Below are 115343 nucleotides of genomic sequence, written 5' to 3' on the forward strand. Positions count from 1 at the left end.
CGGAGATCGCAGTCGAGACGATGGCCAGACAAGGGAACGGCGGCGTGATGTATGAAGACGGGGCAATCACGAAACCACAAACATGGCAGGAGCGCCGTAGCCAGCCAGGAGCCATGCTACCTGTTGCGCAGGGAAGATTAAATGATGTCAAAGAGCTGCAAGGGATTAATGTCCCAGGCAGCTTATTTAATTTACTCCAGTATTACGACGACATGCTGCAGAAGATCCCAGGTCAGTTCGATAGCGCGAATGGAGCGGCTAACCCGAACGTCAAATCAGGTGAGCAGGCTAAAGCGCTCATGGCTGCCGCAGGAACCAGGCTTAATACAGTGTCGGACATGATCCAGGAAGCGCTGGAGGAAGTCTTTGCACAGTACATTGAATTGATCGCTCAGTTTTATACGGATGAGCGTATTGCCCGTGTGACAGGCCGTGCCGTGGCTATGAGCCGGGATGCGATCATGTCCCAAGCCGCTTCTGAGTTTGATACAGGCGAGACGGTGCTGCCAGTCAAAGAGGAATATCTGCCTGAGTTTGATATAACCGTTCATATCGGAGTCGATAAGCCGCAGGACCGCGAGTATTGGCTCCAGCTTGTATTCAATCTCATTAATATGGTGGATCCGATAACCAAGCTTCCGATGGCTGACGCGGAGGCTGTTGCCTATGTCATTCAAACCGGGCGTATGGAGCCGATGGATGTCATTCGAGCCCGAATTGAAGAAGCAGCGCAACGTGAACAACAGATGCAACAACAAATGCAGCAGGCCCAACAAGCAATGCAAGAGAACCAAGGACTTCAACAGCAGGTTGCCGAGTTGCAGGGTGCGATCCAAGAAGGAGATCATCAGAAGCAAGCTTTCGACCAAACCATTCAGCAACAAAAAATGAATCTTGAAGCCGCAAAGGTCGCCAATGACCTTATGCGTTCGGGCCAGCGGTGAGAATCCTCTGGCCTATTAATTTCTGCCGCCACCCATAGCGGAATAGGAGGATAACCCATGTTTGATGTAAATGACCCATCCACCAACCCAGGTGAGCAAGTCGAGTCCGCCCACCCACAGGCTGACGAGCAAGAACAGGAAATGAGAAGTATTTACGAAGCGTTCGATCTTCAGTATCCGGAGGCCGAATCGGAAGAAGGCGACGACGAGGATCCCCAGGATGAATTGGACGACGAGGAAGCTGATCCCCCCATAGACGGCGAAAACGGTCAACCCAAAGAGCCAAAGGGCCTCATCGTGAAGTATAACGGCCAGGATGTTCTGATCCCCGAGGAAGAGCTTGAGTCTCGTGCTCGGAAGGGTCTGAATTACGACAAGATCGAGGGTCGGGCGAAGCAGTATGAAACGGCACTGGATCGACTAGCCCGTCATCAAGGGTATAAGGATCACGCCGATCTGATTGCTAACCTGGACAAGATCGAACAGGAAGCAGTCCAGCAACAGCAACATCAATTCGATCAGCTCAAAGCCCATCTTCGCCAAGAGGCGGAGGATGCTGGAATTGATCCAGATTCCATGGAGAAATACCTGGACAATCATCCGCTGATCAGACAGGCCAAAGATGTTATCCAGCGCAGCGAGCAAGAACAGCAGCTTCGGCAGCAGGAACAAACTCAGCAGCAGCTCCTGCAAGGCTGGGAAAACCTCTTCCGTAAATATCCGCAGCTGGCCGATCAAGTCAATCCGGACGGGGGAACAGCGCCGTGGTTAACACCAGAAATGCATTCAAGGCTTGAGCGTGGATACGATCCGATCGATGCGTATGAATTGGTGCACCGGGATAGCTTGGTTGCCGAGGAGCGCAAGCGCACAGAACAATCTGTGCTTCGTAACCAACGCCTGAATAAACGGGCCAGGGTGGAGACGAAAACGCCGGCGGATTTGGAGCCGGAGGTGCCGCAAGAATTGGCCGATGCGTTCAGTATGTTTGACCTTGATCCTTCAAGGGCAAAGAAGTATTCCAAAAACTTTAAACGATAAGGAGGCGGTACACAATGCCGCAAGGATTCAGCTATGTATACAACGATTACGGTAAGGATCCGACGAGAATCACGGAATTCCTGATGACCGATAACGAGGCAGGTTATGCAGGTGAAGCAGTCAAGATCGTTTCCGGTAGAGTCACGAAAGCTGCACCTACGGATCCGATTGCCGGTTTCCTGACCTCAAATGTTGAAGCCGGTACCGACAAAGAAACAGAGATCATCCTGGCACGTGAGGGCGACTGGTACGAGGCTGCTTATTCCGGTACGCCTGCAGCTGGTTTTGTTCCTGGTGTCGCTGGTGTCGTATTGGCTGCCGACGGCTTGTCTATCAATGCAGCCACGGTAACCGGTGGGGCTGTTTCGGTACTATCTATTAATTCGAATAAGGGAACTGCGCGGGTTAAGGTTAAGAACCGCCAGTTTTCTTAAGCGATACTATCATAAGAGATTAGGAGGATTACTCTATGCAAACGAAACTCAGATGGGACCCGAAAGTCCTTGAACCGATCTATAAGGAATTGTACTCCCTGGCCATGAAGGATAAGAAGGACTACATTCCCTTGATGTATAACGTAACCAACTCGACCAAGGATAGAGAGTCCTATGCTGGCGCTGGCGGCGAGGGCTTGATGGAAGAATGGGGCCATTCGAACAACCAGGTATTTTATGAAGACATCGATGAGTTGTGGGAGAAGGTTGTCAAGAACCGTAAGTTCTCTGATGGTCGTATTATCGAACGAGACTTTATCGATGATCTGAAGCTAACCGAAATTAAGCGCCGGATCACATCCCTTGCCGATGCCGTATATAAGACACAGCAGCTCCAAGCGGTCGAGTTCCTTAACAACGCCTTTGTTGCTAAAGGTCCAAACTGGCGCGGGCGGACGGACTCATATATTGGTCCGGACGGTAAACCACTGGTGTCCGATGCGCATCCATACAGCCCGAAAAATAGTAAGGACGTGCAATCCAATAAAGGAGACCAACCTCTTACGATTGACTCCTGGGATGAAACGGCTGTGGCTATGCAGGAATGGGTAGACGACAAAGGGAACCCGATGGCTGTTATTCCTGATACCTTGATTGTTGCTCCGTACAATGCGCGTGCCGCTTTCAAGATTGCTGGCCTTCCAGACAAAGAATTGCCATCGTATGAGCCTGGTAGCAATCACTTTGACGCGAATATGTATCAAGGTCATATCAAAGTTATCGTTAATCCGTTCATCAATCCTTCGAAGCGTAAAAACTGGTTCGCTGCAGATTCCGCAAGATTGAAGGAGTTCAATATCTGGCAATGGCGTCGTAAGGTTGATAACGGCACAATGACCGACTTTGATACTGAGGTGTCCAAGCATAAAGCAATCGGCAGATGGGGGTATGGTTTTATCAACTACTCCTTCATTTACGGTCACGAAGTACAATAATCCGACGGCGGGGGCATAGGAGCTCCCGCCTTTATTTTTACCAATAGATAAAAACAAGTGAAAGGTGATGAACCATGAATCCCAACATTGTTGATCATATCGGTAGTAAGGTAACTGTCTGGACGAAAGACGGTAATGCTGCAGAGAATCGTACACTGCATACAGTTGATGAGTTCGGTGTGGTGATATCCAATTACCGGGGGAAGCAGACCTTCATCCCGTGGATCCAGGTGAAGTATATCGATTATCCGGAACTTACAAGTGGTGATGCTTGTGTACAGGGATGAACTGGATGCGTTGAATGGCATCTATTCCGAACAGAAGCGAACCAATGAAATATTGGAGCAATTACTCGAACGGCTGAACGAGCCGGAATTTAATCAGAATAGAACGAATGATTTACTGGAGCAACTGCTTAACCAGCTGAACAAGCAGGAATCTAATAACCGAGGTGATAATCATGCCGATACCAAACACGAGAATGCCTGATTTCTATCAAGTCATCCCTGCTGTAGATGCGCCGAATCTGCCTCACGGAAGGTACCCAAGTTATATCGTGTTCCTGGACGCCGATGGGGATCCGATCGACATCGGAGGCGGCGGAGGACCTGTGACGGTAGCCTGGGCAGATGTGTCTGGAAAGCCTTCTACCTTCCCGCCAACGATCGGTACGACGGCCAGCACAGCAGCTGCCGGAAACCATACCCATGCGGTGGCCAATATCACCGGGCTGCAAACGGCACTGGATGCCAAATTGACAGGTTCAAAAGCTCCAGCGCAAGCGAACAGCACTGCAACGGATGTGGCCGGACTTGTAGCAGATTTCAATGCTCTGCTGGCCAAGCTGCGCACTGCAGGTGTAATTACAACGTAGTGGCCACAATCTATATGAGGAGTGGTGAGGTATGCTGCTAAAAGATGTGGTAGAGGAGATTGCCGAAAAGGCTCCTAATTTCCTCTCTCCCGCCGCCATTGTCCGGAAGGTAACTCAGGTCAGGGATCGATTAATCCGGCAGCCAGGCGGTGCACAGCAGCAATCTGATACGGTGTGCACCGGCATTGATATCAAGGCAGGTCAAGCACAATACGTTCTACCGTGCCCTATGGGTAATGTTGTGGATGTAGACATCATGTGGGACGGAGAGTGGCGCAGGATCCCCCTTCGGCAATTTCATCAGCGGTCAATAAAGCCTTATTACTATTTCCAGGCAGGGGTGTTGGGACTGGTCCCGACTCCAGAAGAGGATTACGTGATGGGGTTAAAAATATTCCATATTCCAGTACTTCCTGAACTGAGATTAACGGATATGCACGAGCCTACTGGATTCGATCCGGATTACGATATGGTTCTGGTGTATGGTGTCTTGCGAGAGATCACCAGTGGTAGAGATGCGCAGGAGTATGACGCTAAGTATCAGCAGCTCCTGAGTGACTACCAATCAGCTAATTCAGGCTGGGAGCGTTATTCGATAAATGAAAGATGGTGAGACCATGAGAAGTAGATTCCCTTGGCGTGACACAAGTGAAGATATAGCGGATCAGGCTCATCCCCAATGGGAAACGCCTGGAGGTGCACAGCAAAAAGCAGACAAGGCTGAACAGAATGCGAAGGAGTATTCCGATGCTAAGTTATCAGCACATGTTGGTACGGGAGGGTCTGCACATGCCTTGGCGACACCCAACGGTCCTGCTGGATTTATTTCTGGGACTGACCAGGCAAAGATAAATGGAATCGAGTCCGGTGCAGAAGTGAATCAGAATGCTTTCTCGATGATCAACGGCATAGGGGCGTCTACTAAGGAAGATGCCGTTGATATCGAAGGTGGAGTCGGGATCACGATCACTCCGGATCCAGTGAGTAAAAAAGTAAGGGTTACAGCTACCGGAACGGCTACGCCTGGATTGCACGGAACTGAACACACAGGAAACGGAAGCGATCCGATTCCCGTGGCAACAGAGACCGTAAGTGGTCTGATGAGCCCTGCTGACAAACAGGCCATCGCAGATATTACTGCACAGTTGGCGGAAAAAGCGAACCAAACAAGCTTAGACGAAACTAATTTGATCATAGCTGCGAAGAGCTTATCGGCAGTAATGGATCTCATGACAAAGGGGCAGCCAACTAAGATTGTTTGTTATGGAGACAGCATTACATTTGGATATAAGGTCGGTACAGGAGTACAAGTCGCGAATCCGTATCCGGCAGAACTACAGTCCAAGTTAAGACTTATATACGGGAATAACAATATTAACGTCGTTAATAAAGGGCATACGGGATGGAGATCGCCCGAGGCAATAGCAAATGTTCAGGAGGTTCTTGCTGAATCCCCACACGTTGCGGTTGTAATGTTTGGTATTAACGATTGCAAAGGTAGCAGTCTCGGAACGGTTGTTCCTGTCTATACTTTCAAAGAAAATATGAAAAGCGTGATTACAGCGTTAAAAGAAGCCGGTATTTGTGTTGTTCTTTGTTCGACGACTCCATACCTTACTAGTGCAACTGAAAGCAAAAAGATTAAGCCATACAACCAGGCATTAAAAGCTATCGCATTAGAGTTTAACCTGGAATTCGTAGACTTGGAAAAGGAAGTCGCCACTGTATATCAAGAAAGATTTGTTTCAGACATAAACCTATTACCGGATGGGGTACATTTTGGAGATGGGTATTACGCGTACTTGTCACACATTATATTGAAAAAGTTTTGGATTTTCCCTGACGCTTCATCTGGAGTTACTATACCTGCTGTCTCATCCCCATTTGTAGTCACTGATACGACCGTTATTTATACTGATGCTGGACAATTTTACGGTCGGAATATAATATTGCGCGGCACCGGTGGGGTTGCTGATGGGTCTTATATACGTTTTCCTTTCTTCTGTTCGAAAAAGGGATTGAAATTGTACATTCTACATCCGAAATCTTCGAGCGGCACTGTAATAAGTGTTCGATTAAACGGTGCGGTCGTCGCGACCCTGGACTCTTACAATGCGACATTTGTATATGATGTTGAGACACTTATATCGGATAGCCTTGGATTCGGGTTATACGTTCTAGAACTTCTTCGTACAGATTCAACCACACCCGGGGCAGGAGGGACTTATAATAACTTTGTTTCAGCGTTTGTTTTTAAGACATAAATATTACATCTCTTTAATCTTGGAAATAATCAGGGTATAATAACGGTAATAATTTTTTGAGGTGAATGTCTTGGGTATTGTTATGAGATTAAAGAATTTTTACAAATATTTATATGGAACTGAAAATTATTCCTTGAAAGAAGACGAAAAAATATGTGAGAATTGTGCGGGAACCGGGCATGAAGATATTTTTCATGACTGTGAGAAATGTGCCGGGACCGGAGTAGTGAGAAAAGGTTAAATGCACAATATCTAGTCACAGTTGGACGGAACTGTACATTAAGTAAACTTGTAACGGATGTGTAATTTGGTGTGAAAGGAGATCTGCCATGAACATCGGTGAAATCGTTGCCCAAGCAGACTTACTTGTCCCTAACGAAGTAGCTATTTCGGATAAAGTTCTTCATCTCAATGCGATAAATCAGGATTTCTTTAATGTCGTCAAGGTCCCCAAGATAGCCCGATTCGACTGTGTCGCTGCACAGAATGAGTATGTTCTTCCTACCGATGTGAGGCAAAAGAATATCGACAAGGTCCTGACTGGGTTGTACCAATATCAAAGTCTCGATCGAGAAGATGTCACACCAACTCAAAACGCATATACCTTCGATGACCAATCTCATACGCTTTCTTTGTTCCCTGCACCCTACACGGATCTGCAGGGATTTTTGCGATATCGCCGTATCGGAACCACGGTTTTTATCGCGAGTAATTTGGACGCCGTTCCAGACGCCCCTGAAGAATACCATTGGACTTATATACCGGCTTTGGCTGCCTATCTGGCGCACACACAAGATGATAGCGTGAAGGCAGCCAATTATGAAAGTCAGTATAAGGCTGCGTGGAATGTGGCAGCGCAGAATTATCAAGCGGGTGATTCGGAATGAAACCAGTTCAATATAATCAACCGAACTATCAAGCTCTACCGGGATTGTCGCAACCAATCACTATTCGAGATTTTAAGGGCTTGAATTCGTTTGATGCGTTATCTATCCCGGATAACTTTTTCACCGATATGGAGAATATGACAAGTGATGATTACCCGGCTGTTTCGACGAGACCGGGTTATTCTATTCTCGGAGGATTCGGATCAATGGTTCTCGGTATGGGGGTATGGAAAGATCGAGAGCTGCATGCAGTATTCAACGATGGGACCTGGAGACGCTGGAACGGGTCATCCTGGGCGACACTGGCAAGTGGTCTAAATACATGGGCCGATTGGTCTTTTACTAACTTCCAAGGGAACAACCTTTCGGATGTGAACTTAATCGGCTGCAATGGCGTGGATCCGGTGAAGAAGTATGACGGCAGTACTGTGTCAAATTTGAGCGGAGCTCCTTCCAACGGTAAGTACATGACTACCTACCAGAACCGGCTTTGGTGCGCTGTGGATAATGAGCTTTGGGCCTGTGCATTGGACCAACCGGATAGATGGGATAAGTTCACTGGGAATAAGGATGATAGCTACCGGCGACAAATGGAGTCCACCCGCGGCGAGCAAATCAATATGCTGACAGGGAGCTTGACCAAACTGACGATCGGCATGCCGAACAGTCTTCATGAATTATACGGGGCGCTTCCTGAAGACTTCACAACCAAGTTGATTACCGAAGATATGGGGGTATCCAACCATAAGAGCGCCATTACCCAAGAAGGGTTTATGCGCTTCATGCACAAGGTCGGGATATTCGAATATGGTGGCGGCGTACTGCCGAATAAATCCTTTTCGGATATCATTGGGAAATTCGTGACAGGGGTCACGGATATGAGTGTCGCAGGTTCGGATGGTACGAAGTTATATTTCAACCTCTCACCAGATAGAATGTTGGTCTACGATCCGAGGCCTGGCGTACAAGCGTGGAGTATCTGGAGGGGCATTCATGCGATGCAGTTTACGTCCATGCAGAACAAACTATACATTGGAGATGCTTACGGACGCATTCTACTTTTAGAGGGCTCAACAGATGTAGGGAGCGCTATTCGATGGTCGGCTACAACGAAGCCCTTCAACGGCGGGTCCATCGCTCAGAAGATGCGCTGGTATAAACTTTGGATGGTCGTAGAGTTGACCGGGAGCATGGATATCCATCTCTCTCCTTCAATTAGCGGAGAGGATTGGACGCTGGTTCAGTCGATTTCCGGCAACAGTTCGCCACAAGTACGAAGAGTAATCATACCGGTATCCAAATTCGCACGTGAAAATTGGATCCGCGTAAGATTCTCCGGTACCGGCTGGGCTAGGATACATGAGTTTACAAGACAAACGCGGCAGCTGCCGTTATACTAGGAGGTTGATAGCGTGTCAATTTGGAGCGATACTCCTCGGATCAGTGGACCACCAGATACCCAAGACATTGGTGTGATACTCGGGTATGTCAAAGACTTGGCCAACACTGTTGCTAAGATGGCGAAGGATTTGGAGTTCCTTGTGAACGGCAATCTGGACGCCAACAACATCCGGGCTAACAGCATAGAGACAAAGAATCTAAAAGCTAATTCAATTACGGCAGAAAAGATTCAAGTTGGCGCAGTTACGGCGGATAAGATTACAGTGAATGAGCTGTCAGCGATCTCCGCGAATCTTGGCCATATCGTGGCTGGTCTTATCGAGTCCGTAGAAATATTCGGCTCATATATTGCCACCAGTTATGGTTCCTTTCCTTTTGTGGAAATGAGCAATACGGAAAATATGATAGGGGCGTATAAGAGCAGAGATAGTTTCATTCAGGTGTACAGTCCTGTTGAGAGACTTTCGCCCGTTGTAAGGTTTAGTACAAATGGAGTAGACTCTTATATCTTCTACGATCCTTCAGACAATAGATTTTCATTTACGAGTAATTATGCAGACATAAATGTATCAACCAACGGGACGATTGAGCTATATGCGCCTCAAGTTAGAGTGATAGATTGGAGCTCATTGATTAACAATACAACTGGAAGATCCTTAGCCGAAGATTTGAATTTATAGCGTCTTCCTGATTATTCCTGCTATAATGACTGCAAAAGCATGAAAGGGTCGATAGCAATGAAAAAATTCGTGGCTGGTTTAATAGTCGGGGCAGCAATCATGGTCTCTGCACAAGCGTTTGGTGCTAGCATCAACTACCAAGGTAAAAAAGTAGATGGCCAAATGAATGTTAAAGTGGACGGTGCAGTTATAGGTCAAGCGGTTATCATTCAAGGGAAGAGTTTTGCCCCTGTAAGAGAAATAACCGAAGGACTCGGAGGAAAAGTCGTATCAACAACCGGAGGTGTTATTTCATTGGGCGCAAATGAAGATACGGCATCTGATAAACTTAGTACCAGTAGTACTGCTGAGATTAATGTAAAAATAGCGGATCAGAAGGCAGTTGTGGACCGTGTGTCCAATATGGTCGAATCGTTGCAGATAAAAGTCGATAATTTAATCGCTCAAGGGATTGAGCCTTCAACCCAAAAAATTGAGTTGAATTTGATGAGTAAGGAACTAGAGAAGCAAGTACAAAAGCTTGCTGATCTGGAAAGACTACTAGAAGAAGCCGAATAAGAAGTCTTTCAATAGCCCCTAAATAATGGTATAGTATAATTCAAAACCTTTGATAGGTGGTAAATATATGCAAGAGAAGAGAATTCTCAAATACATTGACACTGAAAGTAAGGACTATGTTCGTGCTTATGCCAATACAACCCTGACAACTGTGAGTCCTTATAATGAGGTAGTTATCGATTTTTGTGAAGAGACTTTGATGCCCTACACATTAAAAGAGAGATATCTTGACTCAAGAAACGATCTTAATGTCGTATTCAGCCATGGGGAACATGAAATATTGGTTGAACGGGAAAAGAAATTCTCAGTAACTATGAATCAAAGCCAAGCACTAAAGCTCGCTAAATGGATATTTGAGAACTGTCGGGAGGACGGTGACAGATAAATGACAAGCGATAACGCAGTAAAAGACTACGCTGCTCATAATGGTCCATCAGTTGAGGAGTGGGAGGTTATAGGAGCTAGAGCCAGAGTAACTTTGCACACCGAGATCTCATCTATCAGCAACCATGGCAATTTCATCATAAAGAACGACGAGAAGGATCTGATGAGTTTAGATCTTATGGAATTAACCAATACTGACTCGCATAATGATAATGTGGGTGGTGAGGTTGAAATGATGGATCTGATTGGGGAAAAACTCTGTAATCTTCCAAATGCTAAAGAAGTCTATTGTTATCCTGCTGGTAATGATCATGTCTTTTTGGTTGTCTTCGAGGAAGATAGAGATGACTTGAGCAATTTAATTGCAGAGGTGCAACTGGATTTGCTTGATGCATATCCTGATGAGTACTTTGAGATCCGTTATTCAATCTTAAACCGCTTTTCAGTGGACTCGCTCCCTAAAAATGCAAAGCAAATTTTAGAAAGGGCGTAAGTTCCATGCCGGATTGTAAGCAGCATCAGGATAAATCTACATCCAATCTTGAGGTAGCAACGGCCTTAATCACTCTAGATAAAGTACCGAATGATTGGATCGTAACTCTTTACTTTTACACAGCGCTTCACTTGGTCGAGAAGAAGTTGGCGGACAAAGCGATTCACTCTGAAACGCATTCAATTCGATTTAGAAATATTCGCCAACATCTAAGAACTATTTTTATCGAGTATCAGGCACTTTATAACGAGAGCTTAGAGGCTCGTTATAATTGCACTGAGATGACCCCGGGTAAAGTTAATAACGCTAAACAGAACCTGGATAGTATTACCCAAAAATTATCTAGTTAAAAACGGGAGTCCCTTTGGACTCTCTTTCTATTTATGGGCTCTCAATCGAGGGTCCTTTTCTTATGTGAAGAAATGGAGGTGTGTTATGGCAACCTATGATTATGGCATCAGGCAAGGGCTGAACAGCAAAGGCGTGGATAATGGCAGGATCGGCTACTCCAATGGATACGTTACGGTAGACGGCAAAAACTTCATGCAAGCTGATTACAACAACAAGGGTACGGCTTTAACGAATCAGCAGAACTTCAAAAACGCCTGGAACAGCTTCAGCCCAGCAGGAAACATGAATATGCAAAAGACAACTAGTCCGTTTGTTCAGGCAGCTAGTAACGTTAAGAGCAACCCGCAGCCCACCAATACGCCTAAGCCATACACCAGCCCGACAGAAAGCACTCTGAACCGAATGAATGATTTCATCAATAACAACAGCGGCTTTCAGTTTAAAGCACCGGACCCCTTTGAATATAATCCGCAATCGGATCCGGCGTACCTCTCTCAGCTCGCGGAAGCCAAGAGAAATATAGCGGATCAACAAGTGGACACAAACGCTGTACTCCGGGCACAGGGGCAAGGGAAATCTTCTTATAGTGAGTTAGTCCAGCAGCAGATCGGTGATAAGACACTGGCCAGCTTAGCGGATACACTTGTCCCGCAGCTTATGAACCAGGCATATCAGCGTTATAACGATGATGCTAACCGGTCGCTACAGGTCCAGCAAATGAATTACGGCACCCAGCAGGATACACTAGCTAACCTTGGAAACTTGTACGGCTTGCAGCATCAGGAGTACTTCCAGAACCCGATTGAGGAAGCTCAGCTGACTGGCAACTACCTTCCGAATGAAGCGAAGCAGGCGATCAGTAATCTTCTGGACCTGAAACGCCAAGCGGAAACCAAAGGGATATCGCGTGAAGATCGAGCAGCGCTCAGTCAACAAGCTGACGGGATCCGATCACAGCTTCAGGCACTTGGTATAGACCCTAGCTTCTACGGGGCTGATGTGAACTCTAAACAGGCTAGCCAGAATAATCCGGCATTGCGGACTCTACAAGGGCAACAGATGGATATGCAACGTCAATCCGCAAATTGGGACGCAGCTCGAGGCGTATGGGACGCAACAGGGCGACTGGTCAGTCCGCAGTCCGACTGGTCAGGACTCATCCGACAGGCTCAGAATGGCAACACCCCATTGACTATGGCGGCCCAGCAACAGGCATTCAACAATAATTTGACGATAGAGGAATTCGCTTACCAGAAGGCAAGGGATTCGATCAGCGATCAGCAATGGCGGGCGAAGTTTGATGAGGATGTTCGTCAGTTCGGCTTGAACTACGCGATGGCCGAGCTGCAGGAGCAGAACCAACAGGCCTACCGCGAAGCACAAATTGGCCTGAGCCAAGATGATAGCTCACGGGCTTGGGCTCAGCTCGATTATGAAATGTCTAACCCATCTGGTGAGACTGCTTCTGGTGGATTGTCCGCTAACCAGGTGTTGCAAAGCATGAAGAGTCTGTATACAGATCCGGTTTATACTACGGATGAGTTTGGCAATCAAACGAAATCAGGTTCACAGATCACGAAGGACCAGACAAAACGTGAGCAGATGTTCCTGAATGTCGTTGACTCAGGACTGAGTGATGCAGAGACTAATCAAATCTTGAATTCGCTCGGCATGACCAAGTCTGAGATCGACAAATTTATGAAAAAGTATGGGGCTTCGTCGGGAAACTGAGTAGCCCCACCACCGCATCAAATGGTGTTGGGGCCTACAAGAATTACTTTAAAGCCGAACGAGATGCCAAAGCCAACCCGAAAAACTACAACACGGCCAGTACTTCAATCAGTAGAGCGATTCAAGACCTTGGCCTGCCTAGCAGCTGGCTGCAGCCCACACTTGAGCTCGTGGCCAGAGAGTCCAGCTTTAACCCAGCAGCGAAGAATTCAAAGTCTTCTGCAGCTGGGTTATTTCAATTCCTTAACTCGACCCGGAAAAACTATGGAGGCAGCAGCGTGAACTGGGAGGATCCATATCAGCAATCGCTTAAAGGCCTGCAATACATTAAAGATAGATACGGTAATCCGGTAAAAGCTCTTGAGCATTGGGATAAAAAGAAATGGTATTAAGGCGGTGGGATGATGGCAAGTCAATTCGATATGATACGTAACCGCAGGAAGCAAGGCGAGGAGGCTAAGCAGCGTGTATTGGATCGTGTGTATTCTCCAAGGCCAGAGGCCCAGGAATCTTCGACTTCCGTATTCGATGCTATTCGCAATCGATCCCTGGAACCTGAAATCACGATGCCCACACCTGACTTCAAACCGTCCGATTTTAACCCTTTAAACTCTTCCCTAATGAAGGGGGTATCGGGAGACAAGGCGGCACAAAAGACCTGGGAGCAGAACAGCGGTATCAAGTTTAAGCCTGTGCAGGGGCCGCCGGCTCCCGCTCCTTTGTCGGAGTATGAGAAGGGGCTCCAGGAGATTCAGGCTAAACGCCCTGATGGGTTCCTTGGGAACCTATACGACATTTCTGTTAAACCTTTTGCCAAGGCTAACAACTGGTTATGGTACGGAAATGATGCAGGTAACTTTGTTACTCGCGCTGTTGGTACGGGAGCAGAAACGGTTCTCGGATCCCCATCTGCGAGACCAGGAACAACCGGCAATAAGACGGCTGATAAGATCGCTGATATTGCCGGCACGATCGGCGGCTTTGCTGGTCTTGCTTTTAACCCAGCGGCTGCCGGCGTAAAAGGGCAGGGTCTAGTAACCGGACCGCTTGAAGTTGCGCGTAAAGCCCTGAATACGAATGTTGGCCAAAAGGCACAGCGGGCCTTGTCGGGTGGGATTAACTCCGTAGCTCCGCGCATGTCCGTGCCTACAGCAGACCGGTTGGCAAGAACCGGACTTGAAGGGGCAATGACTGGAGGGCTTGGTGGCGTGGCTGCTGGTCTGGTACAAGGTCAGGACAGTAATCAGGAGATTGCACGAAATGCCCTGCTTGGCGTTGGGCTTGGTGCGGCAGGGGATATGGCATTGGGCTCCCTATCAAAGCTATTCAAGAAGAACGGTATTCCAGAGAAGGAAGTTGCCGAGATTCTTGCACTTCCGGAGCCTAGATCGCAAACACGAATGAGGGAAGCGGCAGCGCGGGCACAGAATACTTATGGGGCGGATCCGATCGTAAATCCGTATTCATTCGAATTGCCAGAGGCGTCTCCTGGTCTAAGAGCCCAAGCAGCTAACGCCAAAGCTGGAAGAGCTGAAGTAAGGCAGATTAACCAAACCCTTAATGAGCTGGAGAGTCAGTATGAGCAGCGTGTTATTGAGGAGTATAAATTTCTCAAGGAATCCCGAGACTCGCGAAAAGGTGTAGAGCAGGGCAACTTGCAGAGAGATGCCGCAGGCGATGTGGTCGGGAGATCAGGTCGAATATCTAATAATCCCCTTTGGTATCAGGAGTTTTATAAAGTGAATGGCCGGGCACCGAGCAATAAGGATTTATATCAACTGGCCAGAGATCGCGTAGATAACGGCTTTCAGGATGAAAGTGGTTTTGTCCCATCCTGGAGACAAGAGGTCGGATACGATGATCAATTACAAGCGTATCAGGGTGTTAGGGATAATCTTCAGGGGAGTATCAGGGAGATGGATCCTGCACTGAATGTAACCGATGAGCCAATCGTGACCCAGCGCTTAAAGGATTTACGTCGGGAAGGTAGCTCGCCTATACCGAGAAAAACTGCACAGAAAACAGCAGCTATGGCGGATACAGGCTCTGCCGATTCTTTGGACATCCCGGAATTCTTACTGCGAAGACCTGCGGCGAAACGATCTAGCACGCCTGTAGATCCCTTGCCGGTTACGTCTGATCCAAACGCGGATCCGATTCTACGTCCTGGCCAGTTCGAAGAAAATAATGGTCTTGGGATATCTGCCTTTGGAAAAACAAATCCTTATGATTCCCTCAGTAATGATACTCGGTCCCAGCTGGTTACTCGTCTGGAACGTGAACCGGTCAGCTTTGCAGGAGCAGCTGACCGGCTATATACGAATCTGGTGGACGATCTCCACCCTTTGAATCAGTTCGATAAGATGGTGGAGGTTGTTTTGGATAAACCGTTGACTGCTGCCGAGAGCACTCATAAACGGGCACTGGCTACCCGTGGGGCAGATATGACTGCTCGTCAAATTGTAACGGACGCCTTGGTGGACAGTGAAGGTAAGGTTGTTGGTGAGTCATTGAAAGAGATTCTTTCAGGTTTACCGAAGACGGTCCGTGGGGGTGTGAGCAGCACCACAAAATCTCAGATTCGGAAAGTAAGCAAGTCGATCTATGTGGACTTCGAAGATTATCTGATTAATAAGCATGCTATTACCCGTGATGATCGGGGCGAAGTGGTTTTTGACAAAAAACTAAACTGGACTCCTGAATACGGTACCCAAAAGGTTGAGGAATACGAGAAGCTATTTCCAGAGTTTAAGGAGACTGCAGAGAAGTTATATGCCTTTAACAAGCAAATGGTGAACAGCTGGCTCGTTGATACGGGGATTATATCACCTGAGCAAGCCAAAGCTTGGTTCGATGCGAATCCGTATTATGTTCCCAATAAGCGTTACTTCTCTCCTTTGGAAAAGCGAAGTGGAGGAACAAGTCGAGCAAAAAAAGGATTCGGCAATCAATCGGTACCGGTCAAGAAGTATGAGAAGACGGGGTCCCAGCGGAAGATCATTTCACCGATTGAAGCGATTATTGAGAATGTGGATGCCTTTGTGAAGACGGCTAAGCGTAATCAGGTGATGCAGCAGGCGGTCAAGCATATTGAGAAAGATCCTGAAGCATTCGCTGATTTTCTGGAGATCGTCAAACAACCTGAACGGCTGGATGATCTAACTAAGCTGTCTATGGATGGCGATGGGTTGGATGAGGTGCTAGCCCGGTTCTCGGATGATTTTGATAAGGCTATGCGTAAAACCACACTGGACAAGGACAATATCGTACGAGTATTGATTGATGGTGAGCAGACACACTTGAAGGTAAATGATCCACAGCTGCTGGATGCCATTACTGCCCTTGGCCCTAAAGCAGGCAATCTTGTGATGGATGCCATCGGCTGGGTGACAAACAAGATGAAGACGTTGACGACCGGAGCAAACCCCGTGTTTAGTTTGACGCGAAACCTTTTCCGGGATATTCCCCACGCCTACATTGCTTCTAAAACAACCAATAACCCTGTGCGGTTTGTTGCTGATATGGCGGACGCGGCGTTTCAGATTATGAAAGACGGAGAGTTGTACAAACAATATAAACGGATTGGCGGCGGGCATTCCTCTTCGATCGCGGCAAATCGGAATCTGCTGGCACAAAGTAAGCGATCGGTCCTGCCAAAAAGCTTACTCCAGGATTTAGGCCCCAGATTGTTTTATGGCCTAGAGAATGCCATGAATGCGGTGGAATCCGCTCCTCGCTTGGCTGAGTTTAAACGTGCATCCAAAAGTGGGTTATCTGACGATCTGAGAAGCGCCTTATTTGAAGCACAGGACCTTACCGTCAATTTTAAGCGGCGAGGGAAAATGATCACGGAGCTCGATAAGATATTCCCTTATATGAACGCTGCCATACAGGGGATTGATCAGATAGTCCGGTTGTACAAGAACAATCCTAGGAAGGCGATAACAAAAGCTTTCCTAGCTCTAACCATTCCGGGAGCGGTGATGTATGCTGTGAACCACGATGATCCAAATTACCAGAAGATGAGCAACCGTGTGAAAGATAATTTTCTTTTGATTCCGAGAGGTGACGGAACGTTCATTCGAATTGCCAAGCCAAAGGAACTCGGCACGCTGTTCATGGATCTACCAGAACGCCTGATGCGCAAGTTTGCCGAAGAGGATCCTGCGGCATTCCGCGACTTTGCCGACCAACTTCGAACAAACTTCGTTCCGCCTGGAATCTCAGGGGCTCTTAAAGAAGGGGGATTCACTGACCGGATGCTTGGAGCAATGGGTGACACCATCCTCGGACCGATTGCAGATCTAGCAGCCAATCAAACATTCTCAGGTGCTCCGATTGTTCCGGGGTATCTTGAAAGGCTATCTCCAGGCTTACAGGCGGATACAAAAACCACCGATATTGCCCGATGGATTGGGGATAAAACTTACGGGACGCCATTTGAGCAAAGTCCTAAAAAGTTGGATTACCTCGTGAAGCAGTATACCGGGGTGTTGGGGCAACTTGGGCAGCCGTTGTTATCACCAGGCGGGGATATTGGAAGCACATTAACCCAACAGGTAACAGCAGATCCCGTATACAGCAATGACATCTCCACTGAATTTTATCGCTATAAGGAGAAACTGGACCAGGCTTACACTGATCGGGATCTGCGCGAAGTGCCAGAATGGTACAGTGACCCGCTCCGGAAAGAGATGGGTAGAATCAGTAAGAGTATGTCAGAAGTTCGCAAAGAGATCCGAGCTGTTCAGGAGGATAAGAACTTGGGCAACAAAGCGAAACGCGATAAGCTGCGAGAGCTTCAAGAGCGCATCAATAGCCTGGCCGAGAGAGGGAATGAGTTTGCTCGTGGGAAGGTTCCTTATTAATCTGCGAGGAGGTGTTGTCGTATGATCTAACATCTTGCATTGATCCACGCCGTAAGGCGTTTTTATTTTGCCCCTGGGCCACCCAGGGGCTCTTTAATATTTAGACAGATAGGGGGACGAGGAAATGACTACTATACAAGGAGTGGGCGACATGTCAGATGATAATTCGAAGTTGCTCGTCGATATTCAGATCCAGCTCGCGAGGATCGAGAAGACGCTTGAAGTCGTGCCGACTTTGGCTGCAGCAGTCGAGACTTTGAGGGAGATAGCCCGTAATGCTGATCAATCCGCTAAATCGGCACATCATCGACTTGATTTGCTACAAGCGGCAAAGGAAATTGCGGATGAAGCCTTAAGAACAGCACAAGCAGCAATTGCTGAACAAAACACCCAAAAGGAAGATCAGAAATGGTTCAAGCGTACATTTTACGGGGCGATCATATCCGGTATCGCTGTAGCGATCGGCACCGCGGTATGGGCTGGTATTAAGTTGGCTGCAATTAATTAATAGGAGGATAAATCTATATGGAGTGGAACATGATTTTCGAATTGATAGATCCACGGCTGCTTGTCGTAGTGGCCGCGTGCTGGGTTATCGGATATGTGCTGAAGCAGACACCGCTTATCCCTAATTGGTCCATTGTTTATTTAGTCGGTGTGGTTGCTATAGTGTTTGCCTGCTTGATTCAAGGCTTCACTGTCCAGGCGGTAATTCAAGGAATCCTGTGCGGTGCCTTTGCCGTCTATGGCAATCAGCTAATCAAGCAAGGCAAAAAGGGAGCTGATCAAAGTGATTTATCGTAGAGATCATATACCCAAGGGGACGGCGTGCAATCGTCGTCCTGGGTATGGAATGGTACCGACAACGATAACCCTTCATAATACTGGAAATCCCTTGTCACCGGCAGCTAATGAGCGTGGCTGGTTGACGAATCCAGCCAATCCGCGGCAAGCTTCATTTCATATTGTGGTGGACGAGCGTGAAGCAATTGAATGCATTCCCTTAAGCGAGAATGCTTGGCATGCAGGTGACGGTAGTGGCTCAAAAAGTGGTAACCGAACAAGTATCGGGGTCGAAATCTGTGAAAGTGGAAATTATGCTAAGACCTTAGACAATGCAGTCAAGCTGGTCGCTGGAATGTTGAAGGACCGTGGTTGGGGCGTGGATCGACTTAGACGTCATTGGGATTGGAGCAAGAAGATTTGTCCACGTTTGATGTATGATGATGGCAAATGGACGGGCTGGATCGATTTTAAGAACAGGGTCAATGCGGAGTTGAAGGGAGCTGATAACGTGAAACTAGATAGCGAAAAGGTGAATGTTATCGTAAACGGAAAGAAGATTAAGGATGGCAAGCTGGAGAACGGAGTAACTTATGTTCCTCTGCGGGCTGTGGGTGATGCGCTGGGAGCAACAATAGGATTCGATAATAAGACCAAGACCGCCACGCTCGACATGAAGGTATAAATCATCGTTGAGCGGCTATACTCATAATGAGTGATGTATTCTCAAACATACATTAACTCCCTCTAATATGTCACGTTGGATATAAGAGCAAAGACCCCACTGGCTTAGGCTGGTGGGGTTCATTTTTTTATTTTATCAGTATTTATCCTGGATCTCCTCGGACACAGACTTATTGACGTATTGGCTTACATCAAGCCCTAAGTATTTGCGCATTAAGACAGATGCTTCAGCTGAGATGTACTCCCAGCGAAGCTCCAATGAAGACACGTAGCCTCTGCATTTAAACTTCGCCATAATACCAAGCGGTGTTCGTTTTTCCTCGTATACCTTCATGCCTTTTAACCAAAAGTGTTTTTTGACATCTCGTAAATCCGCCCATGCATTCTCCGTCGCCAGCTTGATGATGTCCACATAAGGCCCCGGCGTCTTCAACTGCTGCTGGATGAAACGACTATCTCGGTCGAATGCTGCAATGACGAGAGATATGATCATATAACGTTTGACATAGTGGCGATCCTCGCTAGTAATGGCCTCTGATATTCTCATTTTACACTCACCTGTCCTCTGAAATGCGAACATATATTCCATGATAGCTTTTCGCGAAAGTGAAAACAAGCCTTGATAAGAACTTATGTTCGTAGTAATATAATGCCAATACTACAACAGAGGTGACACAGGATGGAAACTTACTCATTTAATTGTGAAGCGGTTACAAATAATAGACAAGTCAAAGAGATCGTTGCTAAATATGAGAGGGAAATCAAGTCACCATGCTATATCAACCTCATTACAGACAATGGAGTGAAATTATATTACACCGAAAAGAGTAATTTGAGTATAGAGGGTGCTGGGTGGATCGTGGTGGAGAAATATGAAGTGATAGGAAAAATATCCTAGCAATATTTTACCAATGGATGAATCAGGAAATAGAATGTATAGTTATAGCTATAGAATCTCACCGAGGAGAGCCGACCGGATCAAGTCCAGACAAGCTTGTAAAGCTCCTCCATATGACACTCTAATACATAAGCAACTGTAGCAGCAGCTTCAAAGGACATCTTCTCGCGATCATTTACCCAATTCGAAATCTGTTGAGGAGAATATCCAGTTTTTCGCGATAGATCAGCTTGTGTCATACCTGCTTTACTGAGTAAGATCCGTAGTCGGCAATCCCCACGGGATATTGCCAACAAAAATTCCCCTTTCAAAGGACGGTGATTCAAAGAAAATTATAACACGACAGAGATCAGGTGCAAACCAGATAAACAGTTGAGGGGGTTGTCAATCGAATGTTAAAAGAATGGCTGTCGATAGCAGAAGAAACTAAACTAGAAGAAACAGTGGATTTATGTGAATCCCATACAGAGGATATTTATACCGAATTAGTTGAGTATCTCAATGAGATTAAAAGAGAGTATCCTGAATTAACGAACGTAACAGATAGGATAGAAAATCTGTTTATTTTAAAAACTCGACGTGATGTAAACTTTGTATTCCCAGCAGCTATTCAGAACGGAATCCGGATTGGCAAATGCTTAAGATAAGAATTACAGCCCTGAGATTTAACTACGGGGCTGTTTTTTATTAGGATGACTAAAGATTTAACACGAAGAAGGTGGACCCCATTGGGACCCCAAGAGACAGTTGTGATGTGTGATACCGGAAAATGAAAAACCCCTGCGGCTTAGTGCCACAAGGGTTTTCAGCTATGATCTGTAGTGGGCTCGAACCACTGACCCCTACCCTGTCAAGATAGTGCTCTCCCAGCTGAGCTAACAGATCATGAAATATTTAAAAAGGTAATTCATATATTACCAGCAGACTATGTGGCTGTCAATGGTTTTCTCGTTATAAAAAATCACATTCCGGTTCAGACTAAATACAGCATGATTTTGCCAATGGAGGAGCGTGAATGGCATGGCAGGTGGGAAATCCCATTATTTCAAACGAGCCGGACTGGTGCTCTCGTTGCTGGGGGTATCTGTACTGGGGAGCGGTTGCAGTATCCCGGAGAGAACGTCGGTGCAGCTGGAGCCGCTGCATGGGCCTGCAGCGCCTGTATTGCTCGATGTTTACGGCCGTTCTGTAGATCAGGACGTTTATTCTAACCAGGGAAGCGGGGCACTGGAGCCGGTGCCGCCGATGGATTCGGTAGATACATTACGCGACCTCCAACCATAAAGGGGTCAGTAACGTTTTGTAACAGATTGATCCTATCAATGTCTTTATCTTTTGCTCAACAATGAGCAGAGCAAACCGTCGGCTCGCAAGCTGACGGTTTGCTGTAAAACGGCCGATGCTATTCCTCATCCCATTTACGGGAATAACCTTTTTTGATCGCCCAAAAAATAGGGTAGATGATGATGGCTGAGATGATAACAGCCCAAAATATCGTGGTTCCCATGCCCATAAGGCCATGCTCCTTTCAAGAAAACGTTAGCTTATACTATACAGGAAAATGATTATTTTGTATAATATCTCGATCTGCGTTATCACAAGGAAGTGATTCTACATAAAGAGGTGTTGAAATGGCAGCAGAAATCATAAATGTATCAACAGAAGAGCAGTTGCAGCAGGCGCTGGATATCCGGAAGGATGTCTTCGTGCTTGAACAGAAGGTTCCGATTGACCTGGAGATTGATGATTACGATCGCCTCGAATCCGATGCGCATCATATCTTGATCAAATCAGAGGGACAGTACGCGGCAACCGGACGCATCACCTATTACAATAAGGATTCCGCCAAAATGCAGCGAATCGCAGTACGTAAGCCATTCCGTTCCAAAGGGATAGGGCGTGTGCTCATGATGGCATTGGAAGCGCAGGCGCGTGAATTGAAACTGCAGTATTCCGTGCTGGATGCGCAGGTGCAAGCGGAGGCATTTTATCGCAAGCTGGGGTATGAAACGATTTCGGACGAGCCGTTTGATGATGCTGGCATTCCCCACGTTCGTATGAAAAAGGAACTGTAGGCTTCTTAACTATAAGGTGCTAATGATCCCATCGTTCTAAAAAGAAAAGACCTCGAGTATCGACTCGAGGTCTTTTTAGGCATGAATTAAAAGTTTGGCAAATTATCCAGGTTGTTGCTAGGATCGCCATCCGCATTGGAACGAAGATGTTCGTCTCCGTCACGTCCACGGAATACGTTCAGGTTTTTAATTTCTTTATTCTTGGCCATCTGTTGAGCTGTCTTGTAGTCAACGACACTACCGTTATCCAGTTTAAGTTCGATGATGTCGCCATCGCCATTTTTACGGACGCCTACGACTTCTTGTTGTGCATTATCCATATGAATCGCCTCCCGGCATTAGTGTTCCCGGGAAACCTCATAAACTATTCCTCTATATTGTTCTACAATTCGTACACCCGCTGCTGCTCCACAAATTCCATGATGCCGGTCTTGCCAATGAAAGCTTCGACCTCATCGCTGTAATGCATGAGATAGGTGCGTTCCTGAATTTCTTCAGGGAGGCTCAGCAGTTCATCCAGTGTCGTATGAACCTCGCCCGGGCCCTGCAGCTGACATTCGTGCAGAATCACTTCACAATCCCGCTCATTCACCAATTGGTTGAGCAGTATAGGATCGAATACCATGTCAGCACTGTAAAAAATCCGGTCATTCAGATAAAGCGAATAGCTGTCCTTGCCGGGAATATGCTGCGTATGAATCAACTCTACCGAGATCCCTGATGAAATATTGGCCTTTACTCCCGGTTTCAAAGGGTGTACGTCAAATACATCATCCAGGGAGGAGATATGTCCCTGTTGATATAAGCCGCCTTTGAGTGAATGTTCCCATATCGGTTCCACCAGCGATTCAGCAATGTAGAGCGGGAGCTTGCGGTTGTATTTCATTTTCATAATAAAAGCCAGCTCCTCAAGTCCGCCTACATGGTCAGCATGAATGTGAGTGATAAGCACGGCATCCATATCGTTAAATGTTTTATTTAGCTGATGAAGTGCCATGGGAGCGGTAATGCCGCAGTCGATGAGCAGTGTGAAATTTCCGTCATGGATCAGTGCGTTATTGTTATAGTAGTTCTTGGCAAACGCACTGCCGGTGCCAAGCATTTGCAATTTCAGTATCAATGGATGAAACCTCCTGATGATTTGATGTGCAGTCCAGTATGCTAATGTATATTTTAACGAATTCCACGTGGATTTACACGGATTATATGATCGAATCGGGGCTGAAATGCAGGATAATTCGTGAGAGGAACAAACCTTAAAGCATGAGGAAAAAATTTTACCACAAAGTGCAAAATTGTCCGCAACTTGTTTTTTGACATGTAGTATACACATATAACAACAAGATGAGCCAATGGAGGGAAATGATTATTATGAAGTGGAAAAAAGTGATGGCATGTATGCTAGTGCTCTCTTTAATGGGTGGCAGCACCCTTTTGTTTGCAGATTCCGTCAATGAGCGTGTCCGTGTCTGGCTGAACGGTCATGAATTGAAGGATGGCGGATATTTAATTGACGGCAAAACCTATGTGCCGGTTCGGGAATTTGACGGGGCTGTAGATTGGAATCCCGCGAATGGACAAGTTCAAGTCATCAAGCCGAACGTGCATATTTTCCTGTTTAAAGGAGATACTGTATTCGGCAACGTGAACAAGGGGAAGCTGAAATTCAATGTTTTTAGCCAGGTAGACAGCTTAAACAACGATATTCATTCCGTGAAAGTAGCGATTGAGGATCCTTCGGGCAATATCAAGGATATTCAATCCGAGGTTGTGAAGGACCGCAAGGATAACTTTTGGTTCCGAACCTATGACTTCACGTACGATTTTAAAACAACAGGTAAGTATTCGGTTGGTTTTTATGTAAAAGTAAAAGCGGATTCGGATTTTGTGAAAATTGCTGAAAAAGTCATTACAACGCTCAACTGATGGGGATAAAACCATTGGCAGAAATTGACCTGAAGAAGCTATCCGTGATACGATACGAAAGTATGATAATTTAACCGAAGTGAGGTTTTTTCAATGAGTGAACACAAACATGAACACGGAGATGCTTGCGGTTGCGGTCACGACCATGACCACGATCACGAACATGAAGAGTTTGTGCTGACATTGACGGATGAAGAAGGAAAAGAAGTAGAGATGGTTCTTGTGGAGACATTTGATGTCGGCGAGAAACTTTACGCGCTTTTGCTTGAACGCGAAAATCCGGAAGCGGACGGCGTCATTCTACGTATGGAAGAAGAGAACGAGGAAATGGTTCTTTACAATATTGAGGACGAAGAAGAATGGAATGAAGTAGAGGCGGTTTACAACGAACTGGTCGCTGCTGCAAACCAGGAATAAGACTCCCAAACAATAAACCCGGTGCGAACCTCTCGCACCGGGTTTATTGTATTTACAGCTGCCATTTTAGAATATAGGGTCTGTTTCCACGATGACTTTCACATTTTGGATGCTGCGGTCTTCAGGACCTTTAACCGGAAGGCCTACCTCGACATGATCGATAATGTAATCGATGTTTTCCTGGGAAATCACTTCGCCCGGAAGCAGAATTGGAATCCCTGGCGGGTAGACATAGATAAATTCGGCAATAATGCGTCCTGCCGATTCCTTGAAAGGCACAACTTCCGTATCTCCGTAAAACGCATCGCGAGGGATAAGCGATAACTGCGGAATTTCTGGTGTCTTCACAACCAGCTCGTTAATCTCATTCACATGCATGTACTGATCCGAAAGCTCGCGGAGCGCTGTCAGCAAAATATCGATGGTCTCCCGATTGTCCCCCGGTGTAATGAGGCACAGAATATTGTACATATCACTGAGCTCCACCTCAATATTGTAGTGATCCCGCAGCCAGTTCTCGGTTTCATATCCTGTAATACCAAGATGACGTACATGGATCGTCAATTTGGTCGGATCATAGGAGTACGTTGCTTCTCCGCCTAATATTTCTTCACCGAAGCTGTACAAACCTTCGATTTTATTAACTTCATGACGTGCATATTGCGCCAACTCAATCGTCCTTGCAGCCATTTCGCGTCCATGCAGCGCCAAACTGCGGCGTGAAGTATCAAGCGATGCCAGCAGGATATAGGAGGTTGAGGTTGTGGTCAGCATGCTGATGATTGTTTGTACGCGGTAAGGATTGATGTATCCGTTCTTGGTATTCACGTTCAATACGGAGCTCTGCGTCATCGAGCCGCCGAGTTTGTGAACGCTGGTCGCAGCCATATCGGCCCCGGCTTCCATTGCCGACATCGGAAGGTCTTCATGGAAGTGGATCAATACTCCGTGCGCCTCATCCACGAGAACGGGCACATTGTAGCTGTGAGCCAAATCCACGATTTCCTTCAGATTCGCGCTAACCCCGAAGTAAGTTGGGTTAATGACCAAAACGGCTTTGGCGTCAGGGTGACGTTTTAATGCTTTTCGGACCGAGCTGATGGTGATTCCGTGATCGATACCCACATTGGAATCCTGGGCAGGCGATACGAATACAGGCTTGGCCCCGGTAAAAATGATGGCGGAAAGCACGGATTTATGGACATTGCGCGGTACGATGATTTTATCGCCGGGCGAACATACCGACATGATCATGGTCATGATCGCTCCGCTTGTTCCTTGGACACTGAAGTAGGTGTGATCGGCACCGAATGCGTCGGCGGCCAGCTTTTGGGCTTCCTCGATGACGCCCGTAGGCTGATGCAAATCATCCAGCGGCGCAATATTGATCAAATCTATAGAAAAGGCATTATCCCCTATAAATTCCCGAAATTCGGCATCGGTGCCGAGGCCCTTCTTATGTCCCGGAATGTGAAATTGCACGGGGTTTTTGGCCGCATGTTCTTTAAGTGCGGTGAAGAGCGGTGTACGACTGTGGTCCATGGACGTTGTCACAACCTTTCCTTATGTTTATTTTCTTATGATTTGTAGATTTCTGTTTTTATATAAACAAAATTGAGTATAGCAAAATAGGGGGGGAATGCAAGGAGAATGAACGGCTTTTTTTGCTTTGTCCGGCAACGCTTCAAACTTTAGACATATTACGGAGGAGCAACAAGATCTTCATCGTTCCTTCATTAAAATATCATCCATAAGAAAAACGTCTATCGACGTACTTTCTCAGAAGACAGACCGCGCTTAAAGGAAGTTTTTCTTGCGATTATAGAATTGTTCAGCTTCGCTGAAAATTTATAAATTCTGTAATCTTAAAAAAAGAGCTGCATCAGCAGCCCTTTTCATCCACATATCATGCTCATTAAAACGCCATTTTATAAAGCGGCAGCAGCGTCTCAAACGTCTCCTGCACTTTTTGCACCAGCTCGTCCCCTTCAAGCTTGACGGCTTCCTCGCGCGGGATGCGCAGTCCGCACATGACTTCAGCCTTTTTCACCTGCTTCAGCTTCTCAATCAGACGCGTGAAATCCTCCTCGCTCATATCCTGATGAGGGGTGCCGGCCGGGTTCATGTGATCCATGGACCAGTAGAAATGTTTAGGCAGCGCCTTCGCTGTTTTCTTCAGCTTGGCTTCCAGGTTGCTGGCAAACACGGTTTTGTTGGGGCTTTCGTAAATAATCGCGAAGATGACAAACAGATGGGTTCCGAACATGCCTACCTCAAAATGAGGCAGTGCTTTATAGCCGCGTTTGCTCGCAGCCCAAGCGACCCAGGTGTCAATGGGAGGATTGACAGTGCGTCTAGCATGCTTGGCCACATGCACAAACATCTCTTCCCCAGCCAATGCGGATACATAGGGGGCGAGCTCAGCCCCTAGCACTTCCAGCTTGGGTCTTACCCGTTCAATGAGAACCTCCATACGGGCTTCAAGCCCGGGAACGGAGAATACGTCGAAATCTTGATCTTTAAATCCGGTAACCGTCATGTATGTGATGGCCTCCCTGTTGTTGATGATATCGTTACTAAACTCGGTTTTTGGATAACTTATTATACCATAAGGCGAACGGACATCACGCATTGCCCAGAAAAGCTTCACCGTATGTTCATGTGGGTTAAAAATAGTCAATAAACCAAGTTACCGTTACATAAGATGGAGTATAAGATATAGATAAGACAACATCAAAACCAGCCATGGGGGAAATCTTCACCGCCGTTTAATGATCGGTAGTAAACCGGAGGAGGGAGTGCCGTGAATAAGAGCGAGGAAGTGGAGTATTGCAACCTGGAGCTCCGGTTTGATCGCCGGCATATCCAGGACCTAATCAAGGAATTGATCCAGGAAGGATATTCGCTTTATTGGAGCGAGAATGATACGCAGTTTGTCATTTCAATCCGAACAGGTCGCAAGCTGGTAAAGCTGCGGTTTCAACGAACAGGAAGCGGTTTTAAACTGGTAGGCGATTATATGATCCGTGATCCCAAACTCGCGGAATGGATGGAGAAATTGATCGAGAATACCCGTGGCCATGCTGTCGTGAAACGTTTCAAGGATCGGCAAATATTGATCGAGAATATTTTGTTCGGTGAGGTCATAAGACTCGTGGAAATATCCGGTTACCGGCAGCGGGTGCTGTTTCAGAAGGGGACGCCGATGACGGAGCAGGAAATGCTGCGGTTGTTTGAATCGGATGTAGGGGAACAGCGATTACTGCTGTCCAGACTGGAAACCGATGATGAGCTTGAGAAGCTCCATGCGGCTCTGCAAGAGGGGGACGAAGACAAAATTTCGGCTTGCAAGCAAAGACTCCGTGAGCTTTCCTTGGAGCTGATGAGACTGGAGTGGTGATGACTTCAACCCGGATACAAGTTTAAAGCACGAACAACACTCCGAAACAGAAGGGGTGTTTTCGCGCGTGTTCTGATTTTGTGACAGGGGTTCACTTGTCAAATGAAAAACGTTAATATAAGATTATTGCAAATCATCTCGGATAGGGATGGGTTGTTTAAAAATATATTGGAGCAAAGGATGGAGAACCAGATGTCAAAACAACAAATCGGTGTGATTGGCCTTGCTGTAATGGGAAAAAACCTGGCCCTGAACATCGAAAGCAAAGGCTTCACCGTTTCCGTATATAACCGCTCTCCGCAAAAAACGGAAGATATGCTGAAGGAAACCGAAGGCAAGCAAGTGAAGGGGACGTTCTCGATCGAAGAATTCGTGGATTCCCTTGAAACTCCTCGTAAAATCCTGATCATGGTACAGGCGGGACAAGCTACGGATGCTACGATTGAACAGCTGATTCCACATTTGGACAAAGGCGATATCATCATCGACGGCGGTAACGCTTATTTCCCTGACACACAGCGCCGCAGCAAAGAACTGGCTGAAAAAGGCTTTAACTTTATCGGTGCTGGGGTTTCCGGCGGCGAAGAGGGCGCGTTGAAAGGTCCATCGATCATGCCTGGCGGACAAGAAAGTGCCTACAAGCTGGTTGAGCCTATTTTGACAGCCATTTCCGCTAAAGTTAACGAAGAGCCTTGCTGTACATATATCGGACCAGACGGTGCCGGCCATTATGTAAAAATGGTTCACAACGGTATCGAATATGGCGATATGCAGCTTATTTGCGAAGCTTACCAGTTGCTGAAGGACGTACTCGGCCTTGACGCGAAGGATCTGCACGGAATCTTCACGGAGTGGAACCAAGGCGAACTTGACAGCTATCTGATCGAGATTACGGCGGACATTTTCTCCAAATATGACGAAGAAACCGGCAAGCCGATGGTTGACGTCATCCTGGATACGGCGGGTCAAAAAGGAACAGGCAAATGGACAAGCCAAAGCTCCCTAGACCTGGGCGTACCGCTGTCCATGATCACCGAATCCGTGTTCTCCCGTTTCCTTTCCGCGATGAAAGAAGAGCGCGTGGCCGCAAGCAAAATCCTGAATGGTCCAAAAACGGCTGCATTTGACGGCGACAAAGCCGAGTTCATTGAAAATGTACGCAAAGCGCTGTTTGCAAGCAAGATCGTTTCCTACGCTCAAGGCTTCGCACAGCTTCGCGTGGCGTCCGATGAATACGGCTGGAACCTGCAATACGGCAACCTCGCTAAAATCTGGCGCGGCGGCTGCATTATCCGTTCCCGTTTCCTGCAGAACATCACGGATGCATACGAGAACAATCCTGAGCTCAAGAACCTGCTGCTGGATCCGTTCTTTACCGATATTATTGAATCCTATCAAGATGCATGGCGTAAGGTAGTTGCTTCCGCGGTGTCCCTGGGCATTCCGGTTCCTGGTTTTTCCAGCGCGCTTGCATACTACGATAGCTATCGCACTGCAAACCTGCCAGCGAACCTGCTGCAGGCTCAGCGTGACTACTTTGGAGCGCATACGTTTAAACGCGTGGACAAAGAAGGAACCTTCCACTATAACTGGATGGATTAATCCTGCTCTTTCACGTGAGTATGAATACCATCCTCCCTGGATGGATTAATCCTGCTCTTTCACGTGAGTATGAATACCATCCTCGCTGGATGGGTTAATTTCACTCTCGGAGGTAGGACGAATTCCATTCGCCGGGGGAGAGATCAGAGATTCAACCGTGCGGGCTTGAGAAGGGGAGTGTGCCTCCGCCAGCTCAGGAAGTCCGTGCATGGCTTCTAAGAGACAGGTGCGGATGTCGTGGTTCTTGGTATGGATGTGGTTTCCGCTTCCGAGCAGGAGCAGCGCGGCTTCGCAGTAACTGTTGAAATTTTGCAGCAAACGTGGCTTTGAAAGATCCAGCAGCGCAGGATCCTTCAGAGCCACTTTTTTTTGGACAAAATGAAGCACCCAGATCACATCTTCGCGGCATAACGGGTAGGATGGGTCGAGGATCCGGCGGATGCGCTTGGCAGCGGAAGAGAGACCGGTTGGACGAGAAGACATAATGAATTTCACTCCTTTCTTTTAATCTTGTATTCTTGTAATTTAGTATATGACAATAGGGGACCAGATAGACTCGTTAAAATTGGAGCTTTACTTGGGTTACTCGCATTACAACAATTTAGAGAGTCAGGTCCATTGTCGAAAGATTTGGGGCTGTGGTATGATATGAGCAACCTTTACAGTGAAGCAGCAAATGGGGTGTCAAATTGGATAAGATAGGTAGGAACATCATTCTGATCGGGATGATGGGTACGGGCAAGTCAACTGTAGGGCGTCTTCTGGCAGACACGCTCGGCTACACCCTGATTGATCTGGATGCGGAAATTGAGCGGATGGAAGGCAGAACGATTTCCGAGATGTTTGAAGCGGATGGGGAGGCTTATTTCCGTGAGGCTGAATCTGCTGCACTGCGCAGCGTTTTGCAACGGAAAGGCATTGTCGTAGCGTCCGGCGGAGGGGCTGTGCTTCGTTCCGAGAACTGTGACCAAATGAAACGTGGTGGCTGGGTCGCTGCTCTTACAGCCGATGCTGCCAGCATCGTCGAACGGGTACGGGGCGATGCCAATCGACCGCTGCTTGCGGGTGATGTCGAAGATAGAGTTCGGCGTATCCTGGATGAACGAAAGGACAAATACCTGTTTGCGGATGTCATCGTGGATACGGTTGGCCGATCCGCAGGGGAAGTGGCGACTGACATTTTAACGCATTACCGCGGCTAAGATGGTCAGCGAACGGGTTTGGAATGATGATCATGGATTAGTCTCTATGGGGGAATCTGGGGACCGCATTTGGATTGGAACAAGCAAAAAAGGCGGGGATAACGATCATCCCGCACCTTCCATAAAGCTTGTCTATTCTTCATCGTCATGCCACTGAAGCATGCCGCCCTTCATGTTGATTACATTAGTCAAGCCTTGGTGATTCAAAAATTCGCATACATGTTGACTGCGTCCACCGCTGCGGCAGATGAAGACAACCTCTTGATCGCGTGGAATTTCGTCCAGGCGATTCGGAATCTCGCCCATAGGAATATGCTTGGCGCCGCTGATCATGCCGGCGGCAACTTCCTCATCCTCGCGGACATCAATCATGTACACATTTTCGCCGTTTTGAAGCCGGCTTCTAAGCTCCGATGTTTCCATTTGAGGGATCGGTTTCATCATATAGACCTCTTTTCTGATAATAAATGATTAAGATCGTAACGATCTGAATTTCCAGTTCACATGACTATGATAACCAAGCGGTTCTTTCCCTGTCAATTTATCCTAGGGGAGATTTCAAAGGTTGGTTATCGTAACATAATATACACAAGGAGAGATACATACGATGGATGTAATCGTCAAGCCTACGCCTATATTAAACGGAGAGATTGGAGCGTTATCCTCCAAGAACTATACTACCCGTTACCTGCTGGTGGCTGCACTTGCGGAAGGAACGAGCACGATCTATTACCCAGCACATAGCGAGGATAGCGATGCCATGAGACGCTGTATTCGAGATCTCGGAGCCGTGATCGTGGAGGACGAGGAGAAGGCGGTCATTACGGGCTTTGGCAAATCGCCGCGGGATGTGAAGGAACTGAATGTCGGTAATGCCGGTGCCGTTTTGCGTTTCCTGATGGGAATCACGGCGTTGTCGAAAGAGGTTACCTTCGTCAATACCTATCCGGAATCACTGGGCAAACGTCCTCATGATGATCTCATTGATACGCTAGGTCAATTGGGTGTGGAGGTGGAGCATAACGAGGGCAAGCTGCCGATCACGATTCGTGGCGGTCAGCCTAAGGGCGGACAGCTCACCGTTTCTGGCGAAGTGAGTTCGCAGTACTTAAGCGCACTGCTGTTCTTAACGCCACTGCTTGCCGAAGACAGTGAAATTACCGTTACCGGAGATTTGAAATCCAAGGTCGTTATCGGTCAGACCCTGGAAGTGCTGGAGCAGGCGGGCATTACGATTCACGCACAGGACGATTATACCTTCTTCCGGGTTCCTGGCGGTCAATCCTACGAAGCGAAGACCTATACGGTTCAAGGCGATTATCCGGGCTCCGCTGCCGTCCTGGCGGCGGCTGCGGTTACACAGTCGGATGTAACCATCCGCAATCTGTCGGAGGACAGCAAGCAGGGGGAGCGGGCCATTATTGACGTCCTTCGGATGATGGAGGTACCGCTCACGCACGAGAACGGAAATGTCCATGTGCAGGGCAACCGTACCCTCAAGGCATTGGAATTTGACGGAGATGCAGCCACCGATGCGGTGCTTGCGATGGTAGCGGCCGCAGTGTTTGCGGAAGGAACCTCCCGATTCTACAACGTGGAGAATCTCCGCTATAAGGAATGCGACCGGATTACGGATTATTTGAATGAATTGCGAAAAGCAGGAGCCAACGTTGAGGAACGCCAGGCCGAGATCATCGTTCACGGCCGTCCGCAAGGCGTTGAGGGTGGTGTGGAGATCAATGCCCATTATGATCATCGGGTGATCATGGCTCTGACGGTGGTCGGGCTTCGCGCACATCAGCCGATCCGGATTAAGGACGCGCACCATGTGGCCAAGTCGTACCCGCAATATTTTGATCACATGAAGGCGCTTGGAGCTAACGTAGAATGGGTAAAATAAAGGAATAGCCAAGCGGCTCGTCTATTACGAATGGAGAGGTGGTCTTGAAGCATGGCATTTGAAAATCCTACGCGCGAAGAAATCGCGGATATTTTGCGAAACGCAGGCAATATCGCTGTTGTCGGTCTGTCCGACAGGCCGGACCGTACATCTCATATGGTTTCTGCTGCGATGCAAAAACGCGGATACCGGATTATCCCGGTTAACCCTGGAGCAACAGAAATCCTTGGGGAGAAGAGTTATCCGTCCCTGAAGGACATTCCGGAGCCGATCCATATCGTCAATGTGTTCAGACGCAGTGAATATTGTGCCGACGTGGCGCGGGAAGCTGCCGAGATTGGCGCCAAGGTGCTGTGGCTGCAGCAGGGAATTATTAGCGAAGAGGCGGCGGCTATCGCGGAGAAGAGCGGCATGATTGCCATCATGGACCGCTGCATTAAGGTGGAGGATTCCATCGCTTTGGGCGGACGTTAACATTTAATTAGTGCATTGGAATTAGGAGCAAGCCTTATGTTGAAGCAGCCGTGGCAGACTGGACACGATCCGTGCCTGCCGTCGTACTGCTTGCGAGGCTTGCTTTTCTATCTGGTATTTGCCCTGATTTCTTTTTGACAAAAACAGGCGCAGCGCTTACCATCAAGGATAGAAAGGAGGGCTCGCCTTGAATTGGTTGGGATCATTACAACAGCTGGGCAGAGCAGTTATGCTCCCTACAATGGCGCTTCCGGCGGCAGCTCTCCTGCTTAGCGTGGGAAGTCTGCCATGGTCGGCGTGGGGCTTCGGAACCTTGGGCGAGATTGCCCAGGCAGCGGGGCACGGCGTGTTTTATTATATGCCGTATTTATTTGCCATCGGTGTCGCATGGGGGCTCTCGAACCAGGGAGGACCCGCAGGGCTTGCCGCTTTGGCTGGCATGTTCATCTATGATCAGGTTATATCCCGTCTGGGAGACGGGAGTGTACAGCCCTCGACCTTGATTGGTATTATTTTTGGGGTAATGTCCGGTTACGTTTATAACCGGTTCAAACATATTAAGCTTCCTGAAGCTATACAGTTTTTTGGGGGCTCCCGATTTGTACTTTTGTTCATGGGACTGTTCTCCACAATATTTGCATGGATCATGCTGGGGATGGCTCCCATTGTACAGCGCGGATTAGATGCTTTTTATGATCTGACCGTACATATGGGGGCGTTCGGATTATTTCTCTACGGCATTTTGTACAGGGTACTGACGGCCTTCGGCCTGCATCACTTGTTGAATAACGTGTATTGGTTTCAGCTGGGCTCGTACGAGACGGAAGACGGTACCGTCGTTCAGGGAGATCTCCCCCGATTCTTTGCGGGTGATCCAACAGCAGGCGACTTCATGGCGGGGTTATTCCCGATTATGATGTTTGCCCTGCCGGCGATTGCATTTGCGATTATTCAAGAGGCACGAGAAGATTTGAAGCCGAAGGTGAAAAAAACATTCATGCGGTCTGCGCTTGTCTGTTTTTTGACCGGGGTATCGGAGCAGATTGAATTCGCGTTCTTATTTGCGTCTCCTTATCTGTATGTGCTCCACGCCCTGATGGCCGGGTTCGCGATGGTGCTTACCTATGCGTTTGATATCCATCACGGGTTTTCGTACTCAGCCGGATTTATTGATTATGTACTCAATTTTCATTTGTCGCAGAACGCCTGGATCATCATACCGATCGGGGCGGTATACGGCATCGTTTACTATTTTCTGTTCCGCTGGGCCATTCGCACCTTCGAAATCCCGACACCCGGGCGTGAAGAAGGTTCGGCGCTGGAAGGCCGGGCAGGAGACATTCCCTATCAGGCACCGCTTATTCTGGAGGCGCTTGGGGGGAAAGACAACATCGTTCAGGTCCAATCCTGCATGACGCGTCTTCGATTGACCGTATACAATGACCGCCAGATTGATTCGGACGCACTGAAATTGCTCGGTTCAGCCGGCATCATCAAGCTGGGCGGCGGTAACGTCCAGGTGGTATTCGGGACGTATTCTGAGCTCATCCGCGAAGAGATAAATAAGCTGATGCAGCAAGATTTGCCGCGCGTTCTGTTTAGCGCGCCCGTACAGGGACGTATGCTTCCGATTGACGAAGTGCCGGATGATATTTTTGCCGCCAAGCTTGTCGGCAACGGCGTTGCGTTCATTCCGGAAAAAGGGGAACTTGTGTCTCCGGTTTACGGAACCGTGATGCATGTCTATCCGACGATGCATGCCATTGGCATTTCAACGCCGGATGGGCTCGAGGTGTTGATCCATATCGGAATCGATACCTCTCAACTGAAAGGACCGTTTACAGCTGTGGTAAGCGAAGGGGATACCGTTGAGCCGGGGCAACTGCTGGTCAAGTTCGATTTGGCGTATTTAAAGACACATGCCGCTTCATTGGCCACACCTATGGTGATCACCAATCCCGATAAAGTAAGATCTTGGAGCTTTGCTCCATTCAAGTCCGTTAAGAGAGGACAGTCATCTGTCATGTCCGTCGTATTAAATGAGAGTAATGCTGGGGGTAGAGAATCATGATACAAGGCATTGGCGCAGCAACAGGCGTAGCGATCGGTAAGGCTTTCGTACTGCCGCATTGGGAGCTGGACCTTCCGGATTCCGAAATGGATGCTGTCGATTTAGCCAAAGAGTTCGAGCGCTTATATGAAGGCATACGAACCTCCAAGAATGAAATTGAATATATCAAGAACGAATTCAAGGAAATGGTGGGGCACGAGGAGTCGCAGATCTTTGATGCGCATCTGGCCATACTGGAGGATCCCGTGTTCATGAACGAAATTCAAGGGATCATCGAGCGCCAGTACAAGGCTGCCGAGGTGGCGGTTAAAGAGGCGATCGATCACTTCGTATCCATGTTCGATTTGCTGGACGACGAGTATATGAAGGAGCGGGCGCTGGATATTAAGGATGTTGGCAATCGGCTGCTCAAACATCTTCTCGGTGCTCCGGAAGTCAAGCTACCGGCTGACACGCAGCCTTATATTTTGGTTGCGAAGGAACTTTCTCCGTCTCAGCTTGTGCACCTTAACCCTTCCCATGTTCTTGGCATAGTGACGATGACGGGTGGCAAGACCTCTCATTCGGCGATTATGGCCCGCGCTCTCGGCATACCGCTTGTATCCGGGATTGAGAACAAGCTGGATCATCCGATCCAGACCGGACAGCATTTAGTTGTGGATGGAGATGAAGGCTTGCTGTATTTGGAGCCCGACACGCTGATCGTGGATCGTTATGAAGGGATCCGCGAGCAACAACGGAAAAAGAAAGAGCAGCTGCAGCTCCTGGCAACGGTTGATGCGGTTACGAAGGATGGAACCTATTTTAATCTGGCCGCGAATATGAACTCCGTGAAAGAAATGGAGATTGCGCTGAAGAACGGCGCGCAGGGAGTCGGATTGTTCCGGACGGAATTCTTATACATGGACCGCCACAACTTTCCTTCGGAAGAAGAGCAGTTTGAAGTGTATAAACTGGTTGCCGAGAACGCAGGTCAGGCCTCGGTCGTGATCCGTACGCTGGACATTGGCGGCGATAAGCAGCTGGATTATTTCGGGCTGCCGGAAGAAGAGAACCCCTTCCTGGGATATCGCGCCATCCGTATCAGTCTGGATCGAACAGAGCCGTTCCAGACCCAGCTGTCCGCTATTCTGAGGGCCAGCGCTTTTGGTAACGTCAAAATCATGTATCCGATGATATCCTCGGTAGATGAAGTCAAACAGGCTAATGCCGTGCTGCGGCGTGCGATGGCCGATTTGGACCAACGCGGCATTGCATACGATCCGAACATTAAGGTCGGCATCATGATTGAGGTGCCGGCAGCAGTCACCATCTCGGATTTGTTGGCAGAGGAAGCCGATTTCTTCAGCATCGGGACGAATGATCTGGTTCAGTATGTGCTGGCGGTGGATCGGATGAACGAGCAGATCGCGCATATGTACCATCCGTTTCATCCTGCGGTCTTGCGCATGCTTCGGACGACGGTGGAGGCTGCGCATGAGGCAGGCATACCGGTCAGCGTGTGTGGAGAAATGGCAGGGGACGAGCGGGCGATTCCGATATGGCTGGAGCTTGGCGTTAAGGATCTAAGCATGTCTCCGCAATCCCTGCTTCGCGTGAAGCATCGCATCTTGAATACCAATGCGGCAGAAGCGAAGGGGGAGGCAGCGGCATGCTTCAAATTGCGTACCAGCTCCGCTGTCGAAGAGCGTCTAAGCGCCTTTGCCGAACGGAGCAGTTATCTGAACGGAACTAACGGTACGGACAGCACGGCCTCTTAAAAAGCTTCAAGAAACGGGATCACATTCCAATTTTTCATGTTTCTTTTTTGAGTGGACAAGCTATATTCACAAAAAAAACAGCTGCCTATCTCACCAGAGCTCTTCTTGGTGAAATAAGCGGCTGTTTTTCGTGGTGCAGGGGGAGCTACTAGCTTTGCTGTGCCAATGCATCGCAAAAGGCTTTGCCGTACGGCGGCAGATCCGGTGGACGGCGGGCGGAAATAATATGACCGTCGGTGACGACCGCTTCATCCTTCCAGATTGCACCGGCGTTTTCCATATCGTCCCGGATTCCCGGTGTGGAAGTTACCGTGATGCCGTCCAGGATTTTGGCCGAGATGAGCACCCATCCGGCGTGGCAAATCTGCCCGATCGGCTTTTTGTCCGCATTCATTTCTTTAACCAGCTGCAGCACCTTATCATAACGGCGCAGCTTGTCCGGCGCCCAGCCTCCCGGAACGAGAATTCCATCATAATCCTTGCTGTTCAGCTCTTCAAACGAATACTCGGCTTGAGCGGGAACGCCATATTTGCCCGTGTAAGTTTTTCCTTTTTCCAATCCGGCAAGATGGACTTCGGCCCCTTCCTCACGGACTCGGTAAACGGGATACCATAGTTCCAGATCCTCGAACTCTTCGTCTACAAGCGCTATCACTTTTTTTCCAGCCAATCTCATGATCGATATAGCCCCTTTCTCTTCAGATTTCTTGATATATCCGTAAAACGACCGAATACGTCTCTTAAGACTGTACTCATTGTAACAAATATGGAGGGCAGTTTCATAGGAGCGACCAAAGGACAAACATTTGGAAACATATCTGGTAAATAAAGCATTATCACAAATTTGCAGGATTCTTTGGTATGATAGTCGAATAGAACTAGTTCAGGTGACAGATTTGTGACATAGGGCTGTTGGTATTAGATTACGTGATAGGATTTGGGGTGGGCATTTTGTTCAAAACCTGCAACTGCGGACAATGGATGAAGTTGGAATTAAGAAAGCTGATTCATGAAAGAAAGACTCGAATATGTGATGTTCCTGTTTATGCCTGTCAGGCTTGCAAGAAGTATGAGCTTCTGCCTCTTATTAAACCGGATTTACTTGGCTATCTCGCATCGATTAGCAATGAGACCGGTCGAATACACGTTTCGTTCGCAGATGTTAATGAGTCTGCATACGTACTTCGAGAAGTGTTCCGTACATACGATGATGATTCGTCAGTAGAATGGCAGGCACGCTGCATGGAAGTCTTTGACGAGCGAATCAATATGCTGTTGGATCTATTTCGTTATGCCCAGAGCATGGGCGACGGTGATTGGATGAGACAAATTGAGGGGCGTCTTGAACAATTAAGTACCATAAAATCTCTCATTCCTGAAAATTCGGGCAATTATGCAAGATAATTTTCAGAAAATTTTCGCGGTTGTTGGATTTTTCACGCACTTTTTGTTAGGATAGAGGATAGGAACTTCAATACAATGAAGGGAATGTATATCCTATGGCGACGTTGACGAAAATGACTACTATAGAAGAGTTACGCAACACGCTTGAATCTTCGGATCAGAGGCCCTTGCTGTTGTTCAAACATAGTACCAGATGCCCAATTAGTGCCGGAGCTTATAGGGAAGTGCAAGCTTACCTGGAGGACCAGCCGAACGAGCGGATCGACTATGTATGGATTGATGTCATTGCCGACCGTCCGGTGTCGGGTCAGGCTGCGGAAACTCTAAGCATACAGCACGAATCGCCACAAGTTATTCTTGTAAAAGAAGGAGCGCCAGTCTGGCATACATCCCATTCCCATATTACGGCTGAAGCGCTGAAAGCTCAATTGGACGGCATCTAATGCCGTGTCGTTGCACAAAGCAGTAATTTGTCGTATCATAAATTCAATTGGTATTGAACGAATGAAAATCTATTGGCAATGGAGAGAAGGAATTTGACGGTAACCATTTACGATGTTGCGCGCGAAGCAGGCGTTTCCATGGCGACGGTATCACGGGTTGTAAACAATAACCCGAACGTTAAGCCTCAGACCCGGAAAAAAGTATACGAAGCGATTGAACGTTTAGGGTATCGTCCGAATGCGGTAGCCAGAGGACTGGCCAGCAAGAAGACCACAACCGTCGGCGTTGTGATCCCTGACATTTCGAACTCGATCTTTGCGGAGATTGCCCGTGGTATTGAGGATATTGCTAACATGTATCACTATAATATAATTTTGTGTAATGCCGACAAACGTAAGGAAAAAGAAATCCGCGTTATCAACACCTTGCTTGAGAAGCAAGTGGACGGGTTGTTGTTTATGGGTGGAACGGTGACGGACGAGCATATCCAGGCGTTCCAAACATCGGCTGTGCCGATTGTTCTTTGTGCGACAAGCGACGAGAGAGGCTCTTATCCTTCGGTCGACATTGATCATGAACAGGCTGCGTTTGATGCGGTAAACACACTGATCCGGCACGGACACCGCGAGATCGCTATGATCAGCGGCACGCTGCAGGATCCGGCGAACGGTTATGCGCGTTTCCAAGGCTACAAAAAAGCACTGGAAGCTGCAGGGATCGAGTATCAAGAGGATTTGGTACGGATCGGTAACTACCGCTATGAGTCTGGTGTGGAAGCGATGAAGTACTTCCTGGGCCTCAAAAAGAAACCAACGGCTATATTTGCTGCTACCGATGAGATGGCGATTGGCGCTATTCATAGCATTCAGGATGAAGGCTACAAAGTGCCGGATGATTTCTCAATCATCAGCGTAGACAATATCCGGATGGCTTCGATGGTTCGTCCACAGCTGACAACGGTGGCTCAACCGATGTATGATCTTGGAGCCGTAGCGATGCGTTTGCTTACCAAGCTGATGAAGAAGGAGAATGTGGAGAATCCTCGCGTGATTCTGCCGCATGAAACGATTCTTCGCCTCTCGGTTAGTCATGTGAACGAGTAAGAAGTGTGAATGAAAGTTGTTTAGACATCTATTGACTTGAAGAAAGCTCCTGGGTTTAAGGGGCTTTTTTCTGGTGGGTTTTTTATGTGGTCTTGAATTCAGGAGGGATATCGGTATGACAACACAGGTTATCGGCCTAATCGGGGCTATGGACGAAGAAGTGGAATTGCTGCTCAGTCAACTGGAGAATAAAGAAACAGCAGTCCGTGCAGGGGTTACATATGCTTCAGGAACGATTCATGGCAAGAGAGTCGTTGTATGCAAGAGCGGGGTGGGTAAGGTGAATGCCGCGGTTACCACGCAAATCTTGATTGACACCTATGGCGTTTCCAAAATATTGTTTACCGGCGTAGCGGGTGCGCTGCATCCGGAGCTGAACATTGGCGATATCGTCATCTCTTCCTCCTGCATGCAGCACGATATGGACGTGACTCCGCTTGGTTTTGCGCGCGGGGTAATTCCGTATCAGGAAGTGTCCGATTTTCCCGCAGATCCGTCGTTGATCGAGCTGGCACAGGAAGCGTGCAAAGAGCAGGCGGTGAATCATTACGTCATCGGGAAGGTTCTGTCCGGCGACCAGTTCATTGCCAGCCGTGAAACGGTACGTACGCTCTACGAAGATCTGAACGGAGCTTGCGCGGAAATGGAAGGTTCTGCCGTTGCCCAGGTATGTTATATGAACAGTGTGCCTTATGTGGTGATCAGATCCATGTCGGATAAGGCAGACGGCTCTGCCCATGTCAACTTCCCTGAGTTTACAGTGAAAGCCTCCAAGCGTTCACACGAAATCGTGAACTACATGCTGGGCAAACTCTAGTAAAAACTTTGTGGATTTGGTAGGTATGCATTTCCAGTATGCGCCGGCATTCAAACAAACTCCCTTGAGCAAGCTCAGGGGAGTTTGTTTTTTTTTATTTATTTGATATCAACTTAATACATAAACCGCTGTCTGAAACGGATACGATCGAATTGTTCTTGTGACGAAAGCGGTACGTGCCGCCCGATTCTGACCATGAGACAGTTGGCGGGATGGGAGCAGATTTCAGGATCATCGGTTGCATACCACTCCATATCCACGATTTTCATTAACTGTTCCATCATTTTGCGGTAATCCCATACGTTAAGGCCGCTTCCTTTTAGATCCCAATGCCAGTAGTACTCGGTCGTAAACACGATGTAACGCTCCATCTGTTCTTCTTCAAATGCAGTCTTGATCATCTGCTGCCCAAGTCCCAGAGAACGGTAGTCTTTCGCTACCTCGATGGCACCAAGTTCAATCAAATCTTCCATATTGCCCTCAGACCAGCGTTCCTGCTCATCCGGGTGATGAAACGTTACATATCCAACGATCATATCTTGGTCTCTCGTGATGATGATTCTGCCTTCGGGCAGGCCTGCAATTTCCACCAATGCCTCATGCTGCTCCGCAGGACGACGAAAAGCCTTGAGATCAGGGTGCATGGTTAGTTCGGATAGTTGCTCGGGAGGTACAGGTCCTTCGATGATCAGGCGGCGGTCTTCAGGGAACAGAACATGAGACTGGTATACCTTGCAGTGTTCCATCCGTTACGCTCCTTTCAATTCCATACCCTACTTATAGCAAAAAAATAAAAAAATGAAAAGCAATGACAGGCAAACAAGAGCTATGATATAATCTTTTCGACATAAAATCTTCACATTTGTGTCGTACTTAACGATATGTTTCCTTGCGAATTCTAGGGGTTAATGACTCGATGACTGCGACAACGTGACGACCCACCGCAATGTGTAAAATGTATGTTTCATTCAATCATTTTGTAAGCGCTGTCCACTATGAGGAGACCGATTTGAGAATGAGGAGGATGTTATCATGAATCAAACGCATAGCGAAATATTGCCAAGTGAAGTTTCGCATTCCAATATGAAGAGTTACGAGCAGGCACGCTCCGAGTTTTCATGGGACGAAATCGAAAGACATTTTACTTGGTATGAGACGGGCAAAGTGAATATGGCGTATGAAGCTATTGATCGTCATGTAGCAGAGGGGCGAGGAGATAAGGTAGCTCTCCTGTACAGTGACGCCAATCGTGAGGAATCTATTACTTATGCGCAGCTGAAAGAGAAATCCGACAAGTTCGGTAATGTACTCCGCAAATATGGCGTTGGCAAAGGTGATCGGGTATTTATCTTTATGCCGCGCGGCCCTGAGCTCTATGCCGGTTTGCTGGGCATTCTGAAGGTTGGCGCCGTGGTCGGCCCATTGTTCGAGGCGTTTATGGAGACGGCTGTAAAGGACCGTCTGGAGGACAGTGGAGCTGTTGCACTGATTACGACGCCTGCACTGTTGTCGCGCGTGAAGCGGGATGAGCTGCCTGAGCTGAAGCATATTTTTGTCGTTGGAGAAGTTGAAGAAGAGGATCCGCGTCTAGTAAACTACCACGAGGAAGTAGAGGCTGCATCCAGCGAACTGGACATTGAATGGCTTGAGCGGGAAGATGGATTGATCATGCACTATACATCAGGCTCTACCGGGAAACCGAAGGGCGTGTATCACGTGCAGAATGCCATGATTCAGCATTATTATACGGGCAAGGTTGTATTGGATTTAAGGGAAGATGATATATATTGGTGCACAGCCGATCCGGGCTGGGTAACCGGTACGTCCTACGGTATTTTTGCTCCATGGTTGAACGGTGTCACCAATGTCATTCGCGGCGGCCGTTTCAGTCCGCAGGATTGGTACAGCACTTTGGTAAACAATAAGGTAACGGTATGGTACAGCGCTCCGACCGCATTCCGCATGCTGATGGGTGCGGGTTCCGAGCTTATCGACCAATATGATTTGAGCCATGTACGGCATATTTTATCCGTTGGCGAGCCTCTTAACCCCGAGGTAGTGCGTTGGGGACACAAGGCTTATAACCAGCGTATCCATGATACATGGTGGATGACGGAGACCGGCGGACAGCTGATCTGTAACTACCCGGGGATGGCGATCAAGCCAGGATCCATGGGACGACCGCTGCCGGGCATTACAGCCGCTATCCTGGATGATCAAGGGAAAGAAGTTCCTCCGTACACGATGGGCAACTTGGCAATCAAGACACCTTGGCCGTCCATGATGAGAGCGATCTGGAATAACGAGGCGAAGTATGAAGAATACTTCCGAATTCCGGGCTGGTACATTTCAGGTGATTCGGCCTATATGGATGAAGAAGGATACTTCTGGTTCCAGGGTAGAATAGACGACGTGATTAATTCGTCCGGTGAGCGAATCGGACCGTTCGAAGTCGAGAGCAAGCTGGTTGAGCATCCGGCTGTCGCTGAAGCAGGAGTGATCGGCAAGCCTGATGTAACCCGTGGCGAGATCATTAAGGCCTTTATCTCCTTACGTGAGGGGTATACACCTACTCAGGAGCTCAAGGATGAAATTTACCGTTTTGTGAAGGAAGGACTTTCCGCTCATGCAGCGCCTCGTGAAATTGAGTTTAAGGATAAACTTCCGAAGACGCGCTCCGGTAAGATCATGCGCCGTGTATTGAAAGCGTGGGAACTGGATCTTCCGACAGGCGATCTGTCCACGATTGAAGATTAAAACCATGATCAAGACAGGGCTGACTATGAAGATGGTGACCGCCATTTTCATAGTCAGTCTTTTTTCTTTTCTGTCGCAAGAAAAAGTACAGCTTAGCGTGGTCTGTCCTCTTGGAATTTCGTCGATAAACGTTTTTCTTTAGATATCGAAGAGTATAATCTTCGACATGGACTAACTGCAAGCATCTGCTTCAGCTAATAATAAAACCAGCCCTTCTAACAGATGATCTCTGTAGAGGGGCTGGCTTTTTAATATAATCATCTATTTTTTCTCAAAATATACGGCCGGTGAAGCGGCAGATTCACCGATTGGATTGACGGCAGTTACTCTAAAGGTACCGCCGATCGGGTTACCAGAGGAGTAGTAGAACTCCGTGCTCTTACTTGAGCCAAGAATCTGGTAATTGCCGTCACTGTTTGGACTGATGTAGATGTTGTAGACCATCACTTCTTCCACTGGAGCATTACCGCTCCAAGTGGCTTGAAAGCCCTCAGGGGTAGCTGCGAGGGTCGGCTGACCTGGTGCAGACGGTACGGTAGCAGCACCTTCATTCCCAAGTTCCAGGTCGATATTCGGATCTCCCTCAGTGACGCCGTCACCAGGATTTTCGATGTCGTCCGGATTCGTGCCGTTATCGCCTGGAACTTCGAATCCAGGTGCTGTGCCGCCCACAATTGCACTTGGCTCAGATGTTTTGCCGGCTACGTCAACGGCGACAACGTAATAGGAAGTAAACATTCCGTCAGCTCCAAGTCCCGAGAAGACAAGGCTCTCGTCGCCAAGCACGACTTGCCCTTGATGTGTAAACGGGCTGCCGTTAACGGACTTAAAGAGCCGGTATCCGACAACATCAGGAGATCCGCTGGCATTAAAGCTGATGGACCCGCTGCCCATCGAATAATGTACGTTTTTCGGTGGGGTAGGGGCTTTGCCGTCATCTGTTCTAGGATCGACCTTGCTCGGCATCCCTTTTTTCGCGTCCTGCGGGAGATAAGATTCCAGCGATCTCTTTTCACCTTTCATGACCTTCAGGGCGTTCTGGAGCTCCACAATCAGCTCATCAATAGGCTTTTCACGCTTGATTACGATTTGTTCTCTCAACATATCCAACGGCGTTGCTTCCTGTGGAATGTAATTTACACCCCGATAGGTGAGGTATTTTGCTTTTGCGATACCATCATCGCTTTCGGTAGGCACAAACTTCGCGTTGAACAGATCCGTTACGAATTTGTCCGTTAAGGAAGTCGGAAGCTTGCCGCTGTAAGCGGAAACCGTCTTGGACGTTATGCCTTCAGGCTTCTCGAACGTTTTGGTTGGAAACAGCTCCGGCTTAACGTCCGTCACTTCGTTCATGATTCTGGCCCAAATGGCCTGGGCGTGCTTGCGCTGGTCTCCAACGAGCGTATTTTTTTGTTCCTTATATCCGACCCATACGCCAAGCGTAACATCGGGCGAGTACCCCATGAACCAGACATCCCCGTAGTTCTGGGTGGAGCCGGTTTTACCGACGACCGGAACCTCATTGAATTTCTTGTACGTGTCCCTGACCTTGCTGGCTGTTCCGTTCGTGATGACGGTACGCAGCATATCCGTCATGAGATACGCGGTTTGTTCGGAGAACACCTGCTCCGGTCTCACTTCGTGTTTATAGACAATATTGCCTTTGGAATCCACGATTTTCTCAATCATGAAAGCGTCCGTGAATTTGCCTTGATTGCCGATGGAACTGTATGCATTCGTAAGCTCTTCCACTGTCACGCCGTAATGCAATCCCCCCAGTACACCGGTTGAAGCATTATAATCGTCTTTCTCCAAGGTCGTGATGCCCAGCTTCTTGGAAAACTCCCAGGCCTTCTCAATGCCGACCGTGTTGTTAAACAGCTTGAGTGCCACCGTATTGGTCGAATCGTTCAGCGCCTGTCTTGCGGTCATCAATCCTCTGTACCCGGCGTACGAGTTTTTAGGGATATGGAATACTTTGCTGTAGTCCTTTAAGATGATCGGTGAATCATCGACCACGCTGGCAGGCTGAATCGCTCCCGAATCGAGTGCCGGTAAATACGCAGCAATAGGTTTCATGGCAGATCCAGGTTGTCGTTTCATTTGTGTCGCGTAGTTCATTTGTTCTGTGTTAAAATCCCTGCCCTCAATCATACCGAGAATGGCGCCGGTTTTGTTGTCGATCATCATCGCGGCGGTTTGCTCCATTCCTTTTTCGGCGCTGTCAGGCAAGTAGTTGCTGTTATCCTCTGCGATCGAGCGCATGGTCTTGTATAATGTCCGGTCGATGGTGGTGTAAACACGGTAACCGCCGGTGCTGAGCTGAGCTCGGGAAGCATCCATCAGATCGGAGTTTGCTTGCGTGCCTTTAGCGTTCTCTTCGGCTTCCTCGCCCAGTTGCATCAGGATATTCGATGCTTGGCGTTCTACTTCCATCATGAGATAAGGATAAGTCACATAGGCCTTCTGCGTGCGAGGAGCAAGCGATTTTTTGATATCGAATGCCTTGGCCTCTTCATACTCGGCTTGCGTTATTTTACCTTCTTCCAGCATGCTTGCCAGCACGCGGTGTTGGCGGTTTATTGCCCGGTTGAATGATTTCTCGTCAAATTCCCCCTTGCCGTTGAAAGCAGAGTAGGAGGACGGCAGCTGCGGAAGACCTGCCAAATATGCAGCTTGGGCCACATTCAGATCATTCAGATTGTTGATGTTAAATATACCTCTTGCCGCAGCTTTGATCCCGAACAGTTGGTATCCGCTGGAACCGTTGCCGTAAGGAACCTTGTTCAGGTAGGCTGTTAAAATTTGGTCTTTACTCAAAAAGCGTTCCATCCGCATGGCAAGCAGCATTTCTTTTACCTTGCGGTTATCGGTTTTGTCGCGACTTAAAAAAGTGAGCCTGGCCAGCTGTTGTGTCAACGTGCTGCCGCCGGTTTGAACCGGCTCGTTCAGCACGCGTTCCTTCACGGCGCGAGCGGTACCTTTTATGTCAACACCCTTATGTGTATAAAAACGGTTGTCTTCTATGGATACGACGGCATCCTTAACAAGCTGGGGAATATCCTTGAATTCCACAGGTCGTCTGTCTTCTTCGGTTCTAAGCTGCCCGATCGGTGAGCCATCCGCGAAGTAGGCGAAGCCCGTTATGGCATTGTCGTTCACCGTATTCTCGATGAGAGCCCTGGATCTTACCGGCTCATTCTCAACGATAGAGGTCACGTAGCCAGCTACGGCTCCGCCGGCGAACAAAACGCCCATCAGACCTACCACAAAGAGCCATCCGATGACGGATCCGAGCACCCGCAGAAAGGACCGTTTACGCGGTTTCTTCTGTTTTTCAGGCTCTTGTTTTTTCTCCTCAACCATGAATGTATACTCCTCCTTTTAACGCACCTATTATAGCATAAATCGAAGGTTTTGAATCATGTGTCCCTATATAGCGTGTCCTTTTTTGAGGAAGATTGACTTTTTCGGAAAGCATATGGGGACTTTACGGGCAGGATTGGAGATCCAACAGGCAAATCCGAAACGCGTAAGCAATTGTCGGAAGAGGATGTGAGGCGGCATGCGGAAACGTACAAAAAACAAATATACAAGGTATTGGATCCTGAGAAAACGAAGGTGTACTACAATTCCGAGTGGCTTGCGCCGATGACTTTTGCCGAAGTGGTCAGCTTATCGGCAAAGGTTACGGTGGCACGGATGCTGGAGCGAGATGATTTTACAAAACGTTACCAGGGCGGACTTCCGATCAGCATCCATGAGTTTTTTTACCCGTTGATGCAGGGTATGGATTCCGTGGCGCTTAAGACCGATGTCGAGCTTGGGGGGACGGATCAGAAGTTTAACTTGCTGATGGGACGCACCCTGCAGAAGGAATATGGCTCAGAACCTCAGATTGCGATCACGATGCCGCTTATCGAAGGGCTGGACGGCTTACAGAAGATGAGTAAGAGCTTGGGCAATTACATCGGTATCGATGAAGAGCCGAATGAGATTTACGGTAAATCCATGTCCGTTCCGGATGAGCTCACGCTCAAATACTTCAGCTTGGCCACGGATATGGCCGGCGAGGAGGTAACCAGACTGGAGAAGGGGCTTCGGGACGGAAGCATTCATCCCCGGGATGCCAAGATGAGTCTCTCGCACACGCTCGTTCGCATGTATCATGGGAGGGAGGCTGCGGATGCTGCACAGCAACATTTTGTGACCGTCTTCCAGCGGAAGGCACTTCCTGAAACCATCGAGGATTACGTTGTACCGGGCGGAGAACTGGAGGATGGAAAGATTACGCTTATCAAACTGCTGACACTGCTCGGTTTTGCCGCTTCCAATGGTGAGGCCAGACGGAGCATCCAGCAGGGGGCCGTAAAATGGAATGGTGAGAAGTGCAGCGACATCTACGGTGAGATCGTTCCTCGGGATGGGGATGTGGTTCAACTGGGCAGGCGTAAATTTGCCAGATTGAAGCTTTTTTGAGGTTTTTGAAAATGCGGAGGATTCATAAAACGACTGTCGATGTCTTTCTCAGAAGACTGACCGCGCTTAGCTGTGATTTTTCTTGCGAGAAAGGGATAAAAAAACCTAAAGTTTATACCTCTAATCACATAAAAAAACCTGAAGGCCGAGGCCTTCAGGTTTTTTGGGTTCCGAGTTAATCTTAACGGTTGTAGAATTCGACGATTTGCTTCTCATCGATATCTTGGGAAAGTTCGGAACGTTCTGGAAGACGGATGTATTTCCCTTCCATTGCTGCTTCATCAAACTCGAGGTAAGCTGGAAGATGTACGCGGTTAGCCAAAGCTTCCTTGATGGAAGAGAGGCTGCGGCTTCTTTCACGAAGACCGATTACATCGCCTGTGCTTACAGCGTAAGAAGCGATATCGACTTTCTTGCCGTTCACAGTCACGTGACCGTGAGCTACCAATTGACGAGCACCCGCACGGGAGTTGCTGAAGCCAAGACGGTAAACCAGGTTGTCCAGACGGCTCTCAAGCAGGAACATAAAGTTCTCACCAGCGATACCTTTCATGCCAGTTGCTTTGTTAAACAGAGTTTTAAATTGCTTCTCGCCCAAGCCGTACATATGACGCAGCTTTTGCTTTTCTTGAAGCTGCATACCATAGTTGCTTACTTTTCTCCGTTGGTTAGGACCATGCTGACCTGGAGGGAAAGGGCGTTTAGCCAATTCTTTACCTGTACCGCTCAGGGAGATTCCCAGACGACGGCTTAATTTAAATTTAGGACCGGTGTAACGTGCCATGTTATATAGACTCCTTTTTAATTAAAGTTTCATTAGGGCTCTATTTGCGCCGTATTTGTTTGCTCTAACCGTAATCGCCGGAAGATCTGCCAGGAAAGTTCAGCCGCTGTCCTGTCAGTAACAAATAACGTGAGGGTGACACAACCCGCCCAAATTCATGGAATGCATTGCATTCTTACTCAACAATAAATATTATATGAAGTAATGATATAAAGTCAAGTTCAACCTGCAACTTACTATAACTTGGTTTTTGTCTAATTTTGTCGATAGGACCATGGACCTAAAATTATTGTGAAAAACGCATAAATTCTAATGCAAAAATGGGTAGAAAAGAGTAAGATGATATTGGATTAAGTAGTCTCATTTATCTAGTTACATATCGTAACATCTTTTGATGTATATCATCACCCTCCCAACATGTTGAACAGCTGGGTTACCGCCATTCATGCGGCAGCCAAAAGGATCCTTACATTATGAATCGGAACGCCAGTCTTGGATAGGCCTTTTATAATGGTGCAAAGGAGCGCCCAATATGTCAGAAGATCAACGGAAAGTGTATGAAAGCTCTCCCGGCGATGCAGTTACGTTTAATGATGCCGGGCCAATTCCCGGAAACGAGCCTCGTTTTTGGCTTCAGAGCTTGGATATTACACCTCATGATTTCCCTTATATTCAGCCTCTCATATCAGACAGCTATCTGGAGTGGCTAAGAGAAAGCACAGGCACACAGGCGATGAAGAGATTCAGCTGGGCCCTTCTTTCTCATGAGGGAGCTTGGCTGACAGGGGCGTCCGAAATAACGGAATACCTTAATGCAAGAGAAGATGAGACGTTATCGCTTGTTTTAAACTCCAAAGAAGCCGCCCAAGGGATGGGGAAAGGTTCGTTTGAGGGAAAAGTGCTGTGCGCTGTCCCGCTCTTCACTCGCATTCATGGTGATGTATTTGCGGTGATGGTCAGTGTTTCCTCGCATGCGATGGAGCCGGAACAGTCACTTATGCTGACAGAAACGTACGCGTTATTGTTTCGTTCCTGCTTCTATCGGAAGCTGGAATACGTATTTGCTGATGATCTGGAGAACGTTCACACTCAAGCTGAGCGTGAGGTGCACAGGCGTTCCATCATGTTTCAGTATGTAAAGCGGATGCATGTCCAGATTAATGTGGACAGTGTGCTGGTGGAGGCTATAGACAGTGTTCTGGCGCTGTATCCCAAGGCCAAAGTCGAATTGTTTATGTCTCAGGACCATGAGAGCGGACATCCGCTGGTGCGTCCCCTGCTGCTCCATCATTGGCAGAAAGAGGTTTATGTCCGCACATTTATGGAGGGTACCCTCACGATTCATGAACATGAGGAACCCGATTCGATCGTGGAAATCGGGATTCCCATGGGAGGCAAGCAGGGCGTTTATGGCGTGCTCCATGTGGAAGTGGACAAGTCTGAGCTGCCCGATATGGATCTGGAACTCCTCGGGATGATGGCCGATGCTGCGGGCACCGCGTTTGAGAATGCCAAATTGTACGAGCAGTCCAATCTGATGATTCATGAGCTCCGTATGATTAATGAACTGACACAGCGATTGAACAAAAGCTTGCATTTGGCGGAGATTTTCCAATTTGCCAACCATGAGCTGCTAAAGATTCTAGAGGCCGATTACTGCTGCATTTTGATTTATAACGAGGAGCTTGGCGGTCTTGAAGTGGTATCCTGTAACGCCGAGTGGCTTGCCAAAGAGGTCTTTGAGAAGGATTACGGTTTAGGCGGCCTAGTCTATCATTCCAAGGAGCCGCTCATCCTGTCAGACTATCACGAAGAACGTCCGGCGGAATCCCGGCTGATGGAGAGCACTCATTCCAGCTCGATGATTGCTACTCCGCTTACTGTAAACGGTGAGGTACGGGGCGTTGTCCTTCTCACCCATGCGAAGCGGCATTATTTTTCGTATGACAGCTATCGGTTGCTTCAAGCCCTGACAAGCCATATTGGTCTGGCTATCGGCAATGCCTTTTTGCATGCGGAAGTGAGAAGAATGGCAAACCGGGATATGCTGACTGAACTGTATGCGAGGCATTATCTTGATGAAATGATTCATGAATGTCAGAACCGTGATTTTTGCGGTTCTCTCATTGTGGTGGATATCGATGAATTCAAGCAGGTCAATGATACGTTCGGTCACCAGCGGGGGGACAAAATTTTGAAGCAGGTCAGCAGTATCGTGAAGACTACGATTCGTCACAGCGATATTCCGGCCCGTTGGGGCGGCGAGGAGCTTGCCGTGTATTTGCCGGGACTCGGCATTCAGCAGGCGATGCAGGTCGCCGAACGGATTCGCATAAGGGTATCGGAAGAGACCGATCCGCGCGTAACGGTATCCTGCGGAATTTCTGAATGGAACTGGACCAATGAGAAGATCAGCGTGGAGACCCTCTTTTATCGAGCGGATATGGCCCTGTACGAAGCGAAGAACGGCGGCCGCAACCGGATTGTCGTGGAGAGAGCCGAGGCTGAAATCGGATTGGATTAAATACCCTGCAGCTATTTAGTGGCTGCAGGGTTTTTTATATAATCTGCATAATGTGATGGGCCGCGGATAGCCTAAGAACAAGATCAACGAGGGGCTGATGATTATGAGAATGGGAAGATCACGGAGCGTCATCGGAATGGTTTTGTTCGTCTTTTGCTTAACCGGATGTGCCTGGCAGGAACAATTGTCTGCCGAAGAATCGTTTAACCGCGCCCTATCGGGGCTGTCCGGCATTGATAATTTCTCTTTTCGGGGAGAAGCGGCGATTCGGAGCGGAGAAAACGGACCGTTTCAGCAAAGTTTGGCATTTGAAGGCAATTTGCAGCATCATAAGGATCTGACACTATCATCAAGGGACAAGGGCACAACAATTCGTAGTGATAAGGTATCTGCGGATTCGGTATATAAATCGGATGGACTTACCGTGGCGCTGAAGCGCAAGGAAGGCAAGTGGAGCACGCTCTCTTCGGGACATGCCGAGGAATTGTGGATGACCCGCCTGAATCCGCTTGAACTGCTGGAGTATATCGGAAAGTCGGAGAAGACGGTAACCCAGGAGCTGGGGGCGGCAAGAGGAACCAAGGTGCTGCGCATTGAGTTGTCGCCGGAGGCGGCTGCCAATATGGTCTACGCATCGCTGGATGAGCAGATGAAGGCGCTGGCGGAGAGGATCGAACGCAAAGGAGATCCGCTGTACAGTGAAGATCCGAAGGTTCGTAAACAACTGAAGGCCGTGTGGGAGCGGGACTATACTGAAATGAAGAACATGTTGAGCAAGGCCGATACCGTTTCGGTCTCTCATGTAACCATTAATAAAAAAAAGCAACTTCCTACCAAACTGACTATGGAACGAACATTGTTTTTTGTAGACGAACAAGGCAGAACACGCACGGAAACACTGCTGTCCGATGTTACGTTTACCGGTTATTGAAGGAATAACCATGAAAATTTTTTTAACGATGAACGCTGACTTAGGGCTGTTCGCATGCTACAATAATTTATAAATTTACCACTGTTCAATTCATGTAGGGAACAGTCATCATAAGGAGGATATGACATATGCGTGATCCCAGAATTCAAAAACTGGCTCAAAATCTCGTGAACTATTCGGTAGATATGCAGCCAGGCGAAAATGTGCTCATCGAAATGATTGGATCGGAGCGCGATCTGCTGAATGCCATCATTGAGGAGGTTGCGAATCAAGGTGGCCGCCCGTTCGTGCAATTGACAGATCGTACGGTTCAACGTGCAATGCTGAAGAACGCAAATAAGGAGCAGCTTGAGCTGTGGGCTGAGCTGGATCTTGAGCGCATGAAGAAAATGGATTGTTACATCGGTATCCGCGCAGGCGAGAACGTCAACGATATGGCTGACGTGCCTGAGGAAAACATGAAGCTGTACAATGCCCTTTACTCGCACCCCGTACATAGCGAAGAGCGTGTCAAGCGTACGAAATGGGTGGTTCTCCGCTATCCGAACGCCAGCATGGCGCAGCTTGCCAACACAAGCACGGAGGCATTTGAGGATTTCTACTTCGATGTGTGTAATCTGGATTACTCCAAAATGGACCGCGCCCAGGATCCTTTGGCCGAGCTGATGAGAAATACCGACAAGGTTCGCATTGTGGGACCGGGAACGGATCTCAGCTTCTCGATCAAAAACATCGGCGCGGAGAAATGCTCCGGTCAGAAAAACATTCCGGATGGCGAGGTGTACACAGCGCCTGTTCGTGATTCGGTTAACGGAACGATCTCATACAATACACCGACCCTGTACAATGGCGTAACCTTCGAGAATATTAAATTCCGCTTTGAAAACGGAAAAATTGTTGAAGCAACCGGCAGCGACACGAAACGTTTGAACGAGATTTTGGATTCGGATGAAGGTGCAAGATATATCGGCGAGTTTGCCATCGGCTTCAACCCGTACATTTTGACACCGATGAAAGATATTCTGTTTGATGAGAAAATCGCCGGAAGCCTGCATTTTACGCCAGGTCAAGCATATGATGTAACAGACAACGGCAATCGCTCCTCGATTCACTGGGATCTCGTTTTGATCCAGCGTCCGGAGTACGGCGGCGGGGAAATCTACTTTGACGATCGCCTGATTCGCAAGGATGGTATATTTGTTATTCCAGAGCTGGCAGCGTTAAATCCGGAAAATCTTAAATAGATTGGAAAAAATGTTGCATAAGAAAACGGATTCAATGTATCATGAAGGTGCAGTGATGAGCTTTATTCAGATCCTAAAGTTACGGAGGGATTCGTATGTCCAATAACAATCAATCTATCGTAGAAATTTCGCAAACCGCTAGCCAGTTCTCATCCTCCATCGTTTTGCAGGCGGAGAACAAGTACATTGATGTTAAGAGCATCTTGGGTCTGTTCACAACGCTTGTCAACAGCCAAAGCTACGAACTGCATGTACACGGACCTGATGCTGATGCAGCTAAAAAAGCAATGATCGACGTATTCACCAAGCATGGTTTGAATGTATCCGTCGTGGCTGAATAACAGTCGCCAAAAACACCCTTCCATAGAATGGAAGGGTGTTTTTTCGTAGAGAAAGGGTCTATTTTGTTCAGGTCCTTGTATTGAGAAACGATTTCGACTAATATTAAAGATAGTAACTGTGCTGTGATTTTTGACATAGGGGGGAAGATCATGACTTCATCTGATTTACAGGAACAGCTGAATCTCAAAGCGATCAGTCTTCTTCATGAAGATGCAGATAAAATCCTAAAGCTTATTGAAGTACAGATGGAGAATCTGGCGACCCGTTATTGCCCTCTCTATGAGGAAGTGCTGGATACCCAAATGTACGGTTTTTCAAAAGAGGTTGATTTCGCGGTGCGGGCCGGGCTTCTTCCGGAAAGTACGGGAAAGCAGCTGATCAGCAAGCTTGAACGCAATCTGGCGGTCCTGTACGAAGCCATGAATCAATCCAAATAGCCTGTACTTGTACAGGCGCATACATAGAGAAACGCATGTCGCACTCAGGCGGCATGCGTTTTTTTCACTTGTGGATCCTACATCATGTATACAGCTGTGTGAGCTGAGCGTTCCTTACTTTAGACGAGAAAGAAGGAGACGCCCAGTATGACGTAAACGGCGAGCAGCAGCAGGCCTTCATACCAGTTGGAGGCACCGTCCTGCGTGATGGATCTGGCAATGAATACGGCGACACCGATAGCAACCAGCTCCAGCGTGGTAAACACGAGATCCATCGTATCTCCGAGGAAGAAGCTGATGAACACGAGCACGGGAGCAACAAACAGGGCGATCTGCAGGCTGCTGCCGACGGCAATTTCAACGGCGGCGCCGATTTTGTTCTTCATGGCAAGCATGATGGCTGCACTGTGCTCGGCGGCGTTACCGATAATCGCGACCAGGAATGCCCCGATAAACAGCTCGCTGAGGCCATACTCGTGACTGATGGGCTCAAGCACCCCGACAAGCCATTCGCTGACAAACGCAACCATCACGGTGGCGACAACAAGGTATAGAATCGAGCGTTTCTTGGACCAGGTGGGACCGTGCTCATGCGGCAGCGCATCCTGGTCGTGATCGTCGCTGACATCTGCCAAGTAATTTTTGTGGGTGATCATCGAGAATCCAAGCCATGCGATGTAGGCCACGATCAGAATTCCCGCCACAATGAGGCTGAGCGTCTTGGTCTCACTCTCCGTAATAGAGTGGGTATTGAGAAAGACAGCAGGGATAAAGAGCGCGATAATGGCCAGCGTCATCAGGGATCCGTTCAGGCCTGCCAGCGTCACGTTGTATTTCTGGATTTTAAATTTGAGGCCCCCGGCAAACAAGCTGAGCCCGAGGACGAGCAGCAGGTTGCCGATAATGGAGCCGGTGATGCTTGCCTTGACCATATCGTACAAGCCTTCCTTGATCAGCAGGATAGCAATGATCAGCTCCGCCGCGTTACCGAAGGTGGCGTTCAGGAAACCCCCGAGCCGTTGACCGGCGTAATGCGCAACGCTTTCGGTTGCTTTGCCGAGAAAACCGGCGACAAAAATAACCGAGATGGAAGACAGAATGAATTGGAGTGTGAAGTTCCAATTTGCAAAGTGGCCCAGCGCGCTAAGCAAAAAAGTGAAGATGAGAAGCGCGGGATTTAGCCATTTTTTCATAACCGACACCTACCTTATGGTTTATGTACTGATGAGTCCGCGCGAGTGGAATCGACGATTCTCGTATCGCTTTCTACAATATACCCAAATTTTTCGAAAAATTATCCCTCTTTTCTGAAGGGAGCATTTGCTTTTTAGGTCCGTTACCATTTACAATAACGGATAATGAGGTGAAGGAGGATATGGCATGACGGAACAACTTCAACTGGATAACGGTTTGATTCGAATATCGGATGATGTCGTCTCGAAAATTGCCGGATTGGCTGCCTTGGAAACCCCAGGTATTGCAGCAATGTCCGGTGGATTGTCCGAGGGCTGGGCTAAGCGGCTGAGCGGCAAAAATGTGCAAAAGGGTGTTACCGTAGAAGTAGGTCAGCTGGAAGCGGCGATCGACCTGCGGATTATCGTGCTCTATGAGACACCAATACATGAAGTGTGCCGCATGCTTCAACAGAATGTCCGCGAAGCTGTCGAAAGCATGACAGGGCTTCGTGTGGTTGAGGTCAACGTGAAGGTCGAAGGCGTAGCGTTTAAAGACGATGAAATCGACGATATTCAGCTTCGAACCAAATAAGACGAACCATAGGGGGATCGTTCCCCGCTGATGATGAAAAAAATCGAGAAAAAAGACTACACGGTTGCCCGGTAGTCTTTTTTAATTACGGATTTAACCTGCTCCTCTTTCATCGGACGGTTGCTGTCCCGGGATATGCTAAGCACGATGCCCATGCTCAGCATCATGACCAGCAGCGAGGATCCGCCATAACTGATGAAAGGGAGGGTAACGCCCGTAATCGGAATGGTATTGGTCACCCCGCCGATATTGATGAAGGCCTGGATGGCGATCAGTCCCATGATGCCGACGCCGGTCAAGGTTCCGAAAGGATCCGAGCAGCGAAGCGACACAATGATCCCTCGCAGGATAAAGTATAAGTAGAGCAAGAGGAATATCGCGGTTCCGATAAAACCGAATTCTTCGCCAATGACCGAAAAGATAAAGTCGTTGTAAGGATTCGGCAGGTAATGCAGCTTCTGCACGCTCTCCCCGTAACCGGCCCCAGTGACACCGCCCTGGCCTATGGCAATCAGCGATTGGACCAGATTGTAGCCCGTGTCCGACTCATCGTGGAACGGGTCCATGAAAGCCTCGATCCGGCCCATCTTGTAGTTCTTGGATGCCTGCTCCTGATCTCCGCTGGAGTTAAAGAGTGATCCGACCCCCAGTGTGAGCACCAGGCCAAGCGCGACAAGCGAGATACACCCGAGGATATGCTTGAGGCTGGCGCCGCCGGCATAGATCAGCAGCCCGCTGGTAGCCACGAGGATGAAGCAGGACCCCAAGTCCGGCTGAAGCATGATCAGGCCCGCTACAATCCCTACAATAATGAGTACGGGGAAGAAACCGCCCTTCCATTGACGGATTCGTTCCCCTTTTTTGGTGATCAGCGCTGCCAGATAGACAATGGTCGCTATTTTGGCCAGTTCGGTCGGCTGGATGCCGAATTTCCCCAGGTTAAACCAGCTTGTGGCTCCGTTGGTTGCGGAACCGATGATCACCACAAGAATCAGCAGCATCAGGGTTAGAAAAAACACCGGTATGAATAGCTTCTTGTACTTCTTATAGTTGATGTTCATGGCAACAAACATAACCAACGTGCCTAGGACGGCAAACGCGGCTTGCCGCTTCGTAAAATGCAGCGGGTCGTTATTGAATTTTTCATTGAAAACGGCCAAGCTGGAGCTGGAACTGAACACCATGATCAGTCCGAATCCCACTAACAGCAAGGTAAGGATCAGCAGTTGAAAATCAGGCGTCCCTCTCTTCGGCTGAGGTTTGGTCGTATTCATAATGTTCGACCTTACGCTTCCAGAAGAGCTTTGAGCTCTTGAAGCTTCTTGGTGGCCACATTCATAACGGGCTGTGGAGCCATGGATTCATATTCGAGTCCATGCGGGAACGTGGCTTTACCCAGGTATACCGCTTCGATTTTGAGGATGGCGTCCGGTTTTTCGAGCTTGCCTTCAACAGCGCGGGTGTTAATGCGCAGGAAATATTCAGCCTGATTCTTTTTATCTTCGATTTTCAAGTCATATGTAGCGCGGTAGTATTCCCACTGCCAACGAATGAAGCCTACTTTCTCGGCACATTCATCGAGGTAAGCTAAATCGCTGTGCAATCCGTCCAAGCCTGTATTTTCGAAAATCATGTGGTCGTAACCCCCTTAATAGTCCTTGCAAAGTTCTTTAATATGATAGTATGTTTCAGGAACTTGTGCAAGCCTGTACCGCCCGTCACGCTTCAATTGAGACCTTTTATCCAGGGTGAGATTTTGATAACGACAGGCATTCTTCTTTTCTGCTAAAATAAAAGAAAGTGAAAACGCTGTGAAATGTACGCTTTCCATCCTGGTGGTTATATATTCATAGGACCTCAATTCAAGCGAAGGGTGGATATGGCCGATGAATCGCGTCGTTTACCGCACGGATTATTATGTAGTGGAAGAGAACGGGCAGAAGGAAATTGTCGTCATGGACCAGATTCCGGAATCGGCAGCGGTTGTGGCCGTTCATCAAGGGTGCCTGCTCCTGGTATGCCAGCACCGGGAAGCGGTGGATGAAATCACCTGGGAGCTTCCCGGCGGAACGGTGAAACCTGGTGAGGAACGGAAGCTTGCCGTGAAGCGGGAGCTTGAAGAAGAGGCAGGCGTACTGTGCAAGGACCTGTCCTACATGGGCAGTGCCTATCCGATGGCTTCTCTGGCCAACCGGAACGTTCATTTTTATTTCACCGACGATTTGAAGGTGTCCGGGAGACAAGAGTCGAATCAAGATGAGGACGAGGATGTTAGAGCTGTGTGGGTCCCGCTCAGGGATGTGTATCGCAAGATCAAGGAAGGCGGCCGAATGGATGCCATGGTTGGGCACGGGCTGCTGCTGAGCAAGCTTTACGGATTTCTTGCGATCGATTGAGCCGCATATCGCGGGGGAGGATGATGGAACTTGATGAAGGAAGCATTTTGGGAACAATGGTATCCACGGATGGTGGAGTGGCGGCGTCATTTACATATGCATCCGGAACTTTCGTTCCAGGAGAAGGAAACTTCGACGTTTATAGCAGCCCGGCTGCAGGAGCTTGGTCTGGAGGTCAAGACCGATGTGGGCGGGCATGGAGTGATAGGAATTCTAAGAGGGGATAAACCCGGCAAGACCGTTGTGCTGCGGTCCGACATGGATGCGCTGCCGATTGAAGACGGCAAGAGCTGCGAGTACAAATCCCGGGTGCAAGGCGTGATGCACGCTTGCGGGCATGACGGGCATGCCTCCATGCTGCTGGGGGCCGCAGCATACTACAGCACGTACCCGGAAGAAGTCCAGGGCGAGCTTCGTTTTATGTTCCAGCCGGCGGAGGAAGTCTGTCCCGGCGGAGCGATCGAGATGATCAAGGATGGAGCGCTTGACGGAGCCGACGTCGTATATGGTCTCCACTTATGGACGCCGTTTCCAGTAGGTACCGCAGCGAGCGCGCCGGGTCCGCTGATGGCGGCGGCGGATGAGTTTTTCATTGATATTACAGGGCGCGGAGGACATGGCGGTATGCCGCATGTGACGGCCGACGCCCTGGTAGCAGGGGCAGCGCTGGTCATGCAGCTCCAGACCATTGTAAGCCGCACGGTAGATCCACTGCAGCCTGCCGTGGTTACGGTAGGCACGATGCAAGCCGGCACGGCGCAAAACGTGATTGCTTCCTCTTGCCGGATCACGGGAACGGTACGCACCTTTGACGAATCTACCCGGACGCTGATCCGGGAGCGGATCGAGCATATGACCCGGACGGTTTCGGAAACCTACGGCACGAAGGCCGCGGTCCGATATCTCGTCGGTTATCCGCCTGTAGTGAATGATGAGACCGAAACCGCGCGGTTTTTTCGTACGGCACCTAAAGTCTTCGAAGCGGACCAGGTGAAGGTCTCGCCCAAATTGATGCCGGCAGAGGATTTTGCTTATTACTTGAAGGAAATTCCGGGCTGCTTCATTTTCGTTGGAGCCGGTAACCCGAACAAGGGGGCAATCTATCCGCATCATCATCCGATGTTCGACTTTGATGAAGACGCCATGCGTTATGGGGCGAAGCTGCTGGTTGAGATGGTGTCGAGCTATCAGAATGGGGACTAGACTTTAAGAAAATCGCAATCCTAGCGCATGAACGCTCGTAATTTGGAAATCCTATTGATCATAGGGGAAGTTCAGATCCATGAATATGGATGTGGGCTTCTTTTTTTTAAGGGATAAGAGCGTATCGACTTCAGAGGCATCCCATCCTATCTCGCAAGAAATTCGGGTCTGTCTTCTGAGAAAGGTCGTTGATATGCGTATTTCTTAACCCAGGCCATGAAAAATAGAGAACCAAAGGTTACGAGGAGGGAATAGGGTGCATAACAAGCCATGCATCGTCCAGCGGGATCGGACCATATTGCTGGAAACCGCTCATGCGGATGCTGAGGCCGCACGTGAACAACTGGCCCAGTATGCGGATTTGATCAAAAGTCCTACGTCTTTTCATACATATCGACTGACCCCGTTATCCTTATGGAACGCCGCTGCCGGAGGAATGACGGCTGAGGCGATTTGTTCGAGCCTTCAGTCGCTGTCACGTTGGGACGTGCCGGCTGCCCTGCTGGAAGAGGTTTTCCAGCTCGTTGGGCGTTACGGACAGCTGTCGCTGCTCCCGCATCCAACGCTTGCTCGTTCATTGCTGCTGCATAGCAATGGGGAAGCCCTGATGCAGGAGCTCACGTCCAAGCGTTCCCTGATGGAAATCGGCGTTCGGTGGATTTCGGCAAACGAAGCAGAGGTGCCCTCAGACCGCCGCGGCGTATTAAAGCAGGAGCTGACCCGGCTTGGTTATCCTGTGCTGGACCAGGCGGGATATTTGGACGGGCAATATCTGAATATCCTTTGGCGAGGCGAAACACCGCGCCCGGAGAGAGACGAGGATTCAAACGGCGGCTCAAATGATCCGAGATTCAAGCTGCGCGACTATCAGCAGAAGGCTGCCGAATCCTTTCGGGATGTCGGCGGTGAAGGCGGCAACGGGGTGCTTGTCCTGCCTTGCGGTGCAGGGAAAACGGTGATTGGCATCGCTGCCATGCGCGATCTGCAGTGCGAGACCCTGATTCTCACCTCCAACACAACGTCTGTAAGGCAGTGGATCGCCGAGCTGCTGCAGAAAACCACGCTGTCCGCGGAGGAGATCGGTGAATACTCCGGTCAGCGCAAAGAGGTGAGGCCAGTAACGGTCGCCACCTATCAAATCTTGACCCACCGTCAGGGTAAGGGGGATGAACAGCAGCATATGAAGCTGTTTAATGAGCGTCGCTGGGGCTTAATCATCTATGATGAGGTCCATCTTCTCCCCGCCCCGGTATTCCGTGCGACGGCCGATATTCAAGCGACCCGCAGGCTTGGACTGACCGCCACCTTGGTTCGCGAGGATGGAAGGGAGCATGACGTGTTCTCGCTGATCGGTCCCAAACGGTATGAAATGCCGTGGAAAAAGCTGGAGGAGCAGGGCTGGATTGCTTCGGTGGACTGTACGGAGATTAAGGTGCCGCTGCCGGATGAGATCAGAGAAGCGTGCAAGAAGGCTGGCAAAAGGGAGCAGTATCGGCTGGCGGCCGAGAATCCCTCCAAGCTCCGCGTGATCCGGCAGCTCGTGGATCTCCACAAGGATGCACAGACGCTGATCATTGGTCAATACCTGGATCAGCTTCATGCCATTGCCGAGGAACTGCAGGCCCCTCTCATTACGGGGCAGATGACGCAGGATCAGCGCAATGAATGGTATAAGGCTTTCCGGGAAGGAGCCGTCCGTGTACTTGTCGTTTCAAAAGTGGCTAACTTCGCGGTTGACCTGCCCGATGCTTCCGTTGCGATCGAGGTTTCGGGCAGCTACGGCTCGCGGCAGGAGGAGGCGCAGCGCCTCGGACGCTTGCTGCGCCCGAAGCAAGGGGAGAATCGGGCTTATTTCTATGCATTGGTGACGGAGGACAGCCGGGAGGAGATGTTTGCGATCCGGCGCCAGCTGTTCCTGATCGAGCAGGGGTATGAATATCACGCGTTTCAAGCGAAGCACCCGGCCTCCCTTGACCTCATGGCGATGCGGCATACGAATCGCTTGCAGATCCCTGACGGAAAGGAGGCCTCGTGGAGATGATGGAACAGCAGGACGTGACGGAAGCCATAGGTTTAGATCGGCTTCTTCTGAAGGAGCGGTCGGTCCTACAGCATATCTGGACCCGCTTTGCCGGGCAGAGATTTAATGACGACAAACTTCGCTCGCTGCGCGTTCGGCGCCTAAGCGGCGTGGAAGTACAACTTGCCTTCTTATCCTTGAGGCAGCAGCGGTGGGTTCAAGCGGTAAAACAGGGCTGGGGCGAGAGGCTCTATTTCATTCCCTTTGATAAGCTTCAGATTCTTCAGGAGGCCTTTGGCGATCTTGAGGCTGGTTCCGTTCCCGCTGCTGCCGTGAAGCTGCAGCAAGAGGGAAGAAGCGGCATAGCAGTCGATATGTTCAATGTTCTCGTATATATGGCCAAGAACCGCGTGACAATGACCAGTAAAGGGGTTCTGCATAAGAAGTTTATTCAGAAACTGGGGAGCGTGGTCGGACTAACGCCATCCGATGTCGAGGGGCTCGCTCTCCAATATGAACATGCTGATGTTTACCCACCGCATATTGCGATCGTATTGGATCTGCTGTTTTCGTTGGAGCTGGTCGCCCTGGAGCAAGGGGAGCTTAAGCTGAACAGGACTGCATTGCGCCATTGGCTCGCACTCTCGCGCGAAGCGATGGACCGACTGGTTCTTTTGCGCATGATGCAGCGCTATGTTCCGGGTTCGGCCGAGTATCAGCATTTCACATGGCGGATTTGTCACTCATCACGGATCGGCGGGATGTGGTATTATGCTCAGCACTTGTCGGCAAACGACAAGGCTCCCCTGAAAGGGGAGCCTCTTAGCGGAAGGGCATTGTCCGCGGAGGATGCAGCTTCATGGCTCCGTTTATTGACCGGCTGCGGTTACACCGATCTTGGCATGGATCACGATGGTCAATTACTGTTCCGGTGGCGTATGGATCCCTGCTCCTTGTTGAGTGGAAGCGGCCAGGATAACACCGGATCTTCGGGGCTGTTTATTCAGCCGGATTTTGATATATTGATTCCGCCTGACGTGCCTTATACAGTCAAATTTACGGCTGCTTGCTGCACGGAGCGTTTCTCGGATGACGTAATGACGGTCTATCGTCTAACCAGGGATTCGGTATTTCAGGCGGCGATAGCAGGAATGGGGCCGGAAGCGATCACGGCATTTTTCACGGAGCATGCAGCCGCGGGAATTCCCGAGAACGTGCACGCCGCTTTGCGTCAGTGGGGCAAGGAGTTTGAGAGCGCGGGGAAGAATGAGCCTTTACGTTATACCGGTGCAGTTCCGAATGATAAAACGGCAATCGGGGCCGGTGATGAAGGAGATAACCGTTACGCTTCACCGGGTTATCCCGGCAGCGCTTCCTGCGGATTAATTCGCCCTGCGCGCAGCGAGCTTGCTCTTGAATTGGACGACAGCCTTCCGGATAAAGCGTCAATCGTTCCGGATTTGAACCGGATTCCCATCATGTGGACACGGGATTGGCGTTCTTATCACGGTTCGACGGCCAAGCAAATGATGGAGCAGGCGCTTGAATTGTCAGCCAAATTAGAAATAGCGGTCGACGGCAGCCGGATGGAGTTTATTCCATTTCAGCTCGAGCGGCAGCCATGGAAAATTTCGGGAGCGTTATACGATCCGGATTCCGATTCCGATTCCGAAATGACGGGAACCGTGGTGCAGTTGGGTGAAGGGGAATGGAGGGAAATGCGGCTTGTGATTCCGTAAAAGCGTATGAATTCCCCCTTCTTAAGATACGAGCGTTATGCTATGATGAAAGAGCCCACGAACAAAGCGTGGGCCAAACTAATAGAAAAGCGGGATGAGTTCATGAGCGTATCGGAAATAAACACGGTCGATATGGCCGAGGTGCTCACCTATGCCTATGAAATAGGCGACATGATTAATGCTTCCGTCGAAGTGGCGGATTATCTATATTGGAAGCAGGCAGTTGAGGGTGACCCTACGATTCAGGCTTTGATCAGAAAGCTTGATTCCAAAAAAGAACTGTTCGAAGAGACTCAGCGGTTCGGTCACTTTCACCCGAATTACCATTCGGCCAAGGATGAAGTAGCCGCAGTGGAAGCGGAGCTTGAGGCTTTCGAGCCTGTAGCCCGATTCAAGCAGGCGGAGAAGAATCTGGACGATCTGCTGCATTCGATGTCGGAGAAGATTGCTTTTTCGGTTTCGGAGAGCATCAAGGTTCCGGGCAACGATCCTCTTCCCAAGAAGGGGTGCGGCAGCGGCGGAGCTTGTTCGTGCGGATAATAGGCATAGACTAGAGATAGAGACGAAAGTGAGGCGAGGAGCTTAGGATGTTGGCTGAACGGACCGGTTTTATTATATGGGTCAGCGATGTAAAGGCGGCAAGGAATCTGGAGAAATACGGCAGCGTGCACTATATATCACGCCGCATGCACTATGTTGTCATGTACGTCAATGCTGACCGCGCCGAGGAAACAATGAAGAACATCCGGAGATTGTCCTACGTTCGTAAGATCGAGCGCTCCTACCGGAATGAGATAAAGACGGAATACAGCAGCAAAGGGCCGGATAAAGCGAAGTTTTACGGTCCTTAGCATGACGTGCCTGTCGAGAATCTAACGCAAATCGCATAAGTTAGCGAAAAGAGCGTAAAGCGGCCCCCGCAGGGGCCGCTTTTTTTAAGATACCGGAAAGTATTAAATTCGAGCATGTGTATATCCTCATAAAGTTTATTACGGATGGATGGCGATAGATTGGCATAAATCAGAAACTTGTTTGATAAAATAGTATAAGTAAGGTACAATTTACATTTTAATCAAACCCATCATTCCAGGCAGCACCTCCGTGCACAGGATACAACTAGAGATATTTCTAAATTTTCGGTGATTGTTCACAAGAAGCGAGGTTTCAATCTTGTGAATGCCAGTGGAATGATGTAATATGTTGGGTATATATACATAGATACAAAGACCCATTTGGTGGAGAGTGATATTCCATGCGCGACAAAGGGACTGAGCGGTGGAGCACCTATGAGCCGTTTTATATTACGTTAAATGATAAAAAGGTAGCCGACATCGTCATTACCAATCATGCAAAGAGCCGTTATACGGACCGGGTTCAAGGCAATGACACATCCCATGAGGAAATCGGGACTTGGATGTGGGAGTGCCTGAAGCAGGACCGGATCGTGCCCTATTACCGCAACGAACAGGATGTCTATCTGATTGACGACGACCTGGTTGTTGTGGCGGAGTTTTCGGAGCTGGAGCATGAACGTGATCTGATTGGCAATCCGCTGCATCGGATGATTATTGTAACTTTTTTGGGACGTATGTCAGAAACCATTGAGCTTCGAGACCTGAAGTCGTATTACTCATGGCTTCGCCATTCACGTCGTATGACACTGATTAAGAACAGCCGTAAACGTAAATAAAGAAATAGAGTCATCATATGGCATGCGAGCGTAAGCGCGGATGTCTTTTTTGTATGCTCAGCCGTGATCCGGTACAATGATAAAAACAAAAGAGGCAGCGAGAGGGGAACCGATGCTATGAACTTTCATCAGCTACATATATTTTATACGGTAGCAGAGCGCGGGAGTTTTTCCGCTGCTGCCCAGGCGCTTCATATGAGCCAGCCGGCCGTAACGATGCAGGTGCAATCGCTGGAGGAGTATTTTGGGACAAAACTCCTCATTCGTTCCACCAAGCGCATGGAATTGTCCGAGGCCGGAAGGACGCTGCTTCCTTTTGCCCGCAAGAGCCTGGAGCTGTCACAGGAAACGGACGCGGCGATGGCGGCTTTCTCGAATAAGCTTCAGGGAAGGCTGCAACTGGGGGCAAGCCTGACCATTGGGGAGTACGTGCTGCCCCGATTGCTGGGGCCCTTCGGCCGGGAATATCCGGATATATCCATCATGCTTAAAGTGATGAACACCACGCAGATTCTCGAGGAAATCGCTGGCCATCAATTGAATTTTGGGCTGATTGAGGCACCTGTGGAGCATCCGGATATGGTCCTGGATTCGGTCATGGAGGATGAGCTGAAACTGATCGTTCCCTCCGGCCATCCTTTAGCAACAAGGGAGGATGCAATATATTTGGAGGATGTGCTGAAGTATCCGTTTGTGCTTCGCGAGAAGGGGTCTGGCACACGGAAGGTGATGGAGGATGTGCTGATGGAGCGGGGGTACGATCCGGAAAGCATCCAAACGGTGATGGAGCTTGGGAGTACGGGAGCGGTGAAATCGGCGGTAGAGGAAGGGCTCGGCATTACGATGCTGTCGACCTCAACGGTCAAGCATGAAACCGCGCTCGGGTTAGTCAAAATGATCGATATTGCGGATGCCTCGTTTAAACGTAACTTTTATTCCATTCAGTTACGGTCGGCGCTGCTGCCGATGTCGGCAATGACGTTTTTGGCCTATTTAAGGGAACGCCAGCGAACCCAGCGATAAAGTACACCCGCACTTACAACGAAAGGGGATTGAATATCATGGATAAATCGATGGAGCGGACGGGCTGCGACCTGCATTCCCACACCCAGGCTTCGGACGGGATGAATACACCTTCGGAGAACGTGCAGCTTGCTTTCGAGCGGGGACTTGGGGCTCTAGCTATAACGGATCATGACACCGTAGCCGGTGTCGAGGAGGCGCTGCAAGCCGGAGAACGCCTGAACATGGTCGTGGTCCCTGGCGTAGAAATTAGTACCATGGCAGGCGGGACGGATATTCACGTTCTGGGTTATTACATGGATTACCGGGATCCCGTATTTCTGGAGCGGCTGGCAGAGCTGCGTCGAACGAGGGAGAAGCGCAATGAAAAGATCATGGCCAAGCTCCGTGAGCTGGGCATCGAGCTGACGATGGAAGAAGTGATCGGAGGCTTGGGACGGCCGCTGGAACCCGATGAGAGCATCGGACGCCCGCATATTGCGGATGCGCTGGTCCTTAAGGGTCATGCCCTCGATCTAAGGGATGCCTTCGACCGTTATCTCGCACAGGGCGCAGCTGCTTATGTGCCGCAGCCGCGGATTCATCCCAAGGAGGCCTGCGAATGGATACGTGAAGCCGGGGGCGTGCCGGTGCTTGCACACCCTGGACTCTACGACGATGATGCGTTGGTGAGAGCTATCATTGAAGAGGATGCTTTCAAAGGGATTGAAGTCTATCATTCGGACCATGGGGCAGCGGAGGAGAAACGCTACTTGGCGATGGCCGAAGAATACGGTTTGATCGTGACCGCCGGATCGGATTACCATGGCGAGAGGCAGGGCCAGGTATTCCATGGGGATATCGGCAGCCGTCAGGTATCCATCGAGGTATTGAACCAGCTTCAACAGGTGCGGGCAAGGAGCTAAGATCGACATGATTTCGAGCGGATTAAGTTGGTGCTGCTAACGCGGATTCGTATTGGTGAATCCCGGCATGACAGTAAGAAATAACGGGTATCCCGGCTGGTCATACGACCTTTTGGGGTACCCGTTATTGGTTAAGCCAACGATATATCCAGTTCTTTGTTCATCTTAATTGCGATTGTTTTTTACCGAATTGGGCATCGCTTTGATTCGCTGCTCGTCCGGCGTGACGAACAGCGTTTTCTGATTGTCATAAATGACAAATCCGGGCTTGGCTCCATTCGGCTTGCGTACATGGCGAATGAGCGTGTAGTCAACGGGCACGCTGCTGGATTCTTTGGCCTGACTGTAATAAGCAGCCAGCTGTGCCGCTTCCTGCAGCGTTGCATCCCCGTACTCGCTGCTTCGGATGACCACGTGGGATCCCGGGATATCCTTGGTGTGCAGCCACGTATCGTTTGAGGAAGCGAGACGGTTGGTTACGTACTCGTTTTGAAGATTATTTTTGCCTACATAAAGCTCGATGCCTTCGGATGAAGTATAGACGTGGAGCGTCGGCTTGTCGTTTTTCTTCTTTTTCTTCGTTTTACGATTGCGGTCTCTCAAGTATCCCTGCTGGATCAGTTCGTCCCGGATTTCATCGATGTCGCTCAAGGAAGCATGCGACAGCTGCTGCAGCAGATTCTCGATATAGTTGATCTCTTCGCGGGTTTTGATTAACTGTTCGTCAATGACCGCGAGGCTGTTCTTGTACTTGTTATATTTTTTAAAATAGCGCTGCGCATTGTCCGACGGAGTCAGGAGCGGATCCAGCGGGATGGTGACGGTCGCCTGCTCTTCATCATAAAAGTTAACCAGCTTGGCTTCACGGTCGCCCTTCTGAATCTGGTGGAGCGAGGCGAAGAGAAGCTCGCCAAAGATCCGATACCGGTCGGCATCCCCGGCTTCTTCCAAGTCCTTGTTTAAATTATCCAGCTTCTTGATGTTCTTCGTCCGTTCATTCTGCAGGAATCGGAGGAGGTCGCTGACCTTCTGTTTAACTGTATCCCGCTGAGCTTTATCTCCGTAATAATCCTCCATGCATCGACTGACCGATTCGTAGGTTGTAGTCTCGTCCACCAGCAATGTCAGCGGAATGACGGAGAACACCGACTTCCCCTTGGCATTGACGCCTGTAACCGGCGTATATTGATGGTTGCGGACTTGTTCCATGATCTCATCGAATGCGCTCCACAGGCTGCCGCAATCTTTTTCCCCTTCAAGCCCGCCTGGACTGCTTCCCCCTGCGCGCTGGGCAATTTCCTGGGCCGCGAGCGGACTAAGGCCGCTGAATGCGCCGACCAGCCATGGAACGGCCTGCTCCTCGTTCATCAGACAAGATTCCCGGAAGGCTTCCTGCCCGGTTTCGAGTGGATTGAGCTTGTGCTGTTCCGGCGGATTCGTATAAGAGAATCCCGGCATGACCACTCGATAACTGCTGATGGCAGGCGTCACATGGTTGATGCCATCCAGTATGGTGCCGCTTGAGGGATCGAGCAGAATGATGTTGCTGTGTCTGCCCATCAGCTCCACGATGATTTTTTTGGAGGAAATATCGCCGAGTTCGTCACGCTGCCGGATCGTAAGATGAATAATCCGTTCCATGCCCACCTGCTGGATGTCCTCGATGATGCCGCTCTCGCAATGCTTGCGCAGAATCATGCAAAACATGGGGGCTTCGGCCGGATTCAGAAAGGTCTCCTGCGTCAGATGCACCCTGGGATACGTGGGGTTTGCGGATAGCAGCAGCTTGGCGTTACCTTGCTGGGTGCGTATATGAAATACGATGTCCCGATCGTTCGGTTGATATATTTTATTGATCCGTGCGCCCCGGCATGATTGAAGCTCATGCACGATCGCACGCGTGACAATGCCGTCTAATGCCATCCTTCATTCTCCTATCTGTCTGTTACCCTTCCTATCGTACTTCTCTATGATGCCATATTTCCCTCAAAAACTTAAGGCCCCTTCTGTGATAATTCAGGACCTGTCCGAATACATTTACGTAGAAAGGGTGGAAAAGCTGTCATCCGCCGGAGCAAACAACCGGGAGGGAAAGGAAGCATGGAACAAAAGCAATGGCACCAAATGGATACGGATGAATTGCAGCAAGTGCTGCATATGCATCCGGAGCAGGGCCTCACGGAAGAGGAAGCCGGGGAGAGACGAAAAAACAGTGGCTATAATGAGCTCTCCGAGGGCGTTAAAATTTCTCCATTTGTTCTGTTCTTGAATCAATTTAAGGATTTCATGGTGTTGGTGCTCCTTGGCGCCACCCTGGTATCCGGTCTGCTGGGCGAGTATTTGGATGCCGTCACGATTGTAGCCATCATCCTGATCAACGGGATCCTTGGTTTCGTCCAGGAATTCAGGGCGGAACGGTCGCTTCGGGCTTTGAAGCAGCTGTCCGCGCCGACGTCCAGGGTCATCCGGGACGGTAAAGTGGTACAGGTTGCGGCTAGGGAACTTGTCCCTGGCGATGTCGTGCTCGTGGAGAGCGGAGACCGCATTCCGGCCGATGTTCGCTGGCTCGAGATCAACAGCTGCAGTGTCGAGGAATCGGCCTTGACCGGCGAGTCCCTGCCGGTGAACAAACATGCCGAGCCGATTCACGATGCGGATGTTCCGCTGGGCGACCGCAAGAACATCGGCTTTATGGGCACGATGGTGGCCCGGGGTACGGGAAAAGGCGTTGTCATCCGAACCGGAATGGATACGGAGATGGGCAAAATCGCCGATTTGATCCAGAACACGGAGTCACAGGAGACGCCGCTGCAACATCGCTTGGAACAGCTGGGCAAAATTCTGATTGCCGTTTCGCTGGGGCTTACGATTCTGGTCGTCGTAGCAGGCATTCTGCATGGACAGCCTGCCGCAGGCATGTTCCTTGCAGGAGTCAGCCTGGCGGTTGCGGCCATCCCAGAGGGGCTTCCAGCCATCGTTACGATTGCCCTCGCCCTCGGCGTGCAGCGCATGATCAAGCGCAAAGCGATCGTGCGCAAGCTGCCATCCGTGGAGACCCTGGGCTGCGCATCCGTGATCTGTTCGGATAAAACGGGGACGCTCACGCAGAATAAAATGACCGTAACCCAGGTTTGGCTGGGAGGACGCTCGCTGGAAGTGACCGGGCATGGGTATGACCCGACGGGTCAAATTCTTCACAGAGGCAAGCCGGTGGAGCTGAGATCCGATCAGGGGCTTCGCCGACTGCTGCAAATCAGCGGGCTGTGCAACAATGCGGAGATTTATGAGAACGTGCAGGAGGAAGCCCGGAACAAGCGCAAGGGCAAGGAAGAGCCGGCAGCTGCTGCTTGGGAGTTAAAAGGGGACCCGACAGAAGGAGCACTGCTGACGCTATCGTCCAAAATGGGATTGACTAAGGGAAGCCTGAACACCATCTATCAGAGAGACAAAGAGTTTCCGTTTGATTCGGAGCGAAAGCTGATGTCCGTTATCGTCAGCCATCAGGGCGGGCGCTTGCTCTGCACGAAGGGCGCGCCGGACGTCCTGCTGGATGCATGCACTTATATTTTGTGGGACGGAAACGTTGTGCCGCTTACCGCCACGCTCCGCCAGAAGGTGCTGACCGCCAATGAAGGCATGGCTTCCGATGCGCTGCGCGTGCTTGGTTTGGCATATCGGGATCTGCGTTCCTATGACAAGCCGGAAACGGAGAAAGAGGCCGAGAGCCAGCTTATCTTTGTGGGACTTGCCGGAATGATCGATCCGCCGCGCCGTGAAGTGCGCGATGCGATTGCGACATGCCGCCGCGCGGGCATCAAGACTGTCATGATCACGGGCGACCATCGGACAACGGCAGAAGCGATTGCGGCCCAGCTCGGCATCCTGCCAAGGAACGGCCTGTCGCTATCGGGACAGGAGTTATCCCGGATGGATGACAAGGAGCTGGATGCGAGGGTGGATCAGACCTTCGTTTATGCCCGCGTATCTCCCGAGCATAAGCTCCGCATCGTGAAGTCGCTTCAACGTAAGGGGCATGTGGTTGCCATGACGGGGGACGGTGTGAACGATGCTCCGGCCATCAAAGCCGCGGATATCGGGATTGCCATGGGCATTACCGGTACGGACGTAACGAAGGAAGCGTCATCGCTGGTGCTCAGTGACGATAATTTCTCCACGATTGTTTCGGCGATTGAGGAGGGGCGCAGCATCTATGAAAATATTCGCAAGTTTATCCGTTATCTGCTGGCTTCCAATGTCGGCGAAATTCTGACGATGTTTTTCGCGATGATGATGGGTCTGCCGCTTCCGCTCGTTCCGATCCAGATTCTGTGGGTGAACCTTGTTACCGACGGGCTGCCGGCGATGGCGCTCGGGGTGGATCAGCCGGAGAAGGATCTGATGGAGCACAAGCCCCGCGGAGCCAAGGAAAATATTTTTGCCAGACGTCTTGGCTGGAAAATCATCAGCCGCGGCATCTTGATCGGCCTGTGTACACTCGGCGCATTTTGGATTACGCTGCGCATCGCACCGAATGATGCGGGCCAGTTGGCTAAAGCGCAGTCCGTTGCCTTTGCTACCCTCGTCATGGCCCAGCTGATCCATGTGTTTGACTGCCGCAGCTCGCGTTCAATTTTCCACCGCAATCCGCTTCAGAACAAAGCGTTGGTTCTGGCTGTGCTGTCCTCGGTATTGCTGATGCTTGGCGTCATGTACATCGAGGCGTTCCAGCCGATCTTCAAGACGGTTCCGCTTGGCTTGAAGGAGTGGGCACTGACACTCGTGGCAGCCGGCATCCCTACCTTCCTGATGGGGGCTGGAAGCGTGTGGGGCGGCAGACGTAACCGCAACCGGAACCGCCGCAGCATGATGACGAAGAGTGCAAATATTTCGGCATAAATTGAATGGATAGCCCATCACCTCTGCGATATGCTAAGCACGAGCATAGCAATTGCAGAGGAGATGGGTTTTATGATGGAATTTACGAAAATGCATGGACTTGGCAACGACTTCGTTGTTGTATACGGCGAGCAAGAACTTCCATCCAATGCATCCGAACGGGCCGTGAAGCTGTGCAATCGCTTTTTCGGCATCGGTGCAGACGGACTTGTATATATTTTGCCTTCCACGAAGGCTGACTTCATGATGCGCATAATGAATTCAGACGGTTCCGAAGCGGAGCAGTGCGGCAATGCCATTCGTTGTGTCGCGAAATATGTGTATGATCACGGCCATATTGACCGAGAGGAGATTACCATAGAAACGATCGGCGCCGGAGTACAGCAAGTACGCCTTACGGTGCAGGAAGGTCAAGTAAGCAGTGTGCGGGTAGACATGGGTGAACCGGTCCTGAATGGATTGAGCGTGCCCACGACAATCGATCTCCATCCGGTAGTGAATCATCCCATTGAAGCGGACGGCAAGGAGTTCCGCTTCACTGCGGTGTCCATGGGCAATCCGCACTGCGTCATTTATGTGGACGATGCAATTAACTTCGACCTTGGTGTATGGGGACCCAAGCTGGAGGTGCATCCGCTGTTCCCGAGAAAGATTAATGTGGAGTTTGCGACGGTGAATTCACGGAGTCAAGTGGACATGCGGGTATGGGAGCGCGGTGCAGGACCGACATTGGCCTGCGGGACCGGAGCTTGCGCAACATTGGTATCCTCGGTGCTGAACGGATTGACAGACCGCAGCGCGACGATATCTCTTAAAGGCGGGGACTTATTCATCGAGTGGGATGAGTCCGACAATCATGTATACATGACAGGGCCGGCCGAAGTCGTGTACGCAGGGACGCTTGCCTTGTAGAGCCTTCGCCAGCCGCGACAATCCCCGCCCGCAAATGCAAAAAACAGTATGATCTAAAGTTTGTCCTGTAGGGGTGGACACATTAGGGAGGCCTTCGGAAGGCCTCCCTTTTGTCTCTTTATCTTTTGAGAGGTTTTATGATACATTAGTTGAAAATAAACGTCGGGTGGAGGAGAAACGCGATGAAACCGAATCTTCGGCAGGCATGGGAGAATCAGGTACTGGTCGGTGACGGCGCGATGGGTACTTATTTATATCAAAAAGGATTTCCTGTAGGCATTTCTTATGAAGAACTGAATTTAACCTCCCCGGAGGTCATCGGGAACGTTCATCGCCAGTATGTTGAGGCGGGTGCCCAGGTCATAGAGACGAACACGTTCTCTGCCAATTATGACAAGCTGTCCAAATACGGTTTGGAGGCGAAGGTAGGGGAGATTAACCGTGCAGGCGTGAGAATTGCGCGTGAAGCTGCCGGTGATCATGGATATGTAGTGGGTGCGGTAGGCTCCATTCGCGCGGGCAAAAGAAGCAACATCTCCACGAGCGAGCTCAAGCGTTATTTCGAAGAGCAGCTGTCGGTACTCATATCGGAAGGCGTTGACGGCATTCTGCTCGAAACGTTCTATGACGTGGATGAAATTCAATTGGCTTTGGCGCAGGCTCGGATGCTAAGCGACCTGCCGGTGATCTGCCAGTTTGCGGTAGAGGATATTGCCCGCACGCTGGACGGCTTCACGATGCCGGATGCATACCGCATACTGAGTCAAGAAGGGGCGGACGTGATCGGCTTTAACTGCCGGACAGGTCCAAACGGCATTATGCGTGCGCTGGAGACTCTGAACGGTATGATGAATCTTCCGGCTTCGGTCTACCCTAATGCGGGGATCGCCGATTATGTGGACGGGGAATACCGGTATGGTGCGAGTCCCGAGTATTTCGGCAGGACAGCCCTGGAGTTTGCGGATCGCGGCGCCCGGATTGTCGGCGGCTGCTGCGGAACGACGCCGGAGCATATCGCTGAAATTTCATCAGCGTTGTCCGGTTACGTACCTGCGCCGCTTCCCATCGTCGAGGAGGCGGAGGTCAACCGGATCGTGATTCACGAGACGGCCCAGGAGCAGTTTTACGAGCGCAGCGGGGAGCCGACAATTGTTGATATCGTGAAGGAGCGGCATACGGTGATCGTGGAACTGGACCCACCAAGGGATTTGGATATCACCAAGTTCATGAAGGGCGCGGAAGCTTTGAAAAAAGCAGGAGCCGACGCCTTGACCCTTGCGGATAACTCGCTGGCCGTAACCCGTATGAGCAACATGGCCCTTGGACATCTGGTACAAGCACGCACGGGACTGCGGCCGCTGATTCACATCGCTTGCCGTGACCGAAACCTGATCGGTACGCAGTCGCACATGATGGGCTTTGATGCGCTCGGCATCGACCATGTGCTTGCGGTGACGGGTGATCCGGCACGCTTCGGGGATTTGCCGGATTCCAGCTCGGTGTACGACATGACCTCATTTGAAATCATCCGCATGATTAAACAGCTGAACGAGGGCATTGCTTTTTCCGGAAAGCCGCTGAAGCAAAAGGCCAAATTCGTTGTCGGTGCAGCGTTCAATCCCAATGTAAGGCATCTGGACAAGGCGGTTGCCCGCTTGGAGAAGAAGATTGCTTCCGGTGCGGATTATGTGATGACGCAGCCCGTGTACGATCCCGAGTTAATGGTTAGGCTGAGGGAAGCGACGGCACATCTGGATATTCCGATCTTTATCGGCATCATGCCGCTGGCAAGCGGACGGAACGCAGAGTATCTGCATAACGAGGTGCCTGGCATTCAACTGTCGGACGAAGTCCGCAGCCGCATGGCCGGGCTTGAAGGCGAAGCGGGCCGGGCGATGGGCGTTAAGATCGGCAAGGAGCTGCTGGATGTTGCAACAGCGCATTTTAACGGCATATATTTGATGACGCCGTTTATGTTCTATGAAATGAGCGTACAATTAATGGAGTATGTCTGGGAGAAATCGGGCCGCCGATTGACCCCCTTGTTTCATTAATAATTATCAATTACAATAGTGTAATGGATGTGATTCCGATGTCATTGAGCATGACCGGATATGGGCAATCCGTTGTCGATTTTCAAGGTTACAGTATCTCTTTCGAAGTGAAGTCAGTCAATCATCGGTATTGTGAAATCGTCTTTCGTATGCCCCGTGAATGGGCTCTCTTCGAGGATTCATTTCGACGGATGGTACAGAGCCGAATCGGACGCGGACGGATTGATGTTTATATTAACAAGGAAAACAACGGCGAGTCCCAGGGTGCCGTGCTGAACCACGCCATGGTTCAGGCGTATTTACAGGCAGCCGAGGATTTGAAGTCATATGGAATCAAGGGAGATCTGGCGGTGCGGGATATTTTGTCGCTGCCAGATGTTCTTGTTAGTCCGAGCGGACTTCCCATGGATGAAGCGCAGCAGAAGTTATGGAATGATGCGCTTCTTCAAGGTCTTGAACAAGCGCTGGAGGGTCTGATCCAGATGCGCAGCAGGGAAGGCACTTTTCTCGTGAAGGATATCGGGCAGAGGCTTGACCGATTGATGCTGCTTCACCGAGAGATGACCGAACTTGCTCCGGAAGTTCCGGAAGAGTACCGGAAGCGTCTGCGGCAGCGCATAGAATCTCTTGATGACGGATCGCTTGCTGTTGATGAACATATATTCGGAATGGAAGTCGCGCTGTTTGCTGAACGTTCCAATGTAGACGAGGAGTTGATTCGACTTCATAGCCATTTGGAGCAATGCAGAGAGCTGCTTCATCAGAAGAGCCCTGTAGGCCGTAAACTGGATTTTCTGATTCAAGAAATGAACAGAGAAGTCAATACGATTGGATCGAAAGCCAATCATCTGACTCTGGTAAACCGTGTTGTCGAAATGAAAGCGGAACTGGAGAAGATTCGTGAACAAGCCGCTAATGTGGAATGACCGCAGCTTCATCGGCAAGTAAGAGTCAAATGTATAGGGGGAGCAACCGCACTATGGCAATCAAACTTATTAATATTGGCTTCGGAAACATCGTATCGGCCAATCGGATCATCTCAATCGTGAGTCCTGAATCGGCTCCGATCAAGAGGATCATTCAAGAAGCACGGGACCGTCATATGCTGATTGATGCTACATATGGCCGAAGGACACGGGCTGTTATCATTACGGATAGCGACCACGTGATTTTATCGGCTGTGCAGCCAGAAACGGTGGCTCACCGTCTGTCCAGCAAAGATGACGACAACGACGAATAAGATGAGGAGTACTATGTCTAGAGGATTATTGATTGTATTGTCCGGTCCTTCCGGGGTGGGAAAAGGAACCGTCTGTACGGCGCTTCGCAGCCGGGTTCCGGAGCTGGTGTATTCGGTGTCGGCTACGACGCGTTCGCCGCGGCTCGGTGAGGTACATGGTGTGAACTATTTTTTCAAAAGTCGGGAACAATTCATGGATATGATTGAGAACGACCAGCTTCTCGAATATGCGGAATACGTCGGGAACTATTATGGAACCCCGCGTGATTTTGTGGAAGAAACTTTAGCCTCCGGCAAGGATATTATACTGGAGATCGAAGTGCAGGGTGCACTGAAGGTCAAGGAGAAGTTTCCGGAAGGTATCTTTGTGTTTCTGATGCCGCCGTCTCTGGATGAGCTGAAAGATCGGATCCAGGGCCGGGGAACAGAGAGTCAAGCGACCATCGACCACCGCATGTCCGTAGCGGTTGACGAAATCAATTTGCTGCAGCATTATGATTATGCGGTAGTGAACGATGAAATCAATCTCGCTTGTGAGAGAATACAATCTATCATTATTGCCGAACATTGTAAGGTAAGAAAGTAAGCTGTCTATTCATAGACGTGTTAACTTTCAAGTAAAAGAAGAAGAGGTGCTTCGCCATGTTATATCCATCCATTGATGAAATGATGAATAAGGTAGACAGTAAATATTCTCTTGTGGTTGCGGCTTCCCGCCGTGCACGCCAGTTGCGTGAAGGCGGAGTCAGCGAGTTGAAGAATCCGAAATCCCATAAGTTTGTCGGTGTCGCTCTGGAAGAAATCTATGGCGATTACGTGAAAATCGAGAAGGGACAGGACTAAGACTTTTTCTTCAATATTTGAATAACATGCGTTAGCGCGCGAAAATGTGACAACCGAAAGGTTGTTATTTTTTTGAGAAGATATGAGAATGTAGCCTTTATACAATGGAAAGCGGGGGATTGTCATGTTGAACGGAAAAGTCATTGTGCTTGGCGTTACAGGTGGCATTGCCGCGTATAAAGCAGCGACTTTATGCAGCAGGCTTGTCCAGAGGGGGGCGGATGTGCATGTCATTATGACGGAATCCGCGAAGCAGTTCATTCCGGAATTAACGCTTCAAACGCTGACCAAAAACCCGGTTTATAGCGATACCTTTGATGAACGGGACCCATCGGTCGTCTCGCATATCCACTTGGCCGATCTGGCCGATTTGGTGTTGATCGCTCCGGCCACAGCCAATGTCATCGGCAAGATGGCACATGGCCTGGCGGATGACATGCTGACCACGACGCTGCTAGCGACCACGGCACCTGTCATGATCTCGCCGGCAATGAACGTGCATATGTACACGCATCCGGCCGTCTTGGCGAATATGGAGACGCTGGTCTCCCGCGGGGTGTCCATGATTGAACCTGGAGAGGGGCTTCTCGCTTGCGGATACGTCGGAAAGGGACGGATGGAAGAGCCTGATACGATTGTTGATGTGGTGGAACGGTTTTTCCGAGAACGTGCAGTACAGTCTGTGGCGTTGAATGAAGAAATAGCGAGCAGCACCACAGGCATATTGCATGGTAAAAAGGTAGTTGTCACGGCCGGCGGCACGATCGAACGCATTGATCCGGTCCGGTATATAACGAATGATTCTTCCGGAAAAATGGGATTTGCGATCGCGAAAGCGGCCAAGCAGCTGGGAGCGGATGTCCACCTGATTGCCGCTCATACCGATGAAGCTCCACCAGAGGGAATCCGGACGGAAAAGGTGGAATCGGCCCAAGATATGTACGAAGCGGTGCTGCGCGTGTTCGATCATAGCGATATCGTGGTCAAAGCAGCGGCGGTTGCCGATTATCGCCCTGCCGAGGTAGCGACATCAAAGATCAAAAAGAGTGGGGAGACCATGACGCTGGATCTTGTCAAGACAACGGACATTCTGGAGAGTCTGGGACGCCAAAAAACCTCCCAGTTCTTAATCGGATTTGCGGCTGAAACCGATACGGTGGAGCAGTTCGCCAGGGAAAAGTTGAATCGTAAAAATTGCGATTTGATCGTTGCTAACGATGTTACACAGGAAGGAGCGGGCTTCCGCACGGATACGAACAGCGTTCATATTTTTGATGCAGAAGGACTGGTCCTCCAGCTTCCAGTGATGTCCAAGGAGGAAGTGGCCCAGAGGCTGTTAACGCTGGCGGCTGATCGGTTGTCCGGGAGGTCATCCTGATGGAAATGGCCCGCGTGATTGTGGACGTGCCGTCCAAGGATACGGACCGACCTTTTGATTATTTGATTCCCGAGGAACTCCGGCCCTGGGTTGAGGTAGGCAGCCGGGTCGGCGTGCCGTTTGGGCACCGTACGCTCCAAGGGTTCGTGGTCTCTTTGCATCCAAGGCCCGAGATGGATACGGCCAAAATGAAGCCGATTCAGGAAGTACTCGATGTGATGCCGCCTCTTTCGCCTGAACTGATTGAGCTTGGAGAATGGATGAAGGAGCGCTACGCATGCCGTTATATATCGGTCTTGCAGTCGATGCTGCCAACGGCGCTGAAGGGGAAAGCCGAGCGATATATTTCCCTTAGCGAGCCAGACGCAGGTCTGACGGAGGAAAGCGACGGATTATTTGCGCTGCTGCCGGAAAGCGAGTCGGAGCAGGAAATGATCCGGTTTGTCAGTCAGAGAGGCGAGGTTTCGCTCCAGCAGTTAACGCGAGCATTTCCGGATGGAGCTGCTACCATTAAAGCGCTGATCGGCCGAGGACGGCTGAGTGAGTTTCAGCAAATCAAGGATAAACTGCAGAAAAAAACGATGAAAGCGGTAGAGCTTGCCGTATCGAGCGAGGAAGCGCAACAGGCGCTGGTTTCCTTTCCTGCCAAGGCCCAGCGTCAGAAGGAAGTGCTCCAATATATATTGGAGATGGAAGCATTTCTGCCGATATCGCAGAAGGATCTGCTGCAGACGCTGGGCGTCACCGCAGGGACCATAAAGGCGCTGGCTGACAAAGGGCTGATTACCCTTGAGGATATCGAAGTGTTCCGGGATCCGTATCGAGGGCGGCATTTTACGCCCAGCACCCCATTGGCGCTCACACCGGAGCAGCAAGCGGTGTACCGCAGTATCGTGCACAAGCTGGATGAACGCAAGCATGGCGTGTTTCTCCTGCACGGGGTAACCGGCAGCGGCAAGACCGAAATCTACCTGCAGACCATTCAGCGCTGTCTCGAACAGGAGCGTCAAGCGATTGTCCTGGTACCTGAGATATCGCTGACACCGCAAATGGTGGAGCGGTTCAAAGCCCGTTTTGGCGACCGTGTAGCTGTCATGCACAGCCGGCTCTCGGATGGGGAGCGTTATGATGAATGGCGGAAAATAAGAGAAGGCCGGGCGTCCGTTGTCGTGGGTGCGCGATCGGCGGTATTTGCGCCGTTTGACCGTCTGGGCCTGATCATTATGGATGAAGAGCACGAAGGCTCTTATAAGCAGGAAGAGACGCCGAAGTACCATGCCAGGGATGTTGCGATTCACCGTGCCCGGCTGACCGGTGCAGCCGTCATTCTGGGTTCGGCAACCCCTTCGTTGGAGAGCTACCATGCGGCGAGATCGCAAGCTCAGGATGATTTTGCGCCTCATCTGCTGGAGATGCCGAGCCGTGCGCTGGGCAACAAGCTGCCGGAGGTCCAGGTCGTGGATATGCGGGAGGAGCTCCGTGAAGGAAATCGATCCATGTTCAGCCGCTCCTTGCATGCCGCGATTTCGACAAGGCTGGAACGCGGTGAACAGACGGTGCTGCTGTTGAATCGGCGGGGTTACTCCACGTTTGTCATGTGCCGGAGCTGCGGATATGTGGCAGGCTGTCCGGAATGCGACATTTCGCTAACCTATCATCAGAAATCGAATAATTTGCGCTGCCATTATTGCGGTTATGCCGCACAAGCGCCGGAGGTTTGCCCGGATTGCGGAAGCGAGCATATACGTTATTTCGGTACGGGCACGCAGCGTGTCGAGGAAGAATTGGCCAAGCTGTTTCCCGGCATTCGCGTCATTCGGATGGATGTTGATACCACGACCGAGAAGGGCTCCCATGAGAAGCTGCTGAAGCAGTTTCGGGATAAAAAGGGGGACGTGCTGCTAGGCACCCAGATGGTCGCCAAAGGCCTGGATTTCCCCGATGTCACCTTGGTCGGTGTCATTACGGCCGATTCGGCCTTGAACCTGCCCGATTTCCGGGCGGCCGAGAAGACGTTTCAGCTGCTCACTCAGGTTGCCGGAAGAGCAGGCCGCCATCAGCTGCCGGGTGAAGTGGTTATCCAATCCTATACGCCCGAGCATTATTCGATTATCCATGCAAGCAGCCATGATTATTTATCCTTCGTCAAAGACGAGCTGAAGCACCGCAAAGCGCTCCATTATCCGCCGTATTGCAGGCTGATCCTGGTGACGCTGTCGCATGAACAGCTGCCGCTGCTGGTAAGAATGGCGGAGAATTTCGCCGCGACGATCAAAAGCGAATCCGACCGCCGGGGATGGTTTGGAAGCCTGGACCGATTCGACGCCAGCGCGCTCGATATATTGGGTCCGGTAGCTTCTCCCATTCCACGGTTGAAAAATAGATACAGATTTCAATGTATGATAAAATGGCGGGGAACGATGGATGCTGTCTCGCTGGTGCGTTCGGTTGCCGAGAAGCTTCAGGATTCGGCGCGGGACAGCAAGCTCCAGATCAGTATTGACGTTGATCCGCAAATGTTAATGTAATACAGCATACAATGATGAAAAGCACAAGGATGGTGTCATAGACATGGCGATTCGAATTATCGTTAAAGAACCGGATGAGGTTCTTCATAAAAAGGCAAAGGAAGTTACCAAAATTACGCCGAACGTTCAAAAGCTCCTGGACGATATGGCCGACACTATGTACGATGCGGAAGGCGTCGGATTGGCTGCGCCGCAGGTCGGCATTTTGAAGCGTCTGATCGTAATCGATGCCGGTGACGAGCATGGCTTGATCAAGATGATCAATCCGGAGATCGTGGAGAGCGAAGGCGAGCAATTCGGGCCGGAGGGCTGCCTGAGCATTCCGGGATGGAACGGGGATGTGCGCCGTGCGGAGAAAGTGACGGTTAAGGGGCTTGACCGCGAAGGCAAAGAGCTTGTCATTACGGGTACCGGGCTGCTTGCGAGAGCGTTTCAACATGAAATCGATCATCTGAACGGGGTGCTGTTTACGGAAATCGCTGACCGGGTGTATGAGTATGTTCCGGAACAGCCGAGAAAAGAGCTGGAGAATCGATGAATATCGTATTTATGGGCACCCCGGCCTTTGCAGTACCCAGCCTGGAAATGTTGATTGCCGAAGGTTATTCCATAGCTGCCGTTGTTACTCAGCCTGACCGTCCGCAAGGGCGTAAAAAAGTGCTGACCCCAACGCCGGTTAAGGAAGCCGCTCTTCGTCACGGCATCCCTGTTCTGCAGCCGCAGCGCCTGCGGAATCCGGAAGCCGTGGCCGAACTGGCCGAATATAAGCCTGACTTGATTGTCACGGCCGCCTACGGCCAAATCCTGCCGAAATCCGTGCTGGATATGCCAGCGCTTGGCTGCCTGAACGTCCACGGCTCGCTGCTCCCCGCTTACCGGGGAGGAGCGCCGATTCAGCGGAGCATCATCAACGGAGAGTCCGTCACAGGCATCACGCTGATGTATATGGCGGAGGGACTCGACACCGGGGACATGATCGCCCGCACCGAGGTCCCGATCGAAGACAACGATACGGCCGGAACCATGTTCGAGAAGCTGAGCCAAGCCGGCGCCGAGCTGCTTCGGCGGGAGCTGCCGCGGCTCGTGAAGGGCAAGGTGGAGGCCGAGCCTCAGGATGATTCGAAGGCAACGTATGCTCCGAATTTGACCCGGGATGACGAGAGAATCGACTGGAGCCGAACTTCCCGCGAAATCTACGATCAGATTCGCGGCCTGGTTCCTTATTCCGGCGGATTCACGCTGTGGAACGGCGAAGTGTTTAAAGTATGGGCAGCGGCTAAGCCGGATAGCGCCCAGAAGCCAGCTGGTGATGCGCAACCCGGGACCGTGCTTGAGCTGCAGGAGAAAGGGATCGTCGTGAAAACAGGCGACGGCACGCTGACGCTGCTTACGGTTCAGCCCAGCGGCAAGAAGGCAATGGATGCGGCGCAATTCGTGCGCGGGACGAGCCTGACGGCCGGGACGGTGCTGGCGTGAGCGGAAACCGCAGCCCGAAGGGGCGATTGGACTCCCCGCGGGAGCTGGCGATGAATGTATTGACACAGGTTGAGCAGGAGGGAGCGTACAGCAATCTCCTGCTCAACACGGCCCTGCAGAAGTCCTCGCTTGCGAAGAGCGACGCGGGACTTGCCACGGAGCTGATCTATGGCACGATATCGCGGCTGAACACGCTCGATTATTTTTTGGACAAGTTTGTCAAAAAAGGGGTACAGAAGCTTCAGCCGTGGGTAAGGGCGCTGCTTCGCATCAGTCTGTATCAGGTCGTATATCTGGATCGGATTCCGGATCACGCGGTTGTCAGCGAGGCCGTTAATCTGGCGAAGCGCCGCGGGCATCAAGGGATTTCCGGTATGGTGAACGGGGTGCTTCGGAATATTTTGCGCCAGAAGGAAAGCTTGGCGATCCCCGAAAATATGCCGACTGCTCAGCGCATTTCTCTGCTGCACTCCCATCCGCAGTGGCTGGTGGAGCGCTGGATATCCCAGTACGGGATCGAGACGACAGAAGCGATCTGTGCCGCAAACAATGAACCGCCGGCAGTCAGCGTCAGGGTGAATACCACGATGATCAGCCGTGAGGACATGCTGACATTAATGAGCAGCCACGGCCTCGATGCCACCCCTTCGTCGCTCAGCCCCTATGGGATTGTCGTAAAAGGAGCGGGCAATATGGCCTTGACCGATTGGTACCGGGACGGAATGATTTCGATCCAGGATGAAAGCTCCATGCTGGTCGCCGAGGCTGTTAAGCCCGAGCCGGGGATGCGGGTGCTGGATTGCTGCGCAGCCCCGGGCGGGAAAAGTGCCCACATGGGCGAGCTGATGAAGGATGAAGGCAGCATTGTCGCTAACGACATTCACGCGCATAAAGGCAAGCTGATCTCGGATCAGGCCAGCCGTTTGGGACTGGACAGCATTTCGATCGTGACCGGGGACGCGCTGGATTTGGTTGACCGCTTCGAGCCTGCGTCTTTTGACCGAATTTTGCTGGATGCTCCCTGCTCGGGCCTTGGCGTCATCCGCCGCAAGCCCGATCTGAAGTGGGGCAAGTCACAGGAGGACATTCATGAAATTGCGGCGCTGCAGCTAAGGCTGCTGGAGTCGGTCTCTACCTTGCTTCGTCCCGGAGGACTCTTGGTATACAGCACGTGTACGATTGAACCGCTGGAGAATGAAGGCGTTGTATCTGCTTTTCTGGAAGGCCATTCCGAGTTTGAAATCGCGGAAGATGGTCTTGGCGCCTTAAGCCGGCTGGAAAAGAAATCGCTTCTGCAAGGAGGCGGGATTCAAATTCTGCCCCAGCACTATCATAGTGACGGTTTTTACATTGCAAGACTCGGCAGACGCCCCTCATAAGGGCGCTGCCGCCATGACTATAGTCGTATCCCGCCAATGCCGGCGGGTTTTCCTCTTTTACCGTCTCTTTTATTTATGTTAGAATAGGAAGAATGAAAAAAGAGATGCATATGAATGTAATAGGGAGAGTTCGGAAGAATGCTGGCTGGACATCCTCTAAATTAGACAGGTGTGGTGAGAATGAAACCTTTTATATATGATTATTCACTGGAAGAGCTTCAAGCATGGGCTCAAGAGAATGGGGAGCCGGCGTTTCGCGGAACCCAGATTTATGACTGGCTGTACGTGAAGCGGGTGAACGACTTTGCGGAAATGACGAATCTATCCAAGGAGCTTCGCTCGAAGCTGGAGCAGGAGTTCAGTTTTGTTACCCTGACGGAAATTACCAAGCTGGAGTCTAAGGACGGAACGGTCAAGTTTCTGTTCGGCTTACATGATGACCATGCGATCGAGACCGTCATCATGAGGCACAATTACGGCAACAGCATCTGCGTGACAACGCAGGTAGGCTGCCGTATCGGATGTACGTTCTGCGCATCCACGCTGGGTGGCTTGAAGCGAAATCTGACCTCCGGCGAGATTGTTGCCCAAGTGGTTCAGGCGCAGAAGATTCTCGATAAAACGGGAGAACGTGTCGGCAGCATCGTGATCATGGGCTCGGGCGAACCGTTTGAGAACTATGAAGCGACGATGAAGTTTCTGCGCACGATGATCCATGAAAAAGGATTGAATATCGGCCAGCGCCACATTACCGTTTCGACGAGTGGCATTGTGCCTAACATCTATAAATTCACGGAAGAGGATACCCAGATTAATCTGGCCATCTCCATACATGCACCGAACGATAAGCTGCGCTCCAAGCTAATGCCTGTTAACCGCCGGTTCCCGTTCGACGACGTGATTGAGTCGCTTCGTTATTACCAGGCAAAAACCGGGCGGCGCATTACGTTTGAATACGCCTTGATCGGCGGCGTAAACGATCAGGTTGAGCATGCCGAAGAGCTTGCGGACGTCATTAAGGATATGAACTGCTTCGTCAATCTGATTCCGGTTAACCATGTGCCGGAACGGAAATATGTTCGCACATCGCGTAACGATATTTTCAAATTTCAACGTGCGTTAGCAGACAAGGGGGTCAATGTGACCATCCGTCGTGAACAAGGCCATGATATCGCTGCCGCTTGCGGGCAGCTGCGGGCCAAGCATATGGAGTTGAGGTGAGAAGATTTGATCAAGACGGTTCATGTAAGCCATGTGGGATGCGTTCGTCCTGTTAATGAAGATTCGGTATTTGTTAGCACACTGGAGCATGGCTATACCTTGGGTGTGGTTGCTGACGGTATGGGAGGTCACCTTGCGGGTGACACCGCCAGCAGGCTTGCGGTAGATACCGTGGCCGAGGATTTGTCCTCTTTGGAACAGGACATGTCCATGGAAAGTATCCGGGCTGCGCTTGGTGATGCCATATTGCATGCCAATGCCGTTATCTATCGGGAAGCCTCGGCTGATGAGCGGCTTCACAATATGGGCACGACGATTGTAGCGGTGCTGCTGCGAGGTTCCGAAGGCTATATCGGACATATCGGGGACAGCAGGGCTTACAAAGTCGTTCCCGGACAAGTGATTCGACTCACAGATGATCACACATTGGTCAATGAGCTTTTTAAGAGTGGTCAGATTACGGAAGATCAACTGGAGACCCATCCCCGGAAAAATGTATTAAGCCGGGCGCTTGGAACGGATGTGGATGTGACGGTTGAGCTTACACCGGTTACGATCGGAGAAGGCGAAGTGCTGCTGCTCTGCAGTGACGGGCTCAGCAACCGGGTCAGCCGCGAGCTGATCGGACAGATTTCCGGTTCACTTGACCTTCCTCTGGAAGAAAGAGCGGATCGCCTGCTTCAACTGGCACTTCTTGCCGGCGGTGAGGACAACATCACGGTCGCCATGTTTGAACATCAAGAAGAAGTTGTCGGGCAACGTATAAAGGGGTGGGATTCATGATCGGACATGAATTGGCTGGTCGTTATAAAATTATAGAACGCATCGGTGGCGGTGGCATGGCGCTGGTCTACAAGGCTCAGGATATTTTGCTGAACCGGAATGTAGCAATCAAAGTGCTGCGCCAGCAGTTTGTGCACGACGAGGAATTTATTCGCCGTTTCCGGCGTGAAGCACAATCAGCGGCTTCGTTGTCGCATTCCAACGTGGTCAGCATCTATGATGTGGGCCAAGAGGAAGATGTGCATTACATCGTCATGGAATATATCGAAGGTCAGAATTTGAATGAAATTATAAAAGAACGGGCACCGCTGCAGGTGGAAGAAGCTGTGCGGATTGCTACCCAGATCTGTGATGCACTGGGGCACGCTCATCATAACCAGATCATTCACCGGGACATTAAACCGCATAATATTCTGATTGGCCGTAATGGGAGGGTCAAAGTAACCGACTTTGGCATTGCCAGAGCGGTCACGTCGACAACCATTACGCAGACAGGCTCTGTTGTGGGTTCTGTGCATTATTTTTCCCCGGAGCACGCCAAGGGCGTCGTTACGGGCGAAAAATCGGATTTATACTCACTTGGTATTGTGTTATATCAAATGCTCACGGCCCGTCTCCCATTTCTGGGCGAGAGCCCCATTAGTGTTGCTTTGAAACACCTCCAGGAGGAATTTGATGAGCCTAGAGAAGTGAATCCGCTCATTCCTCAAAGCGTGGAGAACATCATCCTGAAGTCCATGCGCAAAAACCCGGAGGAGCGTTACCAGTCTGCCGAAGAGATGATGGACGATCTCGAGACGTGTTTGATGCCGATGCGACTCAACGAACCGAAAATGGAGTTCGAGGACGATGCCGATTCTACCCTGGTCATGCCGGCGCTCAAAACGATGCAGCGCAGCAGCCAGCATCATGACTCCGACGACGACTCGGATGATGAGGACTTTGAGGAAAAGCCGACAGGTAAACCGAAGAAAAAATGGGTCAAGCCGACCATCATCATCGGCTCAGTGCTCCTGTTCCTCGGCATTATGTTTGGTGTCGTCATGTATGTGAACAATATGCTGGAGGTGCCGGAGGTCAAGGTGCCGCCAGTAGTAGGCATGACGGAAGAGGATGCGATCCGCACGCTTGAGGCCCAAGGTTTGACGGTGGATGAGGAAGTCATTCGTGAATATAAACCAAATGTCGATGAAGGCATTGTGTTTGCCCAGGATAAGGAACCAGAGACCATGCTCAGGCAGGGGGCACCGGTTCAATTGTCGGTTGGGGATGCGAAGCCGCTTCCGGAAATGCCGGACCTTAATGGGAAGACGTTTGATGAGGCTGTTGCTGCGTTAAAAGAGATTGGCGTTAAGGAAACCTCCATTAAACGATCGTCCGAAAAAAATGATGAAGTGCCACAAGGCAAGATCTTTAAACAAAGTCCGGAAGCCACTACAAAAATCGATCCGGAAACGGAAGTAATCAGCGTAACGGTAAGTGAGGGGAAGAATTTCGTCCCTATGCCGGGCGTGGTTGGCTTAGAGCAGGAGAATGCCGTCAATATTTTGGAATCCAATGGCTTTAAGGTTGAGGCAATCAAAGAGAAATCCAGTTATGAAGTGAAGAAGGGCATCGTAGTAGAGCAGTGGCCGCATGAGGCCAATGAACAGGTTGCTCCAGGCTCCAAAATCACGCTGTTCGTCAGCTCAGGCTATCCTTCGGATGCGCTTGAGTATAATTACAGCGTACCGGTGTCGCCGAGCGTCGAAGGTCAAGAAAGCAAAATCCGGGTGGTCTTCAGCGATGCGCTGGGAGAAAATCAGGAAGCCGTGAATAAGACCATTACGACTTCCGAAATGGTACCTGTTAAGCTGCTGCTGGCTCCCGACAAGCATGCAACGGTCATGATCTTCCGTGACGGTCGCCAAGTGGATACGTACAGCGTAAGTTACAGCGATGTCAAGAATGGTACCGTGCCGCAGCCGACCTTTGAGCAGCCGCCTGTTGAACCTGATGTACCGGTGGACACGAATCCGGATGAAGGAAATGGCGAGGAAGGCTCGAATGAGGAAGATGATGCTGCTTATCATTGGGACTCCGGGAACAACGGAAACGGTAAGGGTAATGGCAAAGGTAATGGTAACGATTAGAAACAAGTCGTGAGAACACTAAATTTCAACAAGAAAGGTGAGGCCTATTATATGCTAGAGGGACTGATCGTGAAGGCACTAAGCGGATATTATTATGTCAAACCACTGCAGGATGGCAACATTATATCCGGGGAGGACCCAGCGGTTCAATGCAGAGCCCGCGGCATTTTCAAAAAGAAAGGTATCTCTCCGCTCGTTGGAGATCACGTGATGTACTCATTGACTGAAAATGGGGAAGGGACCGTGGATGAAATTCTTCCACGGTCTTCCCAACTAATTCGCCCGCCTGTCGCGAACGTCGACTTGGCGGTGCTGTTGTTTTCGGTCAAAGAACCGGATCTGAGCCTGCATCTGCTGGACAAGTTTCTGGTACATATAGAGCATGAGGGCCTTGAGGCATTGATCTGCCTGACGAAGCAGGATCTTGTGGACGCCACCGACGATGTGCTGGAGCAGGTGAAGCGCCAGTATGAAGAGATTGGTTACGAAGTGCTGATTACCAGCTCTCTGCAAGGGATCGGGACGGAAGAGGTGAAGAAACGCCTGGCCAGTCGAATCAGTGTCTTCTCCGGTCAATCCGGTGTCGGGAAATCGTCCCTGCTGAATGCGTTAATGCCTGGCCTCTCGCTGGAGACGAGCGAAATTAGCCTGCGTCTTGGCCGCGGTCGTCATACGACACGTCATGTGGAGCTGATTGAGCTTGATAACGGGGGGTATGTTGCCGATACACCCGGCTTTAGCCAGCTGGATTTTCTGGAGCTGGGTGTCGAGGAGTTATCGACCTGTTTCAGAGAATTTGCTCCTTATGCTGCCGAATGTAAATTCAGAGGCTGCAGCCATCTGCAGGAGCCGGGCTGCCGGGTGATCCAAGCCAAAGAGGATGGAATCATCCTGGCTAGCCGTTATGAGCATTATGTGGAGTTTTATACGGAGATGAAAGACAAGAAACGGAGGTACTGAATGATGATAAAAATTGCCCCATCCATATTGTCAGCGGATTTTGCGAAGCTGGGACAAGAAATTAAAGAGGCTGAGGCCGGCGGAGCCGATTGGATTCATGTGGACGTTATGGACGGACACTTTGTACCCAATATTACGCTGGGGCCGCCGATCGTCCAAGCGATCAGGCCCCATACGAGCCTGACGCTTGATGTGCACTTGATGATTGAGCAGCCGGAGCTGTATATTGCGGACTTCGCCAAGGCTGGAGCCGATCTGATCACCGTTCATGCCGAGACCTGCCCGCATCTTCATCGCGTCATCCATCTGATCAAAGAGTTTGGCGTGAAGGCCGGCGTCGCGATCAATCCGGCTACGCCGGCCCATGTCCTTCAGGAAGTGCTTCCTGACTTGGATTTGGTACTGGTAATGACCGTGAACCCGGGGTTTGGCGGACAGGCTTTTATCGAGCGGACGGTAAACAAGATCTCACAGCTGCGTGAATGGATTTCTAACTCCGACAACCCGAATATCCATATTGAAGTGGATGGCGGCATTACAGCGGAGACAGCGCCGCTTGTGGTGGAAGCGGGAGCGGATGTCCTGGTTGCGGGCAGCGCGGTATTCGGCATGCCGGATCGCGCGGCAGCCATTGCCAAAATCCGTGACAGCGTAACATCTTGACCAGAACGTGAGCAACGGGATGCATAGGGCGCGGGGTTCCCGCATAAATATGGTTACATGAGCTGGGTTCTCATGTAGCCTTTTTTGTCTGTGTTCACATCTAAGGGCTTGGTGCATAACATAATCTAGGAAGGCATGAGAATGATGGGGAGGGTGAGACATGAAATTCTATACGTTCAAGCTGCCGAAGTTTTTGGGAGGTTTTGTGAAGGCCATCTTAAATACGTTTCACAAGAGCTGACAGCTTGTCCCGGCGTAACAAAACCTCCGCCTGGGACTGACGCCGCCTAGCCGGTTCTGGGGAAAGAGGCAAGAACACTCCGATAGAGCGCATGGAGGACATACCGCATCTGTATGCGGAAGTTTTCTTGCGATATAAGAAAGCCAAAAAACGCGTTAGTCCTCCTTCGCTTTCTTATATCAAAAGAAGAGTGTCTAGCGACGTACTTATCGAGGACAGACCGCGTTCGACCGGAAGTTTTTCTTGCGATATAAGAAAGCGGAAGTTTTGCTCTTTCATTTTTCTTATATCTAAATAAAAAAAGCACCTGCTAACTGCTCAGGGTGCTTTTTGTTTAGAAGAAGAATATGTATCTAAACGCAAGAAAAACTTCCTTGTCCCGGATCGCCCACAAATGGTGCCTGGAGATTAAGAAGTTTTTCTTCATATAACACAAGATGATTATACGCGAGTCACTTTACCGGATTTCAAAGCGCGAGTGCTGACGTATACACGTTTTGGCTTGCCATCTACCAAAATGCGAACCTTTTGAACGTTGACACCCCAAGAACGCTTGTTGTGATTGTTAGCGTGAGAAACATGGTTACCACTGCTTGGTTTCTTGCCAGTTACATAACATTTGCGAGCCATTCATTACACCTCCTTGTTCCTAACCCTGCATGAAACAATACTTAAATATAATATCACAGTAAAAATTGCTCCGTCAACTGTCCTAAAAACATTTATTTCTCTTTGCCATTATAGTACAATGTTGATTAGTCCATAATATTTCCGAAGAAATAGTTCGTGGGCTGCTCGGCAGGGCTCTCAAGAGGCTTGGGAACCGCCGGAAAGCGTAGAGGACGAGAGGATAGCCCAACCTAGATTTATGATCCATTAATCACGGTAAGTCTTTTATTTACTGCCTGGGCATTTCGTCAGCTATAAGCTATGAAATAGATATGAAATTTACAACAAGTAGTGTTATGGGTATCAAGCCAGGAAGGGGAATTCTCATTGAGTAAGCGTTCTTTGAATGGAACAGAATTTACCGCGATGGTCCTAGCCGGAGCGGAGCAGCTGCAGCAGCATGCAGAACACGTCAATTCCCTGAATGTGTTCCCGGTGCCGGACGGCGACACGGGGACCAACATGAATTTGACGATGACGGCAGGTGTGGCAGAACTGAAGAGTAAGTACTCGGAGTCCGTCGGGCATAGTGCCGGTGTGCTGTCCAAGGGGCTTCTGATGGGAGCCAGAGGGAACTCGGGGGTTATTCTGTCCCAGCTGTTCCGTGGTTTCAGCCGATATGCGGCACCTTATACAGAACTAAATTCTCATCAATTCGCCGCAGCACTGCAGACAGGCGTAGAAGCTGCGTATAAAGCTGTTGTGAAGCCTGTTGAAGGTACCATCCTTACCGTAGCTAAAGAAGCGGCCAAGCATGCGGTCTATTTCTCCCGCCGCAACAACGATATCGTGGAATTGATGGAGCAGGTGTTGGCCAAAGCCAAAGAAACACTGTCCCAGACGCCGGATATGCTCCCTGTTCTGAAGCAGGTTGGCGTCGTGGATTCGGGTGGACAGGGCTTGGTTTACATTTATGAAGGTTTCTTGCAGGCACTTAGAAAAGACGCTCCAACCGGATCGTTTGCTGTTGCGGAAGGACAAGCCGAACAGAGCAACAAGGCCCCCGCCTTTCAAGCGGCCCCTGACTTCTCGGCGGTTCAAGCTCCGGCTTCTGCCCAGTCCAGACTGTCCACAGAGGACATTGAATTTTTATATGACATGGAATTCTTTATTAATAGGCAGCTCGGAGAAGGAACAGGCGCAGACTTTGATGAAGATAAGTTCCGGAAAGCGCTTGCAGTGAATGGTGATTCCATCATTGTCATCGCCGATGACGAGACGATCAAAGTTCATGTGCATTCCAAGGCTCCGGGTGAAGTGTTGAATTTGGCGCTAATGTATGGAGAGATCACTCAGATTCATATATTGAACATGCGCGAGCAGCATCGTGATTTGCTGACAACGGGAATGGATATTGCACCGATGCCCGAGTTGTTTGCAGATATTCCGGCAGAGACCGTGACGCCGGAAGCTCCGGCTGTTCCCCCGGCAGACGAGATTGCACCGTACGGCTTCATAGCAGTATCGTCAGGGGAAGGCATCTCCGATATATTCAAGAGCCTGGGCGTAGACGTTGTTCTCTCCGGGGGACAGACGATGAACCCGAGCACCGAGGATTTTGTCAATGCGATTTCTTCGATCTCGGCGCAGCAGATTTACATCCTGCCGAACAACTCCAACATCGTGCTGGCCGCCCAGCAGGCGAGAGAGCTTCTTGAAGGCGAACGCAGCGTAACGGTCATACCGAGCAAGACGATTCCGCAGGGGATCGCGGCGGCATTTGCTTTCCAGGAAGACGAGAATGCGGATATGAACACCGACAACATGCTGGATGCGATCACTCGCGTGCAATCGGGGCAGGTAACCTATGCCGTTCGGGACACAACGATTGATGATCTCGAGATCAAGGCTGGCCAGTTTATCGGTATTCGCAATTCCAACATCGTTGCAGCAAACGAGGATCTGATTACGACCTCCCAGGATTTGCTGGGTAAAATGCTGGAGTCCGGCGATGAAATCGTGACGCTGCTTACCGGCGCGGACGCAACTGAGGAATCGACCAACGCACTCACGGAGTGGCTTGGCGAGCAGTATCCTAACGCAGAGGTTGAGGTTCACTACGGCGGACAGCCGATTTATTCCTATCTGTTCTCCGTGGAGTCTTGATCTAAGAGATAAGGAAGTATACACTTCCGAGGTTTTCCCTTCCTTATCTCGCAAGAAAAACTTCCGCTATATGCGGTCTGACTTCTAAGGAAGTACGTCGATAAAGTTTTTCTTATAACGCTTTGACATTATGCAAGGTATATTAGGAGGGGTTCCGGTGAATAAGACCGTTATTGTGACAGACAGCACAGCGGATATTCCGGCAGACCTGGCGAAGCAACACAACATTCATATTGTGCCGCTGAGACTTATGTTCGGGGAAGATACGTATTTGGACGGAGTCGAAATCACGCCGGGAGAGTTCTACAAAAAGCTGGTGCAGTCACCCCAGCTTCCGACGACCTCCCAGCCTTCACCCGCAGATTTTGTAGCTGTGTATGAGTCCATTCTGGAACAGCACCCCGGCTGCTCCATTATGTCCATTCACATCTCATCCGGCTTGAGCGGAACGTATCAGTCCGCATTGCTTGCCACCTCTCTTATCGAAGGAGAAGCGGATATCACCGTATGGGATTCCAAATCGGCCTCTTATGGTTTCGGACTATTCGTGGTTCATGCAGCGAAGCTCGCACAAGAAGGAGCCGCTGTTCCAGATATTATTTCGTCGCTTGAGGACCTTCGCTCTAAGCGCCGCCTCTACTTCCTGGTAGACACACTGGAGTACTTGCAGAAGGGCGGACGGATCGGCAAGGCTTCAGCCGTGCTTGGTACACTGCTTAACATTAAGCCAATCCTGTCCATTGATGGCGAAGGGATTATCTTTCCGGTAGACAAGGTCCGCGGTCGTAAGAAAGCGACGGCCAAAATCATTGAACTGTTTCAACAGGATCTATCCGGTGTGAAAAATATTAAAGTGGCTGTGGGTCATACAGCTGACCCTGCTCAGGTTGAGGATTTTCTGCAGCAGCTGTCCGCTGTGTTTACGATCGAGGAAACGGTGTTCTCCGAGATCGGTCCGGTTATCGGTACGCACGTTGGACCGGGAACCATTGCAGCGTATATATGGCCTGCTTAAGTGAGGTAGATGATATGAGTCTCAAACTCGATCAAATATCCGTCAGACAGATCAACGGCGTGAGCGCCCTGAAAGAGGGGGAGCTTCACGCCTTTGGCGTCTCTACGGTCAAGGATCTTTTGGAGTATTACCCCTTCCGGTATGAGGATTACCGGCTACGGTCTTTAAGCGAAGTCAAGGACGGGGACAAAATCACCATACAAGCTAAGATAGCCAGCGTGCCGGTACTGCAGCGCTACGGGCGCAAATCCCGTCTCACCTGCAAAATGCTGGCCGAAAACTGGATGTTCACCGCAACCTGGTTCAATCGGCATTTTCTGAAGGACCAGCTTACGGCCGGTCGGGAGATCGTGCTGACGGGCAAGTGGGATCAGCGCAGAATGCAGCTTACGGTGTCCGAGTCCGAGTTCCCGGATAAGGGAGCCTTCCGCAGCGGAACGCTGCAGCCGGTGTATTCCATCGGCGGGAAGATCACGCAATCCTGGATCCGAAAAACGATGGGACAGGCTTTGGAGCAATACGGGGAGATGATTCCCGAAATTTTGCCGCAATCTCTGCTCCGAAAATATGATCTGATGCCTCGTAAAGCGGCGATCATGACGATCCATCAGCCTGTCGACTCCCGGGAAGGCCAGGAAGGGCGGCGCCGGATGGTGTATGAGGAGCTCTTCTTGTTCCAGTTGAAAATGCAGGCGTTCCGGGCGCTGAACCGGGGACGGATGGACGGTGTTGTACATACGGCTGACAATGCAACGATCCGGGAGTTCGTGCGCAGCTTCCCGTTTGAGCTTACCGATGCGCAGAAGAAGGTGGAGCTGGAGATTTTGCATGATATGCGCTCCCCTTACTGCATGAACCGCTTGCTTCAAGGGGATGTCGGCTCGGGAAAAACGATTGTTGCCGCCATCGCTCTGTTTACAACGGTGCGCTCAGGCTTTCAAGGGGCCTTGATGGTGCCAACGGAGATTCTTGCCGAACAGCATATGCGTTCGCTGCAGAAGCTGTTTGAGCCCTTCGGCATTACCGTTGGCCTGTTGACAGGCAGTGTAACGGGGAAGAAGCGTAAAGACCTGCTGGCTTCCTTACAGATGGGGCTGACGGATGTTGTCGTGGGCACCCATGCCCTCATCCAGGATGATGTGTACTTCCGGGAGCTGGGACTCGTCGTGACGGACGAGCAGCACCGTTTTGGCGTGAACCAGCGAAGCGTACTCCGCCGTAAAGGCTATAACCCGGATGTGCTCACGATGACGGCAACGCCGATTCCACGAACGCTGGCGATTACCGCCTTTGGGGATATGGATGTATCCACGCTGTCGGAGCGTCCGAAAGGTCGTATTCCCATTACGACCTATTGGGTCAAACATGAACTCATGGACCGTGTGCTTGGATTTATTTCCCGGGAAGTAAATCAAGGTCGTCAGGCCTATTTGATTGCTCCTTTGATTGAAGAATCGGATAAGCTGGACGTTCAGAATGCGATTGACCTGCATGTCCAGATGCAGCAGGCCTTTCCCACGTATGCTGTCGGACTTCTGCACGGTCGTATGACGCCTGCCGAGAAGGATGAGGTCATGCGCCAATTCTACAGCAATGAGGTCCAGCTGCTGATTTCCACGACAGTAGTTGAGGTTGGCGTTGACGTGCCGAACGCAACGTTGATGATCATTATGGATGCCGATCGCTTCGGTCTGTCCCAGCTTCACCAGCTTCGGGGCCGCGTAGGCCGTGGGCAGCATGCATCCTACTGCGTCCTTGTAGCCGATCCAAAATCGGAAGTGGGTCAGGAGCGGATGCAGGTCATGACGGAAACCGAGGACGGCTTCGAGGTATCCCGGCGGGATCTGGAGCTACGGGGACCGGGCGACTTCTTCGGTACGAAGCAGAGCGGCCTGCCGGAGTTCCGGCTGGCCGACATGGTCGCGGATTTCAAAGTGGTCGAAGAGGCCCGGGGAGACGCGGCAGCTCTCGTTAGCGACAGTTCTTTCTGGACGTCGCCGGAATATGAGCCGCTTCGCGACTTTTTGCAGCAGGAAAAGATCTTCCAGGGCGATATCATGGATTAATGACATGAATCTGTTAGCACAATGGACAGACCTTCGTCATATACTCAAAAAGGGTAGCAGCATTTATGACTGGAGGTGCTTCAACATTGAGTTATCAGCAGTACGGGATTAGTCCGCAGCTGGTGGAGCGAATCAAGCTGAAAATGAAAAACCCGGCAGTCAAGGAAAGAATCAAAGGGCTGACTCAGGGGTTGACCAAGGCAGATCTTCAAAATAGCGCAAAAGTACATCAATTGATCCGGACGGCCAGCGGCATCATGAATGAAAAGCTGAGCTCCGCGCAGGAGCAGCAAATGGTTCAATTCGTCCTTGCACAGCGCATCGATCCGAACAACACCTTCCATTTGATCAAGCTGTGGGGGATGTTTCGATAACAATTGGATGACATCAAGGTTTTACTTTGCATAGAAGAAGCCCCTCTCGGGAGTGTTTTCTCCTTATGAGCAGGGGCTTTTGATTTGGCATGTGCAGGGATGAAACGTTCCTGGCGGACTTTTATAAAAGAAGTCCCTTGATTTGTGGTCTACCCGATAGCAGAGGAACCGGGGAGCTAAGAAAAAGTGCGGAAGTTGAAGAGGCCCCCCCAATCTTTCCGAAGTATTTAGCTGTCCGTAATGGAACGGATGCAAGCTTCCGTGTCATTTTTAACGGAATTTACGGTTGTGCTAACCGGTACGGCCTGCATGTCCTCCGCGGGGTAAGGCCTCAAAAGCTCTTTGAGGGTTTGCAAAAGGGAAGGGCTGCTTTCATTGGTTTGGGAAGATGTCTGCCGTTCAAGCCATAGTGCTTCGTCTGCGGGGCTCAGAATGACCGGCATCCGGTTATGGATCGGTTCCATGAGTCGATTGGGTGCGGTTGTAATGACGGTGCAGGTGCTGAGTTTATCTCCGCTTGGGGTGATCCAGGTATCGTACAGACCTGCCATGCTGAATATTTCCCCGTTCCTCAAGCCGATGCGAAAAGGCTGCTTGCCATTGCCGTTTTTTTGCCATTCGTAAAAACCGTCTGCAGGTATCAGGCATCTTTTCCGATAAAAGGGCATCCTAAATGCAGGCTTATCTTCCAGCGTTTCGCTGCGCGCATTGATCATTTTGGCTCCGGCTGAGGGATCCTTGGCCCAGGATGGGACAAGCCCCCATTGCAGCTGACCGATCCGGTTGGCGCTGCCGTCGTTGATAATCGCCGTGACCATCTGCGTAGGAGCGATGTTGTACCGGGGAATGTGAAAGGGAGATACCGATTCGGGATCGATGAGATACCGTGTCATTAATTCTTCCCAAGTGACCGTGAGTGTAAAGCGTCCGCACATGGATTCAAACCTCCTGTCATTTGCTCTCGCTTAAGATTTTGAATATAGCGACTAATTAAGACTTTTTATCGAGTTCAGAACGAAATGGCTACGTAGAGATGTACAGTACATTTGTTTTTGAGTATATCAAATATTGCATAACTTACCAAAAGGGTCTAGCACAAAGCCAGGCCAAGCATCATGAATGGAGGATATATTGTGTTTGATTTAAAAGCTAATGGTACCTCGGTGAAGACAGAAGTTGTTGCCGGGGCCACGACGTTTTTCACGATGGCGTATGTGACCGTTGTGAATCCGCTGATTCTGTCGCAAGCGGGTGTACCTTTTGAGCAGAGCTTCACGGCAACGATTATTGCCGCTGTGATTGGTACACTGCTGATGGGGCTCGTAGCCCGCTACCCGATCGCAGTGGCGCCGGGGATGGGCTTGAATGCCTACTTCACCTATTCCGTTGTTCAAGGACATGCCGGACTTGGGTATATTGAGGCTTTCTCGGCTGTTTTTATAGCCGGTATTCTGTTTTTGGTATTATCGATGACTTCCCTGCGGCGTAGGCTGATTGAGATGATCCCGTCGAATTTGAAGCATGCGATCACGGTCGGAATCGGCCTGTTTATTGCTTTTATCGGTCTGCGGATGAGCGGCATCATTACAGCGCATCCGGACAATCTGGTAGCGCTCGGTGATCTGCACCAGCCATCGGTTGTGCTCGCCTTGGTGGGATTGGCGGTTACGCTTGTGCTGCTGTCCCGCGATGTAAAGGGTGCTTTGTTTATCGGTATGATTATTACCGGGATTATTGCTTATTTTGCCGATATGCTGTCCTTTACGAGCGGGATTATGTCGGTTCCTACGCTGCCGGAAGGCATTCTGGTATGGAACCCGATTACCGCTGCCTCCGATGTGATCAGGCATGGACTTTATGCCGTTGTGTTCTCGTTCCTCCTGGTGACGCTGTTCGATACCACAGGCACGGTCGTTGGTGTGGCGGAGCAGGCGGGGCTGATGAAGGATAACAAGCTGCCTCGTGCAGAACGCGCCATGTTCTCCGATTCGGTGGCAACCGTGGCCGGCTCCATGGTCGGTACAAGCCCGACCACCGCCTATGTGGAATCTGCAGCCGGCGTCGGCGCAGGCGGTCGGACAGGATTGACGGCGGTCGTCGTTGCCGGGTTATTCGTTGTTGCCGCCTTCTTCAGTCCGCTGATCGGCGCGGTTGCCGGATTGTCCGCCATTACGGCCCCTTCGCTTATCGTAGTGGGCTGTCTGATGCTGAGCAACGTTCAGCACATCCGGTGGAATGATTTTGATGAAGCGTTCCCCGCGTTTCTCGTCATCTTGACTATGCCGCTTACGTCCAGCATCGCGACCGGGATCGCCCTCGGTTTTATTTCATACCCGCTGATGAAAATCGTGAAGGGCAAGTGGGAGGCGGTTCACCCGCTGATGTATATTTTTGCCGTGCTGTTCGTGCTGCAGCTTGTCTTTGTCCCGCATTGATTTTAGGGAGTACTAGGCGCATGGAAATCCCCTGCAAGGTCTGAGCAGACCCGACAGGGGATTTTTGGCATGCCGATAAACGTATAAGTGTGAGGATTATTTGTAACGGAAGAGGAGATGGTGCAACGGTTCCGGGTTGTTGCTTTTTGACCGGTTAAGAGGATATACCTTCTCATCAGCCGGCCGTGGATGCACCGAGCTTTAGCGAGCACGGCTCCATACGTTCGCGTACCTCGTAACGAGGCCGTGCTCGTCAACCTCCAGATCCGCTTGGTAGGCTCCATAGTTACTCTCATAACGGTAGGCATACTCACCCGTACGCGTATACTGTTGGGCAAGGGGGGGCGATGGTTAAACTCGGGAACTGAATCCAGACTGCGGTCATGGACGCGCTCTCCCCAGGCTTCAGTCCCAAGCGCCGGATCGGCAGCGTGTTGGTGGGTGTTGCCCCTCTATATTATATAACGAACATATGTTTGTTATAAAGCGATAAATACAATGCATGGATTACAAATTGGAGACTTCCACGGAAAACGCTTATTCCATATATGGACGTCAAAAGGTTTGTGAAGTAATATGTAAAGATCGTATAATAATCCGGCAATAGGTTTCATCAAGAGTAGGAGTGCAGCCGCCATGAACATACCTAAAAAACGCATTAAAATCAGTCTAGCCATGGTCATGCCTGCGCTGGTTTCATTATCCATTCTCATGACGATGTCGATTATGATCTATATTCAGTATAAAAATGAGAAACGATCTCTATATAACAATACCATGTCGCTTAATTTATCCTCCGCACAAAAAATGGCGGTTACCATTGAAGCGCTTTTATCAGGGATGCGCCAAAGCCTTCGTGCCTCTGCCAACAACCCGGCAATAGAGGCCAGTGCGGCATCCGATGAGAAGGAGCTGCAGGTGATTTTTGATCTTATGCTTCAGAGCAGCCTTTACTTCAACTCCGTATTTTGGGCCGATCAAGCGGGTACCATTCGAGTGGTTTCTCCTGAGGGGAACCATTTGAATCCGGCCCGATTAATAACGGAAGGGACCACGAAGGCGCTAAATGAGAGAAAGTCCTACATATCGGCACCTTATAGAAGCCCGACCGGACGCTGGATGATTCTTGCGAGCGAGCCGATTTTCGACAGCTCCGGCAAGTATCACGGGATGATTGCCGGCACGATCTACTTGGAAGAAAATAATATATTGCATCGGATTTTCGGATCTGGTGCGGGAAATGAAAAGGACTCCTACTCCTACATCGTCGATTCCGGCGGGAAGCTGCTCTATCATCTGGATAAAAGCCGGGTGGGGGAGGATGTAAGTTCTAACGTCGTGGTGCAGCGGCTCATGGACGGCGAGAGCGGTATGCAACGTGTCATGAATACGCAAGGTAACGATTACTTGACGGGTTACGCCAGCGTTTCGATGAATGGTTGGGGGATTGTCATGCAGACATCGGTAAGTTCCATTCTGGACGATGTCAATCGCAACCTGCAGGATCAGCTAAGAAGTATGCTCCTTCCGATCATGATCATGCTGGTCATCGCCGCATATATGGCTACAAGAATTGCCGCGCCATTTACCCAGCTGTATAAGTTAACAAAATCGATAGCAGCCGGTCAAACGGTGTCCTCTGAAGAATTCCAGCCGCATTGGAATCGGGAAGCTGATCAATTAAACCAGATTATGGGGGCCGCTGCCGAAACGCTGGCCAAGCAGGCCTATTCGTTGCAGCAGGAAGCCAGCACGGATCCACTGACAGGGCTGACCAATCGCAGAGAACTGGAACGCTGCCTTGATTCGTGGGATTCGCTTGGGGATCCGTATGCCGTTTTAATGCTGGACATTGACCATTTTAAAAACGTAAACGATACCTATGGCCACCAAACCGGCGACCAAGTCCTGAAGCTGGTGGCGGCGGTCATGAGCGGTTGCGTTCCTGCGGGTGCGGTCTGCTCCCGTTTTGGCGGAGAGGAGTTTGTTATTCTTCTTCGCAAGCATAGTATGGAAGAGGCCTACCGTATGGCTGAGCGGATACGCAACGCGATCCTGATTTCCCAAACGCCGTATTCCCTAACGCTTACCGTATCGATCGGCGTCTCCTTGTATCCTGAACATGGCGGGAACCGCGAGGATGTATTCCAGGCAGCGGATATGGCTTTATACCGGGCGAAGGACGAAGGACGTAACCGGACGATCGCGGCAGGATTATCGGCGTAATAGTACATGCGGCCAATCCCTTGATTACCGGGTTAAAGTATATTTATGAGAGAACATTATTTAATAACTTCTCCATAATTGTTACGTCCACGAACTTATCATCCAAGATGCCGTGGTCTTGAAAAACACCAACATCACGGTACCCGAGTTTATGATATAAACCCTGCCCGCCTTGATTGAACGGAAAGGTGAACAGCACGATTTTATAAAAACCATTTTCCTTTGCAATCGTCTCAAGGCGATGAAGCAGCATGCTTCCAATTCCTTTGCTTCGGAATGCCCGATCGATATATATGGATAGGTCGGCAACACCATCATAGGCGCAGCGCTGAGAATAAGGGTTGAGGGAAGCCCAACCGACCACCTCGCCTGCGCTTTCAGCGACAATGACAGCGTAACGCTCCGCATGTTGTTGGAACCAATGATGCATATATGTAATATCTTTTGTCTCTACTTCCAGGGTAGCAATGCGATCTTCAATTCCTTGATTATAAATACGCAATATTCGTTTCACGTCGTTCGTGTGGGCTGTTCTAATCGTAATTGGGTTCATCAGCGGCGGGTTCCTCACCTTTCTCTTTAAATGAATGACAGCTCAGCCAAAAGTTATTGGGATAATGGGCTGCAGCATGTACTGGATTTAGCCATGGCTTGGTCTGGAATATCACCTCTGATTTGTTATACAACACATATTTGCGATATGCAAGTAATTTAACGTTGTATCGCTGCAGTCAGTTCTATCGTATATCTGAGTGTCATTCTGCAAACACTCCTAAACAAATCAAAAAAAATTGATGCTTGACGTGTGGCGGATGGCTTGCTACAATGAGCACATCAAAATTATTTGATGGGAAGTAAAGAGGTGACAACATGAAGGTCTCTACAATACCTGAAGACGTATTAAGCCTGTATGAACAGAAATTCAAAGCGTTATCCGATAAGAATCGGCTCAGAATCATTTATGAATTAAATCAACGAGGTAAAGTATGTGTATGCGACCTTACCGACATGCTGGAACTGCCTCAATCGAAACTGTCGTACCATCTGAAAATGTTGCTGGATGCAAATATTATATTGATGGAACGCATCGGAAAATGGAATTACTACGAATTAAACGATGAAGAAATCAAAGGACTATTATCCGAAAAGCTATGCTGCGTTTTCTATCCGAGTACAAAAACATAATTTTTTTAACCAATACATCAAAAAAAATTGATGGATTGAAAACATAAGGAGGATTTCAATATGAAAAACATTGAATTCAAGGTAGCCTCATCTTCTTGTTGTACACCCCGTGTACCGTTAAACACTAAGGAAACAGTGAAGGAGGAATATGTTCCGGACAACCGTAACCTGCCTGTCGCGATTATTGGTGCCGGTCCTATCGGCTTGGCTGCAGCAGCTCATTTGGCCGAAAGAGGGCAACCATTCATTCTTTTTGAAGCCGGACCCAGCATAGGTCAAAACATCCTGCAATGGGGACATGTGCGTCTTTTTTCACCATGGCAGTACAACATCGATAAAGCTGCGGAGCGACTTTTGCGTAAACAAGGATGGCAGCCTCCTGTATTAACGGAATTGCCTTTCGGTCAAGAGATTGTGAATCAGTATTTGAGGCCCTTAGCGCAACTACCTGAACTGGAGCCCTACATCATGTTGAATGCTAAAGTGGTGTCCATTTCGAAAAAAAATGCAGATAAAATGAAATCAGCTAATCGCGCAGCTGCGTCGTTTGTACTTTATGTTGAACGAAACGGCAATACCGAACGCCTTGAAGCCAGGGCAGTAATCGATGCCTCCGGAACCTGGGGACATTCGAATCCGCTAAATGCAGACGGGATATGGACATGTGAAGAGCGTGATTTGAAGGACCATATTTATTATGGGATTCCGGATTTATCATCCGAACAAAGGCAGAAGTACGCCGGGAAACGTGTTGCAGTTGTAGGAGGCGGGCACTCTGCGATCAACACTTTACTGGATTTAGCCAAGCTCAAAGAAACGAATCCCACCACTGAGATTATTTGGGTGATGCGAAAGAAATCTGTGGATGAAGCTTACGGTGGTGAAGAGAATGATCAGTTAGAGGCACGAGGGGCACTTGGAAGCCACATTCACCAGTTGATTGATGCCGGCCAAATCCAAGTGGTCACTCCGTTCTTGATCGAGGGGCTTTCCAAACACGATGGAAGAATGAACATCAAGGGGACTGCAAACGGTGAAGGCAAGGAAATACAAGGAATCGATGAAATTATCGTAAATAGAGGGAGCCGACCTGATTTTTCATTCCTGAGTGAGATCAGACTTAGCATTGATCCTGCTACGGAGAGTGTTGAAGCGCTTGCGCCCCTTATCGATCCCAATGTACACAGCTGCGGAACGGTAAGACCCCATGGCGAAAAAGAGCTGCGTCATTTAGATAAGAATTTCTATCTCGTTGGGATGAAGAGTTATGGCCGAGCACCTACCTTCCTTATGGCGACGGGCTACGAACAGGTTAGATCCATTGCTGCATATCTGGATGGCGATTTAGAATCCGCGTTAAAAGTTGAATTAGAGCTGCCGGAGACCGGCGTATGCGGTATTAACAGTGCGCCGAATGCCAATGATTGCTGCATGCCCGCTGCCTCATCTACTTCGGGCTGCAATTAATTTATATCAAGGGGGAATCAAGATCTGGTTCTCCCGGATAAATGAAACAGAGGAGTGAGCGACATGTATAAATCAATCATTATAGGAACGGGTCCAGCAGGTTTGACCGCTGCCATTTATTTAGCCAGAGCTAACCTGAGTCCGCTTGTAATTGAAGGACCGCAGCCGGGTGGCCAATTGACATTAACTACAGAAGTTGAAAATTTCCCTGGATTCATTGATGGAATCATGGGTCCGGAGCTCATGGATAATATGAGAAAACAAGCGATTCGATTCGGTGCTGGGTTTAGGAATGGCTGGGTGAATGAAGTGGATTTTTCATCCCGTCCGTTTCGAGTGTCGGTTGATGGGCTGGGTCAATTACAAGCGGATACGATTATTCTCTCGACGGGTGCATCTGCAAATTTACTCGGTGGCATACCAGGCGAAAAAGAGAATATCGGCCGCGGCGTAAGCACTTGCGCGACATGTGACGGCTTCTTTTTCCGTAATAAAGAAGTGCTGGTCGTGGGCGGGGGAGATTCCGCCATGGAAGAAGCAAATTTCCTCACGAAGTTCGCTTCGAAGGTAACGGTCGTTCATCGGCGGGATGAACTGCGTGCTTCAAAGATCATGCAGGAACGCGCTAGACAAAACCCTAAAATTAGCTGGGCCCTTAGTAAAGAATCCACTGAAATTATCGCCGATGATCGCGGAGTTACCGGTCTGCGCGTCAAGGATATGAAAACCGGAAACGAAGAAATAATGGAGACCGACGGAATTTTTATCGCGACGGGTCATACGCCCAATACTGCATTTTTGAAAGGACAGATCGATACGGATCCAGCCGGATATATTCGGGTGAAGCCTGGAACGACCGAAACGAACATTCCTGGCGTATTCGCTTGCGGAGACGTACAGGATCCGAAGTACCGTCAGGCAATTACCGCTGCAGGCACAGGATGCATGGCCGCGCTGGATAGTGAGAGATTTTTGGAGGAAGAATCTGCGCACTTGAAATCAGGCACACTTTCCATTAATATATAAGCATTAAATTATATGGTTATGGATTCATTAATCTCATTTTATCAGAGGAAAGGGATGAATCTTATTGGAGCATATGAACGAAATAGCCGAGAAACTCAAATTGCTTGGGGATAAAACAAGGCTTACCATGTTGACGCTCCTTAAGGAAAGAGAATGGTGCGTTTGCGAGTTTGTTGATATTTTTGACATGTCACAGCCTGCAATCAGCCAGCACTTAAGAAAGCTTAAGTCTCAAGGGATCGTAAATGAAGCCAGAAGAGGCCAATGGGTTTATTATTCTTTGCATGTTGAGGATAAGCCATATATCCAAGCGGTGTTGAATGAGATGCCAAGTTCTCAAGAAATATTGTCAACGTTTAATAAGGAAATCAACTGTTCCTGTGATTAAACGGCAATCAGCCCGTATGAGCAATAGCTCTCAGGTTGATGAGAGTTATAATCGCTGCTTAATATATAAGTATATCGTTATATATTGATTAATAGAGGGAAAGCAATAACGGTATTTTAGTTCAACACGTCATTGGAGGGTTTGTACATTGGTTTCTGTTTTGGCTAGCATCATTTTTCTTGTTACATTGGTTTTTGTTATTTGGCAGCCTAAAAATCTGTCCATTGGATGGTCGGCTTGCGGAGGTGCTGTACTGGCACTGCTCGTTGGAGTTGTCGACTTTCAAGATGTTTGGGATGTCACCCAGATTGTATGGAATGCTACGCTTGCCTTTGTCGCCATTATTATCATTTCATTGATTCTGGATAAAATCGGTTTATTCGAATGGGCGGCATTGCATATGGCGAACGCCGCTCGAGGAAACGGTATCCGGATGTTTGTCTATGTATCCGTTCTTGGAGCGGTTGTCGCTGCTTTTTTTGCAAATGACGGTGCAGCACTGATCTTAACCCCGATTGTGCTTGCCATGGTACGGGCGCTGAATTTCGACGAAAAGAAGGTATTCCCCTTTATTATCGCAAGCGGCTTTATTGCGGATACAACCTCCCTTCCGCTAGTGGTCAGCAACCTGGTGAATATCGTATCGGCCGATTTCTTTGGCATCACGTTTACCGAATACGCCAGCCGAATGTTGGTTCCCAATCTGTTCTCTTTAGCAGCAAGTGTCCTGGTGCTTTACTTGTTTTTCCGCAAAAGTATCCCGCGGAAGTTTGATGGCACCCAGCTCAAGCAGCCATCAACGGCGATTCAAGACCCTGCGATGTTCCGGTTATCATGGATCGTGTTGAGTGTGCTCCTTATCGGTTACTTTGTGTGCGAATTTGTCGGTATTCCGGTATCGATCGTAGCTGGGGTTATCGCGATTTTCTTCCTGCTGATGGCGCGGAAAAGTCCGGCTGTGCAAACCAAGGAAGTCCTCCAAGGTGCTCCGTGGGCAATCGTGTTTTTCTCCATTGGCATGTATGTGGTCGTATATGGCTTGCGTAACGCGGGTCTTACGGATCTACTGGCAAGCGTCATACAGAGCATCGCGGATCAAGGACTACTTGCGGCAACCATGGGGATGGGATTTATCGCAGCGATGATTTCTTCCATCATGAACAATATGCCGACCGTCATGATTGATGCGCTGGCAATTGATGCGACAAGCACATCGGCTGCCATTCGAGAGGCATTAATATATGCCAATGTCATCGGTTCCGATTTAGGTCCCAAGATCACGCCGATTGGCTCGCTGGCAACCTTGCTATGGCTGCATGTCCTTTCGAACAAAGGCGTGAAGATTAGCTGGGGGACATACTTTAAGACAGGCATCATCCTGACGATCCCAACTTTATTTATAACCCTTTTAGGTTTATATATTTGGTTGACCATACTGTAATTTGCAGGATAAAAGGAGAGAAACGAATCATGGAGAAAAAGACACTTTACTTCTTATGCACTGGCAACTCTTGTCGCAGCCAAATGGCGGAGGGATGGGCCAAAAAACATCTGGGTGATGATTGGAAGGTCTACAGCGCCGGCATCGAAGCTCATGGCCTGAACCCTAATGCCGTCAAAGCGATGAATGAGGTTGGTATTGATATATCGAAACAAACTTCCGATATCATTGATCCGGAGTTGTTAAATCAATCCGACCTGGTGGTCACCTTGTGCGGTGATGCTGCCGATCGTTGTCCGATGACGCCTCCGCATGTTCGCCGTGAGCATTGGGGATTTGACGATCCGGCGAAGGCTCAGGGGACCGCCGAAGAAAAATGGGCTGTTTTCCAGCGCGTTCGCGATCAAATCGGCGGGCGTATTCAAAAATTCGCTGAAACCGGCGAATAAGGCAAAGCCTTATGCCAGGGTCCGAACACTAAGAGAATTCTTGAGAAAACATTGAAAGCCTGCGTCTATGTATACCAAGAGCGCCCCTACTCGGGGCGTTCTTTTTGTCGAGAGGACCTCTCGTTACCGGTTCTCCCTATTGAATTGCGGCGTGCAGAGCTTGGGCAAACTTGGATATTCCCGATGGGATATCCTCGGCTCTGGCACGGGCATAAGTGAAACGCACATATCCGGAAGCTGAACCGTATACACTTCCCGGCGCAAAAATCACGCCTTTTTGAATGGCGGCCTCCAGCAGTTTGCTGTCATTCACTTCCGGGACGATCTTGCACCAGAGATGGAGGCCGCCCTCAGGCACATGGAAATGAACCAGGCCTTGCAGTTCTTTCTGCAGGACCTCGATCAGTAAATCCCGCTTGTACAGCAAGCTCGCTCTCAGTCTGTCCAGGTGCGGAGCAAAATAGGAAGAATTGAGAAACTGTCCGGCCAAGCTTTGGGGCACCACGCTCAATCCGAAATCCATCTGCTGCCTGGCGTCTGCAAGCCGCTCCACCACCGAATTCGGGGCGACCATCCAGCCTACGCGGAGGCCGGATGCAGCTATTTTCGAGAGCGATCCGATGTACAGCACCGACCCGATGGAATCGACGGATTTCAAAGGGGCAGGCGGCGAGCACTGGTAGGCGGTCAAACTGAAGGGGTCGTCCTCCACGATTGGAAGTCCAAGTTCACTGGCTGCATCCAGCAGCTGTGATCTTCTCTCCTGAGCCATGACGGTGCCAGTCGGATTTTGAAAATTCGGATTAATGAAAATCATCTTGATCCGGTGTTTCTTGTACAGCGACCGAATGTCCTCGGGCCGCACTCCCTGTCCATCTACAGGGAGTCTGAACAAGCGAAGGCCAGCCGATTGAAACATCGGCAGCGAATAGCAATACGACGGGTCTTCAATAGCCACCGCGTCGCCAGGCGACAACAAGCACTGCGTAATGAGATACAGCGACTGCTGTGATCCTGACGTGATCAATATGGATGATTCGGTGGTCCGGATCCCCCGATACTTTTTCAGATACGTAACCAATGCCTGTCGGAGCGGACCATATCCCTGCGGGTTGTCATATCCGAAATAGGACGTGTTCGGTTTTTGGCTCATTAACGTATTCATTTCTTGGATCGGCGCCAAATCACCGGCAAGCTCTCCGCTGGCAAAATCAATCAAAGAAGGATCATGCGCCAGCGCTTCCCGAATCCGGCGGAGAAAAGGGAGATTCGGCAGGAAATTTCCTCCCTCCGCATAACGGTGCCAGTTCGGCGTATGCTTAGGCGTGGCTCCCCACTTGGAGTTGCTGACCCGTGTTCCGCTTCCGGAACGGCTTTCTATAATTCCTAGCGCCCGAAGCTCCGAGTAAGCCAGAACCACGGTGCTTCGATTAACTCCGATTTGCTCCGCCAGTTTTCGCTCGGAGGGGAGTAAGCTGCCTGGTGGAAACTCACCATAAGATATTCTTTGCTCCAGATCATCTGCAATTTGCTGATATAGAGGTTGTGTGCTGTTGCGATCCGGCTTCCACACCTTCCTCATCCTTTCATGAACATATTCAGGCTGGTTTTTGTCTGTAATGTTAATCATATCATTGTGCATAAATGAAGTGTTTTCATAATTTCATCATTACGATGACAAATATCCAAAACTCCGGTAAACATGGATGGCGGATCTGATTGTAGATTGGATGGGGCAACTTATCCACCCTTACCGGATGTGGCTGTATGTCGTTTTCGGTTTCTTGACAAAACGTAAAAATAGGAATAAAGTATGGTTTGAGTTAATCGTAATTATTACGATTATACAATAAATGCGAGAATAGGAGGTGCTGAATATGCGAGTGACGGTAACATTGGCATGCACGGAAACCGGCGACCGTAACTATACAACGACCAAAAATAAAAGAAATCACCCGGAGCGAATGGAATTGCGCAAATATTGTCCGCGCTTGAAGCGGGTGACGCTTCATCGGGAAACTCGTTAAACGAATACAAATCATAAGCCGGACCTATCATCCGGCTTATTTGACTTCGAACGAATTGGGATTACACTAAAAGTAGCAGAATGCAGCTATGTCTATGAGGGGATGGATGGGATGAACGAGGAACGACATGATTCCAGCGGAGAGCTGCTCCTGAGCACACATACCCCGGAACAGTGGAGGCGGAGAAGACAGGAGCTAAACGAGTGGATCAACAGACCTAAAATATGCAAACAGCCCAAACGGACACGGTTATTCGGCAACACCCCTGTGGATGAGCAGTTATATCCGATATTGATCCGGCTGCAGCAGGCGGGATTGGACACCGAGTTTTCCTGCGCGGGCGTAAGTCCTCTTGATGAACCTGTTGATCATTCTCTGTACGCCTACCTCACTTTTTTCTCGAGCGGTCCTGCGGAGCAGTTCGCTAACATACTGATGGGAAATATGAGGCATCGAGCGCTGATTACCTATGAGCCTGCCCGTCACCGCTATGACGTATCGTCGTTTTTTATCGGACATAACCGGTCCTTTTGTCTTCTTCTCCAGCACAGCGCGGATCAGTTACTAAGAGATTCAGCCCAGTAGAATACGGGGCTTTTACATAGAAGTTCTATTGTTTTGCCAGCTCAGAGTCCTTTGAGCAGCTTAGCTTCGAACATCCCTATTAGATGAAATAAGGAGTCGTGATCGATGACGAAAGGGAGAATTGCTTGGCATTCAGGCCAATGGACAACCGCACCGGTATCGGTGACAGAGGAAGAGTTGAATCTGAAGGTTGAGTCCAGAGAAGGCAGTGATTATTGGGAGAAAACCCTGTATGGGTTCCAACGCGACAGCGGCCATTCACTGCTTGCGGCGTGGGATCAGGATGCAGCCATGGAGGTCACATTTGAATTGGATGCCTTTACGGAACTTTATGATCAGGCCGGGTTGATGTTAATGAACGCTCCGGGACAGTGGATCAAAGCCGGGATCGAAATCAATGACGGAATCCCGCAGCTGGCAACGGTCGTCACCCATGAATATTCGGATTGGTCACTCGCGCCCGTGCCGGAGTGGGTTGGTGAGCGTGTCACGATCCGTGCCTCAAGGCTGAATGATGCCGTCATCATCAGGGCGAGAACCGGGAAGCATCCTTGGCGAACCGTGCGCGTGGCACCTTTCCCCGCCCGAACAGAAAGTCAAGCAGGGCCTTTTGTCTGTTCGCCGACCCGCTCCGGTCTGATCGTGACCTTCACGCGTTGGGTGAGCACGCAGCCGGACAGCGATATTCATGTTGACCCGCCGATTGAAGAGTAGGAAAGAGTTAACCTAGATTCTTGAGATTAACCAACAGACATAACGGCAAAGAGACCTCACCCATCCTTTCGTGATCGGTGAGGTCTCTTTTTATATGCAGCCCGCTCTGTATCAATTGCCACAGCGGCCATGCCGCGTGTGGTGATATATTGAGGGTGGTCACACACTTACCTGCCATATATTGATCACGTCCAGCAAAGGGGATGAAGCCATATGCCGAGCAAAGAAAGTGTTGCTATCAAAGAACTGCTAACCGCAGAGGGATTTCATCATAAATGGCAAAATGCCGGAATGATTCGGCAATATATCGAAACATTGCCTCCATATCCTGCGTTATCAGAGAAACAGGAAGGATTTGAAACCCGCTGTTTCCAAAGCGAATCGGGGGTAAGCATGAATTATTATGTATCGCATGGCGCGAAGGAACAGGGAACCGTTGTTTATTTGCACGGCGGAGCTTATATCGAAGAGATTTTGCCGCCCCATTTCACTTATGCCAAACAGTGGACGAAGCGAACCGGATTCAGCGTCATTCTACCCAATTATCCCACCGTCCCAGCTATGGATGCGAAGAAGCTGACGGGGCTGATGCGCGAATTTTACAAGTACATCTGCACCCAGGTGTGGAGTCCAGTATTTCTAATGGGCGATTCGGCGGGTGGCGCGCTGGCTCTCGATATGGCCCAGTCGGTGAAGGGAACTCCGCATGCACCCAAGGGGTTGATCCTGCTCTCCCCATGGGTGGATGCAGCTACGGACAATCCGCAGATTGCCGCGCTCGGTATACCGCAGCGCGACGTCTTTCTCCAGCCGGTCGGGCTCGGTGAAGTCGGAAGGATGTATGCTGGAAGCCTTTCGCTGGACGATCCGGCGGTCAGTCCTTTGTTTGACGAGATGGGAAGCCTTCCCCGCACGGTCATTCTCATCGGAACCGATGATTCCCTGCTCCCGGACGCTCGTCTTTTGCGCGATAAACTGGTCCGAGAAGGCGTTGATACCGAGTATTGGGAGTACGAGAATATGATGCATGTGTGGCCTCTGTTTCCGATGCCTGAAGCCGAAGAGGCACTGGAGCGGTTGCATCAATGGGTGGCATGCGATGGAGGAAGGCTGTAATGGAGGGTGACGAACCATCCAATTGGATGGTCAAACTGTGGCGAAATTGGATGGTGTGCATTAGCCGATTGTTCATTATAATGAGGCAGAAATGATAAAAGAATGATGATTACTGTTGATCCTGATGCCTCAGGTTCTATAATAGATTGTATATAATGAATAATCGAATGGGGTTGTTTGTGGTTGGTTATGTATATTATCGTCATCGCGCTGGCTTTAATTGGAGGAGTTTCCACGCTTGTTGTAGGATTATCTCAGGAGAATAAGAAGGCAAACCCGAACTATGAGCGGAAAACCAAAACCAATCTCACGAAGCTGCTCATCATTTATCTTGTTTCGTTAATTGCGTTTATTTTGATATGGATGATTTTTAGATAACTGTAAAGGCCGTTTCCTGGAACGATGACCGGGGAGCGGCCTTTTGCTATTCAGATAAAGGACTCGGGGGTGTCCGACGATCATCTCGTGATAGGAGCTGCTGAAGTTCAAACCGAGTACACACGATGTACACAGCACTTCTCTATACTAGGTCTTGAACTTAGAGACGAAAGGTGTGGAGGACAGATGCACGGTATGGCGAATTATGGATGCTGTCGGTCATACAGGATGAACGTGATTCGCAGTTCATTGTGTTAACATGAGGGTATATGGAAACTTCAGCTTATGACAGATGCGGAGTGTTATGCAATGAAACGGAGTCTATTGTTGGTCGAGGATGACCTGCTGATGCGGGAGTTCATAACGGACTATTTCAAAAAGGAACAATGGGAAGTGCATGAAGCGGAGAATGGAAGGATTGCGCTTGAAATTTTCGAGCAGATATCCATCGATCTGATGGTACTGGATATCATGATGCCGGAAATGGATGGGTGGTCGGTATGCCGGCGCATTCGCGAGAAGTCGGACGTGCCGATCATCATGATTACGGCAAGAGCCGAGGACGATGATCACATGATGGGGTTCGAGCTGGGGGCCGATGAATACGTGACAAAGCCGTTAAGCCCGAGAGTACTGGTAGCCCGTGCCGCTGCATTAATGAAGAGAAAAGAAGGCACGGTTGGACGTGAGGGGGATCGTCTGGTCTACGGCGATTTATACGTAAACCGAACGGCGCATACCGTCTCGGTTGCGGGCAATAAAGTTAATCTGTCCCCGAAGGAGTATGACCTGCTTCTCTTTCTGATCAAGCATTACGGGAAAGTCCTGTCCCGTGATTATATTCTGGATGCGGTCTGGGGTTACGATTATTTGGGCGACCTTCGCACCGTCGATACGCATATCAAAAAGCTGAGAGCCAAGCTCGGGGATGAAGGCCGCCATATATGCACGGTTATCCGTTCAGGCTACAAATTCGAGACGGAATCATGAGAAGAAGCGTCGTTTTCAAACTGTTCATGGTGACGTCTGTGATGATATTGATCGTCTTTTCACTAGTGATGGTAGCGGAAGGACTGTTCTTCGAGCGGTTCTACCGTACGTCCAAAATCCATGCATTAGAGCGGAATATGAAACAATTCGAGCTGCAGCTTAAAGAGCTGGAGGCGGGAGAACGACAGACGGCAAGGCTGCTCGGTCATTTCATGAATGAGAATGATGCCAGCATCGCGATGCTGAACGAACGGTTTGCTCGCTTGCATATCAATCCCTACGTGCTGGAGCTGCAAGCAGAGGACGGCAAGAACATCACGATTCTTCTTCCAATGGAAGGAATGGCTCTGGAAGACATCCCGCAGGGGATCAAGACCGGCGATACGCTGGTGGTTGATGGCATCTTTATGGACGAGATAGACACGGTTATGCAGCCTGTAGTCTTTCAGCCAACCGATTCGGAGGCGGATGAGGGATTGGTGCGGATCAGAGGGAAGGTTACGGACATGATGCTGCCGGAGAAGCGGTCGTATAACCCGTTATATCAGGATGCGCTCATTGACGATGCCCTTCTGGAATGGACGCAGCAGCCGGAACAGGATCTGAAGCTCCTGCAAAAGGGTTCACCGGTTCGGATGTCATGGACCGACAAGTGGAGCGGGGTCGATTACGTGGTTCTGGTTCGCTCGCTTGCGGAAGAGGGCCAAGAGGATCGTTATTTGTTTGTCATGACCTCGATGCAGCCGGTCGGGGAAGCCGTCGGTACGCTCAAGCAGTATTTTATCTATATCGCGCCGATGATTGTGGTGCTTGTCATGGTCCTGTCCCTGATCTATTCCCGCATGGTCTCTAGTCCGTTGGTGCAGTTAAACCGGTCGGCGGCGCGTTTGGCAAAGCTGGACTTTTCCGCGCAGGCGGAAATCCGTTCCAAGGATGAGTTCGGGGAGCTGTCACGCAGCATGATCACGTTATCGCAGAATCTGGATGAAGCCCTGAAGGAGCTTACCCGGGCGAATGCCAGGCTTCAGGAAGACGTGGAGGAGAAATTGAGATCCGAACAGCTCCGCAAAGAGCTGATCGCGAACATTTCCCACGAATTAAAGACCCCGCTTGGGATTGTCAAAGGATTTGCGGAAGGGCTGCAGGATGGCGTGGCGGACGATAAAAGAGAGCGGTACCTTGCCTTCATCGTCAATGAAACGGATCGAATGAATGCGCTGATTATGGATATGCTGGAGCTTTCCAAATTCGAAGTGGAGGCTATAAGGCTCCAGCCCCGAAGTTTTTCGCTCACTGATCTTATCCAACAGGCGGCGGATTCGTTTACCCGGCAGTTGGAGGACAAACGTCTTCAGCTTAGCATCCACCAAGGTCAAGATGAAGAGGCCATCGTTCAGGCGGATTCGAGACGGATTGAACAGGTTATTCTCAATTTATTGAGCAATGCCATCCGGCATGCCGAGGAGAACAGCGTCGTTACCATAAGGTTACTGCGGATGTCTCCAGGGAAGGTCACCACGATCATTGAAAATGCCGGCAAGCCCATTTCGAAAGCGGAAATGGGGCGGATCTGGGACCAATTCTACCGAGCCGAGCGTTCCCGGGATCGCAAATCCGGAGGTACGGGCCTTGGACTCGCGATTGTCAAACATATTCTGGTGCTTCATGAAAGCGACTACGGCGTGATGAATACAGAACGCGGTGTAGCATTTTATTTTACTTTAAACGAAAGCGGAGGGGACATTCATGCTCATGAATAACAAAAAAACCATCTATCTTATGTCGGCACTGCTCGTGCTGCTTCTGACCAGCGCGTGCGGCGCAAAGCCGGACACCGAGTCTCCGGCGACCCAGACGGGTTCGCCGATTGAAACGGATCAAGGCGGCGAGGTTGATCCTGAATCGCCGTCCGCTCAAGACGGGACCGATGCTTCAGCCGATCCCGAATCGAACCAAGGAGACTCGGAAGCAACCAAAGATCCTGATCAGGAAAAACAAAACGAAATCCAGGATCCACCGGCGGAAGGGGATCAGCAGATCCTTATTGTGATCGATCAAACCCCCAAGCCGATTACGGGAAACAGCTTCGACTTTGGCGTGACCAAACTTCCGGAGGGTTACTCCTTGAGTGAAATGGAGTGGAAATCGGACAAAACCGAGATCAAGAGCACGGTTCAAGAAGCGATTGAACACGGGCAGACCGGGGAAGACGGATTTTATATCAGCGGAAACGGACAATTTTCCGGGTTTATCTATCCTGACGGGATGAAGGGCGAGGAGGGCCAGGTCTTGTTCCGTTTTATCGATGAGCAGGGACATGAGTTAACCTGGGAGAAAACATTGACTCTGAAATAGCGTGGAACAAGTCATACAGACAGAAGGGCGGCCGAATGCGGCCGCCTCTTTGTTTTTTCAATCGCTGAAAGGCACGATTTTCAGCAATCACCCGCTGACATCTCTTATAATAGGAAAAGAATCATTCAGTAAGGAGTGAGGTTTTGGAGCTTTTTTTGAGGAAAAACAAATACGGCTTGATTGTGCTGGCGCCATTAATCGGAGGCTGGTTGTTTAATTCATTACTAGTTATGCTGCCCTTTTCCGGTTTTTTGCTCTGGACGGTCAATATAGGATTCATGCTGTTCTGGTTCTGGGCCGGGCGGCAGTTCGCCCTGCTTCCGAGGAGTAAGATGTACAGCTTCCTGCTGGGTAACCTGGTCTGGCTGCCATCCTTCCTGCTCTACATTTGGCAGTTCGTACTTGTGGACGAGGCCTCCAGGAACATGATGCTCGCCGGTCTGTCCCAATATTATGTATTATTCATGATTATCATTGGAACCCAGGTTCATTTGATGTATTCTGGAGACATCAGCTCCA

General features: G+C 49.9%; 114 protein-coding genes, 1 tRNA gene and 2 pseudogenes (2 of these 117 running past the window's edge). 94 read left to right on the plus strand and 23 right to left on the minus strand.

Annotated features, from left to right (window positions below; all coding sequences use genetic code 11):
• From PAEVO_RS01920 to PAEVO_RS02025, 22 genes are all read left to right on the plus strand, one after another.
• On the plus strand, nt 1-944 hold the final stretch of the coding sequence (locus tag PAEVO_RS01920; RefSeq protein WP_100536041.1) for a portal protein. It extends 1081 nt beyond the left edge of the window; only the last 944 of its 2025 coding nucleotides appear in the window; its start codon lies off the left edge, out of view; the stop codon is at nt 942-944.
• Between the two features lie 57 nt (nt 945-1001).
• Complete coding sequence (locus tag PAEVO_RS01925) at nt 1002-1985, plus strand: hypothetical protein (RefSeq protein WP_100536042.1); 984 nt, start codon at nt 1002-1004, stop codon at nt 1983-1985.
• Nucleotides 1986-1999: 14 nt separating this feature from the next.
• Complete coding sequence (locus PAEVO_RS01930; protein WP_100536043.1) at nt 2000-2419, plus strand: hypothetical protein; 420 nt, start codon at nt 2000-2002, stop codon at nt 2417-2419.
• A gap of 35 nt (nt 2420-2454) precedes the next feature.
• Complete coding sequence (locus tag PAEVO_RS01935; RefSeq protein ID WP_133120293.1) at nt 2455-3414, plus strand: Mu-like prophage major head subunit gpT family protein; 960 nt, start codon at nt 2455-2457, stop codon at nt 3412-3414.
• A 74-nt stretch (nt 3415-3488) separates the two neighbouring features.
• Nucleotides 3489-3701 carry a hypothetical protein gene (locus tag PAEVO_RS01940; protein WP_100536044.1) on the plus strand — a complete coding sequence of 71 codons (213 nt, stop codon included), beginning with the start codon at nt 3489-3491 and terminating at the stop codon, nt 3699-3701.
• Complete coding sequence (locus PAEVO_RS01945; RefSeq protein ID WP_100536045.1) at nt 3688-3903, plus strand: type I restriction-modification enzyme R subunit C-terminal domain-containing protein; 216 nt, start codon at nt 3688-3690, stop codon at nt 3901-3903. Before PAEVO_RS01940 ends, PAEVO_RS01945 begins: the two co-directional genes overlap by 14 nt.
• Nucleotides 3875-4288, plus strand: coding sequence for a head fiber protein (locus PAEVO_RS33410; protein ID WP_133120295.1), 414 nt, complete (start codon nt 3875-3877; stop codon nt 4286-4288). The genes PAEVO_RS01945 and PAEVO_RS33410 overlap by 29 nt, the downstream gene beginning before the upstream one ends.
• A gap of 31 nt (nt 4289-4319) precedes the next feature.
• Entirely contained in the window at nt 4320-4901 is a 582-nt protein-coding gene (locus PAEVO_RS01955) for a phage adaptor protein (protein ID WP_100536046.1), read from the plus strand.
• A complete protein-coding gene (locus PAEVO_RS01960; RefSeq protein WP_100536047.1) occupies nt 4888-6552 on the plus strand; it encodes an SGNH/GDSL hydrolase family protein in 1665 nt (554 codons plus the stop codon). The genes PAEVO_RS01955 and PAEVO_RS01960 overlap by 14 nt, the downstream gene beginning before the upstream one ends.
• Before the next feature lie 329 nt (nt 6553-6881).
• Nucleotides 6882-7439, plus strand: coding sequence for a phage adaptor protein (locus PAEVO_RS01965; protein WP_100536048.1), 558 nt, complete (start codon nt 6882-6884; stop codon nt 7437-7439).
• Between the two features lie 80 nt (nt 7440-7519).
• Nucleotides 7520-8839, plus strand: coding sequence for a hypothetical protein (locus PAEVO_RS01970; RefSeq protein ID WP_243390610.1), 1320 nt, complete (start codon nt 7520-7522; stop codon nt 8837-8839).
• A 12-nt stretch (nt 8840-8851) separates the two neighbouring features.
• Complete coding sequence (locus PAEVO_RS01975) at nt 8852-9520, plus strand: hypothetical protein (RefSeq protein ID WP_100536050.1); 669 nt, start codon at nt 8852-8854, stop codon at nt 9518-9520.
• 57 nt (nt 9521-9577) lie between these two features.
• Nucleotides 9578-10078 (plus strand): hypothetical protein, encoded by a 501-nt coding sequence (locus tag PAEVO_RS01980; RefSeq protein ID WP_100536051.1) that lies wholly within the window; start codon nt 9578-9580, stop codon nt 10076-10078.
• Between the two features lie 67 nt (nt 10079-10145).
• Nucleotides 10146-10463, plus strand: coding sequence for a hypothetical protein (locus PAEVO_RS01985; RefSeq protein WP_100536052.1), 318 nt, complete (start codon nt 10146-10148; stop codon nt 10461-10463).
• Entirely contained in the window at nt 10464-10955 is a 492-nt protein-coding gene (locus PAEVO_RS01990) for a hypothetical protein (protein WP_100536053.1), read from the plus strand. It begins immediately after the preceding gene.
• A gap of 5 nt (nt 10956-10960) precedes the next feature.
• Nucleotides 10961-11305: a hypothetical protein gene (locus tag PAEVO_RS01995; protein ID WP_100536054.1), complete on the plus strand. Its 345-nt coding sequence runs from the start codon at nt 10961-10963 to the stop codon at nt 11303-11305.
• 85 nt (nt 11306-11390) lie between these two features.
• Entirely contained in the window at nt 11391-13037 is a 1647-nt protein-coding gene (locus tag PAEVO_RS02000; RefSeq protein WP_100536055.1) for a hypothetical protein, read from the plus strand.
• Between the two features lie 170 nt (nt 13038-13207).
• Entirely contained in the window at nt 13208-13429 is a 222-nt protein-coding gene (locus PAEVO_RS33650) for an aggregation-promoting factor C-terminal-like domain-containing protein (RefSeq protein WP_165789604.1), read from the plus strand.
• 12 nt (nt 13430-13441) lie between these two features.
• Entirely contained in the window at nt 13442-17905 is a 4464-nt protein-coding gene (locus PAEVO_RS02010) for an LPD38 domain-containing protein (RefSeq protein ID WP_100536057.1), read from the plus strand.
• 124 nt (nt 17906-18029) lie between these two features.
• Nucleotides 18030-18413 (plus strand): hypothetical protein, encoded by a 384-nt coding sequence (locus PAEVO_RS02015; RefSeq protein ID WP_100536058.1) that lies wholly within the window; start codon nt 18030-18032, stop codon nt 18411-18413.
• A 17-nt stretch (nt 18414-18430) separates the two neighbouring features.
• Nucleotides 18431-18709: a phage holin family protein gene (locus PAEVO_RS02020; protein WP_100536059.1), complete on the plus strand. Its 279-nt coding sequence runs from the start codon at nt 18431-18433 to the stop codon at nt 18707-18709.
• 49 nt (nt 18710-18758) lie between these two features.
• The gene (locus tag PAEVO_RS02025) at nt 18759-19373 is read left to right on the plus strand and encodes an N-acetylmuramoyl-L-alanine amidase (RefSeq protein WP_100536060.1); all 615 of its coding nucleotides are present in this window, start codon (nt 18759-18761) and stop codon (nt 19371-19373) included.
• A gap of 135 nt (nt 19374-19508) precedes the next feature.
• Here the strand turns inward: PAEVO_RS02025 and PAEVO_RS02030 are convergent, their stop codons facing one another.
• Together PAEVO_RS02030 and PAEVO_RS02040 are read right to left on the minus strand one after the other, a co-directional pair.
• The gene (locus tag PAEVO_RS02030) at nt 19509-19919 is read right to left on the minus strand and encodes a YhjD family protein (RefSeq protein WP_100536061.1); all 411 of its coding nucleotides are present in this window, start codon (nt 19917-19919) and stop codon (nt 19509-19511) included.
• A 431-nt stretch (nt 19920-20350) separates the two neighbouring features.
• Entirely contained in the window at nt 20351-20596 is a 246-nt protein-coding gene (locus PAEVO_RS02040) for a helix-turn-helix domain-containing protein (RefSeq protein WP_347708095.1), read from the minus strand.
• Between the two features lie 66 nt (nt 20597-20662).
• On the opposite strand from PAEVO_RS02040, the gene PAEVO_RS02045 reads away from it, so the two are divergent.
• Complete coding sequence (locus PAEVO_RS02045; protein ID WP_100536064.1) at nt 20663-20917, plus strand: hypothetical protein; 255 nt, start codon at nt 20663-20665, stop codon at nt 20915-20917.
• A 165-nt stretch (nt 20918-21082) separates the two neighbouring features.
• Here PAEVO_RS02045 and PAEVO_RS02050 read toward each other — a convergent pair.
• A tRNA-Val gene (locus tag PAEVO_RS02050) sits at nt 21083-21155 on the minus strand.
• 135 nt (nt 21156-21290) lie between these two features.
• Between PAEVO_RS02050 and PAEVO_RS02055 the strand changes: the two genes are divergently transcribed.
• Both PAEVO_RS02055 and PAEVO_RS02060 read left to right on the plus strand, forming a co-directional pair.
• Nucleotides 21291-21554 carry a hypothetical protein gene (locus PAEVO_RS02055; protein ID WP_100536065.1) on the plus strand — a complete coding sequence of 88 codons (264 nt, stop codon included), beginning with the start codon at nt 21291-21293 and terminating at the stop codon, nt 21552-21554.
• 347 nt (nt 21555-21901) lie between these two features.
• Entirely contained in the window at nt 21902-22345 is a 444-nt protein-coding gene (locus PAEVO_RS02060) for a GNAT family N-acetyltransferase (protein ID WP_090912986.1), read from the plus strand.
• An 86-nt stretch (nt 22346-22431) separates the two neighbouring features.
• On the opposite strand, the gene PAEVO_RS02065 is transcribed toward PAEVO_RS02060, so the two are convergent.
• Both PAEVO_RS02065 and PAEVO_RS02070 read right to left on the minus strand, forming a co-directional pair.
• Nucleotides 22432-22665 (minus strand): DUF3892 domain-containing protein, encoded by a 234-nt coding sequence (locus PAEVO_RS02065; RefSeq protein WP_100536066.1) that lies wholly within the window; start codon nt 22663-22665, stop codon nt 22432-22434.
• A gap of 62 nt (nt 22666-22727) precedes the next feature.
• On the minus strand, nt 22728-23465 hold the full coding sequence (locus tag PAEVO_RS02070) for an MBL fold metallo-hydrolase (RefSeq protein ID WP_100536067.1): 738 nt from the start codon (nt 23463-23465) through the stop codon (nt 22728-22730).
• A gap of 251 nt (nt 23466-23716) precedes the next feature.
• On the opposite strand from PAEVO_RS02070, the gene PAEVO_RS02075 reads away from it, so the two are divergent.
• Both PAEVO_RS02075 and PAEVO_RS02080 read left to right on the plus strand, forming a co-directional pair.
• Nucleotides 23717-24271 carry a copper amine oxidase gene (locus PAEVO_RS02075; protein ID WP_100539292.1) on the plus strand — a complete coding sequence of 185 codons (555 nt, stop codon included), beginning with the start codon at nt 23717-23719 and terminating at the stop codon, nt 24269-24271.
• A 93-nt stretch (nt 24272-24364) separates the two neighbouring features.
• Complete coding sequence (locus tag PAEVO_RS02080) at nt 24365-24688, plus strand: DUF1292 domain-containing protein (protein ID WP_071223049.1); 324 nt, start codon at nt 24365-24367, stop codon at nt 24686-24688.
• A gap of 66 nt (nt 24689-24754) precedes the next feature.
• Here the strand turns inward: PAEVO_RS02080 and PAEVO_RS02085 are convergent, their stop codons facing one another.
• Nucleotides 24755-26230: an aminotransferase class I/II-fold pyridoxal phosphate-dependent enzyme gene (locus PAEVO_RS02085; RefSeq protein WP_100536068.1), complete on the minus strand. Its 1476-nt coding sequence runs from the start codon at nt 26228-26230 to the stop codon at nt 24755-24757.
• Between the two features lie 373 nt (nt 26231-26603).
• Complete coding sequence (locus PAEVO_RS02090) at nt 26604-27227, minus strand: DUF1054 domain-containing protein (RefSeq protein WP_100536069.1); 624 nt, start codon at nt 27225-27227, stop codon at nt 26604-26606.
• A gap of 264 nt (nt 27228-27491) precedes the next feature.
• On the opposite strand from PAEVO_RS02090, the gene PAEVO_RS02095 reads away from it, so the two are divergent.
• Together PAEVO_RS02095 and gndA are read left to right on the plus strand one after the other, a co-directional pair.
• Nucleotides 27492-28088, plus strand: coding sequence for a hypothetical protein (locus PAEVO_RS02095; protein ID WP_100536070.1), 597 nt, complete (start codon nt 27492-27494; stop codon nt 28086-28088).
• A 192-nt stretch (nt 28089-28280) separates the two neighbouring features.
• The gene (gene gndA, locus PAEVO_RS02100) at nt 28281-29690 is read left to right on the plus strand and encodes an NADP-dependent phosphogluconate dehydrogenase (RefSeq protein ID WP_207797440.1); all 1410 of its coding nucleotides are present in this window, start codon (nt 28281-28283) and stop codon (nt 29688-29690) included.
• Nucleotides 29691-29735: 45 nt separating this feature from the next.
• Here the strand turns inward: gndA and PAEVO_RS02105 are convergent, their stop codons facing one another.
• Nucleotides 29736-30173 (minus strand): hypothetical protein, encoded by a 438-nt coding sequence (locus PAEVO_RS02105; protein WP_243390611.1) that lies wholly within the window; start codon nt 30171-30173, stop codon nt 29736-29738.
• A 206-nt stretch (nt 30174-30379) separates the two neighbouring features.
• Here PAEVO_RS02105 and PAEVO_RS02110 point away from each other — a divergent pair, with 206 nt between their 5' ends.
• Nucleotides 30380-30892, plus strand: coding sequence for a shikimate kinase (locus PAEVO_RS02110; RefSeq protein ID WP_279300438.1), 513 nt, complete (start codon nt 30380-30382; stop codon nt 30890-30892).
• A 132-nt stretch (nt 30893-31024) separates the two neighbouring features.
• Here PAEVO_RS02110 and PAEVO_RS02115 read toward each other — a convergent pair whose 3' ends face one another.
• Nucleotides 31025-31333: a rhodanese-like domain-containing protein gene (locus PAEVO_RS02115; RefSeq protein ID WP_174819205.1), complete on the minus strand. Its 309-nt coding sequence runs from the start codon at nt 31331-31333 to the stop codon at nt 31025-31027.
• A 166-nt stretch (nt 31334-31499) separates the two neighbouring features.
• Here PAEVO_RS02115 and aroA point away from each other — a divergent pair, with 166 nt between their 5' ends.
• From aroA to ptsP, 4 genes are all read left to right on the plus strand, one after another.
• Nucleotides 31500-32792, plus strand: a complete 1293-nt coding sequence (gene aroA / locus PAEVO_RS02120) for a 3-phosphoshikimate 1-carboxyvinyltransferase (protein WP_100536071.1) — start codon at nt 31500-31502, stop codon at nt 32790-32792.
• 51 nt (nt 32793-32843) lie between these two features.
• Nucleotides 32844-33266: a CoA-binding protein gene (locus PAEVO_RS02125; RefSeq protein ID WP_100536072.1), complete on the plus strand. Its 423-nt coding sequence runs from the start codon at nt 32844-32846 to the stop codon at nt 33264-33266.
• 187 nt (nt 33267-33453) lie between these two features.
• Entirely contained in the window at nt 33454-35337 is a 1884-nt protein-coding gene (locus PAEVO_RS02130) for a glucose PTS transporter subunit IIA (protein ID WP_100536073.1), read from the plus strand.
• Nucleotides 35334-37097: a phosphoenolpyruvate--protein phosphotransferase gene (gene ptsP, locus PAEVO_RS02135; RefSeq protein WP_100536074.1), complete on the plus strand. Its 1764-nt coding sequence runs from the start codon at nt 35334-35336 to the stop codon at nt 37095-37097. The genes PAEVO_RS02130 and ptsP overlap by 4 nt, the downstream gene beginning before the upstream one ends.
• A 148-nt stretch (nt 37098-37245) precedes the next feature.
• Here the strand turns inward: ptsP and PAEVO_RS02140 are convergent, their stop codons facing one another.
• Complete coding sequence (locus PAEVO_RS02140; protein WP_207797441.1) at nt 37246-37773, minus strand: type 1 glutamine amidotransferase domain-containing protein; 528 nt, start codon at nt 37771-37773, stop codon at nt 37246-37248.
• Nucleotides 37774-38078: 305 nt separating this feature from the next.
• Here PAEVO_RS02140 and PAEVO_RS02145 point away from each other — a divergent pair, with 305 nt between their 5' ends.
• From PAEVO_RS02145 to PAEVO_RS02160, 4 genes are all read left to right on the plus strand, one after another.
• Nucleotides 38079-38501, plus strand: a complete 423-nt coding sequence (locus tag PAEVO_RS02145) for a hypothetical protein (RefSeq protein WP_243390612.1) — start codon at nt 38079-38081, stop codon at nt 38499-38501.
• A 95-nt stretch (nt 38502-38596) separates the two neighbouring features.
• Complete coding sequence (ytxJ, locus tag PAEVO_RS02150) at nt 38597-38944, plus strand: bacillithiol system redox-active protein YtxJ (protein ID WP_100536075.1); 348 nt, start codon at nt 38597-38599, stop codon at nt 38942-38944.
• Nucleotides 38945-39037: 93 nt separating this feature from the next.
• Nucleotides 39038-40048, plus strand: a complete 1011-nt coding sequence (gene ccpA, locus PAEVO_RS02155; RefSeq protein ID WP_015734310.1) for a catabolite control protein A — start codon at nt 39038-39040, stop codon at nt 40046-40048.
• 115 nt (nt 40049-40163) lie between these two features.
• Complete coding sequence (locus PAEVO_RS02160; RefSeq protein ID WP_100536076.1) at nt 40164-40865, plus strand: 5'-methylthioadenosine/adenosylhomocysteine nucleosidase; 702 nt, start codon at nt 40164-40166, stop codon at nt 40863-40865.
• Nucleotides 40866-40978: 113 nt separating this feature from the next.
• On the opposite strand, the gene PAEVO_RS02165 is transcribed toward PAEVO_RS02160, so the two are convergent.
• On the minus strand, nt 40979-41611 hold the full coding sequence (locus PAEVO_RS02165) for a GNAT family N-acetyltransferase (RefSeq protein ID WP_100536077.1): 633 nt from the start codon (nt 41609-41611) through the stop codon (nt 40979-40981).
• A 286-nt stretch (nt 41612-41897) separates the two neighbouring features.
• On the opposite strand from PAEVO_RS02165, the gene acsA reads away from it, so the two are divergent.
• Nucleotides 41898-43622, plus strand: a complete 1725-nt coding sequence (gene acsA, locus PAEVO_RS02170) for an acetate--CoA ligase (protein WP_100536078.1) — start codon at nt 41898-41900, stop codon at nt 43620-43622.
• Nucleotides 43623-43883: 261 nt separating this feature from the next.
• Here the strand turns inward: acsA and PAEVO_RS02175 are convergent, their stop codons facing one another.
• Entirely contained in the window at nt 43884-46988 is a 3105-nt protein-coding gene (locus tag PAEVO_RS02175) for a transglycosylase domain-containing protein (RefSeq protein WP_100536079.1), read from the minus strand.
• 117 nt (nt 46989-47105) lie between these two features.
• On the opposite strand from PAEVO_RS02175, the pseudogene tyrS reads away from it, so the two are divergent.
• Nucleotides 47106-48101: pseudogene (gene tyrS, locus PAEVO_RS02180) on the plus strand (tyrosine--tRNA ligase); the annotation flags it as partial.
• Between the two features lie 181 nt (nt 48102-48282).
• Here the strand turns inward: tyrS and rpsD are convergent.
• Complete coding sequence (gene rpsD, locus PAEVO_RS02185) at nt 48283-48885, minus strand: 30S ribosomal protein S4 (protein WP_100536080.1); 603 nt, start codon at nt 48883-48885, stop codon at nt 48283-48285.
• A 532-nt stretch (nt 48886-49417) separates the two neighbouring features.
• On the opposite strand from rpsD, the gene PAEVO_RS02190 reads away from it, so the two are divergent.
• From PAEVO_RS02190 to PAEVO_RS02210, 5 genes are all read left to right on the plus strand, one after another.
• Nucleotides 49418-51409, plus strand: coding sequence for a sensor domain-containing diguanylate cyclase (locus PAEVO_RS02190; protein WP_100536081.1), 1992 nt, complete (start codon nt 49418-49420; stop codon nt 51407-51409).
• 103 nt (nt 51410-51512) lie between these two features.
• On the plus strand, nt 51513-52340 hold the full coding sequence (locus PAEVO_RS02195; RefSeq protein ID WP_243390613.1) for a hypothetical protein: 828 nt from the start codon (nt 51513-51515) through the stop codon (nt 52338-52340).
• 128 nt (nt 52341-52468) lie between these two features.
• A complete protein-coding gene (locus PAEVO_RS02200) occupies nt 52469-53584 on the plus strand; it encodes an aminopeptidase (protein ID WP_100536083.1) in 1116 nt (371 codons plus the stop codon).
• Nucleotides 53585-53679: 95 nt separating this feature from the next.
• Entirely contained in the window at nt 53680-53925 is a 246-nt protein-coding gene (locus tag PAEVO_RS02205; protein WP_071223684.1) for an HPr family phosphocarrier protein, read from the plus strand.
• Between the two features lie 150 nt (nt 53926-54075).
• Nucleotides 54076-54363, plus strand: a complete 288-nt coding sequence (locus PAEVO_RS02210) for an Fpa/YlaN family protein (protein ID WP_009589686.1) — start codon at nt 54076-54078, stop codon at nt 54361-54363.
• Nucleotides 54364-54482: 119 nt separating this feature from the next.
• On the opposite strand, the gene cax is transcribed toward PAEVO_RS02210, so the two are convergent.
• Nucleotides 54483-55556: a calcium/proton exchanger gene (gene cax / locus PAEVO_RS02215; protein WP_100536084.1), complete on the minus strand. Its 1074-nt coding sequence runs from the start codon at nt 55554-55556 to the stop codon at nt 54483-54485.
• Between the two features lie 187 nt (nt 55557-55743).
• Here cax and PAEVO_RS02220 point away from each other — a divergent pair, with 187 nt between their 5' ends.
• Entirely contained in the window at nt 55744-56130 is a 387-nt protein-coding gene (locus PAEVO_RS02220; RefSeq protein ID WP_100536085.1) for an Asp23/Gls24 family envelope stress response protein, read from the plus strand.
• 56 nt (nt 56131-56186) lie between these two features.
• On the opposite strand, the gene ftsW is transcribed toward PAEVO_RS02220, so the two are convergent.
• The gene (ftsW, locus tag PAEVO_RS02225) at nt 56187-57404 is read right to left on the minus strand and encodes a putative lipid II flippase FtsW (protein ID WP_100536086.1); all 1218 of its coding nucleotides are present in this window, start codon (nt 57402-57404) and stop codon (nt 56187-56189) included.
• 11 nt (nt 57405-57415) lie between these two features.
• Nucleotides 57416-57763 (minus strand): YugN family protein, encoded by a 348-nt coding sequence (locus PAEVO_RS02230; RefSeq protein ID WP_100536087.1) that lies wholly within the window; start codon nt 57761-57763, stop codon nt 57416-57418.
• 253 nt (nt 57764-58016) lie between these two features.
• Here PAEVO_RS02230 and PAEVO_RS02235 point away from each other — a divergent pair, with 253 nt between their 5' ends.
• From PAEVO_RS02235 to PAEVO_RS02275, 9 genes are all read left to right on the plus strand, one after another.
• Nucleotides 58017-58526: an NUDIX hydrolase gene (locus tag PAEVO_RS02235; RefSeq protein WP_100536088.1), complete on the plus strand. Its 510-nt coding sequence runs from the start codon at nt 58017-58019 to the stop codon at nt 58524-58526.
• Between the two features lie 33 nt (nt 58527-58559).
• Nucleotides 58560-59729: a M20 family metallopeptidase gene (locus tag PAEVO_RS02240; RefSeq protein ID WP_100536089.1), complete on the plus strand. Its 1170-nt coding sequence runs from the start codon at nt 58560-58562 to the stop codon at nt 59727-59729.
• Nucleotides 59730-59985: 256 nt separating this feature from the next.
• Nucleotides 59986-61770, plus strand: a complete 1785-nt coding sequence (locus PAEVO_RS02245) for a DNA repair helicase XPB (RefSeq protein WP_100536090.1) — start codon at nt 59986-59988, stop codon at nt 61768-61770.
• Nucleotides 61767-63488: a helicase-associated domain-containing protein gene (locus PAEVO_RS02250; protein WP_100536091.1), complete on the plus strand. Its 1722-nt coding sequence runs from the start codon at nt 61767-61769 to the stop codon at nt 63486-63488. Before PAEVO_RS02245 ends, PAEVO_RS02250 begins: the two co-directional genes overlap by 4 nt.
• Nucleotides 63489-63590: 102 nt before the next feature.
• Nucleotides 63591-64028, plus strand: a complete 438-nt coding sequence (locus PAEVO_RS02255) for a YlbF/YmcA family competence regulator (protein ID WP_100539297.1) — start codon at nt 63591-63593, stop codon at nt 64026-64028.
• Nucleotides 64029-64075: 47 nt separating this feature from the next.
• Nucleotides 64076-64339 (plus strand): YlbG family protein, encoded by a 264-nt coding sequence (locus PAEVO_RS02260; RefSeq protein WP_006209210.1) that lies wholly within the window; start codon nt 64076-64078, stop codon nt 64337-64339.
• A gap of 401 nt (nt 64340-64740) precedes the next feature.
• Entirely contained in the window at nt 64741-65178 is a 438-nt protein-coding gene (locus tag PAEVO_RS02265; RefSeq protein WP_071223691.1) for a hypothetical protein, read from the plus strand.
• A 117-nt stretch (nt 65179-65295) separates the two neighbouring features.
• The gene (locus PAEVO_RS02270; protein WP_100536092.1) at nt 65296-66201 is read left to right on the plus strand and encodes a selenium metabolism-associated LysR family transcriptional regulator; all 906 of its coding nucleotides are present in this window, start codon (nt 65296-65298) and stop codon (nt 66199-66201) included.
• Between the two features lie 38 nt (nt 66202-66239).
• Entirely contained in the window at nt 66240-67106 is an 867-nt protein-coding gene (locus PAEVO_RS02275) for a PHP domain-containing protein (RefSeq protein WP_100536093.1), read from the plus strand.
• Nucleotides 67107-67271: 165 nt separating this feature from the next.
• Here the strand turns inward: PAEVO_RS02275 and PAEVO_RS02280 are convergent, their stop codons facing one another.
• Complete coding sequence (locus tag PAEVO_RS02280) at nt 67272-69029, minus strand: Rqc2 family fibronectin-binding protein (RefSeq protein WP_100536094.1); 1758 nt, start codon at nt 69027-69029, stop codon at nt 67272-67274.
• Between the two features lie 177 nt (nt 69030-69206).
• On the opposite strand from PAEVO_RS02280, the gene PAEVO_RS02285 reads away from it, so the two are divergent.
• From PAEVO_RS02285 to spoVM, 18 genes are all read left to right on the plus strand, one after another.
• Nucleotides 69207-72002, plus strand: a complete 2796-nt coding sequence (locus tag PAEVO_RS02285) for a calcium-translocating P-type ATPase, SERCA-type (protein WP_100536095.1) — start codon at nt 69207-69209, stop codon at nt 72000-72002.
• A 75-nt stretch (nt 72003-72077) separates the two neighbouring features.
• Nucleotides 72078-72914 carry a diaminopimelate epimerase gene (dapF, locus tag PAEVO_RS02290; protein ID WP_100539298.1) on the plus strand — a complete coding sequence of 279 codons (837 nt, stop codon included), beginning with the start codon at nt 72078-72080 and terminating at the stop codon, nt 72912-72914.
• A gap of 182 nt (nt 72915-73096) precedes the next feature.
• Complete coding sequence (locus PAEVO_RS02295) at nt 73097-74968, plus strand: bifunctional homocysteine S-methyltransferase/methylenetetrahydrofolate reductase (RefSeq protein WP_100536096.1); 1872 nt, start codon at nt 73097-73099, stop codon at nt 74966-74968.
• Nucleotides 74969-75006: 38 nt separating this feature from the next.
• Nucleotides 75007-75894 (plus strand): YicC/YloC family endoribonuclease, encoded by an 888-nt coding sequence (locus tag PAEVO_RS02300; RefSeq protein WP_100536097.1) that lies wholly within the window; start codon nt 75007-75009, stop codon nt 75892-75894.
• Between the two features lie 53 nt (nt 75895-75947).
• Nucleotides 75948-76208 carry an extracellular matrix/biofilm regulator RemA gene (remA, locus tag PAEVO_RS02305; protein WP_006209218.1) on the plus strand — a complete coding sequence of 87 codons (261 nt, stop codon included), beginning with the start codon at nt 75948-75950 and terminating at the stop codon, nt 76206-76208.
• A 13-nt stretch (nt 76209-76221) separates the two neighbouring features.
• On the plus strand, nt 76222-76794 hold the full coding sequence (gmk, locus tag PAEVO_RS02310) for a guanylate kinase (RefSeq protein ID WP_071223696.1): 573 nt from the start codon (nt 76222-76224) through the stop codon (nt 76792-76794).
• A 56-nt stretch (nt 76795-76850) separates the two neighbouring features.
• Complete coding sequence (rpoZ, locus tag PAEVO_RS02315) at nt 76851-77051, plus strand: DNA-directed RNA polymerase subunit omega (RefSeq protein WP_100536098.1); 201 nt, start codon at nt 76851-76853, stop codon at nt 77049-77051.
• 124 nt (nt 77052-77175) lie between these two features.
• The gene (gene coaBC, locus PAEVO_RS02320; protein WP_100536099.1) at nt 77176-78429 is read left to right on the plus strand and encodes a bifunctional phosphopantothenoylcysteine decarboxylase/phosphopantothenate--cysteine ligase CoaBC; all 1254 of its coding nucleotides are present in this window, start codon (nt 77176-77178) and stop codon (nt 78427-78429) included.
• A complete protein-coding gene (gene priA / locus PAEVO_RS02325; protein ID WP_100536100.1) occupies nt 78429-80957 on the plus strand; it encodes a primosomal protein N' in 2529 nt (842 codons plus the stop codon). The genes coaBC and priA overlap by 1 nt, the downstream gene beginning before the upstream one ends.
• A gap of 43 nt (nt 80958-81000) precedes the next feature.
• Nucleotides 81001-81495 (plus strand): peptide deformylase, encoded by a 495-nt coding sequence (gene def, locus PAEVO_RS02330; RefSeq protein WP_100536101.1) that lies wholly within the window; start codon nt 81001-81003, stop codon nt 81493-81495.
• Entirely contained in the window at nt 81492-82433 is a 942-nt protein-coding gene (fmt, locus tag PAEVO_RS02335; RefSeq protein ID WP_100536102.1) for a methionyl-tRNA formyltransferase, read from the plus strand. Before def ends, fmt begins: the two co-directional genes overlap by 4 nt.
• Nucleotides 82430-83812, plus strand: coding sequence for a 16S rRNA (cytosine(967)-C(5))-methyltransferase RsmB (rsmB, locus tag PAEVO_RS02340; protein ID WP_100536103.1), 1383 nt, complete (start codon nt 82430-82432; stop codon nt 83810-83812). Before fmt ends, rsmB begins: the two co-directional genes overlap by 4 nt.
• A 180-nt stretch (nt 83813-83992) precedes the next feature.
• On the plus strand, nt 83993-85033 hold the full coding sequence (rlmN, locus tag PAEVO_RS02345) for a dual-specificity RNA methyltransferase RlmN (protein WP_100536104.1): 1041 nt from the start codon (nt 83993-83995) through the stop codon (nt 85031-85033).
• A 6-nt stretch (nt 85034-85039) separates the two neighbouring features.
• Nucleotides 85040-85816 (plus strand): Stp1/IreP family PP2C-type Ser/Thr phosphatase, encoded by a 777-nt coding sequence (locus PAEVO_RS02350; RefSeq protein WP_100536105.1) that lies wholly within the window; start codon nt 85040-85042, stop codon nt 85814-85816.
• Entirely contained in the window at nt 85813-87948 is a 2136-nt protein-coding gene (gene pknB, locus PAEVO_RS02355; RefSeq protein WP_100536106.1) for a Stk1 family PASTA domain-containing Ser/Thr kinase, read from the plus strand. The genes PAEVO_RS02350 and pknB overlap by 4 nt, the downstream gene beginning before the upstream one ends.
• Nucleotides 87949-87999: 51 nt before the next feature.
• Nucleotides 88000-88908, plus strand: a complete 909-nt coding sequence (gene rsgA / locus PAEVO_RS02360; RefSeq protein WP_100536107.1) for a ribosome small subunit-dependent GTPase A — start codon at nt 88000-88002, stop codon at nt 88906-88908.
• A 3-nt stretch (nt 88909-88911) separates the two neighbouring features.
• Complete coding sequence (gene rpe, locus PAEVO_RS02365) at nt 88912-89571, plus strand: ribulose-phosphate 3-epimerase (RefSeq protein WP_100539299.1); 660 nt, start codon at nt 88912-88914, stop codon at nt 89569-89571.
• A 160-nt stretch (nt 89572-89731) separates the two neighbouring features.
• Nucleotides 89732-89812, plus strand: a complete 81-nt coding sequence (gene spoVM / locus PAEVO_RS02370) for a stage V sporulation protein SpoVM (RefSeq protein ID WP_034273235.1) — start codon at nt 89732-89734, stop codon at nt 89810-89812.
• Between the two features lie 441 nt (nt 89813-90253).
• On the opposite strand, the gene rpmB is transcribed toward spoVM, so the two are convergent.
• Nucleotides 90254-90442, minus strand: coding sequence for a 50S ribosomal protein L28 (rpmB, locus tag PAEVO_RS02375; RefSeq protein WP_006209230.1), 189 nt, complete (start codon nt 90440-90442; stop codon nt 90254-90256).
• 366 nt (nt 90443-90808) lie between these two features.
• Here rpmB and PAEVO_RS02380 point away from each other — a divergent pair, with 366 nt between their 5' ends.
• The 4 genes from PAEVO_RS02380 (at nt 90809) to PAEVO_RS02395 (ending at nt 96042) form a co-directional block, all read left to right on the plus strand.
• Nucleotides 90809-92587, plus strand: coding sequence for a DAK2 domain-containing protein (locus PAEVO_RS02380; protein WP_100536108.1), 1779 nt, complete (start codon nt 90809-90811; stop codon nt 92585-92587).
• A 157-nt stretch (nt 92588-92744) separates the two neighbouring features.
• Entirely contained in the window at nt 92745-93602 is an 858-nt protein-coding gene (locus PAEVO_RS02385) for a DegV family protein (RefSeq protein ID WP_100536109.1), read from the plus strand.
• Between the two features lie 14 nt (nt 93603-93616).
• A complete protein-coding gene (recG, locus tag PAEVO_RS02390) occupies nt 93617-95668 on the plus strand; it encodes an ATP-dependent DNA helicase RecG (protein ID WP_100536110.1) in 2052 nt (683 codons plus the stop codon).
• An 86-nt stretch (nt 95669-95754) separates the two neighbouring features.
• Entirely contained in the window at nt 95755-96042 is a 288-nt protein-coding gene (locus PAEVO_RS02395; protein ID WP_100536111.1) for a stage VI sporulation protein F, read from the plus strand.
• 227 nt (nt 96043-96269) lie between these two features.
• Here the strand turns inward: PAEVO_RS02395 and PAEVO_RS02400 are convergent, their stop codons facing one another.
• Nucleotides 96270-96977 carry an SOS response-associated peptidase gene (locus tag PAEVO_RS02400; protein WP_100536112.1) on the minus strand — a complete coding sequence of 236 codons (708 nt, stop codon included), beginning with the start codon at nt 96975-96977 and terminating at the stop codon, nt 96270-96272.
• Nucleotides 96978-97175: 198 nt separating this feature from the next.
• On the opposite strand from PAEVO_RS02400, the gene PAEVO_RS02405 reads away from it, so the two are divergent.
• Complete coding sequence (locus PAEVO_RS02405; protein WP_100536113.1) at nt 97176-98477, plus strand: NCS2 family permease; 1302 nt, start codon at nt 97176-97178, stop codon at nt 98475-98477.
• Between the two features lie 201 nt (nt 98478-98678).
• Here PAEVO_RS02405 and PAEVO_RS34575 read toward each other — a convergent pair.
• Both PAEVO_RS34575 and PAEVO_RS34580 read right to left on the minus strand, forming a co-directional pair.
• A pseudogene (locus PAEVO_RS34575) lies at nt 98679-98756 on the minus strand (putative glycolipid-binding domain-containing protein); the annotation flags it as partial.
• Between the two features lie 31 nt (nt 98757-98787).
• Nucleotides 98788-98892, minus strand: coding sequence for a hypothetical protein (locus tag PAEVO_RS34580; RefSeq protein ID WP_279300439.1), 105 nt, complete (start codon nt 98890-98892; stop codon nt 98788-98790).
• 221 nt (nt 98893-99113) lie between these two features.
• On the opposite strand from PAEVO_RS34580, the gene PAEVO_RS02415 reads away from it, so the two are divergent.
• Nucleotides 99114-100703 (plus strand): sensor domain-containing diguanylate cyclase, encoded by a 1590-nt coding sequence (locus PAEVO_RS02415; RefSeq protein WP_100536114.1) that lies wholly within the window; start codon nt 99114-99116, stop codon nt 100701-100703.
• 43 nt (nt 100704-100746) lie between these two features.
• Here the strand turns inward: PAEVO_RS02415 and PAEVO_RS02420 are convergent, their stop codons facing one another.
• Entirely contained in the window at nt 100747-101256 is a 510-nt protein-coding gene (locus tag PAEVO_RS02420; RefSeq protein WP_100536115.1) for an arsinothricin resistance N-acetyltransferase ArsN1 family A, read from the minus strand.
• Between the two features lie 317 nt (nt 101257-101573).
• Between PAEVO_RS02420 and PAEVO_RS02425 the strand changes: the two genes are divergently transcribed.
• From PAEVO_RS02425 to arsC, 6 genes are all read left to right on the plus strand, one after another.
• Nucleotides 101574-101888, plus strand: a complete 315-nt coding sequence (locus PAEVO_RS02425; RefSeq protein WP_100536116.1) for an ArsR/SmtB family transcription factor — start codon at nt 101574-101576, stop codon at nt 101886-101888.
• Between the two features lie 60 nt (nt 101889-101948).
• Entirely contained in the window at nt 101949-103355 is a 1407-nt protein-coding gene (locus PAEVO_RS02430; RefSeq protein WP_100536117.1) for an NAD(P)-binding domain-containing protein, read from the plus strand.
• Between the two features lie 63 nt (nt 103356-103418).
• A complete protein-coding gene (gene trxB / locus PAEVO_RS02435; protein ID WP_100536118.1) occupies nt 103419-104381 on the plus strand; it encodes a thioredoxin-disulfide reductase in 963 nt (320 codons plus the stop codon).
• Nucleotides 104382-104445: 64 nt separating this feature from the next.
• Nucleotides 104446-104769, plus strand: coding sequence for an ArsR/SmtB family transcription factor (locus PAEVO_RS02440; RefSeq protein WP_100536119.1), 324 nt, complete (start codon nt 104446-104448; stop codon nt 104767-104769).
• Nucleotides 104770-104917: 148 nt separating this feature from the next.
• The gene (locus PAEVO_RS02445; RefSeq protein WP_100536120.1) at nt 104918-106210 is read left to right on the plus strand and encodes an arsenic transporter; all 1293 of its coding nucleotides are present in this window, start codon (nt 104918-104920) and stop codon (nt 106208-106210) included.
• A 29-nt stretch (nt 106211-106239) separates the two neighbouring features.
• On the plus strand, nt 106240-106659 hold the full coding sequence (gene arsC / locus PAEVO_RS02450) for an arsenate reductase (thioredoxin) (RefSeq protein WP_100536121.1): 420 nt from the start codon (nt 106240-106242) through the stop codon (nt 106657-106659).
• Nucleotides 106660-106795: 136 nt separating this feature from the next.
• Here the strand turns inward: arsC and pdxR are convergent, their stop codons facing one another.
• Nucleotides 106796-108232, minus strand: a complete 1437-nt coding sequence (gene pdxR, locus PAEVO_RS02455) for a MocR-like pyridoxine biosynthesis transcription factor PdxR (RefSeq protein ID WP_100539300.1) — start codon at nt 108230-108232, stop codon at nt 106796-106798.
• A 304-nt stretch (nt 108233-108536) separates the two neighbouring features.
• Here pdxR and rpmG point away from each other — a divergent pair, with 304 nt between their 5' ends.
• The 9 genes from rpmG to PAEVO_RS02500 form a co-directional block, all read left to right on the plus strand.
• Nucleotides 108537-108686: a 50S ribosomal protein L33 gene (gene rpmG / locus PAEVO_RS02460; protein ID WP_098742858.1), complete on the plus strand. Its 150-nt coding sequence runs from the start codon at nt 108537-108539 to the stop codon at nt 108684-108686.
• 111 nt (nt 108687-108797) lie between these two features.
• Nucleotides 108798-109271 carry a hypothetical protein gene (locus PAEVO_RS02465; protein ID WP_100536122.1) on the plus strand — a complete coding sequence of 158 codons (474 nt, stop codon included), beginning with the start codon at nt 108798-108800 and terminating at the stop codon, nt 109269-109271.
• 105 nt (nt 109272-109376) lie between these two features.
• Nucleotides 109377-109985: a DUF1349 domain-containing protein gene (locus tag PAEVO_RS02470; protein ID WP_100536123.1), complete on the plus strand. Its 609-nt coding sequence runs from the start codon at nt 109377-109379 to the stop codon at nt 109983-109985.
• Nucleotides 109986-110198: 213 nt separating this feature from the next.
• Nucleotides 110199-111101, plus strand: a complete 903-nt coding sequence (locus PAEVO_RS02475) for an alpha/beta hydrolase fold domain-containing protein (RefSeq protein WP_100536124.1) — start codon at nt 110199-110201, stop codon at nt 111099-111101.
• A gap of 189 nt (nt 111102-111290) precedes the next feature.
• Nucleotides 111291-111479 (plus strand): hypothetical protein, encoded by a 189-nt coding sequence (locus PAEVO_RS02480; protein ID WP_100539301.1) that lies wholly within the window; start codon nt 111291-111293, stop codon nt 111477-111479.
• 309 nt (nt 111480-111788) lie between these two features.
• Nucleotides 111789-112469 carry a response regulator transcription factor gene (locus tag PAEVO_RS02485; protein WP_100536125.1) on the plus strand — a complete coding sequence of 227 codons (681 nt, stop codon included), beginning with the start codon at nt 111789-111791 and terminating at the stop codon, nt 112467-112469.
• 26 nt (nt 112470-112495) lie between these two features.
• Complete coding sequence (locus PAEVO_RS02490; RefSeq protein WP_243390614.1) at nt 112496-114229, plus strand: sensor histidine kinase; 1734 nt, start codon at nt 112496-112498, stop codon at nt 114227-114229.
• Nucleotides 114222-114824, plus strand: coding sequence for a hypothetical protein (locus PAEVO_RS02495; protein WP_100539303.1), 603 nt, complete (start codon nt 114222-114224; stop codon nt 114822-114824). The genes PAEVO_RS02490 and PAEVO_RS02495 overlap by 8 nt, the downstream gene beginning before the upstream one ends.
• Before the next feature lie 143 nt (nt 114825-114967).
• On the plus strand, nt 114968-115343 hold the 5' portion of the coding sequence (locus PAEVO_RS02500; RefSeq protein WP_100536126.1) for a hypothetical protein. Its footprint extends 86 nt past the window's final position; 376 of the gene's 462 nt are visible here — the first part of the coding sequence; the start codon lies at nt 114968-114970; its stop codon lies beyond the right edge, outside the window.

The organism is Paenibacillus sp. GM2FR (assembly GCF_002803325.1).
Classification (GTDB): domain Bacteria; phylum Bacillota; class Bacilli; order Paenibacillales; family Paenibacillaceae; genus Paenibacillus_AQ; species Paenibacillus_AQ lautus.

Coding starts and splice junctions, on each gene's coding strand:
- PAEVO_RS02400 (WP_100536112.1), bottom strand. CDS start 96,977: ATGTGCGGACGCTTTACACTCACGGTCACTTGGGAAGAATTAATGACA.
- PAEVO_RS01985 (WP_100536052.1), top strand. CDS start 10,146: ATGCAAGAGAAGAGAATTCTCAAATACATTGACACTGAAAGTAAGGAC.
- PAEVO_RS02145 (WP_243390612.1), top strand. CDS start 38,079: ATGAAGTTGGAATTAAGAAAGCTGATTCATGAAAGAAAGACTCGAATA.
- PAEVO_RS02465 (WP_100536122.1), top strand. CDS start 108,798: ATGAACGAGGAACGACATGATTCCAGCGGAGAGCTGCTCCTGAGCACA.
- gmk (WP_071223696.1), top strand. CDS start 76,222: ATGTCTAGAGGATTATTGATTGTATTGTCCGGTCCTTCCGGGGTGGGA.
- PAEVO_RS02235 (WP_100536088.1), top strand. CDS start 58,017: ATGAATCGCGTCGTTTACCGCACGGATTATTATGTAGTGGAAGAGAAC.
- PAEVO_RS02205 (WP_071223684.1), top strand. CDS start 53,680: ATGTCCAATAACAATCAATCTATCGTAGAAATTTCGCAAACCGCTAGC.
- aroA (WP_100536071.1), top strand. CDS start 31,500: ATGGATGTAATCGTCAAGCCTACGCCTATATTAAACGGAGAGATTGGA.
- PAEVO_RS02255 (WP_100539297.1), top strand. CDS start 63,591: ATGAGCGTATCGGAAATAAACACGGTCGATATGGCCGAGGTGCTCACC.
- PAEVO_RS01995 (WP_100536054.1), top strand. CDS start 10,961: ATGCCGGATTGTAAGCAGCATCAGGATAAATCTACATCCAATCTTGAG.
- PAEVO_RS02275 (WP_100536093.1), top strand. CDS start 66,240: ATGGATAAATCGATGGAGCGGACGGGCTGCGACCTGCATTCCCACACC.
- recG (WP_100536110.1), top strand. CDS start 93,617: ATGAGTCTCAAACTCGATCAAATATCCGTCAGACAGATCAACGGCGTG.
- PAEVO_RS02480 (WP_100539301.1), top strand. CDS start 111,291: ATGTATATTATCGTCATCGCGCTGGCTTTAATTGGAGGAGTTTCCACG.
- PAEVO_RS02260 (WP_006209210.1), top strand. CDS start 64,076: ATGTTGGCTGAACGGACCGGTTTTATTATATGGGTCAGCGATGTAAAG.
- PAEVO_RS02415 (WP_100536114.1), top strand. CDS start 99,114: ATGAACATACCTAAAAAACGCATTAAAATCAGTCTAGCCATGGTCATG.
- rpmG (WP_098742858.1), top strand. CDS start 108,537: ATGCGAGTGACGGTAACATTGGCATGCACGGAAACCGGCGACCGTAAC.
- PAEVO_RS02270 (WP_100536092.1), top strand. CDS start 65,296: ATGAACTTTCATCAGCTACATATATTTTATACGGTAGCAGAGCGCGGG.
- gndA (WP_207797440.1), top strand. CDS start 28,281: ATGTCAAAACAACAAATCGGTGTGATTGGCCTTGCTGTAATGGGAAAA.
- PAEVO_RS02470 (WP_100536123.1), top strand. CDS start 109,377: ATGACGAAAGGGAGAATTGCTTGGCATTCAGGCCAATGGACAACCGCA.
- dapF (WP_100539298.1), top strand. CDS start 72,078: ATGGAATTTACGAAAATGCATGGACTTGGCAACGACTTCGTTGTTGTA.
- PAEVO_RS02240 (WP_100536089.1), top strand. CDS start 58,560: ATGAAGGAAGCATTTTGGGAACAATGGTATCCACGGATGGTGGAGTGG.
- PAEVO_RS02085 (WP_100536068.1), bottom strand. CDS start 26,230: ATGGACCACAGTCGTACACCGCTCTTCACCGCACTTAAAGAACATGCG.
- PAEVO_RS02140 (WP_207797441.1), bottom strand. CDS start 37,773: ATGAGATTGGCTGGAAAAAAAGTGATAGCGCTTGTAGACGAAGAGTTC.
- priA (WP_100536100.1), top strand. CDS start 78,429: ATGGAAATGGCCCGCGTGATTGTGGACGTGCCGTCCAAGGATACGGAC.
- acsA (WP_100536078.1), top strand. CDS start 41,898: ATGAATCAAACGCATAGCGAAATATTGCCAAGTGAAGTTTCGCATTCC.
- fmt (WP_100536102.1), top strand. CDS start 81,492: ATGAATATCGTATTTATGGGCACCCCGGCCTTTGCAGTACCCAGCCTG.
- spoVM (WP_034273235.1), top strand. CDS start 89,732: ATGAAATTCTATACGTTCAAGCTGCCGAAGTTTTTGGGAGGTTTTGTG.
- PAEVO_RS02075 (WP_100539292.1), top strand. CDS start 23,717: ATGAAGTGGAAAAAAGTGATGGCATGTATGCTAGTGCTCTCTTTAATG.
- trxB (WP_100536118.1), top strand. CDS start 103,419: ATGTATAAATCAATCATTATAGGAACGGGTCCAGCAGGTTTGACCGCT.
- PAEVO_RS02115 (WP_174819205.1), bottom strand. CDS start 31,333: ATGAAACCGATCCCTCAAATGGAAACATCGGAGCTTAGAAGCCGGCTT.
- PAEVO_RS02160 (WP_100536076.1), top strand. CDS start 40,164: ATGACAACACAGGTTATCGGCCTAATCGGGGCTATGGACGAAGAAGTG.
- ftsW (WP_100536086.1), bottom strand. CDS start 57,404: ATGAATACGACCAAACCTCAGCCGAAGAGAGGGACGCCTGATTTTCAA.
- def (WP_100536101.1), top strand. CDS start 81,001: ATGGCGATTCGAATTATCGTTAAAGAACCGGATGAGGTTCTTCATAAA.
- ytxJ (WP_100536075.1), top strand. CDS start 38,597: ATGGCGACGTTGACGAAAATGACTACTATAGAAGAGTTACGCAACACG.
- rpoZ (WP_100536098.1), top strand. CDS start 76,851: ATGTTATATCCATCCATTGATGAAATGATGAATAAGGTAGACAGTAAA.
- remA (WP_006209218.1), top strand. CDS start 75,948: ATGGCAATCAAACTTATTAATATTGGCTTCGGAAACATCGTATCGGCC.
- PAEVO_RS02285 (WP_100536095.1), top strand. CDS start 69,207: ATGGAACAAAAGCAATGGCACCAAATGGATACGGATGAATTGCAGCAA.
- rsgA (WP_100536107.1), top strand. CDS start 88,000: ATGCTAGAGGGACTGATCGTGAAGGCACTAAGCGGATATTATTATGTC.
- PAEVO_RS01990 (WP_100536053.1), top strand. CDS start 10,464: ATGACAAGCGATAACGCAGTAAAAGACTACGCTGCTCATAATGGTCCA.
- PAEVO_RS02200 (WP_100536083.1), top strand. CDS start 52,469: ATGCGTGATCCCAGAATTCAAAAACTGGCTCAAAATCTCGTGAACTAT.
- cax (WP_100536084.1), bottom strand. CDS start 55,556: ATGAAAAAATGGCTAAATCCCGCGCTTCTCATCTTCACTTTTTTGCTT.
- PAEVO_RS02210 (WP_009589686.1), top strand. CDS start 54,076: ATGACTTCATCTGATTTACAGGAACAGCTGAATCTCAAAGCGATCAGT.
- PAEVO_RS02015 (WP_100536058.1), top strand. CDS start 18,030: ATGACTACTATACAAGGAGTGGGCGACATGTCAGATGATAATTCGAAG.
- PAEVO_RS01930 (WP_100536043.1), top strand. CDS start 2,000: ATGCCGCAAGGATTCAGCTATGTATACAACGATTACGGTAAGGATCCG.
- PAEVO_RS01940 (WP_100536044.1), top strand. CDS start 3,489: ATGAATCCCAACATTGTTGATCATATCGGTAGTAAGGTAACTGTCTGG.
- PAEVO_RS02080 (WP_071223049.1), top strand. CDS start 24,365: ATGAGTGAACACAAACATGAACACGGAGATGCTTGCGGTTGCGGTCAC.
- PAEVO_RS02060 (WP_090912986.1), top strand. CDS start 21,902: ATGGCAGCAGAAATCATAAATGTATCAACAGAAGAGCAGTTGCAGCAG.
- PAEVO_RS02250 (WP_100536091.1), top strand. CDS start 61,767: ATGATGGAACAGCAGGACGTGACGGAAGCCATAGGTTTAGATCGGCTT.
- PAEVO_RS02490 (WP_243390614.1), top strand. CDS start 112,496: ATGGTGACGTCTGTGATGATATTGATCGTCTTTTCACTAGTGATGGTA.
- PAEVO_RS02090 (WP_100536069.1), bottom strand. CDS start 27,227: ATGACGGTTACCGGATTTAAAGATCAAGATTTCGACGTATTCTCCGTT.
- PAEVO_RS02105 (WP_243390611.1), bottom strand. CDS start 30,173: ATGTCTTCTCGTCCAACCGGTCTCTCTTCCGCTGCCAAGCGCATCCGC.
- ptsP (WP_100536074.1), top strand. CDS start 35,334: ATGATACAAGGCATTGGCGCAGCAACAGGCGTAGCGATCGGTAAGGCT.
- PAEVO_RS02000 (WP_100536055.1), top strand. CDS start 11,391: ATGGCAACCTATGATTATGGCATCAGGCAAGGGCTGAACAGCAAAGGC.
- pknB (WP_100536106.1), top strand. CDS start 85,813: ATGATCGGACATGAATTGGCTGGTCGTTATAAAATTATAGAACGCATC.
- PAEVO_RS01935 (WP_133120293.1), top strand. CDS start 2,455: ATGCAAACGAAACTCAGATGGGACCCGAAAGTCCTTGAACCGATCTAT.
- rpe (WP_100539299.1), top strand. CDS start 88,912: ATGATAAAAATTGCCCCATCCATATTGTCAGCGGATTTTGCGAAGCTG.
- coaBC (WP_100536099.1), top strand. CDS start 77,176: ATGTTGAACGGAAAAGTCATTGTGCTTGGCGTTACAGGTGGCATTGCC.
- PAEVO_RS33410 (WP_133120295.1), top strand. CDS start 3,875: ATGCCGATACCAAACACGAGAATGCCTGATTTCTATCAAGTCATCCCT.
- PAEVO_RS02165 (WP_100536077.1), bottom strand. CDS start 41,611: ATGGAACACTGCAAGGTATACCAGTCTCATGTTCTGTTCCCTGAAGAC.
- PAEVO_RS02030 (WP_100536061.1), bottom strand. CDS start 19,919: ATGAGAATATCAGAGGCCATTACTAGCGAGGATCGCCACTATGTCAAA.
- PAEVO_RS02430 (WP_100536117.1), top strand. CDS start 101,949: ATGAAAAACATTGAATTCAAGGTAGCCTCATCTTCTTGTTGTACACCC.
- PAEVO_RS02495 (WP_100539303.1), top strand. CDS start 114,222: ATGAATAACAAAAAAACCATCTATCTTATGTCGGCACTGCTCGTGCTG.
- PAEVO_RS02020 (WP_100536059.1), top strand. CDS start 18,431: ATGGAGTGGAACATGATTTTCGAATTGATAGATCCACGGCTGCTTGTC.
- rlmN (WP_100536104.1), top strand. CDS start 83,993: ATGAAACCTTTTATATATGATTATTCACTGGAAGAGCTTCAAGCATGG.
- PAEVO_RS01980 (WP_100536051.1), top strand. CDS start 9,578: ATGAAAAAATTCGTGGCTGGTTTAATAGTCGGGGCAGCAATCATGGTC.
- rpmB (WP_006209230.1), bottom strand. CDS start 90,442: ATGGCTCGCAAATGTTATGTAACTGGCAAGAAACCAAGCAGTGGTAAC.
- PAEVO_RS02055 (WP_100536065.1), top strand. CDS start 21,291: ATGGCAGGTGGGAAATCCCATTATTTCAAACGAGCCGGACTGGTGCTC.
- PAEVO_RS02025 (WP_100536060.1), top strand. CDS start 18,759: ATGGTACCGACAACGATAACCCTTCATAATACTGGAAATCCCTTGTCA.
- PAEVO_RS02265 (WP_071223691.1), top strand. CDS start 64,741: ATGCGCGACAAAGGGACTGAGCGGTGGAGCACCTATGAGCCGTTTTAT.
- PAEVO_RS02220 (WP_100536085.1), top strand. CDS start 55,744: ATGACGGAACAACTTCAACTGGATAACGGTTTGATTCGAATATCGGAT.
- arsC (WP_100536121.1), top strand. CDS start 106,240: ATGGAGAAAAAGACACTTTACTTCTTATGCACTGGCAACTCTTGTCGC.
- PAEVO_RS01925 (WP_100536042.1), top strand. CDS start 1,002: ATGTTTGATGTAAATGACCCATCCACCAACCCAGGTGAGCAAGTCGAG.
- PAEVO_RS02175 (WP_100536079.1), bottom strand. CDS start 46,988: ATGGTTGAGGAGAAAAAACAAGAGCCTGAAAAACAGAAGAAACCGCGT.
- PAEVO_RS01955 (WP_100536046.1), top strand. CDS start 4,320: ATGCTGCTAAAAGATGTGGTAGAGGAGATTGCCGAAAAGGCTCCTAAT.
- PAEVO_RS02485 (WP_100536125.1), top strand. CDS start 111,789: ATGAAACGGAGTCTATTGTTGGTCGAGGATGACCTGCTGATGCGGGAG.
- PAEVO_RS02195 (WP_243390613.1), top strand. CDS start 51,513: ATGAGAATGGGAAGATCACGGAGCGTCATCGGAATGGTTTTGTTCGTC.
- PAEVO_RS02230 (WP_100536087.1), bottom strand. CDS start 57,763: ATGATTTTCGAAAATACAGGCTTGGACGGATTGCACAGCGATTTAGCT.
- PAEVO_RS02295 (WP_100536096.1), top strand. CDS start 73,097: ATGAAACCGAATCTTCGGCAGGCATGGGAGAATCAGGTACTGGTCGGT.
- PAEVO_RS01965 (WP_100536048.1), top strand. CDS start 6,882: ATGAACATCGGTGAAATCGTTGCCCAAGCAGACTTACTTGTCCCTAAC.
- PAEVO_RS02475 (WP_100536124.1), top strand. CDS start 110,199: ATGCCGAGCAAAGAAAGTGTTGCTATCAAAGAACTGCTAACCGCAGAG.
- PAEVO_RS02190 (WP_100536081.1), top strand. CDS start 49,418: ATGTCAGAAGATCAACGGAAAGTGTATGAAAGCTCTCCCGGCGATGCA.
- PAEVO_RS02045 (WP_100536064.1), top strand. CDS start 20,663: ATGTTAAAAGAATGGCTGTCGATAGCAGAAGAAACTAAACTAGAAGAA.
- PAEVO_RS02425 (WP_100536116.1), top strand. CDS start 101,574: ATGAAGGTCTCTACAATACCTGAAGACGTATTAAGCCTGTATGAACAG.
- PAEVO_RS02065 (WP_100536066.1), bottom strand. CDS start 22,665: ATGGATAATGCACAACAAGAAGTCGTAGGCGTCCGTAAAAATGGCGAT.
- PAEVO_RS02300 (WP_100536097.1), top strand. CDS start 75,007: ATGTCATTGAGCATGACCGGATATGGGCAATCCGTTGTCGATTTTCAA.
- rpsD (WP_100536080.1), bottom strand. CDS start 48,885: ATGGCACGTTACACCGGTCCTAAATTTAAATTAAGCCGTCGTCTGGGA.
- PAEVO_RS02420 (WP_100536115.1), bottom strand. CDS start 101,256: ATGAACCCAATTACGATTAGAACAGCCCACACGAACGACGTGAAACGA.
- PAEVO_RS01960 (WP_100536047.1), top strand. CDS start 4,888: ATGAAAGATGGTGAGACCATGAGAAGTAGATTCCCTTGGCGTGACACA.
- PAEVO_RS02280 (WP_100536094.1), bottom strand. CDS start 69,029: ATGGCATTAGACGGCATTGTCACGCGTGCGATCGTGCATGAGCTTCAA.
- PAEVO_RS02125 (WP_100536072.1), top strand. CDS start 32,844: ATGGCATTTGAAAATCCTACGCGCGAAGAAATCGCGGATATTTTGCGA.
- PAEVO_RS02010 (WP_100536057.1), top strand. CDS start 13,442: ATGGCAAGTCAATTCGATATGATACGTAACCGCAGGAAGCAAGGCGAG.